Origin of the sequence: Pseudomonas sp. LAM2023, from assembly GCF_016620375.1 — a bacterium.
Classification (GTDB): domain Bacteria; phylum Pseudomonadota; class Gammaproteobacteria; order Pseudomonadales; family Pseudomonadaceae; genus Aquipseudomonas; species Aquipseudomonas anuradhapurensis.
The window spans coordinates 229,142-342,587 of record NZ_JAENHV010000026.1; the positions used below are offsets into that span (position 1 = coordinate 229,142).

100 protein-coding genes, 14 tRNA genes and 1 pseudogene (2 of these 115 cut by a window edge) are annotated in these 113,446 nt (G+C 63.5%); 35 read left to right on the plus strand and 80 right to left on the minus strand.

All coding sequences use genetic code 11. The annotated features are described in order from the left end of the window. The 21 genes from JKP78_RS15970 to leuC all read right to left on the minus strand — a co-directional run. On the minus strand, positions 1–192 hold the 5' portion of the coding sequence (locus JKP78_RS15970) for a DUF2242 domain-containing protein (protein ID WP_170028954.1). Its footprint begins 639 nt before the window's first position; the window shows 192 of its 831 coding nt (coding positions 1–192); its start codon is at positions 190–192; the stop codon falls past the left edge of the window. A gap of 199 nt (positions 193–391) precedes the next feature. Next, positions 392–468, minus strand: a tRNA-Asp gene (locus JKP78_RS15975). A gap of 141 nt (positions 469–609) precedes the next feature. Further along, positions 610–686 (minus strand) — tRNA-Asp (locus JKP78_RS15980). Positions 687–786: 100 nt separating this feature from the next. Continuing rightward, positions 787–863: transfer RNA gene (locus JKP78_RS15985), tRNA-Asp, on the minus strand. Positions 864–929: 66 nt separating this feature from the next. After that, positions 930–1,005: transfer RNA gene (locus JKP78_RS15990), tRNA-Val, on the minus strand. Positions 1,006–1,234: 229 nt separating this feature from the next. After that, on the minus strand, positions 1,235–2,008 hold the full coding sequence (locus tag JKP78_RS15995; RefSeq protein WP_186687273.1) for an SDR family oxidoreductase: 774 nt from the start codon (positions 2,006–2,008) through the stop codon (positions 1,235–1,237). Continuing rightward, entirely contained in the window at positions 2,005–3,216 is a 1,212-nt protein-coding gene (locus tag JKP78_RS16000; protein ID WP_186687272.1) for an O-succinylhomoserine sulfhydrylase, read from the minus strand. Before JKP78_RS16000 ends, JKP78_RS15995 begins: the two co-directional genes overlap by 4 nt. A gap of 15 nt (positions 3,217–3,231) precedes the next feature. Further along, complete coding sequence (gene purF / locus JKP78_RS16005) at positions 3,232–4,737, minus strand: amidophosphoribosyltransferase (RefSeq protein ID WP_170028951.1); 1,506 nt, start codon at positions 4,735–4,737, stop codon at positions 3,232–3,234. Between the two features lie 42 nt (positions 4,738–4,779). Further along, complete coding sequence (locus JKP78_RS16010) at positions 4,780–5,337, minus strand: CvpA family protein (RefSeq protein ID WP_170028950.1); 558 nt, start codon at positions 5,335–5,337, stop codon at positions 4,780–4,782. A gap of 280 nt (positions 5,338–5,617) precedes the next feature. Continuing rightward, positions 5,618–6,301, minus strand: coding sequence for an SPOR domain-containing protein (locus JKP78_RS16015; RefSeq protein ID WP_186687271.1), 684 nt, complete (start codon positions 6,299–6,301; stop codon positions 5,618–5,620). Next, positions 6,285–7,592: a bifunctional tetrahydrofolate synthase/dihydrofolate synthase gene (gene folC / locus JKP78_RS16020; protein WP_186687270.1), complete on the minus strand. Its 1,308-nt coding sequence runs from the start codon at positions 7,590–7,592 to the stop codon at positions 6,285–6,287. The genes JKP78_RS16015 and folC overlap by 17 nt, the downstream gene beginning before the upstream one ends. Further along, a complete protein-coding gene (gene accD, locus JKP78_RS16025; protein ID WP_170028947.1) occupies positions 7,592–8,485 on the minus strand; it encodes an acetyl-CoA carboxylase, carboxyltransferase subunit beta in 894 nt (297 codons plus the stop codon). The genes folC and accD overlap by 1 nt, the downstream gene beginning before the upstream one ends. A gap of 217 nt (positions 8,486–8,702) precedes the next feature. Beyond that, entirely contained in the window at positions 8,703–9,323 is a 621-nt protein-coding gene (locus JKP78_RS16030) for a phosphoribosylanthranilate isomerase (protein ID WP_170028946.1), read from the minus strand. A gap of 61 nt (positions 9,324–9,384) precedes the next feature. Then, positions 9,385–10,245: a tRNA pseudouridine(38-40) synthase TruA gene (truA, locus tag JKP78_RS16035; RefSeq protein WP_186687269.1), complete on the minus strand. Its 861-nt coding sequence runs from the start codon at positions 10,243–10,245 to the stop codon at positions 9,385–9,387. A 195-nt stretch (positions 10,246–10,440) separates the two neighbouring features. After that, positions 10,441–13,140, minus strand: a complete 2,700-nt coding sequence (locus tag JKP78_RS16040; RefSeq protein ID WP_200626962.1) for a FimV/HubP family polar landmark protein — start codon at positions 13,138–13,140, stop codon at positions 10,441–10,443. Between the two features lie 71 nt (positions 13,141–13,211). Further along, the gene (locus tag JKP78_RS16045) at positions 13,212–14,216 is read right to left on the minus strand and encodes an aspartate-semialdehyde dehydrogenase (RefSeq protein WP_200626963.1); all 1,005 of its coding nucleotides are present in this window, start codon (positions 14,214–14,216) and stop codon (positions 13,212–13,214) included. A gap of 481 nt (positions 14,217–14,697) precedes the next feature. Beyond that, positions 14,698–15,810, minus strand: a complete 1,113-nt coding sequence (gene asd, locus JKP78_RS16050) for an aspartate-semialdehyde dehydrogenase (RefSeq protein WP_023660790.1) — start codon at positions 15,808–15,810, stop codon at positions 14,698–14,700. A 63-nt stretch (positions 15,811–15,873) separates the two neighbouring features. Further along, positions 15,874–16,956, minus strand: coding sequence for a 3-isopropylmalate dehydrogenase (gene leuB, locus JKP78_RS16055; RefSeq protein WP_170028942.1), 1,083 nt, complete (start codon positions 16,954–16,956; stop codon positions 15,874–15,876). A 54-nt stretch (positions 16,957–17,010) separates the two neighbouring features. Further along, a complete protein-coding gene (locus JKP78_RS16060) occupies positions 17,011–17,775 on the minus strand; it encodes a class I SAM-dependent methyltransferase (protein WP_186687261.1) in 765 nt (254 codons plus the stop codon). Positions 17,776–17,907: 132 nt separating this feature from the next. After that, a complete protein-coding gene (gene leuD, locus JKP78_RS16065; protein ID WP_186687257.1) occupies positions 17,908–18,552 on the minus strand; it encodes a 3-isopropylmalate dehydratase small subunit in 645 nt (214 codons plus the stop codon). Continuing rightward, the gene (gene leuC / locus JKP78_RS16070) at positions 18,549–19,982 is read right to left on the minus strand and encodes a 3-isopropylmalate dehydratase large subunit (RefSeq protein WP_186687254.1); all 1,434 of its coding nucleotides are present in this window, start codon (positions 19,980–19,982) and stop codon (positions 18,549–18,551) included. The genes leuD and leuC overlap by 4 nt, the downstream gene beginning before the upstream one ends. Positions 19,983–20,112: 130 nt before the next feature. On the opposite strand from leuC, the gene JKP78_RS16075 reads away from it, so the two are divergent. After that, on the plus strand, positions 20,113–20,991 hold the full coding sequence (locus tag JKP78_RS16075; protein WP_186687252.1) for a LysR family transcriptional regulator: 879 nt from the start codon (positions 20,113–20,115) through the stop codon (positions 20,989–20,991). A 62-nt stretch (positions 20,992–21,053) separates the two neighbouring features. Then, the gene (locus JKP78_RS16080) at positions 21,054–24,356 is read left to right on the plus strand and encodes a PAS domain S-box protein (RefSeq protein WP_200626964.1); all 3,303 of its coding nucleotides are present in this window, start codon (positions 21,054–21,056) and stop codon (positions 24,354–24,356) included. Between the two features lie 202 nt (positions 24,357–24,558). On the opposite strand, the gene JKP78_RS16085 is transcribed toward JKP78_RS16080, so the two are convergent. The 10 genes from JKP78_RS16085 to gltX form a co-directional block, all read right to left on the minus strand. Next, a complete protein-coding gene (locus JKP78_RS16085) occupies positions 24,559–25,002 on the minus strand; it encodes an Hsp20 family protein (protein WP_186687248.1) in 444 nt (147 codons plus the stop codon). Positions 25,003–25,167: 165 nt separating this feature from the next. Continuing rightward, the gene (locus JKP78_RS16090) at positions 25,168–26,139 is read right to left on the minus strand and encodes a tRNA dihydrouridine synthase (protein ID WP_200626965.1); all 972 of its coding nucleotides are present in this window, start codon (positions 26,137–26,139) and stop codon (positions 25,168–25,170) included. A gap of 52 nt (positions 26,140–26,191) precedes the next feature. Further along, positions 26,192–26,626 (minus strand): acyl-CoA thioesterase, encoded by a 435-nt coding sequence (locus JKP78_RS16095; protein WP_170028935.1) that lies wholly within the window; start codon positions 26,624–26,626, stop codon positions 26,192–26,194. Positions 26,627–26,765: 139 nt separating this feature from the next. Next, positions 26,766–27,647 carry an alpha/beta fold hydrolase gene (locus JKP78_RS16100; protein WP_200626966.1) on the minus strand — a complete coding sequence of 294 codons (882 nt, stop codon included), beginning with the start codon at positions 27,645–27,647 and terminating at the stop codon, positions 26,766–26,768. Positions 27,648–27,660: 13 nt separating this feature from the next. Next, positions 27,661–28,200: a TetR/AcrR family transcriptional regulator gene (locus tag JKP78_RS16105; RefSeq protein WP_186687244.1), complete on the minus strand. Its 540-nt coding sequence runs from the start codon at positions 28,198–28,200 to the stop codon at positions 27,661–27,663. Positions 28,201–28,365: 165 nt separating this feature from the next. Further along, positions 28,366–28,441 (minus strand) — tRNA-Glu (locus tag JKP78_RS16110). A gap of 42 nt (positions 28,442–28,483) precedes the next feature. Then, positions 28,484–28,559: transfer RNA gene (locus JKP78_RS16115), tRNA-Ala, on the minus strand. Positions 28,560–28,620: 61 nt separating this feature from the next. Beyond that, a tRNA-Glu gene (locus JKP78_RS16120) sits at positions 28,621–28,696 on the minus strand. A 71-nt stretch (positions 28,697–28,767) separates the two neighbouring features. After that, positions 28,768–28,843 (minus strand) — tRNA-Ala (locus JKP78_RS16125). Between the two features lie 334 nt (positions 28,844–29,177). Further along, complete coding sequence (gltX, locus tag JKP78_RS16130; RefSeq protein ID WP_170028932.1) at positions 29,178–30,659, minus strand: glutamate--tRNA ligase; 1,482 nt, start codon at positions 30,657–30,659, stop codon at positions 29,178–29,180. A gap of 143 nt (positions 30,660–30,802) precedes the next feature. On the opposite strand from gltX, the gene JKP78_RS16135 reads away from it, so the two are divergent. Next, positions 30,803–31,858: an HlyD family secretion protein gene (locus JKP78_RS16135; RefSeq protein ID WP_200626967.1), complete on the plus strand. Its 1,056-nt coding sequence runs from the start codon at positions 30,803–30,805 to the stop codon at positions 31,856–31,858. After that, a complete protein-coding gene (locus JKP78_RS16140; RefSeq protein ID WP_170028930.1) occupies positions 31,848–33,398 on the plus strand; it encodes an MDR family MFS transporter in 1,551 nt (516 codons plus the stop codon). The genes JKP78_RS16135 and JKP78_RS16140 overlap by 11 nt, the downstream gene beginning before the upstream one ends. 152 nt (positions 33,399–33,550) lie before the next feature. On the opposite strand, the gene uvrB is transcribed toward JKP78_RS16140, so the two are convergent. Further along, on the minus strand, positions 33,551–35,566 hold the full coding sequence (uvrB, locus tag JKP78_RS16145) for an excinuclease ABC subunit UvrB (protein WP_186689135.1): 2,016 nt from the start codon (positions 35,564–35,566) through the stop codon (positions 33,551–33,553). A 287-nt stretch (positions 35,567–35,853) separates the two neighbouring features. On the opposite strand from uvrB, the gene JKP78_RS16150 reads away from it, so the two are divergent. Both JKP78_RS16150 and JKP78_RS16155 read left to right on the plus strand, forming a co-directional pair. Continuing rightward, positions 35,854–37,050 carry an amino acid aminotransferase gene (locus JKP78_RS16150; RefSeq protein ID WP_186680202.1) on the plus strand — a complete coding sequence of 399 codons (1,197 nt, stop codon included), beginning with the start codon at positions 35,854–35,856 and terminating at the stop codon, positions 37,048–37,050. A 62-nt stretch (positions 37,051–37,112) separates the two neighbouring features. Continuing rightward, positions 37,113–37,188 (plus strand) — tRNA-Asn (locus JKP78_RS16155). Between the two features lie 95 nt (positions 37,189–37,283). On the opposite strand, the gene JKP78_RS16160 is transcribed toward JKP78_RS16155, so the two are convergent. The 6 genes from JKP78_RS16160 to JKP78_RS16185 all read right to left on the minus strand — a co-directional run bounded on the left by JKP78_RS16160 (position 37,284) and on the right by JKP78_RS16185 (position 42,519). Then, positions 37,284–37,844 carry a DUF1285 domain-containing protein gene (locus JKP78_RS16160; RefSeq protein WP_170028927.1) on the minus strand — a complete coding sequence of 187 codons (561 nt, stop codon included), beginning with the start codon at positions 37,842–37,844 and terminating at the stop codon, positions 37,284–37,286. A 10-nt stretch (positions 37,845–37,854) separates the two neighbouring features. Then, positions 37,855–38,460, minus strand: coding sequence for a DUF4823 domain-containing protein (locus JKP78_RS16165; protein WP_170028926.1), 606 nt, complete (start codon positions 38,458–38,460; stop codon positions 37,855–37,857). A 66-nt stretch (positions 38,461–38,526) separates the two neighbouring features. Further along, on the minus strand, positions 38,527–39,495 hold the full coding sequence (locus tag JKP78_RS16170) for a GTP 3',8-cyclase MoaA (protein WP_186689126.1): 969 nt from the start codon (positions 39,493–39,495) through the stop codon (positions 38,527–38,529). A gap of 104 nt (positions 39,496–39,599) precedes the next feature. After that, positions 39,600–40,235, minus strand: coding sequence for a TetR/AcrR family transcriptional regulator (locus JKP78_RS16175; RefSeq protein ID WP_170028924.1), 636 nt, complete (start codon positions 40,233–40,235; stop codon positions 39,600–39,602). A 484-nt stretch (positions 40,236–40,719) separates the two neighbouring features. Beyond that, positions 40,720–41,502, minus strand: coding sequence for a TatD family hydrolase (locus tag JKP78_RS16180; protein WP_200626968.1), 783 nt, complete (start codon positions 41,500–41,502; stop codon positions 40,720–40,722). 30 nt (positions 41,503–41,532) lie between these two features. Continuing rightward, the gene (locus tag JKP78_RS16185) at positions 41,533–42,519 is read right to left on the minus strand and encodes a DNA polymerase III subunit delta' (protein ID WP_170034086.1); all 987 of its coding nucleotides are present in this window, start codon (positions 42,517–42,519) and stop codon (positions 41,533–41,535) included. A 177-nt stretch (positions 42,520–42,696) separates the two neighbouring features. Here JKP78_RS16185 and JKP78_RS16190 point away from each other — a divergent pair, with 177 nt between their 5' ends. Beyond that, on the plus strand, positions 42,697–43,533 hold the full coding sequence (locus JKP78_RS16190) for a deoxynucleotide monophosphate kinase family protein (RefSeq protein ID WP_225931934.1): 837 nt from the start codon (positions 42,697–42,699) through the stop codon (positions 43,531–43,533). A 114-nt stretch (positions 43,534–43,647) separates the two neighbouring features. Here the strand turns inward: JKP78_RS16190 and JKP78_RS16195 are convergent, their stop codons facing one another. Beyond that, positions 43,648–45,435, minus strand: coding sequence for an IlvD/Edd family dehydratase (locus JKP78_RS16195; RefSeq protein ID WP_186689115.1), 1,788 nt, complete (start codon positions 45,433–45,435; stop codon positions 43,648–43,650). Positions 45,436–45,532: 97 nt separating this feature from the next. Then, positions 45,533–46,735 (minus strand): fumarylacetoacetate hydrolase family protein, encoded by a 1,203-nt coding sequence (locus JKP78_RS16200; RefSeq protein WP_170028921.1) that lies wholly within the window; start codon positions 46,733–46,735, stop codon positions 45,533–45,535. Between the two features lie 114 nt (positions 46,736–46,849). Between JKP78_RS16200 and JKP78_RS16205 the strand changes: the two genes are divergently transcribed. The 3 genes from JKP78_RS16205 (at position 46,850) to JKP78_RS16215 (ending at position 50,943) form a co-directional block, all read left to right on the plus strand. Beyond that, positions 46,850–47,794 carry a LysR family transcriptional regulator gene (locus tag JKP78_RS16205; protein ID WP_170028920.1) on the plus strand — a complete coding sequence of 315 codons (945 nt, stop codon included), beginning with the start codon at positions 46,850–46,852 and terminating at the stop codon, positions 47,792–47,794. Between the two features lie 101 nt (positions 47,795–47,895). Further along, positions 47,896–49,479: an aldehyde dehydrogenase (NADP(+)) gene (locus JKP78_RS16210; RefSeq protein WP_186689113.1), complete on the plus strand. Its 1,584-nt coding sequence runs from the start codon at positions 47,896–47,898 to the stop codon at positions 49,477–49,479. Positions 49,480–49,578: 99 nt separating this feature from the next. Beyond that, positions 49,579–50,943, plus strand: a complete 1,365-nt coding sequence (locus JKP78_RS16215; RefSeq protein ID WP_200627109.1) for an MFS transporter — start codon at positions 49,579–49,581, stop codon at positions 50,941–50,943. A gap of 85 nt (positions 50,944–51,028) precedes the next feature. On the opposite strand, the gene mltG is transcribed toward JKP78_RS16215, so the two are convergent. From mltG to JKP78_RS16260, 9 genes are all read right to left on the minus strand, one after another. After that, positions 51,029–52,216 (minus strand): endolytic transglycosylase MltG, encoded by a 1,188-nt coding sequence (mltG, locus tag JKP78_RS16220; protein WP_200626969.1) that lies wholly within the window; start codon positions 52,214–52,216, stop codon positions 51,029–51,031. Positions 52,217–52,220: 4 nt separating this feature from the next. Next, a complete protein-coding gene (gene pabC / locus JKP78_RS16225; RefSeq protein ID WP_186689107.1) occupies positions 52,221–53,036 on the minus strand; it encodes an aminodeoxychorismate lyase in 816 nt (271 codons plus the stop codon). After that, entirely contained in the window at positions 53,036–54,280 is a 1,245-nt protein-coding gene (gene fabF / locus JKP78_RS16230; protein ID WP_170028915.1) for a beta-ketoacyl-ACP synthase II, read from the minus strand. Before fabF ends, pabC begins: the two co-directional genes overlap by 1 nt. A gap of 186 nt (positions 54,281–54,466) precedes the next feature. Further along, on the minus strand, positions 54,467–54,703 hold the full coding sequence (gene acpP, locus JKP78_RS16235) for an acyl carrier protein (protein WP_016715141.1): 237 nt from the start codon (positions 54,701–54,703) through the stop codon (positions 54,467–54,469). A gap of 202 nt (positions 54,704–54,905) precedes the next feature. Continuing rightward, positions 54,906–55,646 (minus strand): 3-oxoacyl-ACP reductase FabG, encoded by a 741-nt coding sequence (gene fabG, locus JKP78_RS16240; protein WP_003247160.1) that lies wholly within the window; start codon positions 55,644–55,646, stop codon positions 54,906–54,908. Positions 55,647–55,661: 15 nt separating this feature from the next. Further along, entirely contained in the window at positions 55,662–56,600 is a 939-nt protein-coding gene (gene fabD / locus JKP78_RS16245) for an ACP S-malonyltransferase (protein ID WP_200626970.1), read from the minus strand. A gap of 252 nt (positions 56,601–56,852) precedes the next feature. Continuing rightward, on the minus strand, positions 56,853–57,863 hold the full coding sequence (plsX, locus tag JKP78_RS16250; protein WP_170028913.1) for a phosphate acyltransferase PlsX: 1,011 nt from the start codon (positions 57,861–57,863) through the stop codon (positions 56,853–56,855). A gap of 3 nt (positions 57,864–57,866) precedes the next feature. Continuing rightward, positions 57,867–58,049, minus strand: coding sequence for a 50S ribosomal protein L32 (rpmF, locus tag JKP78_RS16255; protein WP_010223221.1), 183 nt, complete (start codon positions 58,047–58,049; stop codon positions 57,867–57,869). A gap of 13 nt (positions 58,050–58,062) precedes the next feature. Further along, a complete protein-coding gene (locus JKP78_RS16260; RefSeq protein ID WP_170028912.1) occupies positions 58,063–58,590 on the minus strand; it encodes a YceD family protein in 528 nt (175 codons plus the stop codon). A gap of 97 nt (positions 58,591–58,687) precedes the next feature. Between JKP78_RS16260 and JKP78_RS16265 the strand changes: the two genes are divergently transcribed. Continuing rightward, a complete protein-coding gene (locus JKP78_RS16265) occupies positions 58,688–59,266 on the plus strand; it encodes a Maf family protein (RefSeq protein WP_186689102.1) in 579 nt (192 codons plus the stop codon). 37 nt (positions 59,267–59,303) lie between these two features. On the opposite strand, the gene JKP78_RS16270 is transcribed toward JKP78_RS16265, so the two are convergent. From JKP78_RS16270 to rluC, 3 genes are read right to left on the minus strand one after another with little or no spacing between them, the layout of a single operon-like run. Further along, on the minus strand, positions 59,304–60,293 hold the full coding sequence (locus tag JKP78_RS16270) for a S49 family peptidase (protein ID WP_170028910.1): 990 nt from the start codon (positions 60,291–60,293) through the stop codon (positions 59,304–59,306). Between the two features lie 6 nt (positions 60,294–60,299). Then, positions 60,300–60,974, minus strand: coding sequence for an HAD family hydrolase (locus JKP78_RS16275; RefSeq protein WP_186689100.1), 675 nt, complete (start codon positions 60,972–60,974; stop codon positions 60,300–60,302). Positions 60,975–60,977: 3 nt separating this feature from the next. After that, positions 60,978–61,934 carry a 23S rRNA pseudouridine(955/2504/2580) synthase RluC gene (gene rluC, locus JKP78_RS16280; RefSeq protein WP_063911715.1) on the minus strand — a complete coding sequence of 319 codons (957 nt, stop codon included), beginning with the start codon at positions 61,932–61,934 and terminating at the stop codon, positions 60,978–60,980. A gap of 796 nt (positions 61,935–62,730) precedes the next feature. Between rluC and rne the strand changes: the two genes are divergently transcribed. Continuing rightward, positions 62,731–66,033 carry a ribonuclease E gene (gene rne, locus JKP78_RS16285; RefSeq protein WP_200626971.1) on the plus strand — a complete coding sequence of 1,101 codons (3,303 nt, stop codon included), beginning with the start codon at positions 62,731–62,733 and terminating at the stop codon, positions 66,031–66,033. 173 nt (positions 66,034–66,206) lie between these two features. On the opposite strand, the gene murB is transcribed toward rne, so the two are convergent. The 8 genes from murB to JKP78_RS16325 all read right to left on the minus strand — a co-directional run bounded on the left by murB (position 66,207) and on the right by JKP78_RS16325 (position 73,414). Then, a complete protein-coding gene (gene murB / locus JKP78_RS16290) occupies positions 66,207–67,226 on the minus strand; it encodes a UDP-N-acetylmuramate dehydrogenase (RefSeq protein ID WP_200626972.1) in 1,020 nt (339 codons plus the stop codon). Further along, positions 67,223–67,687 carry a low molecular weight protein-tyrosine-phosphatase gene (locus JKP78_RS16295; RefSeq protein WP_186680300.1) on the minus strand — a complete coding sequence of 155 codons (465 nt, stop codon included), beginning with the start codon at positions 67,685–67,687 and terminating at the stop codon, positions 67,223–67,225. The genes murB and JKP78_RS16295 overlap by 4 nt, the downstream gene beginning before the upstream one ends. After that, complete coding sequence (gene kdsB, locus JKP78_RS16300; protein ID WP_200626973.1) at positions 67,687–68,451, minus strand: 3-deoxy-manno-octulosonate cytidylyltransferase; 765 nt, start codon at positions 68,449–68,451, stop codon at positions 67,687–67,689. Before kdsB ends, JKP78_RS16295 begins: the two co-directional genes overlap by 1 nt. After that, the gene (locus JKP78_RS16305; protein ID WP_003247142.1) at positions 68,448–68,633 is read right to left on the minus strand and encodes a Trm112 family protein; all 186 of its coding nucleotides are present in this window, start codon (positions 68,631–68,633) and stop codon (positions 68,448–68,450) included. The genes kdsB and JKP78_RS16305 overlap by 4 nt, the downstream gene beginning before the upstream one ends. Positions 68,634–68,676: 43 nt before the next feature. Continuing rightward, positions 68,677–69,678, minus strand: coding sequence for a tetraacyldisaccharide 4'-kinase (gene lpxK / locus JKP78_RS16310; RefSeq protein ID WP_186689094.1), 1,002 nt, complete (start codon positions 69,676–69,678; stop codon positions 68,677–68,679). After that, complete coding sequence (locus JKP78_RS16315; RefSeq protein WP_170028902.1) at positions 69,678–70,112, minus strand: ExbD/TolR family protein; 435 nt, start codon at positions 70,110–70,112, stop codon at positions 69,678–69,680. The genes lpxK and JKP78_RS16315 overlap by 1 nt, the downstream gene beginning before the upstream one ends. Next, on the minus strand, positions 70,109–70,744 hold the full coding sequence (locus JKP78_RS16320) for a MotA/TolQ/ExbB proton channel family protein (protein ID WP_170028901.1): 636 nt from the start codon (positions 70,742–70,744) through the stop codon (positions 70,109–70,111). The genes JKP78_RS16315 and JKP78_RS16320 overlap by 4 nt, the downstream gene beginning before the upstream one ends. A gap of 456 nt (positions 70,745–71,200) precedes the next feature. Beyond that, on the minus strand, positions 71,201–73,414 hold the full coding sequence (locus tag JKP78_RS16325; RefSeq protein ID WP_200626974.1) for a DNA internalization-related competence protein ComEC/Rec2: 2,214 nt from the start codon (positions 73,412–73,414) through the stop codon (positions 71,201–71,203). A 142-nt stretch (positions 73,415–73,556) separates the two neighbouring features. On the opposite strand from JKP78_RS16325, the gene JKP78_RS16330 reads away from it, so the two are divergent. Next, complete coding sequence (locus JKP78_RS16330) at positions 73,557–74,183, plus strand: DUF2062 domain-containing protein (protein ID WP_186689089.1); 627 nt, start codon at positions 73,557–73,559, stop codon at positions 74,181–74,183. Here the strand turns inward: JKP78_RS16330 and JKP78_RS16335 are convergent. The 3 genes from JKP78_RS16335 to JKP78_RS16345 form a co-directional block, all read right to left on the minus strand. Continuing rightward, entirely contained in the window at positions 74,067–74,846 is a 780-nt protein-coding gene (locus JKP78_RS16335) for an ABC transporter permease (protein ID WP_186680575.1), read from the minus strand. The two genes, JKP78_RS16330 and JKP78_RS16335, sit on opposite strands and share 117 nt — an antisense overlap. Further along, positions 74,843–75,775, minus strand: coding sequence for an ABC transporter ATP-binding protein (locus JKP78_RS16340; protein ID WP_186689086.1), 933 nt, complete (start codon positions 75,773–75,775; stop codon positions 74,843–74,845). Before JKP78_RS16340 ends, JKP78_RS16335 begins: the two co-directional genes overlap by 4 nt. 145 nt (positions 75,776–75,920) lie before the next feature. Next, positions 75,921–76,544 (minus strand): glutathione S-transferase, encoded by a 624-nt coding sequence (locus tag JKP78_RS16345; RefSeq protein WP_200626975.1) that lies wholly within the window; start codon positions 76,542–76,544, stop codon positions 75,921–75,923. A 221-nt stretch (positions 76,545–76,765) separates the two neighbouring features. On the opposite strand from JKP78_RS16345, the gene JKP78_RS16350 reads away from it, so the two are divergent. Both JKP78_RS16350 and JKP78_RS16355 read left to right on the plus strand, forming a co-directional pair. Beyond that, a complete protein-coding gene (locus JKP78_RS16350; RefSeq protein WP_200626976.1) occupies positions 76,766–79,213 on the plus strand; it encodes an acyl-CoA dehydrogenase in 2,448 nt (815 codons plus the stop codon). Positions 79,214–79,303: 90 nt separating this feature from the next. Then, entirely contained in the window at positions 79,304–79,717 is a 414-nt protein-coding gene (locus JKP78_RS16355) for a PA2817 family protein (protein WP_186689082.1), read from the plus strand. 102 nt (positions 79,718–79,819) lie between these two features. Here the strand turns inward: JKP78_RS16355 and JKP78_RS16360 are convergent. The 5 genes from JKP78_RS16360 to JKP78_RS16380 all read right to left on the minus strand — a co-directional run bounded on the left by JKP78_RS16360 (position 79,820) and on the right by JKP78_RS16380 (position 80,384). Next, positions 79,820–79,895: transfer RNA gene (locus JKP78_RS16360), tRNA-Gly, on the minus strand. Between the two features lie 86 nt (positions 79,896–79,981). Beyond that, a tRNA-Gly gene (locus tag JKP78_RS16365) sits at positions 79,982–80,057 on the minus strand. Between the two features lie 3 nt (positions 80,058–80,060). Beyond that, positions 80,061–80,136: transfer RNA gene (locus tag JKP78_RS16370), tRNA-Glu, on the minus strand. Between the two features lie 92 nt (positions 80,137–80,228). Further along, positions 80,229–80,304, minus strand: a tRNA-Gly gene (locus tag JKP78_RS16375). 4 nt (positions 80,305–80,308) lie between these two features. After that, positions 80,309–80,384, minus strand: a tRNA-Glu gene (locus tag JKP78_RS16380). 285 nt (positions 80,385–80,669) lie between these two features. Between JKP78_RS16380 and JKP78_RS16385 the strand changes: the two genes are divergently transcribed. Continuing rightward, positions 80,670–81,437, plus strand: a complete 768-nt coding sequence (locus JKP78_RS16385; protein ID WP_186689080.1) for a hypothetical protein — start codon at positions 80,670–80,672, stop codon at positions 81,435–81,437. A gap of 129 nt (positions 81,438–81,566) precedes the next feature. On the opposite strand, the gene JKP78_RS16390 is transcribed toward JKP78_RS16385, so the two are convergent. Both JKP78_RS16390 and JKP78_RS16395 read right to left on the minus strand, forming a co-directional pair. Further along, positions 81,567–82,049 carry a GAF domain-containing protein gene (locus JKP78_RS16390; RefSeq protein ID WP_186689078.1) on the minus strand — a complete coding sequence of 161 codons (483 nt, stop codon included), beginning with the start codon at positions 82,047–82,049 and terminating at the stop codon, positions 81,567–81,569. Next, the gene (locus JKP78_RS16395; protein ID WP_186689076.1) at positions 82,046–82,936 is read right to left on the minus strand and encodes an ATP-binding protein; all 891 of its coding nucleotides are present in this window, start codon (positions 82,934–82,936) and stop codon (positions 82,046–82,048) included. The genes JKP78_RS16390 and JKP78_RS16395 overlap by 4 nt, the downstream gene beginning before the upstream one ends. A 200-nt stretch (positions 82,937–83,136) precedes the next feature. On the opposite strand from JKP78_RS16395, the gene JKP78_RS16400 reads away from it, so the two are divergent. Continuing rightward, the gene (locus tag JKP78_RS16400) at positions 83,137–85,494 is read left to right on the plus strand and encodes a hybrid sensor histidine kinase/response regulator (protein WP_200626977.1); all 2,358 of its coding nucleotides are present in this window, start codon (positions 83,137–83,139) and stop codon (positions 85,492–85,494) included. On the opposite strand, the gene JKP78_RS16405 is transcribed toward JKP78_RS16400, so the two are convergent. Further along, entirely contained in the window at positions 85,484–85,972 is a 489-nt protein-coding gene (locus tag JKP78_RS16405; protein ID WP_186677861.1) for a glutathione peroxidase, read from the minus strand. The genes JKP78_RS16400 and JKP78_RS16405 overlap by 11 nt on opposite strands. 14 nt (positions 85,973–85,986) lie before the next feature. Further along, on the minus strand, positions 85,987–86,382 hold the full coding sequence (gene msrB, locus JKP78_RS16410; protein ID WP_186689071.1) for a peptide-methionine (R)-S-oxide reductase MsrB: 396 nt from the start codon (positions 86,380–86,382) through the stop codon (positions 85,987–85,989). 167 nt (positions 86,383–86,549) lie between these two features. Here msrB and JKP78_RS16415 point away from each other — a divergent pair, with 167 nt between their 5' ends. Together JKP78_RS16415 and htpX are read left to right on the plus strand one after the other, a co-directional pair. Continuing rightward, on the plus strand, positions 86,550–87,761 hold the full coding sequence (locus tag JKP78_RS16415; protein ID WP_186689069.1) for a pyridoxal phosphate-dependent aminotransferase: 1,212 nt from the start codon (positions 86,550–86,552) through the stop codon (positions 87,759–87,761). Between the two features lie 254 nt (positions 87,762–88,015). Beyond that, entirely contained in the window at positions 88,016–88,903 is an 888-nt protein-coding gene (htpX, locus tag JKP78_RS16420; RefSeq protein WP_186689067.1) for a protease HtpX, read from the plus strand. A 62-nt stretch (positions 88,904–88,965) separates the two neighbouring features. Here the strand turns inward: htpX and JKP78_RS16425 are convergent, their stop codons facing one another. Beyond that, positions 88,966–89,616, minus strand: a complete 651-nt coding sequence (locus JKP78_RS16425; RefSeq protein WP_200626978.1) for a thiopurine S-methyltransferase — start codon at positions 89,614–89,616, stop codon at positions 88,966–88,968. Positions 89,617–89,717: 101 nt separating this feature from the next. Between JKP78_RS16425 and JKP78_RS16430 the strand changes: the two genes are divergently transcribed. Beyond that, complete coding sequence (locus tag JKP78_RS16430) at positions 89,718–90,485, plus strand: DODA-type extradiol aromatic ring-opening family dioxygenase (protein WP_200626979.1); 768 nt, start codon at positions 89,718–89,720, stop codon at positions 90,483–90,485. A 188-nt stretch (positions 90,486–90,673) separates the two neighbouring features. Here the strand turns inward: JKP78_RS16430 and JKP78_RS16435 are convergent. After that, a pseudogene (locus tag JKP78_RS16435) lies at positions 90,674–92,387 on the minus strand (DEAD/DEAH box helicase). A gap of 389 nt (positions 92,388–92,776) precedes the next feature. Further along, a complete protein-coding gene (locus JKP78_RS16440) occupies positions 92,777–93,532 on the minus strand; it encodes a spermidine synthase (protein WP_200626981.1) in 756 nt (251 codons plus the stop codon). A gap of 117 nt (positions 93,533–93,649) precedes the next feature. Between JKP78_RS16440 and JKP78_RS16445 the strand changes: the two genes are divergently transcribed. Beyond that, positions 93,650–94,996 (plus strand): class II 3-deoxy-7-phosphoheptulonate synthase, encoded by a 1,347-nt coding sequence (locus JKP78_RS16445; RefSeq protein ID WP_003247094.1) that lies wholly within the window; start codon positions 93,650–93,652, stop codon positions 94,994–94,996. A 112-nt stretch (positions 94,997–95,108) separates the two neighbouring features. On the opposite strand, the gene JKP78_RS16450 is transcribed toward JKP78_RS16445, so the two are convergent. Further along, on the minus strand, positions 95,109–95,327 hold the full coding sequence (locus tag JKP78_RS16450; protein ID WP_186689046.1) for a DUF1127 domain-containing protein: 219 nt from the start codon (positions 95,325–95,327) through the stop codon (positions 95,109–95,111). A 96-nt stretch (positions 95,328–95,423) separates the two neighbouring features. Here JKP78_RS16450 and JKP78_RS16455 point away from each other — a divergent pair, with 96 nt between their 5' ends. After that, a complete protein-coding gene (locus JKP78_RS16455) occupies positions 95,424–96,275 on the plus strand; it encodes a LysR substrate-binding domain-containing protein (protein WP_200626982.1) in 852 nt (283 codons plus the stop codon). 51 nt (positions 96,276–96,326) lie between these two features. Here the strand turns inward: JKP78_RS16455 and JKP78_RS16460 are convergent, their stop codons facing one another. Beyond that, positions 96,327–97,076 (minus strand): sulfite exporter TauE/SafE family protein, encoded by a 750-nt coding sequence (locus JKP78_RS16460; protein WP_200626983.1) that lies wholly within the window; start codon positions 97,074–97,076, stop codon positions 96,327–96,329. Positions 97,077–97,188: 112 nt separating this feature from the next. Between JKP78_RS16460 and JKP78_RS16465 the strand changes: the two genes are divergently transcribed. From JKP78_RS16465 to JKP78_RS16475, 3 genes are all read left to right on the plus strand, one after another. Beyond that, positions 97,189–98,142, plus strand: coding sequence for a LysR family transcriptional regulator (locus JKP78_RS16465; RefSeq protein WP_200626984.1), 954 nt, complete (start codon positions 97,189–97,191; stop codon positions 98,140–98,142). A 59-nt stretch (positions 98,143–98,201) separates the two neighbouring features. After that, complete coding sequence (locus JKP78_RS16470) at positions 98,202–98,657, plus strand: MarR family winged helix-turn-helix transcriptional regulator (protein WP_186689036.1); 456 nt, start codon at positions 98,202–98,204, stop codon at positions 98,655–98,657. Between the two features lie 139 nt (positions 98,658–98,796). Beyond that, positions 98,797–99,225 carry an organic hydroperoxide resistance protein gene (locus JKP78_RS16475; RefSeq protein WP_170028871.1) on the plus strand — a complete coding sequence of 143 codons (429 nt, stop codon included), beginning with the start codon at positions 98,797–98,799 and terminating at the stop codon, positions 99,223–99,225. Positions 99,226–99,437: 212 nt separating this feature from the next. On the opposite strand, the gene efp is transcribed toward JKP78_RS16475, so the two are convergent. Next, positions 99,438–100,007 carry an elongation factor P gene (efp, locus tag JKP78_RS16480; RefSeq protein WP_170028870.1) on the minus strand — a complete coding sequence of 190 codons (570 nt, stop codon included), beginning with the start codon at positions 100,005–100,007 and terminating at the stop codon, positions 99,438–99,440. Positions 100,008–100,055: 48 nt separating this feature from the next. After that, complete coding sequence (gene earP / locus JKP78_RS16485; RefSeq protein WP_200626985.1) at positions 100,056–101,201, minus strand: elongation factor P maturation arginine rhamnosyltransferase EarP; 1,146 nt, start codon at positions 101,199–101,201, stop codon at positions 100,056–100,058. Between the two features lie 130 nt (positions 101,202–101,331). On the opposite strand from earP, the gene JKP78_RS16490 reads away from it, so the two are divergent. Next, complete coding sequence (locus JKP78_RS16490) at positions 101,332–101,724, plus strand: hypothetical protein (protein WP_200626986.1); 393 nt, start codon at positions 101,332–101,334, stop codon at positions 101,722–101,724. Positions 101,725–101,726: 2 nt separating this feature from the next. Next, on the plus strand, positions 101,727–102,197 hold the full coding sequence (locus tag JKP78_RS16495; RefSeq protein WP_186689019.1) for a GreA/GreB family elongation factor: 471 nt from the start codon (positions 101,727–101,729) through the stop codon (positions 102,195–102,197). A 187-nt stretch (positions 102,198–102,384) separates the two neighbouring features. Here the strand turns inward: JKP78_RS16495 and JKP78_RS16500 are convergent, their stop codons facing one another. After that, positions 102,385–103,323 (minus strand): LysR family transcriptional regulator, encoded by a 939-nt coding sequence (locus JKP78_RS16500; RefSeq protein WP_186689017.1) that lies wholly within the window; start codon positions 103,321–103,323, stop codon positions 102,385–102,387. Between the two features lie 118 nt (positions 103,324–103,441). On the opposite strand from JKP78_RS16500, the gene JKP78_RS16505 reads away from it, so the two are divergent. From JKP78_RS16505 to JKP78_RS16540, 8 genes are all read left to right on the plus strand, one after another. Next, positions 103,442–104,191 (plus strand): 3-oxoacyl-ACP reductase family protein, encoded by a 750-nt coding sequence (locus JKP78_RS16505; protein ID WP_186677915.1) that lies wholly within the window; start codon positions 103,442–103,444, stop codon positions 104,189–104,191. A gap of 151 nt (positions 104,192–104,342) precedes the next feature. Then, a complete protein-coding gene (locus JKP78_RS16510; protein WP_200626987.1) occupies positions 104,343–105,530 on the plus strand; it encodes an MFS transporter in 1,188 nt (395 codons plus the stop codon). Positions 105,531–105,689: 159 nt separating this feature from the next. Further along, the gene (locus JKP78_RS16515) at positions 105,690–106,070 is read left to right on the plus strand and encodes a hypothetical protein (RefSeq protein WP_186677919.1); all 381 of its coding nucleotides are present in this window, start codon (positions 105,690–105,692) and stop codon (positions 106,068–106,070) included. 197 nt (positions 106,071–106,267) lie between these two features. Next, on the plus strand, positions 106,268–108,400 hold the full coding sequence (locus JKP78_RS16520) for a TonB-dependent siderophore receptor (RefSeq protein ID WP_200626988.1): 2,133 nt from the start codon (positions 106,268–106,270) through the stop codon (positions 108,398–108,400). Positions 108,401–108,702: 302 nt separating this feature from the next. Continuing rightward, positions 108,703–110,214: a site-specific integrase gene (locus tag JKP78_RS16525; RefSeq protein ID WP_200626989.1), complete on the plus strand. Its 1,512-nt coding sequence runs from the start codon at positions 108,703–108,705 to the stop codon at positions 110,212–110,214. 696 nt (positions 110,215–110,910) lie between these two features. Continuing rightward, a complete protein-coding gene (locus JKP78_RS16530; protein ID WP_200626990.1) occupies positions 110,911–111,291 on the plus strand; it encodes a hypothetical protein in 381 nt (126 codons plus the stop codon). Then, positions 111,288–111,836, plus strand: coding sequence for a hypothetical protein (locus tag JKP78_RS16535; protein ID WP_200626991.1), 549 nt, complete (start codon positions 111,288–111,290; stop codon positions 111,834–111,836). The genes JKP78_RS16530 and JKP78_RS16535 overlap by 4 nt, the downstream gene beginning before the upstream one ends. Positions 111,837–112,290: 454 nt before the next feature. Then, positions 112,291–113,446 carry the 5' portion of a hypothetical protein gene (locus JKP78_RS16540; protein ID WP_234454633.1) on the plus strand. It continues 380 nt past the right edge of the window, so the window shows 1,156 of its 1,536 coding nt (coding positions 1–1,156); the start codon lies at positions 112,291–112,293; its stop codon lies beyond the right edge, outside the window.

A 113,446-nucleotide genomic window follows, 5' to 3' on the forward strand; every position in this document is an offset into this window, starting at 1 on the left:
GCCCTGGCTGAGCAAGGCGCGCCGGGCGGCCTCGCAAGAGCCGGCATCGCTCACTGGGAAGCTGCGCGAAAAGGTGCCCGAGTCATCGAAATTCTCGTGCTCGTAGACGGCGGCTTTTTTCGAGGAACAACCGGTCACGCCCGCCAGCACCAGGGCCAGCCCGAGCGCACCAAAGACGGAAGATCTGGTCATTGCGTATTCCGGGTAAGTCAGAAAGGTGCCTATTGTGCAACACACGAGGCTGGCACAGGAACCGCTGATCGGTGAAGAGTCTGTCAGATTCGTGTAAATCTGGGGCAAGGCCGGCGATGGCCAGGCGTAGAAACGAAAAAAGCGACCATGAGGTCGCTTTATCGTACTTCGAGGCGTTCAAGGGGCCTTGAAGTGAAGATGGCGCAGCGGACGGGACTCGAACCCGCGACCCCCGGCGTGACAGGCCGGTATTCTAACCGACTGAACTACCGCTGCGTATCATTCAGGCTTGCGCCCGATTGAAACCTGGGTCTACCCTTCCGGCTCAATGGCCTCAGGACAGGCACAAAAAAAGCGATGACTGGATCGCTTTTCTTGTATTTGCTTCAAGGTGTTCAAGGGACCTTGAAACGAAGATGGCGCAGCGGACGGGACTCGAACCCGCGACCCCCGGCGTGACAGGCCGGTATTCTAACCGACTGAACTACCGCTGCGTATCGTTCAGGCTTGCGCCCGATTGAAACTGGGATCAGTCCAAGGCAGCTTGCCTTGCGACTTCAGACCGGTGCCAGGCACCCATCTGTTATTGAAAAATGGCGCAGCGGACGGGACTCGAACCCGCGACCCCCGGCGTGACAGGCCGGTATTCTAACCGACTGAACTACCGCTGCGCAGTGCGCTCCTCTCTGGCTATCGGCTTCTTGCGAAACCTCGAGCACCAGGAACTTCTCAGGAAGTGGTGGGTGATGACGGGATCGAACCGCCGACCCTCTGCTTGTAAGGCAGATGCTCTCCCGGCTGAGCTAATCACCCTCGCGATGTTGCTTGTTGCGTTTGCTTCGCTGAGGCCGCGAAATTTACGCAGGTGGTGAAGCTAAGTCAATAGCCCCGTTGGATTTTTTTCAAAAAAGGTCGGTTGGCTGCACCGACCTCTTCACGGGCTTGCCCGCTCCCACAGGATCTCCACCGATCTTGACCTATGTGAAATACCTGTGGGAGCGGGCGTGCCCGCGAAGAGGCCAATACAGGATATGCAGAATGCTCAGGTGTAGATCATCTTGCGGGTCATGCCGCCATCGACCACGAACTCCTGGCCGGTAACGAATGCCGCCTGGCGTGACAACAGCCAGGCCACCATGGCCGCGACGTCTTCCACCGTCCCTACCCTGCCGGTCGGATGCTGGGCATGGTCGGCCTCGGTCAACGGTTCGGCACGGCGCTGCGACGGGTCGCGGGCGTCGATCCAGCCCGGGCTCACCGCATTGACGCGGATCTCCGGGCCGAGGCTCATGGCCAGGGCATGGGTCAACGCCACCAGGCCGCCCTTGCTGGCTGCGTAGGCCTCGGTGTCGGGCTCGGACTGCCGCGCCCGGGTAGAGGTCAGGTTGACGATCGCCCCGTTGTGCGCACGCAGGTACGGCGCACAGTGCTTGGCCAACAGCATCGGGCCACTGAGGTTGACCGCCAGCACGCGGTTCCACTGCGCCAGGCTCAGGCTTTCCAGGGTGTGGTTGTGCGGGTTGGCAATGGCCGCGTTGCACACCAATGCGTCCAGGCGGCCAAACTGTCCCAGCACCTCGGATACCCCGGCACTGACCTGGGCCTCGTCGGCAACGTCCATGGTAACGAACCAGGCGTTATCACCCAAAGCCTTGGCCACCTTGGCGCCACGCGGCCGGTCGAGGTCACTGAGCACCACCTGCCAGCCTTCGCAGATCAGCCAGGCGGCAATGCCCAGGCCGATGCCGCGCGCGGCACCGGTGACCAGGGCGACCCGGCCATTATGGCCGGGCGCAGCGCCGCCGATCTCGATCACAGGGCCGCCAGCCCGCGCGCCAGGTCGGCCTGCAGGTCGGCCACGTCTTCCAGGCCCACGGCAACACGGATCAGGCTGTCGCGGATACCCGCGGCTTCACGCTCCTGCGGCGTCAGACGGCCGTGGGAGGTGGTGGCCGGGTGGGCAATGGTGGTCTTGCTGTCACCGAGGTTGGTGGTGATGGAGATCACCCGGGTAGCGTCGATGAAGCGCCAGGCGCCCTCTTTGCCGCCCTTGACCTCGAAACTGACCACCGCACCGAAGCCACTCATCTGGCGCTTGGCCAGCTCGTGCTGCGGGTGGCTCGGCAGGCCGGCGTAATGCACCTTCTCCACACCCTCCTGCTGCTCCAGCCATTCGGCCAGTGCCTGGGCACTTTCGCAGTGCGCACGCATGCGCAGGCGCAGGGTTTCCAGGCCCTTGGTGAAGATCCAGGCGTTGAACGGGCTGAGGGTCGGGCCTGCGGTACGCAGGAAACCGACCACCTCCTTCATCTGCTCGGCACGCCCGGCAACCACGCCGCCCATGCAGCGGCCCTGGCCGTCGATGAACTTGGTGGCCGAGTGGAACACGATGTCGGCACCGAGCTTCAGCGGTTGCTGCAGCGCCGGGGTGCTGAAGCAGTTGTCCACCACCAGCATGGCACCGTGGGCGTGGGCGATCTCGCTGAGGGCAGCGATATCGACCAGCTCGGCCAGCGGGTTGGACGGCGACTCGACGATCAGCAGCTTGGTGTTGGCCTTGATGGCCTTTTCCCAGCCGGCCAGGTCGACCAGCGGCACGTAGTCCACCTGCAAGCCAAAGCGCTTGAAGTACTTCTCGAACAGGCTGATGGTCGAACCGAACACGCTTTGCGACACCAGCACGTGGTCACCGGCGCTGCACAGCGACATCACCACGGCGAGGATCGCGGCCATGCCGGTGGACGTGCCCACGGCCTGTTCGGCGCCTTCCATGGCCGCCAGGCGCTCCTCGAAGGCGCGCACCGACGGGTTGGTATAACGCGAGTAGACGTTGCCCGGCGTTTCGCCGGCAAAGCGCGCGGCGGCGTCGGCAGCCGTGCGGAACACATAGCTGGAGGTCAGGAACAGCGCTTCGCTGTGCTCGGCCTCCGGTGTACGGTGCTGACCGGCGCGCACCGCAAGGGTGTCGAAACCGACACCCTCGAGGTCACTGTCCAGCCGCCCGGCATCCCATTGATCCGTCATGCCGTCGCTCCCGAATCAGTTGTTGTACAGGTCGATGATCGCGCTGACTGCCTGGTTCTTGACCTTGGCCAGGTCATTGCGGGCTTGCTCGATGCGGTCGAGGTAGGCCTCGTCGATGTCGCCAGTGACATATTCACCGTTGAACACCGCGCAGTCGAAGTGCTCGATCTTGATCTTGCCGCCACCGACCGACTCGATCAGGTCCGGCAGGTCCTGGTAGACCAGCCAGTCGGCGCCGATCAACTCGGCCACCTGTTCGGTGGTGCGGTTGTGGGCGATCAGTTCGTGAGCGCTCGGCATGTCGATGCCGTAGACGTTGGGGTAGCGCACCGCAGGGGCTGCGGAGCAGAAGTAGACGTTCTTGGCGCCGGCTTCGCGGGCCATCTGGATGATCTGCTTGCAGGTGGTGCCGCGCACGATCGAGTCGTCCACCAGCATCACGTTCTTGCCGCGGAACTCCAGCTCGATGGCGTTGAGCTTCTGGCGTACCGACTTCTTGCGCGCGGCCTGGCCGGGCATGATGAAGGTACGGCCGATGTAGCGGTTCTTGACGAAACCTTCGCGGAATTTCACGCCCAGGTGATTGGCCAGCTCCAGGGCCGCAGTGCGGCTGGTATCCGGGATCGGGATGACCACGTCGATATCGTGGTCCGGGCGCTCGCGCTGGATCTTCTCGGCCAGCTTCTCACCCATGCGCAGGCGCGCCTTGTACACCGACACGCCGTCCATGATCGAGTCCGGGCGAGCCAGGTAGACGTGCTCGAAGATGCACGGCTGCAGTTTCGGCGCGTCGGCGCACTGCTTGGTGTACAGCTGGCCTTCTTCGGTGATGTACACCGCTTCGCCGGGTGCCAGGTCGCGGATCAGGGTGAAGCCGAGCACGTCCAGGGCCACGCTTTCCGAGGCGATCATGTACTCCACGCCTTCGTCGGTATGACGCTGGCCGAACACCACCGGGCGGATGCCGTTGGGGTCGCGGAAACCGACGATGCCGTAGCCGGTGATCATCGCCACCACGGCGTAACCGCCGACGCAGCGGCTGTGCACGTGGGACACGGCGGCGAACACGTCTTCTTCGGTCGGCTGCAGCTTGCCGCGTACGGCCAGCTCATGGGCGAACACGTTCAGCAGCACTTCCGAGTCGGAGTTGGTGTTGACGTGACGCAGGTCGGACTCGTAGATCTCCTTGGCCAACTGCTCGACGTTGGTCAGGTTGCCGTTGTGTGCCAGGGTGATGCCGTACGGCGAGTTGACGTAGAACGGCTGTGCCTCGGCCGAGGTCGAGCTGCCCGCCGTCGGATAGCGCACGTGGCCGATGCCGATGTTGCCGACCAGGCGCTGCATGTGGCGCTGCTGGAAGACATCGCGCACCAGGCCATTATCCTTGCGCAGGAACAACCGGCCGTCATGGCTGGTCACGATACCGGCAGCGTCCTGGCCGCGGTGCTGGAGGACCGTAAGCGCGTCATACAGCGCCTGATTGACGTTCGACTTACCGACGATACCGACGATGCCACACATGCGACGCAACCCCTACTTTGACGAAACTTGAGTGAATAGCGCTCAGGGCTTTGCCGGCCCGAGCAACTGTTCCTTGAACGGAAGATCAGCCGGAGTGCCGATCAGCCCACTGGGTGTCCACTGGCCGGTAAAACCAAGGATCAGGTTTTTCGACCAGTCGGCAACCAAGAGAAATTGTGGTATCAGGCGTGATTCCTGCCACCAGGTGTCCTGTTGAACCGGCCCCAGGCTGATCAGCCCGATGGCCACCACCACCAGCAAGGCCCCGCGCGCGGCGCCGAAGGCCATGCCCAGGAAACGATCGGTGCCGGACAACCCGGTCACGCGGATCAGCTCGCCGATGAGGAAGTTGATCATGGCGCCTACCAGCAAGGTGGCGACGAACAGAATGGCGCAGCCGGCGATGACCCGCATCGATGGCGTCTGGATGTAGCTTTCAAGATATACCGAGAGCGAACCGCCGAACATCCAGGCAACCGCACCGGCAATGATCCAGATGAGCAAGGACATGGCTTCCTTGACGAAGCCGCGCTTGAGACTGATCAGTGTGGAGACGGCGATGATCGCGATGATCGCCCAATCAACCAGGGTAAATGCCACGGTGCTGCCTGCAGACGTTTGAGGCGGCGCATTTTACCAGAGCGGCGAGGGGTTGGGTAAGCGGAATGTCAGGTCGATTGGTGTTGGCTTCGTCGCCGGCAAGCCAGCGCCGACAAGGATTGCGCGCCAAAGCGAAACGCACGACTTCTGCAGGAGCGGCCTTGTCGCGATCGGGCCGCGCCGCGGCCCCAGCAATTTCGGCCATAGCAATAACCGAGGGGCCGCGGCGCGGCCCGATCGCGACACGAGGCCGCTCCTACACGGACCGAGTCAGCCAGTATCAGCTGCGCTCGGGCTGGAAACGCACCACAAAGCCCTTGAGGCTGTTCTGGCGGTTGATCGCATCGCGCATGCGCTCGGCCTCGGCGCGCTCGATCAACGGCCCCACGTACACCCGGTTCATGCCACCCGCCGAGCGGACATAGGCGTTGTAACCCTGGCTACGCAAGGTTTGCTGCAGCTTCTCGGCACCGGCGCGGTTGGACAGGCTGGCCAGCTGGATGGACCAACTCACCGGCAGGCCATTGACGTCGATCTTCGAGGGCGCTTCCGGTTTGGCCACGGTGGCGGCCGAGGCCGAAGCGACTGCCGGCTTGGGCTCCGGCTTGGGCTCGACCTTTGGTGCAGGAGCCTGGGCCTTGGGCGGCTGAGCCTGCGCCTGAGCCTGGGCCTGCGGCGACGGCGTGATCGGCTGGCTGGGCGGGCTCGCCGGTGCAGTGGATTCTTCTACCACCACCGGGGGCTGTTGTGGCTCTTGCGCAATGGCCTGTGGCTCCGGCACGGCGACCGGTTCCACCTTCACTTCCGGCAGGTTTGGCATGGCCGGTGCCTGCGGGGCCTCGACGTGCACCTGGCGCATCTCGTCCTCGCGGGTGAACAGCATCGGCAGGAAAATCACCGCCAGCGCCACCAGCACCAACGCACCCACCATGCGCTGTTTCATCCCTTTATCCAGCACTGCCATCTACTCCACCCTCCTGGGCGTGCCGCTCCAGCCATTCCAGCGCCTGGGCAACACAGAAAAACGAACCGAACAGCAGGATCTGGTCATCTGCCGTCGCCTGCGCGCATTGCCCCTCGAGGGCGGCGTCGACGCTGGCATAAGACTTCACCGCGGCGCCGAGGTTCGTCAAGGCCGCAGCCAGCTCGGCAGCCGGGCGGCTGCGCGGGGTGTCCAGCGGCGCCACCGCCCAGTCATCGACCAGGCCCTGCAGCGGCGCGACAACGCCGTCCAGGTCCTTGTCGGCGAGCAGTCCGAACACCGCCAGGCGGCGCCCCTTCAGCGGGCGGGCGGCCAGGCGTCGCGCCAGGTATTCTGCGGCGTGCGGGTTGTGCCCCACATCCAGCAACAGCTCCACCGGCCGCCCCTGCCAGCTCAGCAGCCGACGATCGAGGCGCCCGGTGATACGGGTATCCAGCAGCGCCTGGCGAATCTGCCCGGCGTCCCATGGCAGCCCCATCAGCAGGTAGGCCTGCAGGGCGAGCGCGGCGTTCTCCATCGGCAGGTCGAGCAATGGCAGGTCGGGCAACGCTACCGCCTCCCCCGTCGCGGCTGTCCCACGCCAGCTCCAGTGGCCATCGGCGCTGGCCAGGTCGAAATCGCGCCCGCGCAGGAACAATGGCGCAGCCAGCTCGGCGGCCTTGTCCAGCAGCGGCTGGGGCGGATCCAGGTCACCACACAGGGCAGGCTTGCCCTGGCGGAAGATCCCGGCCTTTTCAAAGGCCACCTGCTCGCGGGTATCGCCCAGGTAGTCGACATGGTCGACGCCGATGCTGGTCACCAGGGCCAGGTCGGCATCCACCACGTTGACGGTGTCCAGGCGCCCACCCAGGCCGACTTCCAGCACCACCGCGTCCAGTTGCGACTGGTAGAACAACCAGAACGCGGCCAGGGTGCCCATTTCGAAATAGGTCAGCGAAATATCGCCCCGCGCCGCTTCGACAGCGGCGAAGGCGTCACACAGGCGCTGATCGCTGGCTTCCTGGCCATCGATCAGCACCCGCTCGTTGTAACGCAACAGGTGCGGCGAGCTGTATACGCCGACCCTCAACCCCTGGGCACGCAGCAGCGACGCCACGAAGGCGCAGGTCGAGCCCTTGCCGTTGGTACCGGTCACCGTTACCACGCGTGGCGCCAGCTTGCCCAGCGCCAGCCGGGCAAGCACCTTCTGCGACCGCTCCAGGCCCATGTCGATGGCCGTGGGGTGCAACTGCTCGAGGTAGGCGAGCCATTCGCCCAGGGATCGTTGTTTCATCACGCGACGGCAGCCGCCTCACGCGCCTGCTCCGGGGTTTTCTGGCCAGTCATCTGCGCCAGCAGGCGGGCCAGACGCGGACGCAGCTCACCACGCGGGATGATCAGGTCGATGGCGCCGTGCTCCAGCAGGAACTCGCTGCGCTGGAAGCCTTCCGGCAGTTTCTCGCGTACGGTCTGCTCGATCACGCGTGGGCCGGCGAAACCGATCAGGGCCTTTGGCTCGCCGACGATCACGTCGCCGAGCATCGCCAGGCTGGCGGAAACGCCACCGTACACCGGGTCGGTCAGTACCGAGATGAACGGGATGCCTTCTTCACGCAGGCGCGCCAGCACGGCCGAGGTCTTGGCCATCTGCATCAGCGAGATCAGGGCTTCCTGCATGCGCGCACCACCCGAGGCGGAGAAGCAGACCATCGGGCAGCGGTGTTCCAGAGCGTAGTTGGCGGCGCGCACGAAACGCTCGCCGACGATAGCGCCCATCGAGCCACCCATGAACGAGAACTCGAAGGCACTGACCACGATCGGCATGCCCATCAGGGTGCCGCTCATGGAGATCAGCGCGTCTTTCTCGCCGGTCTGCTTCTGGGCACCGGCCAGGCGGTCCTTGTACTTCTTGCCATCACGGAACTTCAGGCGGTCGACCGGCTCCAGGTCGGCGCCCAGTTCGGCACGGCCATCGGCGTCGAGGAAGATGTCGATGCGCGCACGTGCGCCGATGCGCATGTGGTGGTTGCACTTGGGGCAGACATCCAGGGTCTTTTCCAGCTCCGGACGATACAGCACGGCCTCGCAGGCCGGGCACTTGTGCCACAGGCCTTCAGGCACCGAGCTCTTCTTCACCTCGGAACGCATGATCGAAGGGATCAGTTTGTCGACTAACCAGTTGCTCATGCTTTCTTTCTCCAGTATCGGCAGGCAGCGGCCGCTATCGCCGGCCCTGCCCTTGAGCTCACAATCTTGTATGAAACGATGATGGACCGACCGCCGGGGCTTCCGGCGCGCCACTCCACCGCTAATGTGTCGTTCTGCCGCCTCAGGCGCAGGCGGCTGCCCAACAGGGCTGCGAAAGCTATGGACGATGGCGCGCAGCCAGCCGTCACATCTGCCATCACGCCTGTTTCACCGCCCGCACGAAGGCTTCGATCTTCGCCGCATCCTTGATGCCCTTGGCCTGCTCCACGCCGCCACTGACATCCACCGCGTATGGCCGCACCTGGGCGATGGCCTGGCCGACATTGTCGGCCGACAGCCCACCGGCCAGGATGACCGGCTTGCTCAGGCGCGCCGGTACCAGCGACCAGTCGAATGCCTCACCGGTACCTCCGGGTACGCCAGGTACGTATGTGTCCAGCAGAATGCCGCGGGCGCCGGCGTATAGCCGGCAAGCCGCCTCCAGGTCGTCGCCCGGGCGCACCCGCAGGGCCTTTATCCAGGGGCGCTGGTAGCCTTCGCAGTCCTGCGGGGTTTCATCGCCGTGGAACTGTAGCAGGTCCAGCGGCACCGCTTCGAGAATCTCGTTCAGCTCGCAGCGTGTGGCGTTGACGAACAGCCCCACCGTGGTCACGAACGGCGGCAGTGCGGCGATGATCGCCCGTGCCTGACGCACGTCCACCGCGCGTGGGCTCCTGGCGTAGAACACCAGGCCGATGGCATCAGCCCCGGCCTCGGCAGCGGCCAGTGCGTCTTCGATGCGGGTAATACCGCAGATCTTGCTGCGAACGTTGCTCATGGACAGCGAACCCTGCTGGTGGCAGTGAAAGGCCGGATGTTAACAAATGACGTTTGGCCCGTCAGTCAGCCAGTGCCTCGTAGCCGGTCAAAAAGTGTGGGCCGATGTAACGTTTGGGCAGGGCATACTCCTCGGGGTACTCCACCTGCACCAGGTAGAGCCCGTACGGGTGCGCCGTGACCCCGCCTGCGCGGCGATTGCGCCCCTCCAGCACCTCACGCGCCCAGGCCACCGGGCGTTCGCCGGCACCGATGGTCATCAGGACGCCGGCAATGTTGCGCACCATGTGGTGCAGGAAGGCGGTGGCGCGTACATCCAGCACGATCATCTGGCCATGGCGGGTCACGCGCAGGTGGTAGATGTGCTTGATCGGCGACTTGGCCTGGCACTGGCTGGCACGGAAGGCGCTGAAATCATGGGTGCCAAGCAGGTACTGGGCAGCTTGCGCCATGCGCTCGACATCCAGCGGGCGATGGTTCCAAGTGACCTCCTCAGCCAGGTGCGCCGGGCGGATCGGGTCGTTGTAGATGACGTAGCGGTAACGCCTGGCACAGGCCTTGAAACGGGCGTGGAAGTCGGCCGGCATCGGCCGCGACCAGACCACACTGATGTCATGCGGCAGGTTGAAGTTGGTACCCATGGTCCAGGCGCGCTCGTCGCGCACGGCGCGGGTGTCGAAATGCACGACTTGCCCGCAGCCGTGTACGCCGGCATCGGTGCGCCCGGCGCAGATGACCGAGATCGGCTCGTTGGCCACCTTGGACAAGGCTTGTTCGAGCGCCTGCTGGACACTCGGCACACCACTGGCCTGGCGCTGCCAGCCGCGGTAGCGCGCACCTTTGTATTCCACGCCCAGGGCGATGCGAGAGTAGCCTTCGGCCGCAGACTCGGCGGCGGCGGTGTCGATGATGTCCAAGAGCATGAAACCTGTGGGGGTGTACGGAATGGCGGGGATTATAACGACAACGGCAGCCGTGTTGGGCTGCCGTCGGATCTGCACGGTCTTTGATGGTTTCTTCGCGGCTGAACCCGCCTCCACAGGGACTCCACGGGTTCAAGGCCCCGGGGTAACTTGTGGTAGCGGGTTTACCCGCGAAAAGGCCCAGGCTTGCCTGCCTCAAATCAGACGGGAAAGCATGTCCTCGGCTTCCTGGCGCTGACTTTCATCGCCATCCTTGACCACTTCGTCGAGGATGTCACGCGCCCCCTGGTGATCGCCCATGTCGATATAGGCACGGGCCAGGTCAAGCTTGGTGGCCACTTCGTCGCTGCCGGAGAAGAAGTCGAAGTCGAGGTCGTCCAGTGGCTCGGGCTCTGGCTGGGCAGCCGCGTCTTCGCTGGTGAAGTGCGGCTCCAGCGAGGGGGACTCGAGGCTCTGCGACAGCTTGTCCAGCTCGGCGTTGACGTCGTCCAGCTCGGAGGCAAAGCTCTTGGCTGCCGGCGAATCGTCTTCCAGCGACAACGACAGGTCGAAGTCGGACGGCAGGTCGAATTCGGACAATGGGTCGAACGCCGGCACGCTGTCGAAGGCGGCCAGTTCCGCAGCGACATCCACCGTGGGCTCGTCGGCCGCCGCCGGGGCAGCCGGGGCAACCGGCTCGCTGACATCGAGGTCGAAATCGGCCAGGTCGACCGTGGGTTGCGCTTCGGCTTGGGCCAGCATGGCCTCGAAATCGGCGTCGGCATCGGCCTGCAGCTCGGCATCGACGGCAAACGGCTCTTCTTCTGCCGGAACCTCTGGCGGCAGAGGCTCATCCAGTACCGGCTCATCCAGCACTGGCGCGGCCAGCGGGCCATCCTCGGGCAGGTCATCACCCAGGCTCAGGTCGAAGGCACTGTCCAGGTCCTGTTCGTCCAGGCCCGGCACATCGAGGGTCGGCACTTCATCGAAGGCATCCAGCTCGGCTTCCGGCTCGGGTGCTGCTTCAGGCTGCGCTGGCGCGACGGCCTCCGGCTCGACCGCCAACTCCGGCTCGAGGGTCGGCAGGTCGTCCAGCCCGAGATCGGCAGCCGCTGGGGTTTCAGGCTGATCCTGCAGCAAGCCCTGCACATACTGTTCGTCCATCTCGGCAGCCAGGGCCGCAGCACCGAGGCCGGCAGCAGCCAGGCCGAGCATGGCCGGGTAGCGTTCCTTCAAGCTGGCAACTGCGGCAGTGTTCTGCTCGCTGGTCGGCAGCTTGCGCTCCTGCTCGGCGAAGGCGCTCTGGTCACCCTGGCGGGCGTACACATCCATCAGTTGCAGGCGCAGGTCATCACGCTGCGGCGCGGCGGCCACAGCGGGCTCCAGCAGGTCGGCAGCACGGTTCAGGCGGCCGGCGGCCAGGCATTGCCCAACTTCCTCCAGCAGCGCGGCGTACGGGTCGGCTTGCGCCTCGGGCTGCGCTTCGACGGCAGCTGTCGGCGGTTTTTCCGCTGCTGCTGCGGCGGCGGCCGAAGCGGCGACCACGGCTGGCGACAGGGTCACGCTCGGCGCCGAGACCTCGACGCCCTCGAGGCTTGCGCTGTCGTTGTCGAAGCCTGCGCCCTGCTCTTCTTCCAGTGCGCGCGCCATGCGCAGATGTTTTTCGGCTTCCTGCTGGGCCTTGCGCTTGCGCGCCAGCAGCAACAGCAGAAGCAGCAGCACGAGGAATGCACTGCCGGCAATCAGCCCCAGCAGCAGCGGGTTGCCGGTGATTTCGTCCAGCACACCGCCAGGCTGCTCATTGACTGCTGCCTCGGTGGCTGGCGCCGGCTCGGGCGCCGTATCCACGGCGGCAGGTGCAGGCTTGACCACGGGTTGCGCATCGGCTGCAGGCTGGGCCGGGGCAGCTGCGCCCTGGGCCTCCAGCTGGGCCAACTGGTTGTTCTTCAGCTCGATCAGACGCTGCAGCTTGTCCAGCTGGCTCTGCAGGTCGGCCATGCGGCTCTTGAGCTCTTCGTTGTCGCGACGGCTGGTATCCAGGCTTTCCTCGGCCACGGCCAGCTTGTCGCTGAGTGCCTTGGCCTGGTCGGCGCCGGCCTGGGTGCCCGGGCTGACCAGGCGCAGGTTGTCGCCCTGGGCAATGCGCGCCGGCGCTGCATCGGCGGCACCGCGACGGGTGGCATCCAGCTGGCGGGCACGTGGGCCCAGACGGCGGCCTTCACGCCAGGCCGCATACTGCTCGGCCACCTCACGGGTCGCCTCGCCCTGCGCAATACTCTGGATCTGCTGCTGGTCGGGCAGGCGCAGCACCTGGCCCACCTTCAGCTGGTTGATGTTGTTGCCGATGAAGGCGTCCGGGTTCAGCGCCTGGATCGCGATCATGGTCTGCTGGATCGAGCCACCCTGGGTGTTGCGCGCGGCAATCTGCCACAAGGTGTCACGACGTTGGGTGGTGTAGCTGCCGGCACTGGTCACCGCCGGTGCGACATTGCCTGCCGCCGGCTTGTCGCCCTGGGCCTTGGCCTGGTCTAGCAGCACACTGTAGTCACGCAGCAGACGGCCCTGCGGCCACATCACCTGGACCAGGAACTTGACCACCGGCCCGGGCAGCGGCTGGCTGGAGGTTACCCGCAGCACACTCCTGCCGTTGGGGTTGATCACCGGCGTGAAGGTCAGGTCTTCGAGGTAAGGCGGCAGCGCCACCCCGGCCTTGCTGAACTCTTCCGGCGGCGCCAGGCTCGGCGCCACTTCGGCGGCGGTGAGGTCGCGCACGTCCAGCAGCTCGATCTCGGCGTCCAGCGGCTGGTTCTGTGCCGACTTGAGGGTCAACTCCCCCAGGCCCAGGGCATTCGCCATGCCTGATGACAGCGCCGATGCTGCAGCCATGGCCAGAACCAGTTTGCGAATTCGAAGCATGACCTCTTCCCTTGTATGAAGCGTCCTGAAACCTGCATGCGGAGCAGGACAAAATTGCTCGCCAGTATCTTTTACGGCATGTGTTTAATCAACAATTGCGCCACTTGCACGGCGTTCAGCGCGGCGCCTTTGCGCACGTTGTCGGTGGTCAGCCAGAGGTTGAGCTGCTGGTCTTCATCAACACCATGCCGTACACGACCAACATAGACCACGTCTTGGCCCACTGCGTCACCAACCGGGGTCGGATAATCGTCGCGTTCCACCAGTTCGACACTGTCGGCGGCCTCGAGTGCCTGTTGAATCGCCTCCAGGTCGACCGGGCGACGGCTCTGCACCGCCACACTGAAGCTATCGCCAAAAAACACCGGGACTTGAACACAGCTCACGGAAATCTTCAGTTCAGGCATGCCCAGTAGCACACGCAGCTCGCTGACCAGGCGCCGCTCCAGCGCGGTATGGCCCTGTTCATCGGCAGCACCCACCTGGGCCAACAGGTTGAATGCGACCTGACGATCGAAGAAGCGTGGCTCCAGCGGCCGGGCATTGAGCAGCTCGGCGGTTTGCCGGGCCAGCTCAGTGACGGCTTCGCGGCCCTGTGCGGACACCGCCAGCGCCGCCATCACCTGCACTCGCTCGATATCCAGCAGGCCTTTGAGCGGTGCCAGCGCCACAGCCAGGGCAACGGCGGCCGAGCACGGGCTGACGATACGCGCAGGCAGCGCCAGGCCGGCCAGGCGTTCGGCGTTGGCTTCGGGCACCAGGGCCAGGGCGCCGTCCAGGCCGCCGGACAGGTCGATAACCGTACAACCCGCCTGCAGCGCCTTGCCGGCAAAACTGCGGCTGACGGCGGCGCCGGTGGCGAAGAAGGCGAGTTTGACCTGGGCGAAGTCGAAGCTGTCCACTTCGCGTACTTTCAGCTTCTTGCCGGCGAACATCACGCTGTTACCGGCGGACTCCATGCTGGCCAGCAGGTGCAGCGTGCCGACCGGGAAGGCCAGTTCTTCGAGGATCTGTACCAGGGCTTCACCGACGCTGCCGGTGGCGCCGACGACGGCGATGTCCAAAGGGTTTGTCATGGAAGGAATCCTTTTGCTGAAAACGGCGGGGGCGGCACTTTACTTGGATTGTCGATGTTTGTCTTTGCTGGCGTATCGTGGGTATGCGGGCTGAACGCGTGATCGCCGGTATGGGTGGGTCGCGGGGTTTTCGGCGCCTGTGAGATCGAGCGCCGCCCGCGCGGCTCATCGCGAGCTGCGCTCGCTCCTACGTTTGTTTCGGGCCAATCATTTCTGTGGGATTTGCGCGCGGCCCCCTTTGGCGCATGGCGTGCCATCGCGTCGTACCAACCAGGCGGTCGCGCGCGCCTGCCACAGGCGTTACTGGCCCGAAATAAACGTAGGAGCGAGCGCAGCTCGCGATGAGCCGCGCGGGCGGCGCTCGATCTCACAGGCGCCAACCATGTCGCGCCATACACTTGCCGCCCTACCCACCCCACAATCAGCTGCAAAAAAAAACCCGCACTGTCGCCAGCACGGGTTTTCGGTCACACCAGAACGATCAACGCTCCAGCAGGATCCGCAGCATGCGACGCAGCGGTTCGGCCGCGCCCCACAGCAGCTGGTCACCGACGGTGAACGCACCGAGGTACTGCGACCCCATGTTCAGCTTGCGCAAGCGGCCAACCGGAATATTCAAGGTCCCGGTCACCTTGGTCGGGGTCAGCTCCTGCATGCTGATCTCCCGCTGGTTCGGCACCAGTTTCACCCAAGGGTTGTGCTGGCTGATCATGCCTTCGATGTCGGCGAGCGGCACATCCTTGTTCAGCTTGATGGTCAGCGCCTGGCTATGGCAACGCATGGCGCCGATGCGCACGCAGATGCCGTCCACCGGGATCGGGCTCTTGAAGCGCCCGAGGATCTTGTTGGTCTCGGCCTGGGCCTTCCACTCTTCGCGGCTCTGGCCGTTCGGCAGCTCCTTGTCGATCCACGGGATCAGGCTACCAGCCAGCGGCACACCGAAGTTCTCGGTCGGGAACGCTTCGCTACGCATGGTTTCGGCAACCTTGCGGTCGATGTCGAGGATGGCGCTGGCCGGGTTGGCCAGGTCATCGGCCACCGCGGCGTGGGTAGCGCCCATCTGCTTGATCAGCTCACGCATGTTCTGCGCGCCAGCACCCGAGGCCGCCTGGTAGGTCATGGCGCTCATCCACTCGACCAGGCCGGCTTCGAACAGGCCACCCAGGCCCATCAGCATCAGGCTGACGGTGCAGTTGCCGCCGATGTAGTTCTTGGTGCCCGCGTCCAGTTGCTGGTCGATGACCTTGCGGTTGACCGGGTCGAGGATGATCACCGCGTCATCCTGCATGCGCAGGGACGAAGCGGCATCGATCCAGTAGCCCTGCCAGCCGGCTTCACGCAGCTTGGGGAAGACCTCGTTGGTGTAGTCGCCGCCCTGGCAGGTCAGGATCACGTCGAGGGTCTTGAGTTCTTCGATCGAATAAGCGTCCTTGAGTGGAGCAGTATCCTTGCCCACGTTCGGGCCTTGGCCACCGACGTTGGAGGTGGTGAAGAACACCGGCTCGATAAGGTCGAAATCCTGCTCCTCCAGCATCCGCTGCATGAGCACGGAACCGACCATACCGCGCCAACCGATCAGACCTACACGTTTCATCGCAACTACACCTTTGCTAAAAGTGGGCCGCCACCGGGAATTTGGGGTGGCGGGCCAGAGAGATTACAGATTCCGCAGCGCTGCGACTACTGCGTCGCCCATTTCCTGCGTACCCACCTTGCGGCAGCCTTCCGAGAAAATGTCGCCGGTGCGCAGGCCCTGGTCCAGAACCACGCTCACGGCCTTCTCGATCGCTTCGGCGGCAGCCACCTGATTGAAGCTGTAGCGCAGCATCATCGACACCGAGAGGATGGTCGCCAACGGGTTGGCGATACCCAGGCCGGCGATGTCTGGCGCCGAGCCGTGGCAAGGTTCGTACATGCCCTTGTTGTCGGCATCCAGCGACGCCGAAGGCAGCATGCCGATGGAACCGGTCAGCATGGAAGCTTCATCCGACAGAATGTCACCGAACATGTTGTCGGTCACCATCACGTCGAACTGCTTGGGTGCTCGCACCAGCTGCATGGCAGCATTGTCGACGTACATGTGGCTCAGTTCCACGTCCGGGTAGTCCTTGGCCACGTCCTCGACCACTTCGCGCCACAGCTGGCTGGACGCCAGGACGTTGGCCTTGTCCACCGAGCACAGCTTCTTGCCGCGCACACGGGCCATGTCGAAGCCGACCCGGGCAATGCGGCGCACTTCGCTTTCGCTGTACGGCAGGGTGTCGTAGGCCTGGCGCTCGCCGCCTTGTAGCTCGCGCTGGCCACGCGGCGCACCGAAGTAGATGCCGCCAGTCAGCTCACGGACGATGAGGATGTCCAGGCCGGAGACGATTTCCGGCTTGAGCGACGAGGCATCGGCCAGTTGCGGATAGAGGATGGCCGGGCGCAGGTTGGCGAACAGGCCCAGTTGCGAACGGATCTTCAGCAGGCCGCGCTCCGGGCGGATGTCACGCTCGATCTTGTCCCACTTCGGCCCGCCTACGGCGCCCAGCAGCACGGCATCGGCCTTGCGCGCACGCTCCAGGGTCTCGTCGGCCAGTGGCACGCCGTGCTTGTCGATGGCGGCGCCACCGATGACGTCGTGGGCCAGGCTGAAACCGAGCTGGAACTTGTCGTTGGCCAGCTCCAGCACCTTGACCGCCTCGGCCATGATTTCCGGGCCGATACCGTCACCTGGGAGAATCAGAATCTGCTTGCTCATGCTTTCCTCTATCCATTCACGCGGTGCGGCCAAGCGGGCCACACCGAAAAGTTCTTAACGCTCGGCCCACAACACCAGCACATCCGTGCTGAACGAACCATCGGCCTCGATCTGGTAATACTGCCGTACTTCTGCGCCCATGGCTTGCTGCAACTGGCGGATGGCCACGCGCATCGGCTCGGGGGTGCGCATGCGCTCGACCCAGCTGCCGAACTCCAGGCGCAGCGGCTGGCGGGTGTGGCTGCGCACGTGCAGGCCGGCCTCGCTGACCTGGCGCTGCCATTCGGCGGCGGAGTAGTCGCGTACGTGGCTGGTATCGCGCAGCACTTCCACCGTTTGCAGGTAGGTGTCGAGCAACGGGCTTCCCGGCGACATGACGTCGATGAAGGCTGCCACGCCGCCCGGCTTGAGCACCCGGCGCACTTCGCGCAGGGCCAGGCCCAGGTCGCTCCAGTGGTGGGCCGAGTAGCGGCTGAAGACGAAGTCGAACGAGGCGTCGGCGAACGGCAGGCGTTCGGCGGCGCCGCGTTCGGTGGTGATATTGGCCAGGCCGCGCTCGGCAGCGGCACTGGCGACCACGTCGAGCATGGCTTGCGAGAGGTCGTAGGCGACCACTTCGGCAACCAGCGGGGCGACGTGGAAGCTGACATGGCCGGCACCGCAGCCCAGGTCCAGCACGCGGGCATGGCCCTGCCCCGCCAGCGCGGCCTGCAGCAGGGCGAATTCGCTGCCCTGGGCGTGTACGGCGCTGCTGAGGTAGGCGCTGGCCTGTTCGCCGAACTGGCGTTGGACCACATCGGTGTGGGTGGTGCTGGTCATGTCTCGATCCTTTTGGTTTCTCGCTGCCTGTACCGGCCCTTTCGCGGGCACGCCCGCTCCCACAGGTACAGCGCTGCTCTCTGTGGGAGCGGGCGTGCCCGCGAAGAGGCCGGTACTGCCACCTACAAACAATCAGGCATCACGGAACAGCCAAGGCTGCGCTGCGCGATGCTTGCTTTCGAAGGCCTTGATCGCATCGCTGTCCTGCAAGGTCAGGCCGATATCGTCCAGGCCGTTGAGCAGGCAGTGCTTGCGGAACGCGTCGATCTCGAAGTGCAGCACCTTGCCATCCGGGCGGGTCACGGCCTGCGCCTGCAGGTCGATGACCAGCTGGTAGCCCTGGTTGGCTTCGACCTGCTTGAACAGCTCGTCGACTTCCTCATCACTGAGGATGATCGGCAGCAAGCCGTTCTTGAAGCTGTTATTGAAGAAGATGTCGGCAAAGCTCGGCGCGATCACGCTGCGGAAGCCGTACTCGTCCAGCGCCCACGGCGCGTGCTCACGGCTCGAGCCGCAACCGAAGTTCTCCCGCGCCAGCAATACGCTGGCACCCTGGTAACGTTCGTGGTTGAGCACGAACTCTTTGTTCAACGGGCGCTTGCTGTTGTCCTGGTAGGGCTGGCCCACATCCAGGTAACGCCACTCGTCGAACAGGTTGGGGCCGAAGCCGGTGCGCTTGATCGACTTCAGGAACTGCTTGGGGATGATCTGGTCGGTGTCGACGTTGGCACGGTCCAACGGGGCGACGAGGCCAGTGTGCTGGGTAAAGGCTTTCATGCTGCGCTCCCTTGGATCAACTCGCGGACATCGATGAAGTGGCCGGTCACCGCGGCGGCGGCGGCCATGGCCGGGCTGACCAGGTGGGTACGGCCACCGGCGCCCTGACGGCCTTCGAAGTTGCGGTTGGAGGTGGACGCGCAGTGCTCGCCGCTCTCCAGGCGGTCCGGGTTCATCGCCAGGCACATCGAGCAGCCTGGTTCACGCCATTCGAAACCGGCTTCGAGGAAGATCTTGTCCAGGCCTTCGCGTTCGGCCTGGGCCTTGACCAGGCCCGAGCCCGGCACCACCAGCGCCTGCTTGACGTTGGCAGCGACCTTGCGGCCCTTGGCGATCGCGGCCGCGGCGCGCAGGTCTTCGATGCGCGAGTTGGTGCACGAGCCGATGAACACGCGGTCGAGCTTGATGTCGGTGATCGCCTGGTTGGCGGCCAGGCCCATGTATTTGAGGGCACGCTCGATCGAACCACGCTTGATCAGGTCCGGCTCGGCAGCTGGGTCCGGCACGCGCTGGTCGACGGCCAGGACCATCTCCGGCGAAGTGCCCCAGCTGACCTGCGGCTTGATTTGCGCAGCGTCGAGCTCGACCACGGTGTCGAACACCGCGTCAGCGTCGGAAACCAGGCCTTTCCAGGCTGCGACCGCCTGTTTCCACTGCTCACCCTTGGGCGCGTACGGGCGGCCTTCGACATAGGCAACGGTTGTGTCGTCCACCGCTACCAGGCCTACGCGGGCACCGGCCTCGATGGACATGTTGCAAATGGTCATGCGGCCTTCCATCGACAGTTCGCGGATGGCGCTGCCGGCAAATTCCATGGCGTGGCCGTTACCACCGGCGGTGCCGATCTTGCCGATCACCGCCAGGACGATGTCCTTGGCGGTAACGCCGGCAGGCAACTGGCCTTCCACGCGCACCAGCATGTTCTTCATCTTCTTGGCGACCAGGCACTGGGTCGCCAGCACGTGCTCGACTTCGGAAGTACCGATACCGTGGGCCAAGGCGCCGAAAGCGCCATGGGTGGAGGTGTGCGAATCGCCGCAGACCACGGTCATGCCCGGCAAGGTGGCACCCTGCTCCGGGCTGATGACGTGGACGATGCCCTGGCGCTCGTCGTTCATCTTGAATTCGACGATGCCGTATTCGTCACAGTTTTCGTCGAGGGTCTGTACCTGCAGGCGCGACACCTGGTCGACGATGGCCTCGATCCCCCCCTTGCGCTCGGGCGTGGTCGGCACGTTGTGATCCGGCGTGGCGATGTTGGCGTCGATGCGCCAAGGCTTGCGGTTGGCCAGGCGCAGGCCTTCGAAGGCCTGGGGCGACGTCACTTCGTGGATGATGTGGCGGTCGATGTAGATCAAGGACGAGCCGTCATCGCGGCGCTTGACCTCATGGGCTTCCCAGAGTTTGTCGTAGAGCGTTTTGCCAGCCATCAGACTGTTCCTCATCAGCGTCTTTCTATGCCAAAGACCCCTTGGCTTGTGCGGTCGATGCTAGGGGTTTAGATTGAATAACTCAAATTCATAATTTTTATGCTTTGGATAACCAACAGGAATTCAAACCATGGACCTGGCCAACCTCAGCGCCTTCATCGCCATCGCCGAAACTGGAAGCTTTTCCGGGGCAGCCGAACGCCTGTTCCTGACCCAGCCAGCGGTCAGCAAGCGCATCGCCGGGCTGGAGCAGCAACTGGAGGTGCGCCTGTTCGACCGGCTGGGCCGCGAGGTCACCCTGACCGAGGCTGGCCGCGCCTTGCTGCCGCGCGCCTACCAGATCCTCAATGTCCTGGACGACACCCGCCGAGCGTTGACCAACCTCACCGGCGCAGTGAGCGGCCGCCTGACCCTGGCCACCAGCCACCATATCGGCCTGCACCGCCTGCCGCCGCTGTTGCGGGCCTTCACGCGCCAATACCCAGCCGTGGCGCTGGATATCCAGTTCATGGATTCGGAACAGGCCTACGACGAAATCCTGCATGGCCGCGCCGAGATTGCCGTAATCACCCTGGCACCCGAACCGCACCACCTGGTCAAGGCCGTGCCGGTGTGGGACGACGCCCTGGATTTCGTCGCCGCCCCTGAACACCCACTGGCCGCCAACCATGCGGTGAGCCTGGCCGACGTCGCGCGCCACCCGGCAGTATTCCCGGGCGGCAATACGTTCACCCACCATATCGTGCAGCGCCTGTTCGAAAGCCAGGGCCTGACTCCCAATATCGCCATGAGCACCAATTACCTGGAAACCATCAAGATGATGGTCTCGATCGGTTTGGCCTGGAGCGTGCTGCCGCGCACCATGCTCGATGAACAGGTTGCACGCATCAGTTTGCCGGGCATACAGCTGTCCCGCCAGCTAGGCTACATTTTGCACACGGAGCGCACGCTATCGAACGCCGCCAGGGCATTCATGGCCCTGCTCGACAGCCACGCGGGGCCCGCCTGACTGGCTGTCAGCCCGGTTTTCCACCTCCAAAGGACGCGTCATACGCCAAAGGTCTGGTACCGATGCCCAAATCAGCGAACCGCTTTCCGCGCCTGCCGCGCATCCCTGCGGCCGATCCACAGGAGTCGGAACAGGCCTGGCAGAACGCCCCGCAATTGCTGGCAGCGCTCAACGGAGCGCGCCTGGGCGCCTGGCTATGGGACATACAGACCGGCCGGGTGAGCTGGTCGCGCGGTACCCAGGCGCTGTTCGGCTTCGACCCGCACAAGCCACTACCCAGCGATATAGACTATCTCGATTTGCTGCCAGAAGAAGACCGCGCCCGCACCCGCCAGCTGTTCCAGGCCGTGGTCAACGGCGAGCCGGCGGAAAAAGCCATGCGCCACCGCATCCGCTGGCCAGACGGCAGCCTGCACTGGCTGGAGATCAACGGCAGCCTGACCCATGACCAGCACGGCCGGCCGCAGATGATCGGGGTCATCCGCGAGATCACCCGCCAACGCGAACGGGAAACCGCGCTGATCAACTCGGAAAAGCGCTTCGCCACCCTGTTCCACCTCAGCCCCAACGCCATTCTGCTGACCCGTCGCCACGACGGCATGATTTTCGAGGTCAACCAGCACTTCGAAAACATGTTCGGCTGGCCCGGCAGCCAGGTGATCGGCAAGACCAGCCTGGAACTGGGCCTGTGGGTCAACCCCGAACAGCGTCACCAGTTGCTGGAGTCGACCCGCACCAGCAACGGCCCGTTGAACCTGGAAGTCCAGTTCCGCGCCATCAGCGGCAAGGTGCATGACGGCATACTCAGCACCCAGGGCATAGAGCTGGAGGGCGTGACCTTCCTCCTCAGCACCTTCATGGACACCACCGAACGCAAACGCGCCGAACAGGCGCTGAAGGAAAGCCAGGAGCGCCTGGACCTGGCCCTGGACTCGGCCCAGCTGGGCACCTGGGACTGGCATATCCCCAGCGGCATGCTCTACGGCTCGGCCCGCGCCGCGCAGTTGCATGGCCTGCCGCCGATCCCCTTTCACGAATCGTTCGACGCGTTCTTCGAAGGGGTGCCGGAGCAAGAGCGCAACGCCATGCGCCAGACCTACCGCAGCTTGCGCGAAGGCCCTGCCGGCAACTACCAGGTGACCTACCAGGTACAACTGGAAAACGGCGTCTCGCGCTATATCGAAAGCCGCGCCCGGCTGTACCGCGACGAGCAGGGCAACCCGCTGCGCATGGCCGGCACCTTGCTCGACATCACCGACCAGGTGGAACGTGAACAACGCCTGAGCGCTTCGGAGGAGAAATTCGCCAGCCTGTTCCAGGTCAGCCCCGACCCGATCTGCGTCAACCGCCAGGACACCGGCCAGTTCATCGAGATCAACCCGGCGTTCACCCAGACCTTTGGCTGGAGCACCGATCAGGTCATCGGCCGCACGGCCGAGGAAATCGGCCTGTGGGCCGAGACCTTCGAGCGCGCGCAACGCATCGAGCGGGTGATCCGCGAACAGGCCCTGAGCAACGTCGCGGTGGTGGTCAACCACCGCAATGGTGCACCGCTGACCTGCGTGATTTCCAGCCGCCTGATCACCGTCGACGGCCAGCCCTGCAGCGTCACCACCCTGCGCGACATCACCCAGCAGCAGCGCGCCGAGGCGGCGCTCAAGTCCAGCGAGGAGAAGTTCGCCAAAGCCTTCCACTCCAGCCCCGACGCCATCACCATCACCGAGCGCTACAGTGGCCGCTACCTGGAAATCAACGACGGTTTCTGCCGCCTGACCGGCTACAGCGCCGCCGAAGTGGTCGGCCGCACGGTGTACGAGGTGGGCATCTGGGCCGACGACAAGCAGCGAAGCGCCCTGCTGGCCGAATTACGCGAGCGTGGCCGGGTGCACCACCGCGAGATGCTCGGGCGCAACAAGCGTGGCGATATCCTCACCGTGGAGGTATCGGTCGAACCCATTACCCTGAACGAAGTCGACTGCCTGCTGCTGAATGCTCGCGATGTCAGCCAGCTGAAGAATGCCCAAGCGCAAATCCGCCACCTGGCCTATCACGATCCATTGACCAACCTGCCCAACCGCGCCCTGCTGATGGACCGCCTGAGCCAGCAGATCGCCCTGCTCAAGCGCCATAACCTGCGCGGCGCCCTGCTGTTCCTCGACCTCGACCATTTCAAGCACATCAACGACTCGCTCGGCCACCCGGTGGGCGACACGGTGCTGAAAATCGTCACTGCGCGCCTGGAAGCCAGCGTGCGCCTGGAAGACACCGTGGCGCGCCTGGGCGGCGACGAGTTCGTGGTATTGCTGAGCGGCCTGGAAGGCAGCCGCGACATGGTCGAAGCAAAAGTCCGTGAACTGGCCGACAACCTGCGCGAACTGCTGGCCGAGCCAATGTCGCTGGATGGCCAGCGCCTGCAGGTGACGCCGAGCATCGGTGTCGCACTGATCCCCGACCATGGCGCCACGCCAGCCGACCTGCTCAAGCGCGCCGATATCGCCTTGTACCGGGCCAAGGACTCCGGGCGCAACACCACCCAGCTGTTCCATACCACCATGCAGAAGGCCGCCAGCGAGCGCCTGCGCATGGAAAACGACCTGCGCCTGGCCCTGGCCCGTGGCGAACTGGCGTTGCACTTCCAGCCGCAGGTGGACGCGCGTGACAACCGCATCGTCGGCGCCGAGGTATTGCTGCGCTGGCACCACCCGCAACTGGGCCAGCAACCGCCGGCACAATTCATCCAGGTGCTGGAAGAAAGCGGCCTGATCCTGGAGGTTGGCAGCTGGATTCTCGACGAAGCCTGCGACGCCTGCGCCAGCATGCTGGCCGACGGGCTGGTCGAGGCCGACAGCTTCAGCCTGTGCGTGAACATCAGCCCGCGGCAGTTCCGCCAGAACGATTTCGTCGGGCGGGTGCTGCGCAGCCTGGACGACTATCGTTTGCCACGGCAGATGCTGAAGCTGGAGATTACCGAAGGCATCGTCATCCAGAACCTCGAAGACACCATCAGCAAGATGCGGGAGCTGAAGCGCCACGGGGTGAGTTTTGCGATGGATGACTTTGGCACCGGCTACTCCTCGCTGACCTATCTGAAGCGCCTGCCGATAGACGCACTGAAAATCGACCAGACCTTCGTGCGCGATGCGCCGATGGACCCCAACGACGCCGAGATCGTCCGCGCCATCGTCGCCATGGCCCGCAGCCTGGGCCTGGCGGTGATTGCCGAAGGCGTGGAACTGACCGAACAGCTGGAGTTTCTGGAACGGCTGGGGTGCCACTTGTACCAGGGGTACCTGCACAGCCGGCCGCTACCTTTGTCGGAGTTTCGGCAGATGCTGCTGGAGGCGCCGGCGAATTCCGGGAGCTGACAGTCACGCTCCCTGCAGGAGTGGCCTGGTGTCGCGATGGGCAGCGCCGCAGCCCTGGCTATTGTTGCGACGACTGGGTCTTGGGGCCGCTTCGCGCCCTATCGCGACACAAGGCCGCTCCTACAAAAGGTAGCGCGCCAGGGCCAGTACAGCGGGCACAAAAAAGGGCACCCCTGGGGTGCCCTTCTTCACATCGCCGCGATCAGTTCAGCGCTGGCTTGTCACCATTGATCGGGATGCGCTTGGCCTTGGCTTCTTCAGGCACGATGCGCAGCAGGTCGATGCTGAGCAGGCCATTGGCCAGGCCGGCAGCCTTGACTTCGATATGGTCGGCCAGGCGGAAGGACAGCTTGAAGGCGCGCTGGGCGATACCCTGGTGCAGGTAGGTCACTTCTTCAGTGCCGTTGTCGCGCTTGCCACCGGATACGGTCAGGACACCTTTCTCGACCTGCAGGTCGAGGTCCTGCTCCTGGAAGCCGGCTGCGGCTACCACGATGCGGTAGTGGTCATCGCCATGCTTTTCCACGTTGTAGGGCGGGTAGCTGCTACCGGCCTCGTTACGTGCCGCAGATTCGAACAGGTCGTTGAAACGGTCGAAACCTACGGAATGGCGGAACAGTGGAGCGAGAGAAAAAGCAGTGTTCATGGTCATAAACTCCTGAGATTCAGCAAGTAAATTCACTACGCGACCCGACTTCGGCATCGCGTACTCAAGAGATAGGGTCGAGGGAAAGGCTTTCAAGAGGGGCCAGCAAAAAAATCTTGAACCGGTGCGCCCCCTTTTCGCAGGCACGCCGGTGAAAGCGCCTGATCAGGCAACACATGCCGTCAAGGGTTGCGCTTCAATCCCCAGCAAGCGACTGATCCGCGCGCAGTCATCTTCCCGGCGCAATTCGGCGAACAGCACCACCGCCTCCGGGTAACTGCGGGTCAGCATCGCCAACCACTGCTTCATTCGCCCCGGCGCATAACGCGGCGACAGCTTGGCCTGGGCCTGGCGCCAGAATTCACGCAACAACGGCAGCAGGTCGGCCCAGGTCATTGGCAAATACTCCCGCCCATCTCGCGCTGCGGCAATCTGCAGGCCCAGGTCCGGGCGCGAAACCAGCCCGCGGCCCAGCATGATGTCTTCGGCACCACTGACTTCGCGACAACGCTGCCAGTCGTCCACGGTCCAGATCTCGCCATTGGCGAACACCGGCACCTTGACCACATCCTGCACCCGCGCCACCCACTCCCAGTGGGCCGGCGGCTTGTAGCCCTCGACCTTGGTCCGCGCATGCACCACCAGGTGCGCCGAACCGCCCTCGGCCAGGGCGGTGGCACAGTCCAGCGCGCCATCGGGGCTGTCGAAGCCCAGGCGCATTTTCGCCGTCACCGGAATATCCGCCGGCACGGCGCGGCGCACCTCGCGCACGATGGCGTGCAGCAGCTCCGGCTCCTTGAGCAGTACTGCACCACCACGCGACTTGTTCACGGTCTTGGCCGGGCAACCGAAGTTCAGGTCGATCACCGGCGCCCCCAGCGCGCAGGCCAGCGCGGCGTTTTCGGCCAGGCACACCGGGTCGGAACCCAGCAATTGCACACGCATCGGCACCCCGGCGGCAGTCCGCGCGCCGTTGCGCAATTCGGGCGCCAGCTTGTCGAACGAGGCAGGCGGCAGCAGGCGGTCACATACGCGAATAAACTCGGTGACGCACCAGTCGATACCGCCAACGCGGGTCAGCACGTCGCGCAGGATGTTGTCGACCAGCCCCTCCATGGGGGCCAGGGCAATTTGCATGTCGGGGTCTCGGCGGGAAAAAGCCGGCAGTCTAGCAAAAATTGCCGCTGTTTCAGGCGCCGATCAGCGCCGGGCCGTAACCATCGAGAAATTCCGCCGGCATGCGCCTGGGCTTGCCGCTGGACAGCTCGATGCAGGCGAAGGTGGTCTGGGCGCGCAGCAGGGTCACGCCGTCACGCGGGCGCTTGAGCTGGAAGCGCCGGGTCATGCGCAGGCGTTGGTCCCAGTCGATGATCCAGGTGGCCAGTTGCAGCTCGTCGTCCTCATAGGCTGCAGCCAGGTAGTCGATTTCGTGGCGCACCACGGCCATGGCCCGGTCCAGCCGGCGGTATTCGGCCAGGTCCAGGCCCAGGCGCTGCGAGTGGCGCCAGGCGCAGCGCTCCAGCCAGGTGACGTAGACGGCATTGTTGGCGTGGCCGAGGCCATCGATGTCCTCGTTAGCCACGCGCAGGTCGATGACGAAAGGTGTTGCCAGGTCCCAGCTCATGTTCGCTTCCTTGGCGCAAAAGTGGATTTAGCAGTGACCTGCGGGGCAAAGTCCAGCCCTTCGGCGCTTGCCTGCGGGGCTACGCGCCCTTGTAGGAGCGGCCTTGTGTCGCGATGGGGCGCATAGCGGCCCGAAAATCTCAGTCCCAGCACAGATTGCCGGGGCTGCTGCGCAGCCCATCGCGACGCAAGGCCGCTCCTACAGGGACCGCACCAGCCCGGGCCAGCAGCTCCAGCACCGCTTCACCCAGGCGCGGGTCGGCCAGCACGCGCTGGTGCCCGCCCTCCTCCAGCCGCAACAGCCGGCTGTCGAACCAGGCCTTGTGAATGACCTGGGCTTCAGTAACAGGCACCAGCTCATCATCGGCGGCATGCACCACCAACCCCGGCAACTCCAGCTGGTAACCACTGACATCGAGCCGCGCAATCTTCATGCCCACATCCCGCTCCACCTGGCGGATGAATGCGGCCCGCGCCGGTGCCGGCAGGCCCAGGCGATGGGCGAAACCACGCAGCACGCCCAGCAGTTGCGCCGGTGCAGCGATGCTCACTGCTGCTTCCGCACGCAGGCCCATCTGCAGCGCCAGCAACACACTGGCACCGCCCATGGAATGGCCAATCACCGCGCGCAGCGGCGGCAACTCGGCGGCAGCCTCCAGCAAGGCTCGGGCAAACAGCACCACGTGCGCCTGCTCGCCTGGCGACCGACCATGCCCCGGCCCCTCCAGCGCCACCACGGTATGCCCGGCCTCGACCAGGGTCTCGATCAAGGCGGCAAACTGGGTCGGCCGCCCCTCCCAACCGTGCATCAACAGCACAGTCGGCCCTTTGCCCCATCGCAACGCAGACAAACCGAAGCGCAAGGTGATGCGCTCGGCGCTGGCCAGTACCGGCAGTTCCCATTCCCGCGGTGGCAGGTTGCGCGGGGTCATGAACGCACGGCGCATCTTGCCCGCAACATGCTCCGGGGCCAGGCGGCCCAGGGTGCCGTTGACACCACGAATCCAGCTCAGGGTCGTCATCGCCATGCTCCTGTCAGAGCACCGCTGATTTGGCGGCGCGTAGAATGCGGTCAGACAGCTCGCTGGTGCCCAAGGCCCGGGCCAGGGCCAGGCCGCCGATCATCAGGGCCAGGTCGGCCAGGGCCTTGTCGGCTTCCTCGGGGCGGTCGACCATGGCGGCCGTCATCAACTCGATGTGCTCGGCCAGCACCTCGCGGAAAGCCTCTGGCAGGCGCTGCATTTCACCCAGCGAATTGGGCAGTGGGCAGGCATGCACCTCGGCATCGCGGTGCTTGCGCGACAGGTAGAAGGCGCTGACCAATGCCCGCCGCTCAGCGCCATCGAGGCTGGGATCGACCTGGGCCAGCAAGGCTCGGCGCTCGCCCAACAGTTGGCGGAACGCCTCGAGCATCATTTCGTCCTTGCTGTCGAAATGGGCATAGAAACCGCCCACGGTCAGGCCTGCCGCCCCCATCACCTGGCTGACGCTAGGCTCGGCCGGGCCATGCTGGATCAACGCCGTGCATGCCGCTTCGAGAATGCGCTCGCGGGTTTTGCTCTTCTTGTCGCTCATCAGGCACTCGCCGATAAAATATGATGATCGAAATATTATCCCCATCATATTTTTCCGCAAGCGAATTCTGCAGCCTTCTGTCGGCGAGTTTTTTTGGGAGAAAAAACAAAAGGCCCATTCAATAAGCGAATGAGCCTTTAAGGTCCCGCAATACGCGGGTAAATGTGGCGTCCCCTAGGGGACTCGAACCCCTGTTACCGCCGTGAAAGGGCGGTGTCCTAGGCCACTAGACGAAGGGGACGTAACCTTCGCGAAGATCCACGTATGTGAACCCTGGCAGAAATGGTGGAGCTAAGCGGGATCGAACCGCTGACCTCCTGCATGCCATGCAGGCGCTCTCCCAGCTGAGCTATAGCCCCGAAACAAAAGGCTCATCAATAATCGACGAGCCTTTTTAAGCCCTGCAAAACGCAGGAAAACTGGCGTCCCCTAGGGGACTCGAACCCCTGTTACCGCCGTGAAAGGGCGGTGTCCTAGGCCACTAGACGAAGGGGACGAACCTTCTTACCTGCAAGACCCGGTGCTGGACCCGGTCTTGCTTGACAGCCTTGGCTGCCAAGCGGAATTTGGTGGAGCTAAGCGGGATCGAACCGCTGACCTCCTGCATGCCATGCAGGCGCTCTCCCAGCTGAGCTATAGCCCCACAATGTCGCTCTGAACCGAAGCACTGGCTGGGTGCCTGGCGTTTCGTTTTCGTTCATCGCTGTGGACGGGGCGCATATTAAGATCGGATTGCAGGGCTGTCAAACTAATTTTTCAAAATATTCAAAAAAATTTTCACAGATAACAATCACTTACCGCCCTGCCTTGGTAAATCTAAGCGCCGCGCGCTTGTAGGAGCGATCTTGTGTCGCCAAAGGGCCGCAAAGCGGCCCCGGCAATTTTTGCGTTAAAGCTGAAATCGCGGGACCGCGTTGCGCTCCTTTCGCGACACAAGGCCGCTCCTACCGGGCTCAGCCAAGGCCTTTGGAGCGCTATCAGGCGATGGACGCCAGCAGCTTTTCCCATTCCTTGTTTTCTTTCTTCGACACGCCACCCAGCAGGTCCAGGGCCTGGCGCAGGCGGTAGCGGGTCAGGTCGGGGCCAAGGATTTCCATGGCATCGAGCACCGACACCGAGCTGGCCTGGCCAGTGATGGCGGCGAACATCAGCGGCATGGCGTCACGCAGCTTCAGCTCCAGCGCCTCGACCACCGCCTGGATGCAACCGGTGATGCGCTCCTTTTCCCATTGGCGCAGGCTTTCGAGCTTCCACAGGATCAGCTGGATCACCTGGCGCACCTGGTCGGCGGACAGCTTCTTGCTTTCGAACAGCTTGGCATCGAGCTTCAGCGCACCTTCGAAGAAGAACCCGCCCAGCGGAGCAACCTGGCTGAAGGTCTCCACCCGGCCCTGCACGTGCGGGGCAATCTTCATCATGTAGTCGCTGTTGAACGCCCACTTCTGCAGGCGCGCGGCGAACTCTTCGACCGGCAACTCGCGCAGCCACTGACCGTTCAGCCAGGACAGCTTCTCGATGTCGAAGATCGGGCCGCCCAGCGAAATACGCGACAGGTCGAAATGCTCGACCATCTCGGCCAGCGAGAACTTCTCCCGCTCGTCCGGCATCGACCAGCCCATGCGGCCCAGGTAGTTGAGCATCGCCTCGGGCATGAAGCCCATGCGCTCGTAGAAGGTCACCGAGGTCGGGTTCTTGCGCTTGGACAGCTTGGACTTGTCCGGGTTACGCAGCAGCGGCATGTAGCACAGCTTGGGCTGTTCCCAACCGAAGTATTCGTACAGCTTGATCAGCTTGGGCGCCGATGGCAGCCACTCTTCGCCGCGCAGCACGTGGGTGATGCCCATCAGATGGTCGTCGACCACGTTGGCCAGGAAGTACGTCGGCAGGCCGTCGTTCTTCATCAGCACCTGCATGTCCATGCGGTCCCACGGGATCTCGACATCGCCACGCAGCATGTCCGGGACCACGCATACGCCTTCGCTCGGCACCTTCATGCGGATCACGTGCGGCTCGCCAGCGTCCAGGCGGCGCTGCACTTCCTCGGCACTCAGCAACAGCGCCCGGCCATCGTAGCGCGGGGTTTCGCCACGGGCTTGCTGCTCGGCACGCATCTGCTCCAGCTCTTCGGCGGTGCAGAAGCAATAGAAGGCATGGCCGGCGTCCACCAGCTGCTTGGCATACTTGGCGTAGATCTCGCCACGCTCGCTCTGCCGATACGGGCCGTGCGGGCCGCCGACGTCCGGGCCTTCGTTCCATTCAATACCGAGCCAGCGCAGGGCATCGAAGATCTGCTGTTCCGACTCGCGCGTGGAACGCAGCTGGTCGGTGTCTTCGATGCGCAGGATGAACTCACCGCCGTGCTGCTTGGCAAAGCAGTAGTTGAACAGGGCGATGTAGGCAGTGCCGACATGGGGGTCGCCGGTCGGCGATGGCGCGATACGCGTGCGTACGGTGGTCATGGAGGGTCTCGAACGAAAGATGAAACAAAGGCGGGATGTTAGCAGGAGGCAGGCACCGGGCTCCAGCAATGGCGCGAACGACACTTGTCGATACGCCCCATGCCGCTGTTAAATTTATTTACATTTCTGGAACGATAGTGCTCATGCCTGCCCAACTCAAACGTCGCCTGCTGGTCTTCTTCACCCTGGTGACGATCATCGCCCTCGCCTTCCTCGGCCATTGGTACTTCAAGGGGCGCTTCTACGAAAGCACCGACAACGCTTACGTGCAGGGCGAAATCACGCGCGTTTCCAGCCAGTTGGGCGCGCGTATCGATGCCGTCGCGGTTGCGGACAACCAGCATGTGAACAAAGGCGACCTGCTGGTGCGCCTGGAAGCCGCCGACTTCGAGCTGGCCGTGCAACGCGCCCGCGCCGCCCTGGCCACCCGCGAAGCCGAGCATGCGCAGGCAGAAAGCCGCCTCACCCAGCAGGCCAGCCTGATTGCCGCCGGGCAGGCCCAGGTGGCAGCCAACCAGGCCACCTTCGACCGCTCGCGCCTGGACCTGAGCCGCGCCGAGAAGCTGCGCAAGCCGGGTTTTGTCTCGGAAGAACGGGTCACCACGTTGTCGGCCGACAGCCATGTCGCCGGCTCGCAGGTCGACAAGGCCCGCGCCGACCTGCAAAGCCAGCACCAGCAGGTCAACGCACTGAGCGCCGAACTCAAGCGCCTCGATGCGCAAATCGCCAACGCCCGCGCCGACCTGGCCCAGGCCGAACTGAACCTGACCCGCTGCGAAATCCGTGCGCCGATCAGTGGCACCATTGGTCAGCGCAGCGCACGTGATGGCCAGGTGGTACAGGCCGGTGCCTACCTGCTGTCGATCGTGCCGGACGAAGACATCTGGGTGCAGGCCAACTTCAAGGAAACCCAGATCGGCCGCATGCAGCCAGGGCAGCGCGCCGAACTGGTCTTCGACAGCTACCCCGATACACCGATCGAAGGCCGGGTCGACAGCCTGTTCGCCGCCTCTGGTGCGCAGTTCAGCCTGCTGCCACCCGACAATGCCACCGGCAACTTCACCAAGGTGGTGCAGCGCATCCCGGTCAAGCTGACCTTCCGTGCCGACAACCCGCTGCACGGGCGCATCCGCCCAGGCATGTCGGTGACCGCCACCGTCGACCTGCGCAGCGAAGACGAAGGCCAAAATGGCCGCTGACGTGTTGCTCAGGCCCTCTGCGGAGCCGACCCGGCGCGACTGGATCGCGGTAATGAGCGTGATGCTCGGTGCGTTCATGGCGGTGCTGGACATCCAGATCACCAACTCGTCGTTGAAGGACATCCAGGGCGCCTTGTCGGCGACGCTGGAGGAAGGCTCGTGGATTTCCACCTCGTACCTGGTAGCGGAAATCATCATGATTCCGCTCACCGCCTGGCTGGTGCAACTGCTGTCGGCGCGGCGCCTGGCGGTGTGGGTGTCCGGCGGCTTCCTGCTGTCGTCGCTGCTGTGTTCGATGGCCTGGAACCTGGAGAGCATGATCCTGTTCCGTGCCCTGCAGGGCTTTACCGGCGGCGCATTGATCCCGCTGGCCTTCACCCTGACCCTGATCAAGCTGCCCGAGCACCACCGCGCCAAGGGCATGGCCATGTTCGCCATGACCGCCACCTTCGCCCCCTCCATCGGCCCCACCCTGGGTGGCTGGCTGACCGAGAACTGGGGCTGGGAATACATCTTCTACATCAACATCCCGCCAGGCCTGGTGATGATCGCCGGCCTGCTGTACGGACTGGAGAAGAAGGACGCGCACTGGGAGCTGCTGAAAAGCACCGACTACGCCGGCATCGTCACCTTGGGCCTGGGCCTGGGTTGCCTGCAGGTGTTTCTGGAGGAAGGCCACCGCAAGGACTGGCTGGAGTCGCAGCTGATCGTCGGCCTCGGCAGCATCGCCCTGGTCAGCCTGATCACCTTTGTCATCCTGCAGTTTTCCAGACCACAGCCACTGATCAACCTGCGCATCCTGGGCAACCGCAACTTCGGCCTGTCGAGCATCGCCAGCCTGGGCATGGGCGTGGGCCTGTATGGCTCGATCTACCTGTTGCCGCTGTACCTGGCGCAGGTGCAAGGCTACAACGCCCTGCAAATCGGCGAGGTGATCATGTGGATGGGCATCCCGCAGCTGTTTCTCATCCCGCTGGTGCCGCAATTGATGAAAGTGGTGTCGCCCAAGTTGTTATGCGCTTTGGGCTTCTGCCTGTTCGGCGCCGCGAGTTTCGGCTCGGGGGTGCTCAACCCGGATTTCGCCGGGCCGCAGTTCAACCATATCCAGATCATCCGTGCCATTGGCCAGCCGATGATCATGGTGACCATCTCGCTGATCGCCACGGCGTATATCCAGCCGCAGGATGCCGGCTCGGCATCGAGCCTGTTCAATATCCTGCGCAACCTGGGCGGGGCGATCGGCATTGCGCTGCTGGCCACGCTGCTGGATGCGCGGACCAAGGTGTATTTCGATTATTTGAGGGAGGCGCTGGTGCCGGGCAACCCACAGGTGGCGGAGCGCCTGGCGCAACTGGCGGAGCGGCTGGGGAATGACAATGCCGCGCTGGGGAAATTGAGCGAGATTACCCATCAGCAGGCATTGATCATGGCCTACAACGATGCCTTCCACTTTGTCGGGATCGGCTTGGCGGTGAGCATGGTGGCGGTGTTGATGACCCGCAAGCTGCCTGAGGGGTTGAAGGCTGGGGAGGCCCATTAAGGCCGCTGCAGATCGACGCCCCCTGTAGGAGCGGCCTTGTGTCGCGATGGGCTGCGCAGCAGCCTCAGGATATTCCATGCGGCACAAATCCTGGGGCCGCTACGCAGCCCATCGCGACACAAGGCCGCTGCTACAAAGGGCCGCGCCTGGCTTCAGCTGGTAATCAACCGCTCCCGCAACTGGGCAATCTCGTCGCGCAACTGCGCCGCGGCCTCGAATTCCAGGTCGCGGGCGAACTGCATCATCTTCTCTTCCAGCTGCTTGATGCGCTTGGTGATCTCGCCTGGCGTACGCAGCTCGGCCTCGTAACGGGCGCTCTCCTCCGCCGCCTTGGCCATGCCCTTGCGCTTCTTGCTGCGCGCGCCTGGCACGGTGGCCCCTTCCATGATGTCGGTGATGTCCTTGACCACGCCCTTGGGCACAATGCCATGAGCCTGGTTGAAGGCAATCTGCTTCTCGCGGCGCCGCTCGGTTTCGTCGATGGCCCGCTGCATCGAACCGGTAATCTGGTCGGCGTACAGGATGGCCCGGCCATTGAGGTTGCGCGCCGCGCGACCGATGGTCTGGATCAGCGAACGCTCGGAACGCAGGAAGCCTTCCTTGTCGGCATCGAGGATCGCTACCAACGACACTTCGGGCATGTCCAGGCCTTCGCGCAACAGGTTGATGCCTACCAGCACATCGAAAGTCCCCAGGCGCAGGTCGCGGATGATCTCCACCCGCTCGACGGTGTCGATGTCCGAGTGCAGGTAACGCACCCGCACGTCGTGGTCGGCCAGGTAGTCGGTAAGGTCTTCGGCCATGCGCTTGGTCAGCGTGGTCGCCAGCACCCGCTCGCCCTGTGCCACACGCTTGCGGATTTCCGACAGCAGGTCGTCGACCTGGGTCAGCGCCGGGCGCACTTCCACCTGCGGGTCGACCAGGCCGGTCGGGCGCACCACCTGTTCCACCACGCGCCCGGCGTGCTCGGCCTCGTAGCTGCCCGGTGTCGCCGACACGAAAATGGTCTGCGGGCTGACCGCCTCCCACTCGTCGAAACGCATGGGTCGGTTGTCCAGGGCCGAAGGCAGGCGGAAACCGTATTCGACCAGGGTTTCCTTGCGCGAACGGTCGCCCTTGTACATGGCGCCTACCTGCGGAACGCTGACGTGGGATTCGTCGATCACCAGCAGGGCATCAGCCGGCAGGTAGTCATACAAGGTCGGCGGCGGCGCCCCGGCCGGGCGCCCGGACAGGTAGCGCGAGTAGTTCTCGATGCCGTTGCAGTAGCCCAGCTCCAGGATCATCTCCAGGTCAAAGCGGGTGCGCTGCTCCAGGCGCTGCGCCTCCACCAGCTTGTTGGCTTTCTGCAGGTATTCCAGGCGGTCCTTGAGCTCTTCCTTGATGCCCTCGACCGCTTCCAGCAGGGTTTCCCGCGGGGTCACGTAGTGGCTCTTGGGGTAGAAGGTGAACCGCGGCAGCTTGCGGAAGACCTCGCCGGTCAGCGGGTCGAACGCGGCGATGTTCTCCACCTCGTCATCGAACAGTTCGATGCGGATGGCCTCGAGGTCCGATTCGGCCGGGAAGATGTCGACCACATCGCCACGCACACGGAAGGTGGCGCGGGCGAAGTCCATCTCGTTGCGGGTGTACTGCAGGTCGGCCAGGCGTCGCAGCAGCGCACGCTGGTCGAGCTTGTCGCCGCGATCGACGTGCAGGACCATCTTCAGGTAGGTCTCGGGGCTGCCCAGGCCGTAGATGCACGATACCGTGGTGACGATGATCGCATCGCGCCGCTCCAGCAGCGCCTTGGTTGCCGACAGGCGCATCTGCTCGATATGGTCGTTGATCGACGCGTCCTTCTCGATGAAGGTGTCCGAGGACGGCACGTAGGCTTCGGGTTGGTAGTAGTCGTAGTAGGAAACGAAGTACTCCACCGCGTTGTTGGGGAAGAACGCCTTGAATTCACCGTACAACTGCGCGGCCAACGTCTTGTTCGGCGCCAGTACCAAGGTCGGCCGCTGCACCTGCTGGATGACGTTGGCAATGCTGAAGGTCTTGCCCGAGCCGGTCACCCCGAGCAGCGTCTGGTGCGACAGCCCCGCCTCGATGCCTTCGACCATCTGGCGGATGGCCTCGGGCTGGTCGCCGGCCGGCTGGAAACGGGTGACGAGCTGGAACTCGGACATGACGGACCTCGCGGTGTTTCAGCAACTGTAAATTTAGCCAGTAGTCTATACCCAAATGCGTTCGCCGGGGGGCGCTTTCAAGGCATAGCTGTGAGCGCTTGTTACGGTGGACCGGGTAATTGCACCAATGGTCGAAAAATATTTGCGCAAATCACTGGAAAAGCTGCGCCATAGTGTCGCGGTGACCGGTCGGTATCACTATACTGACACCCCGTTTGTGCACCGCTTCAGTGCATTCGGCTGGAGCGTGTACGTCCTATCACACTCCAATCAGAGCCAAGGTAACAATGAGCCTGTTTTCCGCTGTCGAGCTGGCACCCCGCGACCCTATTCTGGGCCTCAACGAAGCATTCAACGCCGACCCACGTACTGACAAGGTCAACCTGGGCGTAGGCGTTTACTGCAATGAGGAAGGCCGCATTCCGCTGCTGCGCGCCGTGATCGAAGCCGAGACCCAGCGTGCTGCCCAGCACGCCTCGCGCGGCTACCTGCCGATCGACGGCATCGCCTCCTACGACCAGGCTGTACAAAAGCTGCTGTTCGGCGCCGAGTCGCCGCTGCTGGCCGCAGGCCGCGTGGTCACCGTACAGGCCGTCGGCGGTACCGGCGCACTGAAGATTGGTGCCGACTTCCTCAAGCGCATCTCGCCGAACGCCGTGGTCGCCATCAGCGACCCGAGCTGGGAAAACCACCGTGCCCTGTTCGAATCGGCCGGCTTCCCGGTGCAGAACTACCGCTACTACGACGCACCGACCAACGATGTCAACCGCGCCGGCATGCTGGAAGACTTGAACAACCTGCCGTCCGGCTCGATCGTGGTACTGCACGCCTGCTGCCACAACCCGACCGGTGTCGACCTCAACCTGGACGACTGGAAGAACGTGCTGGAAGTGGTCAAGGCCAAGGGCCACGTGCCGTTCCTCGACATGGCCTACCAGGGCTTCGGTGACGGTATCGCCGAAGACGCCTTCGCCGTGCGCCTGTTCGCCGAATCGGGCCTGGAGTTCTTCGTCTCCAGCTCGTTCTCCAAGTCGTTCTCGCTGTATGGCGAGCGCGTCGGCGCGCTGTCGATCGTCACTGCTTCCAAGGACGAGAGCACCCGCGTGCTGTCGCAGGTCAAGCGCGTGATCCGCACCACCTACTCCAACCCGCCGACCCACGGCGCGACCATCGTTGCCACCGTGCTGAACAGTGCCGAACTGCGCCAGATGTGGGAAACCGAACTGGCCGAAATGCGCGAGCGCATCCACGGCATGCGCAAGCAGATGGTCGAGCTGCTGGCCCAGTACGGCGCCAAGCGCGACTTCAGCTTCGTTGGTCGTCAGGTCGGCATGTTCTCCTACTCGGGCCTGACCGTTGAACAGGTCGCCCGCCTGAAGAACGACTTCGGCATCTACGCCCTGGACACTGGCCGCATCGCGGTGGCCGCCCTGAACCAGAGCAACATCCACGTGGTCACCAAGGCCATCGTCGAAGTGCTGTAACTGCTTGATTTGCCTGGGGGTGGCTTGACTTCCCCCGGGCAATCAGTAAGATGTGCGCAGATTCCGCGATAGCTCAGTCGGTAGAGCAAATGACTGTTAATCATTGGGTCCCTGGTTCGAGTCCAGGTCGCGGAGCCAAACACTGAAAAAGCCCCCGGGTGCGCAAGCACCGGGGGCTTTTTCGTTACGCCGGGTCATGCTCAGGACGAGAAGGCCGACACCCGCCAAAACCTTCAGCAGTTGCGCCCGATCGGGTAGAACTCACCGTGGCTCCACACCCCCAGCCATTGCTCGCCTGCAATGTCGCGCGGTACCGCCAGCTCCACCAGTTGGTAGAACACGTTGCGATGAACCAGCGCCTCGAGGTTGCTGCGCATCAGTACATACGGCGACGGCTCCTGGGTCACCGGGTCGGTCACCACCCGCAGCGGGTTGGCAGGCCCGGCCTCCACCTGGTCCTCGACATTGCTGGTGAAGCGCAGCACCTGCTGCTCACCCTGCCCCTGCACATCCAGCGCCACGGCCACGAACGGCGCATCATCAACGCGGATACCCACCTTTTCCACCGGAGTAACCAGGAAGTAGTCATCGCCGTCACGGCGGATGATGGTGGAAAACAGCCGCACCATCGGCTTGCGTCCGATGGGGCTGCCCAGGTAGTACCAGGTGCCATCGCGGGCGATGCGCATGTCGATGTCACCACAGAAGTCCGGGTTCCACAGATGCACCGGCGGCAGGCCCTTGGCCTTGGGAAGCTGCGCCAGCAGATCATTGGCCTTGCCGGAATCGCTCATCGCGCTTGCCTCATTCACTCATGCCCAGGAGGCTACGAGCGTACTCGCGCATCGGCGCCGCAAGCAAATCTTCCGGAGTATTGTCGTGGAACGTCAACAAACCGCCACGGCTCTTGATCCGCGCGGTGTCGATCAGGTAGCGGGTGTTGGTCTCGATCAGCATCATCTGCACCACGCCAGTGTCCCAGCCCAGGCGGTCGACGGCCTGTTCGTCGTACCATTCGTCGCCATTGCCGATGCGGTCATCGGTACGCGCAAAGCGGGTGTACAGCACATAATCGGCCCCCACCGAACGCGCCTGGGCGATGGCCTCTTCGAGGCCCAGCGGGCCCTGGGCCCGGCGTACCAGCGGGAAATATTCGACGAAACTCTTGAACGCCTGCTCGGCGACCACATTCTGCCGTGGCACCGGCCCCTTGCCCGGCGGCACGAACGCACCCTGGCCAATGAAGATGAACGAGTCGGGCTGCAGGCGGATCGACAGGGTGCGACGGGTATCGCTGTGGTCCAGCAGACCGGCATCGCTCATGTGATAACGGACGCCCTCGCCCATATCGCTGACATTCATACAACCGCCAAGCGCCATCAGCGCCAGCAGCAAGACCAGGCTACGCATCTTTCCTCCAGTGGCCGGCGACGAAAAACCGGCGAATAGCCGGCGGATGCAGCTTTTGCGCCAGCTTCAACCACCGATCACCTTCATCACCATCACATCGCCGGAAAACGCCAGCTCCTGCTTGTCTGCAAGGGCCTTGACCAGCAACCGCTGCAAGGCTGGGAGCGCCTGATGGCGCGGCTTCTCCAGCAAGTCAGCGATGTAGTGGCGATTGCCCGACGACAGGCAGCCATGCAGCCAGCCGGTAGAGGACAGGCGCAGCCGCGAGCAGCTGCGGCAGAACGGTTCGCTTTCATTGGCGATCACGCCGAAGTGGCCTTTGCCGGGGACCTGATAACGCAAGGCGGTGGCACCTGGCGGCGCATCGACCTTGGCAATGGCATGCCGATCAGCGATCAGTGCCAGCAACTGGTCGAGGCCGACGAACTGCTGCAGGAACGCGTTATGGTCGCGGGCCAGGTGCCCCATGCGCATGAGTTCGATGAAACGCAGTTCGAAACCGCGCGCAAGGCAGTAGTCCAGCAGCGGCAATACCTGGTCGAGGTTTTGCCCGCGCATCGGCACCATGTTCACCTTGATCTGCATGCCCAGCGCGCTGGCCTGCTCCATGCCCGCCAGCACGCTCGCCAGGTCACCTCCGCGGGCGATGCGGCGGAAAGCCAGCGGGTCCAGCGTATCGAGGGAAATGTTCAGGCGGCGAATACCCGCCGCCTGCAGCTGGGGCAACTTGCGCGCCAGCAGCTGGCCATTGGTGGTCAGCGAGACATCGTCGAGGTCGAGCCTGGCCACCGCGGCCAGGAAGCCCTCCAGCCGTGGGCTGACCAGTGGCTCGCCGCCAGTGATGCGCAAGCGTTCGATACCGGCCGCCTCGATCAGGTAGGCCACGCCGCGAGCCAGTGCGTCTGCCGACAACTCGTCCTGCGCTGCCACCAGGCGCTTGCCATCGGCAACGCAATAGGTGCAGGCGTAGTTGCAGGCAGCCGTCAGGCTGACGCGCAGGTTGCGAAAACGCCTGCCTTGACGATCGACGATCATGAATGACTCCGGCATGGGTGATGGGGCTGACAAAACCTGACTCATAAATCAGGTTTTTGCAAGCCCCGCGCCATGACGGTTTCAGCAGGAAGCGTCGGAACGCTTCAGTTGGAAGGTTCCGGGTCGCGCTTGCGCTTGTTGCCCATGCGCACGCCAATGTCCATGAGGAATTGGAAGAAGCCTTCCTGATCCTCCAGCACGTTGCTCCAGAACGGCGAGTGGTACAGCGCCACAGCGCCATGCACCAGCGCCCAGGCAGCGCAGTAGTGGAAATACGGCGGCACGTCTTCGAGCTTGCCTTCGCTGATACGGCCTTCGATCAGCTGGGTCAGGCGGTCGAAGTTGGAGGCACGGATCTTGTGCAATTGCCCGACCATTTCCGGCACCTGGTTGCCCTTGACCACCTTTTCTTCCAGGCGGTCGAACAGCCGGTAACGCTGCGGGTCGCGCATGCGGAACTCGAAGTAGGCGCGCGACAGGGCTTCCTTGTCGCGGTCGACATCGGCCGAGTGCAACAGCGTGTTCAGGTCGCGCTCGTAGTCGAGCATAAGGCGCAGGTAGATCTCCGCCTTGGACTTGAAGTGCTTGTAGATCGTGCCTTTGCCGATGCCCACGGCGTCGGCGATCATCTCGACCGTGACGCTGTCTTCACCCTGTTCGAGGAACAGTTTGAGCGCGGTATCGAGGATTTCCTGTTCGCGACGGCGAAACTCACGGACCTTACGAGGTTCTTTCTGCATAGGAAGGAGCTGGATGACAATCGAAGCGGTTTATTATGCCTAACTTGCAGGAAATTGCACGGATCATCCAAGCATGTCTGTGTTTCACGATGCTTACGGCCATACGCTGCGGGAGGAATGAAACGTCGACGTATTCCAAATCTGTTTAAAAAACGACCAGCAGGCACTGGCACTGCGCCAAACCTGGCCAATACTAGAAGTGTTGGCGCGGCGCATCCCCCCCAAGTGGCGCGCCGATAAAGGTGCTCAGGGACCGCGTACCTTTGTTTTACTCCTAATGGTCTTAACCCGGATTCCCCCCCCAGAACCCGGGTTTTTTTTCGTTTCGGGGGCTCGGGGCGATGGGATTCGGGGGATTGCATGAGGGCGGCAAGGGTATGCCTCGGGTTTTGTTGCGCCGCGCGGGCGGCGCTCGATCTCACAGGCGCTGAATTTGGCGCGGCAGGCACCTGTCGCCCCCACACAACCCCAACGCCCTGCCGAATCAGGCCACCCGTGCCAATGGGAACAACCGCTTGAAGTTGGCCGTGGTCTGCTCGGCCAGTTGCTCATAGCTGGCCCCCCGCAACGAAGCCACATATTCCGCCACCTCGCGCACATACTGCGGCAGGTTCGGTTTGCCGCGATACGGAATCGGCGCCAGATACGGCGAATCGGTTTCCACCAGCAGCCGATCGACCGGCACCTGCCGCGCCACCTCACGCAAGGCATCGGCATTGCGGAACGTGACAATGCCAGACAAGGAAATGTAGTACCCCAGGTCCAGCGCGGCCTTGGCCATCTGCCAGTCTTCGGTGAAGCAGTGCAATACGCCGGCCTGCGGCAGAGCAGCCTCGCGCAACAGCGCCAAGGTGTCGGCGCGCGCCGCGCGGGTGTGCACGATCACCGGCTTGCCGGTCTGCCGCGACGCCTCCAGGTGCAAGCGGAACGAAGCCTGCTGCAGCTCGGCGGCCTCCGGCTCGTAGTGATAATCCAGCCCGGTTTCGCCAATCGCCACCACATGCGGGTGGGCCAGCTCGCGCAACAGCCACTCCAGCGCCGGGGTCTCGCCAGGTGCAAGGTCCAGTGGGTGCACGCCCACCGAGCAGTCGACATCGGCGTACTGTTCGCTCAGCGCCTTCACCGCAGCGGCATTCTCGGCACTGACGCCGATACACAGAAAGTGCCCGACCCCGCGCTCACGCGCCGCCTGCAAGGCAGCATCGAGCGAGCCCTGGTGAGCGCTGAGGTCAAGACGGTCGAGGTGGCAATGGGAATCTACGAGCATGGGATAACGGCACACATGGAAAAATGAAAATCAGCGGGCGCCCGGCAACTGCAGCCAATGAGCCAGCAGCGATTCAAGCAACAGGGCGCGATTGAGGTTGGCCTTGCCCAGCACCTTCTGGCGTTGCTCCAGGAGCCACGCCTGTACCTCCAGTACCTTGGCCTGGCGGCTCTTCTGCGCCAGGTACTGCACCACCTTGCGCATATCGGCCAAGCCTAGCCCCTCCTCGTCCTGGGTCAATTGGTAGCGCAGGATCAAGTGCGCCCAATCGCAGAACCAGTCGAACAGCAGCAACAGCGGCACGTTGTTCCAGGCCTCGGCCAACTGGCTGGGCGATTGCTGCTGCTTGAGCAGCTTCTTCACCCCGTCGGTCACCAGCGCCCGCTGCTCGCGCACGCCCTGTGCCTGCAGGCTGACGGCCATCAACGGCGAACCGGCGGCCAACGTCAGCAACTCGTCACGCTCGGCCTCGTCACTGTCGGCCAGCGCGCCTGCCAGCCAGGCCCGACTCTGGGCCAGGCTGGGCTGCGGGCAGGCCACCTGCTGGCAGCGGCTCTTGATGGTCGGCAGCAAGCGACTGGGCTGATGGCTGACCAACAGCAGCACGGTATCACCGGAAGGCTCTTCGAGGCTCTTGAGCAAGGCGTTGGAAGCGTTGACGTTCATCGCCTCCACCGGCTCGATCAGCACCACCTTGCGCCCACCCAGCTGCGCCGTCTGCACCACGAAAGCCACCAGCTCGCGCACCTGGTCGACCTTGATCGGCTTGTCGGCTTCCTCGGGTTCGAGAACGAAGTTGTCCGGGTGGCTGCCGGCCTTGAGCAGCAGGCAGGACTTGCACCCGCCGCAGGCCTCCAGGCCCTGGGGCTGCTGGCACAGCAGGCGCGCCATCAGGCGCTCGGCCAGGGCCCGCTTGCCGATACCCTGCGGCCCGTGCAGCAGGTAGGCATGCGCGTGCTGGCTGCGGCCGGCCAGTTGTTGCCAGAGGGCCTGCTGCCAGGGGAAGACCTCAGCCACGGGTGCCAATACCGTCGCCAGGCAAACCGCGCCCGCCGCCTTGGCAGGCATGGGTGGCATCATGTTTTCGGGTTTCACCAAACGTAAACACTGTGGGTTACAATCCTTTCTCGAAAACGTAAACGCCCTTGAAGCCCAGTAAATACAGGAGTTCGGGCAGCAAACGGGGAGTACGACATGCGAACAATCATCGGCCTTGCAGCCCTGGCTCGGTCAGGTAAGGACACCGTAGCTTCGATGCTGCTGAGCTACCCGGGGGTTGCTGCCTACGCACTTGCCGATCCTCTCAAGCTTGGCTGCCAGGCGCTGTTTGGTCTCACCGAAGACGAGACATGGTGCGATGACATCAAGGAGCAGCCCATTGATCTGTGGGCTCGCTCTCCAAGAGAATTCTTCCAGACGGTTGGTACCGAATGGATGCGCAATCATAACCCAGACCACTGGCTGATCCGAGCGGAACGCGAAATCAATCCACCTGCGGCCGCACGGAGCGGTACGCGCAAGGCCGCACCTGCCAAGCCAAACCACACTCCATTTACCCTGGCCGCCCAAGCCATCTTTGATTTCACGGACGAGCAGCTGTCAGACCCGCAGCTGCTGGCCCGCCAGGACCCCACCTGGGGTCTTTCTCCCGCGCAAGCCATCGATCTGCTCAAACGCCACGCATACGCCTTGTACCCGGACTATGACACCCGTCGTGCCAAGCGCCCTCTCGAACAGCTGAAGCCGCGCAGCAAGATCCCTGCTGATGCCACGACCGTGATCTTCAAGGACATCCGCTTTGAAAACGAAGCCGCTTTTCTTCGCCACCACAACGGCCTGATCTGGCACATCGTTCGCCCAAACCTTCCGAAGGTGAACGCGCATTCATCTGAACACGGCATTGCCCAGGCACCCGGTGACCTGCTGATCACCAACGCGGGTTCTCTGGGTGACCTGCAGGCAGCTGTGCAGCACGCATGGCAGCAAAGCCAGCCCGCAAGGGCTTGTCAGAAGTCGCCTGCGAGGCAATGAACGAGATACCGAACCATCGCGACCCAGCCATGCCGGCAGCTGCACTGCAAATGGCTGCAGGGTGGACTGCCACCGTTGCTCGGCATGGAGGCAGCCCAAGCCCCGCAAGGCCACTCAATGGGAATGCCGCGGCATCCCCCCTTCACGGGCGATCACACGCATATGCAGCGTCGCCGGCTCCAGGCAGCCGCCGGTGGACAACTGCCCGACGAGTTGCCGATAGAGTTCCTGCCAGGGCGTCTGCGAGGCCGGGATGCTCGGCTTCCAGGCCGCACGTCGGCGTGCCACCTCTTCGTCGTCCACCAGCAGGTCGACCCGCCGCTGGTTGAGGTCCACGCGCAGCCAATCGTTGGTCTGCAGCAATGCCAGGCCGCCGCCCACCGCCGCCTCCGGCGACATGTTGAGGATCGAAGGGCTGGCCGAGGTGCCGCTCTGGCGGCCATCGCCCAGGCACGGCAGCGAGTCGATGCCTTTCTTGATCAGTGCCGCCGGCGGCGCCATGTTCACCACTTCGGCACTGCCTGGGTAACCCACGGTGCCGGCGCCACGAATCACCAGGATGCAACGCTCATCAATGTCCAGTGCGGGGTCGTCGATGCGCGCGTGGTAGTCCTCCGGCCCCTCGAACACGATGGCCCTGGCCTCGAAGCTGTTTTCCTTGCCCGGTTCGGCCAGGTAGGTCTTGCGGAAGGCTTCGCCCACCACCGACATCTTCATGATCGCGCTGTCGAAGAAATTGCCGCTGAGTACGATGAAGCCGGCGTTGTGCTTGAGTGGCGCATCGAACGGCAGGATGACCTCGCGATTGCTGGTGACTGCGTCGCGAACCACCTCGCCGATGGTCTTGCCGCTGACCGTCGCGCATTCCTCGTGCAGACGGCCGGCCTTGCGCAGTTCATGCATCACCGCCGGAACGCCGCCCGCGCGGTGGAAGCCTTCACCCAGGTATTTGCCCGCCGGCATGCAATTGACCAGCAGCGGCACGTTCTCACCGATGCGCTGCCAGTCGTCCAGCGACAGCTCGATGCCCATATGCCGGGCGATAGCGATCAGGTGCGGTGGACAGTTGCTCGAAGCGCCCAGGGCCGAAGCCACGGCGATGGCATTCTCGAACGCCTCGCGGGTCATGATCGACGACGGGCGCACGTCCTGCATCACCAGCTCGCAGATGCGCCGCCCGGTGGCGTAGGCCATCTGCCCGCGTTCGCGGTACGGCGCGGGGATGCTCGCGCAGCCTGGCAGCGACATGCCCAGGGCCTCGGCCAGGGCGTTCATCGACAGTGCCGTGCCCATGGTGTTGCAATGGCCGACCGACGGCGACGCGGCAGTGGTCATCTCCATGAAGCCTTCGTAGTCGATTGCGCCCGCGGCCATCAGGTTGCGCGCATGCCACAACACCGTGCCCGACCCGATCAGCTGGCCCTTGTGGTGGCCATCGAGCATCGGGCCGCCGGACAGCACGATGGCCGGCATGTCCGTGGTGGCAGCGGCCATCAGGCAGGCTGGGGTGGTCTTGTCACAGCCGGTGGTCAGTACCACGCCATCCAGCGGGTAGCCGTGGAGGATTTCCACCAAGCCCAGGTAGGCGAGGTTGCGGTCCAGCGCAGCGGTTGGCCGGCGGCTCTGCTCGGCGATCGGGTGCACCGGGAACTCCATGGGGATGCCGCCGGCATCGCGAATCCCCGCCTTGACCCGCTGGGCCAGTTCCAGGTGGTGGCGGTTGCAGGGCGTCAGGTCACTGCCGGTCTGGGCGATGCCGATGATCGGCCGTCCCGATTGCAGTTCGTCGCGGGTCAGGCCGTAGTTCATGTAGCGCTCGACGTACAACGCGGTCATGTCGGCGTGGCTCGGGTCGTCGAACCATTGCTGGCTGCGCAGCGGGCGTTTCGCGGTATCGGTCATGTCGTTCTCTCTTGTATTTATGGGTACCCGTCAGCGTTGCAACACGCTGGCATGTGCAGCGCAATGCACCACTGAGGCGCCGCTGCCAACCGCGTCATCAAGGGCGGTATTCCCCGACAGAGCGGTGCAGCAGCCCTCGGGCAGCCAGGTTGCGCATCAACGCGCCGAGGCCGAAGGTCCAGGGGCGGGCCTTGTCACTCGTGGTGACCTGGTTGTGCAACTGGCCCAGCAAGGGGCTGGCGATGCGCACCTGGTCGCCAGGCTTGTGGGTGAAACCCGCACCCGGCAGGTCACGGTCCTCGGTCGGGGCGAACAGCGTGCCGAGGAACAGCAGGAAACCGTCGGGGTACTGGTGGTTTTCATTGAGCGTTTGCCGGACCAGATCCTCTGGGTCGCGGCTGATCTGGTCCATCGAGCTGCTGCCGACCAGGCGGTAGCCGTCGCTGCCCACGACTTCCAGGTCGACCACGCAGCGGCGCACCGCGTCCAGGTCGAAGGTTTCGTCGAACAAACGAATGAACGGGCCCACCGCGCACGAGGCGTTGTTGTCCTTGGCCTTGCTCAGCAGCAGCGCGCTGCGCCCCTCGAAGTCGCGCAGGTTGACATCGTTGCCCAGGGTCGCGCCGTGGATGCGGCCGCGGCTGTCCACCGCCAGCACCACCTCGGGCTCGGGGTTGTTCCAGGCCGAATGCGGGTGCACGCCAATGGCGCTGCCACTGCCTACCGCGGCCAGCACCGGGGCCTTGGTGAACACCTCGGCATCCGGGCCGATGCCCACTTCCAGATACTGCGACCACATGCCCTGTTCGATCAACAGCGCCTTGAGCGCCATGGCCTGCGGTGAACCTGGGCGCACCGCCCGCAGGTTGTCGCCGATCGCCGAGCGCACCGTGGCACGCACGGCCTCGGCCTTGTTGGCATCGCCACCGGCCTGCTCTTCGATCACCCGCTCGATCATGCTGGCAGCGAAGGTCACGCCTGCCGCCTTGATTACCTGCAGGTCGACCGGTGCAAGCAGGTAGGGCTGGTTGCCGTCGAACGCTGCGCCGCTATTGCCCAACAAGGCTTCGACGCTGCCCAGGAAGCGGCCCGGGGTGCTGCGCACGGCCTGCACGGGGTCTTCGCATTCGAGCAGTTGGCTAAGGGTGGCGAAACGCTCGGAGAGATCGAACACGCCGTCGGTGCGCAAGGTGATCAGCGAAGGGCCCCCAGGTTCGCCGGGGGTCCAGGCGCGACCGATCAGGGTGCCGGTCAGGCCATCCTCGGGCAGGGTATTGGCGGGGGTGAGCGTCATTGGCATGGCATCAAATCTCTCGGCACAGGAAAACTGCACGCTAGGCATGCCAGGCGATAAACTCCAATGGCATCTTTTCACTATTCGATAACACTGGGTTATTGCAACAAGGTGGATCACATGTCGGACCTGTCTTTCTCCCACGTCTGCAACTGGCTCAAGTTCCGCCACCTGTTGCTGATTGACACGCTTGGGCGCACCCACAACATGCACCTGGCGGCGCAGCAGATGAACCTCACCCAGCCGGCGATCAGCAAGATGCTCAAGGAAATCGAGAATTTGCTCGGTTTCGCCCTGTTCGACCGCCTGCCACGCAGCATGCCACCCACCGCGTTGGGCGAGCAGGTATTGCGCTATGCCCAGGTCGCCCTGAACGATGCGCGCAACTTCGTCGATCAGATCGACAGCCTGCGCCAAGGGGGGCACGGCCATTTGAAGGTGGGCGGCATCTTTGCTGCCACCGCCGTGGCGCTGCCGGATGCCATCGTCGAGATCAAGCAGCGCAAGCCATTGCTGTCGATCGAGGTGGTGGAGCAGACCAGCGATCACCTGATGGCCATGCTCGAGGACAAGATCCTGCACCTGGCCGTGGCCCGCTTCACCGACGTGTCGCAGCACCAGCGCTTCGACTTCCAGCCACTGGCGCCAGAACCCTTCTGCTTCGTGGTCAATGACCAGCACCCATTGAGCAATGCCGGGCCTGTGACCTTGCCGCAGCTGCTGGAGTGGCCGTGGATTCTGTACCCCAAGGGCACGCCCATCCGCGGGCGCATGGAGCGGGCCTTCGCCCAGGCGGGCGTAGCGGTGCCGCGCAATACCATCGATACCATTTCCATGCAGACCTTCCTCAAGGTGCTTTTGGGCGGGCCAATGATCGGCATGCTGCCGCAGGCGATGGTCGAGCCGCACCTGGCCAGTGGCGTACTGGTCAACCTTGACACGCCACTGCACCTGACGCCCCAGGACTACGGCATTCTCACCCGCAAAGGCGAGCCCTTGAGCGGCGCGGCCTTGGAGTTCGCCGAGATTCTCCTGACACATGCGCGTCGCGTTTCGGAGGATTGATAACCTTCCGTTATCGGATGATCCCTAAAAGCCATTGGGCAAGAATCACTGAGCCACCTAGATTAGCGCCCCATGTCTTCCGTAACGCCGAGGAATCATCCATGACGCTACACGCAGGCCAACAATTCATCGGCGGGAGCCGCCGCGCTACTGGCCAGGCGACCCTCTACAGCATCGATGCGCGCACCGGACAGGCGCTGCCCGGTGCGTTTTATCAAGCCACTGAACAGGAGGTGGACGCCGCTGCCCGTGCGGCGGCTGCAGCCTATCCAGTCTACCGGGCGCTGCCCGCCGAGCGGCGCGCCGAGTTCCTCGATGCGATCGCCGAGGCACTGGATGGCTTGGGGGATGACTTCATCGAAACCGTATGCCGTGAAACGGCCTTGCCGCCAGCGCGTATCCAGGGCGAGCGGGCGCGCACCAGCGGCCAGCTGAGGCTGTTCGCCACGGTACTGCGCCGAGGTGATTTCACCGGCGCTCGCATTGATCGTGCACAACCCGAGCGTCTGCCCCTGCCGCGCCTGGACATCCGCCAATGCCGCATGGGCCTGGGGCCGGTCGCCGTCTTTGGCGCCAGCAACTTCCCCTTGGCATTCTCGACGGCCGGTGGCGACACCGCCGCAGCGTTGGCCGCTGGCTGCCCAGTGGTGTTCAAGGCACACAGCGGCCACATGGCCACGGCGCAATGGGTGGCCGAGGCCATCGTCGGCGCCGCTGAGCGCTGCGCGATGCCGGCTGGTGTATTCAACATGGTGTTTGGCGGCAGGGTCGGCGAGGCGCTGGTCAGGCACCCGGACATTCAGGCCGTTGGTTTCACCGGCTCGCTCAAGGGCGGACGGGCCTTGTGCGATATGGCCGCGGCGCGACCTCGGCCTATTCCGGTATTCGCCGAAATGAGCAGTATCAACCCGGTACTGGTCCTGCCCCAGGCACTGGCGATTCGCGGCGAGGCCGTGGCGCGTGAACTGACGGCTTCGGTGGTATTGGGGTGTGGACAGTTCTGCACCAATCCTGGCTTGGTGCTGGGGGTACGCTCAGCGCAGTTCAGCGCCTTCGTCGAGCACTTGAGCGCACAGATGGCCGAACAGGCGCCGCAAACCATGCTCAACGCCGGCACCCTGGCCAGCTACGCCCAGGGTGTGGCCACCCTCAAGGCGCGGGCCGGCATCCGCCTGCTTGCCGGGGCCGAGCAGCAGGGTAATCAGGCCTGGCCGCAACTGTTCCAGGCCGATGCGAAATTGCTGCTGGACGGTGAACCGCTGCTGCAGGAAGAAATCTTCGGCCCGGCCACGGTGGTGGTTGAACTGGCTGATCAAGAGCAGCTGGTCGCAGCGTTGCACGCACTTGGCGGCCAACTGACCGCCACGCTGATTGGCGAGCCCGGCGACCTGGCGCAAGCCGCGTCTTTGGTAACGGTGCTTGAACAGAAGGTTGGCCGGGTGCTGGTCAACGGTTACCCGACTGGCGTCGAGGTATGCGAGGCGATGGTTCATGGTGGCCCGTATCCGGCCACCTCGGATAGCCGTGGCACCTCGGTCGGCACGCTGGCGATAGAGCGCTTCCTGCGTCCGGTGTGCTACCAGAATTTTCCCGACGCACTGCTTCCCGAGGCACTGCGCGACGCCAACCCACTGAGGCTGCTGAGACTGGTCGATGGCCAGCCCACCCGCGAACCGATTCACTGAACACTGTTACTCACAGGCGCAACACCACCGGGTGCGGTCGTGCCCGGTGCTCTTTCAATAACAACAATCAGGCATGCACGACATGCCAAGAGGCTGGTTATGGATCATCAAGTTGTCGACCCCGTGCGCGATCAGGCTTTCGAGGATCGCACCTATCGCAAAGTAATCGTCCGCATCCTGCCGGTCCTGTTGCTGTGTTACATGGCTGCCTATCTCGACCGGGTGAATATCGGGTTCGCGAAACTGAGCATGCTGGAGGATCTGCAATTCAGTAATACCGTCTATGCCCTCGGCGCCAGCGTTTTCTTCTGGGGCTATTTTCTGTTTGAGGTCCCGAGCAACCTGCTGCTGCATCGATACGGCGCCCGGTTCTGGATTGCCCGCATCATGCTGAGCTGGGCCATCGTCTCCATGGCTGTCGCGTTTACCCAACCCCTCGCCTCGTTCTTCCACGTCGAGTCCAGCACAATGTTCTACGTGCTGCGTTTCCTGCTCGGCATCTGTGAGGCCGGCTTCTTCCCAGGCGTGATTCTTTACCTCAACTACTGGTTCCCCACCCATCGCCAAAGCCGAGTGATGTCTGGGTTCCTGATGGCACTGCCTGTCAGCCTGACGCTAGGCGGTATCTTGTCGGGGTGGCTGATGGCCAGCATGGACGGCTGGCACGGTATGGCCGGCTGGCAGTGGATGCTGCTGATCGAGGGCGTACCATCGCTGGTCATGGCGGCAATCGTTTTTGGCTGCTTGTGCGACAACATCGACAAGGCTGCCTGGTTGTCCCAGCAAGAAAAGGAACTGCTCAAGGCCAACCTGAAGCAAGATGCGCACGGCAAGGTTTCGCGCCTGAAGGATGCCTTCTTCAGCCCACGAGTCTGGCTGCTGGTATTCATCCTGCTGACCTTCAACACAGGCTTCTATGGCCTGGCCTTCTGGATGCCATCGATCATCAAGAGTGCGGGAGTGACCAGCAGCCTGGAAATCGGCTTGCTGACCGCCATCCCCTATGGCGTGGCGGTAATTGCCATGTTCCTCAACGCACGCCACTCCAACCGCACTGGCGAACGGCGGCTGCATGCTGCGATCCCGGCGTTCATCGGTGGCTGCGGACTGATCCTCAGTGCAGCCTTCGCACATGACGTCGTGCTTTCAATCCTGTTCCTGACCGTCGCTGCATCAGGGGTGCTCAGCCTGATGCCTATCTTCTGGACGCTGCCGGGCACAGTGCTCTCAGGTGTCGCTGCTGCGGCTGGCATTGGCATGATCAACGCTTTCGGCAACCTGTCCGGTTTCACCGGTTCGATGATCACAGCCGTGGCAGAGAACCTCACCGGCGACATCAACAACGGCACCTATGTGCTAGGCCTGTGCCTGTTCATCAGCGGCGCACTGGTCATGGCGATCCCGGCGGTGATGCTGAAGCGGCCCGACGCGCAGCCCCGCGCGCAGTTGCTGGAGGTAGCATGAGCGAAGGCGCAAGCCTGCGCCAGGCGCTGCCGATGTCGGCGCTCGACGAGCGCGAACATCGGCTCGCCTGGCACACCGGCAGCCCTCAAGGTTGTTCGTCAGGCTTCGGCCGTTCGGCTGCTTGCGCGCCGCCGACCGGGGCGCCCTGCACAGGCGGTTGATCGGGCGCGGGCTGCTCGGCCGGCTCATCCGCCGCTGGCGCGTCAGGTGACGCGCCCGCGTTGGCCCCCGGCTGGGGCTGTGGCGCGGGGCTGGAGCGGTAGTCCGCACGGCGCTTGAGCTGGAATTCGCGCACCGCCGAGTTGTGGTCGTCGAGGTCGTCGGAAAACACATGGCTGCCATCGCCACGGGCGACGAAGTACAGGCTGGTGCCATCCGACGGGTTGAGCGCCGCATGAATCGCCTCGCGGCCGACCATGGCAATCGGCGTCGGCGGCAACCCGGTCATGGTGTAGGTGTTGTACGGCGTCGGCTCGCGCAGGTCGGCACGCGTGATCTTGCCGTTGTAGCGCTCACCCATGCCGTAGATCACCGTCGGGTCGGTCTGCAGCATCATGCCCAGGCGCAGGCGCCGCACGAAGACCCCGGCGATCTGCCCGCGCTCCTGGGGAATACCGGTTTCCTTCTCCACCAGCGAGGCCATGATCAGCGCCTGGTACGGGTCGCGGTACGGCAGGTCGGTGGCGCGCTCCGCCCACTCCTTGGCCAGCACTTCATCCAGGCGCATGTACGCCTGCTGCAGCAGCTCGACGTCGCTCATGCCCCGCACGAAGCGGTAGGTGTCGGGGAAGAAGCGCCCTTCGGGGAACACACCGGTATGGCCGAGCTTGTCCATCACCTCTGCATCCGACAGGCCGTCCAGGGTGTGCTTGAGCTTTTCATGCCTGGCCACGGCAGCCCGCACCTGGCGGAAGGTCCAGCCCTCGACCAGGGTGAGGTTGTACTGCACCACGTCGGCCCGCCGCCAGGCATCGAACAGCTGCTCGACGGTCATGCCGGGGGTCAGGCGGTACTCGCCGGTGTGCAGGGGCGTACCGGCCATATTGAACCGCCAGTACAGGCGCAACCAGACAGCGTCGTCCAGCAACCCTTCGTTCTGCATGCGATAGAACATGCGGTTGGGGTTGGTGCCATTGGGCACGTCGAGCAGGCGTTCCTGCGTCACGTGCAAGGGCTGCTGCAGGACCGAGTTGACCTTCCAGGCCGACCAGCCAACGGCCAGGCCGGCAAGGATCAAGCTCATTTCCAGCAGCAGCAGGAATTTGCGTCTCACGAATTCAGGTTTCCAGTAACGTACGGGCAACGGCCTGCAGTTTACGGGTGAGCGGGCCCGGCGACCAGTTTAGCGCGGCGATGCCACGCACGGGCCAGACACCGTAGACACTATTGCAAACAAATACTTCATCGGCCTGTTCCAGCGCCTCGAACGGCAGGTCGCATACCTGCAGCGGGATGCCCTGCAGCGCCGCCTGTTGCAGCAACGCCGCGCGCATCACGCCAGCGACGCCGCAACGGCTGAGGTCAGCCGTGAACAGCTTGCTGTCGCGCACCAGGAACAGATTGCTGAACACCCCTTCGATCAGCCTGCCCTGCCCATCGCGCATCAGCCCTTCGGCATGTTCGCTGTCCTGCCATTCGGCACGGGCCAGCACCTGCTCCAGGCGGTTGAGGTGCTTCAGCCCGGCCAGCAGGGGTTGCTCGCCAAGCCGGGTCTGGCACAGGAACAGCCGCACGCCGCGCTCGGCATGTTCGACAGGATAGCTGGGTAACGGGCCGCCCTGCAGGATACGTCGCGGCATGGCACCGGCAACCGGCGCATAGCCGCGCTGGCTGTCACCACGGGTAATGATGAGTTTGGCAACGCCATCACCGAGCTGGCTGGCATAGCGCAGGAGTTCGTCGCGCACCAGTGCCAGGTCGGCATCGATCGCCAGGCGCTGGCAACCCAGCGCCAGGCGGGCGAGGTGGCCGTCCAGCAGGCTGGGCCGGCCGCCACGCACGGCGATGGTCTCGAACAGGCCATCGCCGTAGGCCAGACCGCGGTTCTGCAGGTTGACTGCAGCCGCTGGCTGGCCGTCGATCCAGCTGTGCATCAACCGGCGAACCGGCGGAACACCAGCGAACCGTTGGTACCGCCGAAACCGAACGAGTTGGACAGCACCACGTCGATCGGCATGCTGCGCGCCTGGTGCGGCACGAAGTCGAGGTCGCAACCTTCGTCCGGCTCGTCCAGGTTGATGGTAGGCGGCGCCATCTGGCTGTTGATGGCCAGGACGCTGAAGATCGCTTCCACCGCACCGGCAGCGCCCAGCAGGTGGCCGGTCATCGACTTGGTCGAGCTGACCGCCAGCTTGTAGGCATGCTCGCCGAACACGCGCTTGATCGCTGCGACTTCAGCGATGTCGCCCGCCGGGGTCGAGGTGCCATGGGCGTTGATGTAGCTGACCTCTTCCGGCTGGATGCCGGCATCGCGCAGGGCGTTGGCCATGCAGCGGGCAGCGCCTTCGCCGGTGTCGGGCGGCGACGTCATGTGGTAGGCATCACCGCTCATGCCGAAGCCGACCAGCTCGGCATAGATGGTGGCACCGCGCGCCTTGGCGTGCTCCAGCTCTTCAAGCACCAGGGCACCAGCACCATCGGACAGCACGAAGCCGTCACGGCCCTTGTCCCACGGACGGCTGGCCCGGCTTGGCTCGTCGTTGCGGGTGGACAGCGCACGCGAGGCACCGAAACCGCCCATGCCCAGGCCGCAGGCAGCCATTTCGGCGCCACCGGCGATCATCACGTCAGCTTCACCGTAGGCGATGTTGCGCGCGGCCATGCCGATGCAGTGGGTGCCGGTGGTGCATGCCGTGGCGATGGCATAGTTAGGCCCCTGCAGGCCCAGGTGAATCGACAGGAAGCCGGAGATCATGTTGATGATCGAGCCCGGCACGAAGAACGGCGAAATGCGACGCGGCCCCGAATCGTGCAGGGTGCGGCTGGTTTCTTCGATGTTGGTCAGGCCGCCGATACCCGAGCCCATGGCCACGCCAATCCGCTCGCGGTTGGCGTCGGTGACTTCCAGGCCGGCATTGCGCACCGCCTGGAAACCGGCCGCCAGGCCGTACTGGATGAACAGGTCGAGCTTGCGGGCCTCCTTGGCCGACAGGTATTGCTCGACCTCGAAGCCTTTCACCGAGCCGCCAAAACGGGTGGAGTAGGCAGACAGGTCCGTATGCTCGATCGGACCGATGCCACTGCGGCCAGCCAGAATGCCCTGCCAGGTGCTCGGTACATCGGTACCCAGTGGCGATAGCATACCCATACCGGTGACCACGACGCGTCTACGCGACACAGTACTCTCCTTTTCTAATAACAGAGTCTCTTGCCATTGCATTCAAGCGCAGGAATGAAATGGCAACAGGCTCTTGGTACGCGGTGAACGAGGCAGCCTGGAAAATACGGGCGCTCGCAAAGAAAAAACCGCACGCCGGCGAAGGCAGTGCGGTTTTCCCCGACAAGTAGCGTCGACTAGAGCGTCTTAGGCCTGGTGGGCTTTGACGTAGTCTACGGCAGCTTGAACGGTAGTGATCTTCTCGGCTTCTTCGTCAGGGATTTCGGTCTCGAATTCCTCTTCCAGAGCCATCACCAGCTCAACGGTGTCAAGCGAATCGGCACCCAGGTCATCGACGAAGGACTTCTCGAGAGTCACTTCCTCTTCCTTGACGCCCAGTTGCTCGGCGACGATTTTCTTGACGCGTTCTTCGATGTTGCTCATACCTAGGTTTACTCCTAATGGATATATGTCAGGCAGCTGGCCGGTGGCTAATTTTATAGAAAGACGTTCGCTTTTCAAGCTAAACGCACTTTCAGGCCAGTCACCGTACCCACTGCCTGGAATCTGGTTGCAGCTTTATAACGGATTTTAGGCTCGCAGTATGACTCTTTTTTTACGAAATCCGTCACATTGAGTTGCTGTGTTACATGTACATCCCGCCGTTGACCGGCACGGTAGCGCCGGTGACGTAGGCTGCGCCGTCGGATGCCAGGAACGAAACCACCTTGGCGATTTCGTCGGCCTGGCCCAGGCGGCCCAGCGGGATCTGGGTCTGCAACGCTTCACGCTGCGCTTCCGGCAGTTCGCGGGTCATGTCGGTGTCGATGAAGCCCGGGGTCACCGAGTTGACGGTGATACCGCGCGAGCCCACTTCACGCGCCAGGGCGCGGCTGAAACCTTCGAGGCCCGCCTTGGCGGCCGCGTAGTTGGCCTGGCCGGCGTTACCCATGGCACCGACGACCGAGCCGATGCTGATGATACGACCCCAACGCGCCTTGGTCATGCCACGCAGCACGCCCTTGGACAGACGGTAGAGGCTGTTCAGGTTGGTGTCGATCACGTCGAACCACTCGTCGTCCTTCATGCGCAGCATGAGGTTGTCACGGGTGATACCGGCGTTGTTGACCAGGATGGCGGGGGCGCCGAACTGCTCGCCGATGGCGGCCAGCACAGCCTCGACCGATTCGGCGCTGGTCACGTTCAGCTCCATGCCGGTGCCGGTGATGCCGTGCTCTTTCAGGGTGGCGGCGATGCGCTCGGCGCCGGAAGCCGAAGTGGCGGTACCGATCACGGTCGCGCCCTGGCGGCCCAGCTCGAGGGCGATGGCCTGGCCAATGCCACGGCTGGCGCCGGTGACCAGTGCAACTTTACCTTGCAGGCTCATGCAAGCTTCTCCAAATCAGGCCAGCGCCGCACGGGTGGCGGCGACGGCGTCAGGGGTATTGAGGTTGTAGGTGGTGACACCATCGGCGCAACGCTTGTTCAGGCCGGCCAGCACCTTGCCTGGGCCGCACTCGACCAGGTTGACGGCACCGTTCGCCGCCAGGGTCTGCACGCATTCGACCCAGCGCACCGGCTGGTACAGCTGCGCCAGCAGGTCCTGCTTGAGGGCGTCGAGGTCAGCGGCGACGGCGGCGGTGACGTTCTGCACCACCGGAATCTGCGGGGCCTTCCACTCGATGGCGTTGACCGAGTCGGCAAAGCGCTCGGCAGCCGGCTTCATCAGCGCGCAGTGCGACGGCACGCTGACCGCCAGCGGCAGGGCGCGCTTGGCACCCTTGGCCTTGCACAGCTCCATGGCACGGTCTACCGCGGCCTTGTTGCCGGCGATGACCACCTGGCCTGGCGAGTTGAAGTTGACCGCGCTGACCACCTGGTCTTCAGCCGCTTCGGCGCAGATTGCAACCACCACGTCGTCATCCAGGCCGAGAATGGCAGCCATGGCACCATGGCCGGCCGGCACGGCTTCCTGCATCAGCTGGCCACGGCGTTCGACCAGGCGTACGGCGTCCTTCAAGCTGATGCTGCCAGCGGCAACCAGGGCGCTGTACTCGCCCAGGCTATGACCGCAAACGAACGCCGGCCGCGCACCGCCCTCTTCCAGCCACAGGCGCCACAGCGCGACGGAGGCGGTGAGGATGGCCGGCTGGGTCTTGTCGGTCTGGTTGAGCTGTTCTTCCGGGCCTTGCTGGACCAGCTTCCACAGGTCGTAACCGAGCGCCTCGGAGGCTTCCTTGAAGGTCTCGATGATCACTGGCTTCTCGGCGCCGAGCTCGGCGAGCATGCCCAGCGACTGGGAACCTTGACCGGGAAAGACGAATGCGAGAGATGCAGACATTGAACAAGCCCTTATGATCTTGTCGTCGGATAGGGTGCGCCAGGCCCTGGGCCAGGCGCGGAATCTGAAAGCTTGGATGGAGACTCCACCTGAGCGGTCACATTTAAGCACTTCATCGGCGATATGCCTAAAGTCTTTGTTTACCTGTGTCGGCCCCTTCGCGGGCTTGCCCGCTCCCACAGACGCCCCACAATCTTCAGCCCTCTGGCAATCCTGCGGGAGCGGGCAAGCCCGCGAAGGGGGCCGACACAGCTACAGGAGCAAATCCTCCAACCGCCCATGCAAACGCTGCGGCAGGTTCTCCTGGATTTCGATCAACGCCCGCTGGATGGCACTCTGGAAGCCCTGCACGCCCGCCGAGCCATGGCTCTTGATGACGATGCCCTGCAACCCGAGGAAGCTCGCCCCATTGTGCCGCGCTGGCGCCAGGTCGGCCTGCAGACGCTTGAGCAGCGGCATCGCCATGGCCCCGGCCATCCGCGCCAACACGCCACCCTTGAACAACTGCTCGATGCGCGCACCGATCATCGTTGCCAGGCCCTCACTGGACTTGAGCAGGATGTTGCCGACGAAGCCGTCGCAAACCACCACGTCCGCCTCGCCACGATACAACCCATCGCCCTCGACGAAGCCCACATAGTTGAGCCCGCGAGCGTTCTGCAACAGGCTGGCCGCCAGCTTGACCTGCTGGTTGCCCTTGATGTCCTCGGTGCCGATGTTCAGCAGCGCCACGCGCGGCCTGTGCACGCCCAGGGCTTGCGCAGCCACCGAGCCCATCACGGCGAACTGGTAGAGGTTTTCCGCACTGCAGTCGACGTTGGCCCCCAGGTCGAGCAGCTGGCAATAGCCGGACTGGGTCGGGATCGCCGCCACCATGGCCGGCCGATCGATACCCGGCAGGGTCTTGAGCACGAACCGCGACAGCGCCATCAACGCACCAGTGTTGCCGGCACTGACACAGGCCTGCGCCTTGCCATCGCGCACCAGTTCGAGGGCGATGCGCATCGACGAGTCGGGCTTGCCACGCAGCGCCTGGGACGGCCGCTCATCCATGCCGACCACCTCGCTGGCGGCCACAATTTGCAGGCGCGCGCGATCCGCAGCCGCAAGGCCGCTGACAAGATCTTCAAGGAGGGAGGGTTGACCGACGAGGGTCAGGTGCAGCGAGGGAGTAGCCGAAAGGCAGGCAATGCTAGCCTGGACAATGCTGCGGGGACCGAAGTCCCCGCCCATTGCGTCGATCGCGATGATCTGAGCGGACAAGGATTACTCGTCAGCGCCCTTGTCGATCACTTTGCGACCACGGTATACGCCTTCTGGCGAAACGTGGTGACGCAGGTGTACTTCACCGGTGGTTTTCTCTACCGACAGCGCGTTTTCCGACAGGGCGTCGTGCGAACGGCGCATGTCACGGGCAGAGCGGGATTTTTTGTTCTGCTGAACAGCCATAATTGATTAACTCCTAAACGTTTGGGTCACGCTTTAACTGCGCCAAAACACTGAACGGGTTGGACCGCGATACCTCGTCCTTGCTCGATTCGGGCTCGTCTGCGCCCGCCGGCTGCTGGCATTCTTCCGGATGGTGAGCAGGCACGATCGGCAAGGCGAGCAGAAGCTCTTCCTCGATCAATGCCTGCAGATCCAATGGATCTTCGCCCAGTTCCAGCACGTCATAGCCTTTCGGCAACGACTGGGTATTCGCACCCTCCTTCACCACGGCGTATGTACATTCGCTGTGGATCGGCAGGGTGACCAGCTCAAGACAACGCTGGCAAACCATCTTGACCTCGACGTCCAGCTCGCTGTGGATAACCACTACGTGCTGTTCATCTCGTTCAAAATCGAACTTCGCCTGCACCGTACCGACATTGTCGGAAAGCGGGTCGCAGAGTCTTTCCAAATCAGCGAGTTGCAGCGAACCGTTGATGGTTACGCCGCGATCAGCCAATTTGCGCGGGTCAACGTGAGGTGGAATCGGGTCATTCAACATAGGCGCAGCATTCTAGGGATGCCCCCCGCCCCTGTCAAAGGAAATTCGGCGGCATCGTGCGTGATAGAATTTGGTTCAACCGATCCAGGAGTCTACCATGCTTCCTCTGTTACTGGCTTCCAGCTCTGCCTATCGCCGCGAACTGCTCGCACGGCTGCGCCTGCCCTTCAGCTGGGCAAGCCCTGACATAGACGAACAGCGCCTGCCTGGCGAACCAGCAGCGGACCTGGTGCGGCGCCTGGCCAGGCAGAAGGCACAAGCGCTGGCCAGCAGCCACCCCGCACACCTGATCATTGGTTCGGACCAGGTTGCGGTGCTGGGCGAACAGGTACTGGGCAAGCCGCACACCTTCGAGCGCGCCTGCGAGCAATTGCTGGAGTGCAGCGGGCAACAGGTGAGTTTTCTGACCGGGCTGGCACTACTGAACAGCGCCACCGGGCAATGCCAGGTGGATTGCGTGCCGTTTACCGTGACATTGCGTGAACTGAGCCGCGAGCAGGTGGAGCGCTATGTGGCGGCAGAACAGCCGCTGGATTGCGCTGGCAGCTTCAAGGCGGAGGGGCTGGGGGTGAGCCTGTTCCAGAGCACGCACGGGTGCGATGCGACCAGCCTGATCGGGCTGCCTTTGATTCGGCTGGTGGATATGCTGACCAGGGAAGGCATGGCCATCCCTTGAGACCCTGGGGCCGCGTTGCGGCCCCGGCAATCTCGGTTCAGCGCAACTGCGGCCCCTGGAACCCCATCCACATGGCCAGGTGCTCGGCCACGCTGGCCCCTACGCGCTTGGAGAAGCGATCGAGCGGCGATTCCTGCACGGTGAAATCCACCAGCTCTTTTTCGCCAACGATTTCCCGCGCCACGTAGCTGGCACTGCCCAGCCCATCGACCAAGCCCAGCTCCTTGGCCTGCTCACCCGACCAGACCAGGCCACTGAACAGCTCAGGGTGGTCCTTGTCCTTCAGGCGTTCGCCGCGCCCTTGCTTGACCATGGCGATGAATTGCTTGTGGGTGACATCCAGCACACCTTGCCAGAAGCGGGTCTCGTCAGGTTTTTCCGGCGAGAACGGGTCGAGGAAGGCCTTGTGCTCGCCCGAGGTATAGGCCCGCCGCTCGACGCCCAGCTTCTCCATGGTGCCAACAAAGCCGTAACCCGCCGCCGTCACGCCGATGGAGCCCACCAGGCTGGCCTTGTCGGCGTAGATCTCGTCCGCCGCACTGGCAATGTAGTAAGCACCGGAAGCGCCCAGGTCAGTGATCACCGCATACAGCTTGATGGCCGGATACTCGGCGCGCAGGCGGCGGATTTCGTCATACACGTAGCCCGCCTGCACCGGGCTGCCACCCGGGCTGTTGATACGCAGCACTACCGCCTTGGTCTTGCTGTCCTTGAACGCCTCGCGCAAGCCCTTGACGATGTTGTCGGCGCTGGCCGACTCCTGATCGGCAATCATGCCGCGCACTTCGACCAACGCGGTATGGCTGACATTGCGCGACGCGGCCTTGTCCATGTCCATCAGCGGCGTGAACAACGCCAGGATGCCGAACAGGTAGACGAAGGTCAGCAGCTTGAAGAAGATCCCCCAGCGACGCGTCCGGCGATGCTCCTGGACGTTCGCCAACAGGGTCTTTTCCAGCAGCCGCCAGCTGTTGCGCGCTTCGCGCTCGTCGGGTTCGGTCTCAGGGGCTTTCCATTCGTCTGCCATGCTTACCTACCTTGGAAAAGGAATTGCGGAACCGCCCAGCCACTCGCGCAACTGGGAAAAGTGATCGATGCATACCTGCGGCCCGAACTCGGCCAGCGCCTGCAGCGACATGGCACCATAGCCCACGGCCGCCGAATGCATGCCGGCATTGCTGGCCATCTGCAGGTCGAACGCCGAATCGCCGATCATCAGCGCACGCCCCGCTTCGACACCACAATGACCGAGAATTTCCTCGAGCATGCGCGGGTGCGGCTTGCCACGGGTCTCGTCGGCGGCGCGGGTGATGTCGAAGAACTGCTCCCAACCATTGGCCTTGAGCACCCGGTCCAGCCCACGGCGTGCCTTGCCGGTGGCCACCGCCAGGCGGTAACCCTCGGCACGGAAGGCATCCAGCGACTCCACCACGCCATCGAACAGCGGCGAGGGCTGCTGATCCAGGGCCATGTAGATATCGGCATAGTGCTGACGGAAGCTTTCGACTTGTGCAGGCGCCAGGTGCGGGTACAGGGTGTGGATCGCCTCGCCCAGGGCCAGGCCGATGATGCCCTTGATCGCATCATCGCTGCTTTGCCCCTCGCCGGCACGCTCGGCGGCGGCGTTCATGGCCTCGACGATGCGCCCGATGGAGTCGGCCAACGTGCCATCCCAGTCGAAGATCAGTAGCTCATAGCCCTTTTTCATAGGTCAGGATGCACTCAGCCGCTCAACGGTTTTCGCCCACACCTCATCCACCGGCGCCTCGAGCTTCAGCTCGCCGCCGTCCGGCAGCGGCACGGTCAGCGCGTAGGCATGCAGGAACAGGCGCTTGCCACCCAGCTCGCGAATTTCGCGGCTGAAGTCTTCATCGCCGTACTTGCTGTCGCCGGCGATCATATGCCCGGCATGCAGGGTGTGCACGCGGATCTGGTGGGTACGGCCGGTGATCGGGCGCGCCTCGACAATGGTGGCGAACTCGCCAAAGCGGCGCAGCACGCGGAACAGGGTCAAGGCTTCCTTGCCTTCATCGTTGACCTCGACCATGCGCTCGCCGGAACGCAGGTTGCTCTTGAGCAACGGCGCGCTGACCTGCTTCTTCGACGTCGGCCAGTGGCCGCGCACCAGCGCCATGTAGCGCTTGTCGACACCATCACCGCGCAGCGCAGCATGCAGGTGGCGCAGCATGCTGCGCTTCTTGGCAATCATCAGCAGGCCGGAGGTGTCGCGATCCAGGCGGTGCACCAGCTCCAGTTCCTTGGCATCCGGGCGCAGCTGGCGCAGCGCCTCGATCACGCCAAAGCTCAGGCCGCTGCCGCCATGCACGGCGATGCCGGCCGGCTTGTTCATCACGATCAGCGCCTTGTCTTCGTAGACGATGGCAGCTTCCAGGCGCTGCAGCAGGCCCTGGGCCACCGGAGCCGGCTCGTCGCGCTCGGGCAGGCGGACCGGCGGTACCCGCACGATGTCGCCAGCCTGGATCTTGTATTCCGGCTTGACGCGGCCCTTGTTGACCCGCACTTCACCCTTGCGCAGGATGCGGTAGACCAGCGTCTTGGGCACGCCCTTGAGGGCCGTGATAAGGAAATTGTCGATGCGTTGGCCGGCAAGTTCCGGCGCGACTTCGATCAGCTGAACGCCGGAAGTCGGGGGGGTATTGGTCGTCATTACGGGATCATAACAATTTTTTATGGAATTGAAGCACTTAATCATTGCTGCTATAGTCGCGAACGCCGCCAAAAGCGGCAGGCCAGTGGCACCAGGCTCCTAGCCGGTCCCTGACCAACGCAATTCTCCAGGACGCGAGGCCGTCCTACGGGGTTTTCGCCAGTTTACCGAATTGCCTGGAATCGCCACCAGCGCCGTGTAGAGAAGACCGAAAAAAAACGACAAGTGCGGTGTTTCACCTGCTTACCCGATTCTTTTCGCTGCACCTCTGCCCGCCCGTCGCTTCCACGCAACGCCCGGCGAATGCTTCGGAAATACCTGCCTTGGACATGAATGGCGCCAGCGCAGAACCTGCGCTGGCGAAAAATGCAACCCGTTGCGGATTCAGCGCGCGGCAGCACCCGAATTATCAGGGATACGTGCAGGGTGGAGATGCACAGCCCTCGGACCGTGTAGCACCGCGTCCGGCCACCAGCCCACTGACGGCTGGCGAGCGGATAAGGTCCTGAACAGATGCCCCCGGGCGTCCACGGCTGACGGTTGATTCCTCCTCCTGACTGAGTGCACAAGGCCCGCTTGGTTGATTCGGATTCCAATTCGAAGCCACCGGGGCCTTGTTGGCACCGCAGCAAACAGGACGCGTCGTCGCGACAACGGCAGGCTGGGCAACCGGCTGGTGCCGAACGTTGCTCGACACGGGGGTGGCCCGGCCACCCTTTGCGCACCTTGGCACCGACCATGAGACGTCGTGTGTGCCGAACGCCGTTTCCGGCAGCCCGGAAACCGACGGTACAACATGAAAAGAATGCTGATTAACGCAACTCAACCCGAAGAGTTGCGTGTAGCCCTGGTGGACGGCCAACGTCTCTACGACCTGGACATCGAGTCCGGCGCGCGTGAGCAGAAAAAGGCCAACATCTACAAAGGCAAGATCACCCGCATCGAACCCAGCCTCGAAGCCGCCTTCGTCGACTTCGGCTCCGAACGTCACGGCTTCCTGCCGCTGAAAGAAATCTCCCGCGAATACTTCAAGAAAGCCCCCGAAGGGCGGGTCAACATCAAGGAAGTGCTGAGCGAAGGCCAGGAAGTCATCGTCCAGGTCGAGAAGGAAGAGCGCGGCAACAAAGGCGCCGCCCTCACCACCTTCATCAGCCTGGCCGGCCGCTACCTGGTACTGATGCCGAACAACCCGCGTGCCGGTGGCATCTCCCGCCGCATCGAAGGCGAGGAACGCAACGAACTGCGCGAAGCCCTGAACGGCCTGACCGTGCCGGGCGACATGGGCCTGATCGTGCGCACTGCCGGCCTTGGCCGCAGCAGCGAAGAAATGCAGTGGGACCTCGATTACCTGCTGCAACTGTGGACCGCCATCAAGGAAGCGTCCCAGGACCGCGCCGCACCGTTCCTGATCTACCAGGAAAGCAACGTCATCATCCGCGCCATTCGCGACTACCTGCGCCAGGACATCGGCGAAGTGCTGATCGACAGCATCGATGCCCAGGAAGAAGCCCTGACCTTCATCCGCCAGGTGATGCCGCAGTACGCCAGCAAGGTCAAGCTGTACGAAGACAGCGTGCCGCTGTTCAACCGTTTCCAGATCGAAAGCCAGATCGAGACCGCCTTCCAGCGCGTGGTCGACCTGCCGTCCGGTGGCTCGATCGTGATCGACCCCACCGAGGCCCTGGTGTCCATCGACATCAACTCGGCGCGTGCGACCAAAGGCAGCGACATCGAAGAAACCGCCCTGCAGACCAACCTGGAAGCGGCCGAGGAAATCGCCCGCCAGCTGCGCCTGCGTGACATCGGCGGCCTGATCGTCATCGACTTCATCGACATGACCCCGGCGAAGAACCAGCGTGCCGTGGAAGAACGCGTCCGCGAATGCCTGGAAGCCGACCGCGCCCGCGTCCAGGTCGGCCGCATCTCGCGCTTCGGCCTGCTGGAAATGTCCCGCCAGCGCCTGCGTCCATCGCTGGGCGAAAGCAGCGGCATCGTCTGCCCGCGCTGCTCCGGCACCGGCATCATCCGCGACGTCGAGTCGCTGTCGCTGGCCATCCTGCGCCTGATCGAAGAAGAAGCCCTGAAAGACCGCACTGCCGAAGTGCGCGCCCAGGTGCCGATCCCGGTAGCCGCGTTCCTGCTCAACGAGAAGCGCAACTCGATCACCAAGATCGAACTGCGCACCCGTGCACGGATCATCATCCTGCCGAACGACCACCTGGAAACCCCGCACTTCGAAGTCCAGCGCCTGCGCGACGACAACCCGGAAGTGCTGAGCAACCAGTCCAGCTACGAAATCGCCGCCGCCGAAGCCGAAGAAGCACCGCAGCCAACGGCCACCCGCACCTTGGTTCGCCAGGAAGCCGCGGTGAAGACCGCCCCGGCCCGTGCCAATGCGCCGGTTCCGACCGCCGTTGAAGAGCAGCAGCCAGCCGCACCGGCCACCCCTGCGCCGAGCGCGCCGGAGCCGAGCCTGTTCAAGGGCCTGGTGAAATCGCTGGTCAGCCTGTTCGCCGGCAAGGAAGAACCTGCCGCCGCGCCGGTCGTCACTGCCACCGAAAAACCGGCTGCCGAACGCAGCCCGCGCAACGAAGAACGCCGCAACGGCCGCCAGCAGAGCCGCAACCGCAACGGCCGCCGCGACGAGGAACGCAAGCCACGCGAAGAGCGTGCCGAGCGTGCACCACGTGAAGAGCGCCAGCCACGCGAGGAGCGTGCACCGCGCGAAGAGCGTGCGCCACGTGAAGAACGCGCCCCACGCGAAGAGCGTGCACCGCGTGAAGAACGTGCCCCACGCCAGCCACGCGAAGACCGCCGCGGCAACCGTGGCGAAGAGCGCGTGCGTGAACTGCGTGAGCCGCTGGACGCCACCCCTGCCGAGCGCGAGGAGCGTCAGCCGCGTGAAGAGCGTGTAGCCCGCGAAGAGCGTGCACCGCGAGAGGAACGTGCTCCGCGTGAAGAGCGTGCTCCACGTGAAGAACGCGCCCCGCGCGAAGAACGTGCTCCTCGCGAAGAACGCGCCCCGCGCGAAGAGCGTGCTCCTCGTGAGGAACGCGCCCCTCGCGAAGAACGTGCTCCTCGTGAAGAACGCGCCCCTCGCGAAGAGCGTGCTCCCCGTGAAGAACGTGCCCCGCGCCCACCGCGAGAAGAGCGCCAGCCACGCGCAGCCGAAGAAGCGGCCGTGCAGGCTGCCGAACTGGCCGAAGAGCAACTGCCGAGCGAAGAGTTGCTGCAGGACGAACAGGAAGGCACCGATGGCGAGCGCCCACGCCGCCGCTCCCGTGGCCAGCGTCGTCGCAGCAACCGTCGTGAGCGTCAGCGCAACGCCAATGGCGAGCTGATCGAAGGCAGCGACGAAGAAGGCAACGAAGAGCAGCCGCAACAGCACCAAGCCACCGAGCTGGGTGCCGAACTGGCTGCGGGCCTGGCCGTGACTGCGGCTGTCGCCAGCAGCAGCATCAGCGCCGAAGCCGAAGCCCAGGCCAACCAGCAGGCCGAGCAGGCTACCGCTGAAGTCGCTGCTGCAGAAACCGGCGACCGCGAAGCCGCCCAGCCTGTAGAGCAGGCCGAAGCAGCCGCCAAGGCGGAAGAAGTTGCCGTGGCACCGGTGGTCGAGCAACCGTTCAGCGAGCCTGTGGTCGCAGTCGAGGCAAGCGCCGAGCCTGTGGTCGAAGTCGCACCGCAGCCCGTGGTTGAAGCGGCACCAGCCGCCGAGCCAGCCGTGGCTAGCGAAGCTGCGACCGAAGCACCTGCCGTCGAGGCCGGTGAAATCGAACAGGCCCCGGCCGTGATCGAAACCGCCGCGGTTGCCGAACAGCCTGCGCCGGTTGTCGAGGCCCAGCCAGAAGTGGTTGCCGCCGAGCCTGCCCCGGTGGTCGTCGAGCCGGTAGTCGTCGAGCCTGCCCCGGTTGCAGCCCCTGTGGTTGCCGAACCTGCCACTGTCATGCTGGCCAACGGCCGTGCGCCGAACGATCCGCGTGAAGTGCGCCGCCGCAAGCGTGAGGCCGAGGCTGCCGCCAAAGCCGCACAGGAAGCTGCAGCAGCGGCCGAGGAACCCGCCCTGGAATCCACCGATGAGCAAAAACCTCATCACGGTTGATAGCCAAGGCTGAATGAAAAAGCCCCGCCAGTGCGAACTGGCGGGGCTTTTTCTTGGGCTACTGTTGCATCTCAGCTTCGCAGCATGAATTGCCGGGGCCGCCTTGCGGCCCTTCGCGACGCAAGGCCGCTACTACACAGGGGTAATCAGTGGGCCTGACAGGGCCAGGCCTATCAGTAGAGGTTGGGCTCCATCTCCAGCTCGACGCCAAAGCGCTCCAGGATATCGGCCTGGATCCGCCGCGCCAGCGCATGCATCTGCGCCCCGCTCGCCTGGCCATGGTTGACCAGCACCAGCGACTGCAGGCGATGCACCCCGGCATCGCCCTCGCGGTAGCCCTTCCAGCCGGCCTGCTCGATCAACCAGCCAGCGGCCAGCTTCACCTGCCCGTCGGCCTGGGGATAAGCCACCACGCCAGGGTACTGGGCCCGAATACGCTCGACCTGCGCCGCCGCTACCACCGGGTTCTTGAAGAAGCTCCCGGCATTGCCCAGTTGTGCCGGGTCTGGCAACTTCTCGCGGCGAATGCTGCAGATCGCTTCGCTGATCGCCTGCGCGGTCGGCTCGCTCACGCCCTGCTCGGCCAGGCGCTGACGCACCGGGCCGTAGTCCAGGTGGGCGTGCAAGGTGCGGCTCAAGGCAAAGCGCACCCGCAGGATCAACCAGCGCCCAGGGTTGCGCTTGAACAAGCTGTCGCGATAACCAAAGGCACACTCCGCCAGGCCGAAGTCACGCAATGCACCGGTCTCACGGTCGAGGGCGGTCAGGCCGACGAAGACATCCTTGATTTCCACGCCGTAGGCGCCGACGTTCTGCATCGGCGCAGCGCCAACCGTGCCAGGGATCAGGCTGAGGTTCTCCAGCCCGCAATAGCCCTGCGCCAGCGTCCATTGCACGAACGGGTGCCAGGGCTCACCGGCTTCGGCCTCGACCACGATGCGTTCGCCGTCGTCACTGAGTACACGCCGGCCACGACTGGCCATGTGCAATACCCATGCGTCGATATCCCTGGTCAGCAACAGATTGCTGCCACCACCAATCACCAGCACCGGCAAGCCATGCTGCTGCGCCTGGCTCAAGGCCTGGCGCACTTCCTGGTCGTCATGGGCCGGGCTGAAATAACGCGCCTTCACGTCGATGCCAAAGGTGTTGTAAGGCTTGAGCGATACCTGCTCCTGCCGCTGCAGTGTCATAGCCGCCCCTTGATTTCCAGCACCAGCGCCTGGCACGCCGCCTCGACCAGGTCGAGCACCTGCTCGAAGCCGTCGGCACCGCCGTAGTACGGGTCTGGCACTTCATCCAGCGCTGCGCCATAGCGGCGCAGGAACAGGTCAAGCTCCCCCACTGCCGTGTGCGGGCGCAAGGCACGCAGATGGCTGAGGTTGCTCTCGTCCATGGCCAGGATCAGGTCGTATTCGGCAAAATGCGCCGCCTTGACCTGCTGGGCGCGCTGCTGCGACAGGTCATAGCCACGCGCGAGCGCCGCCTTGCAGGTACGGCTGTCGGGGGCCTTGCCGACATGCCAGTCACCCGTGCCGGCCGAAGCCACATGCACTTTGTCGGCTAGCCCGGCAGCCTGCAGTTGATGGCGCAGCACGCCTTCGGCCGTGGGCGAGCGGCAGATATTGCCCAAACAGACGAACAGAATGCGCATCAGGCCTCCAGCAAGCGCCGTACGCGCTCCAGGTCTTGCGGAGTATCCACGCCCACGGCAGGCGCCTCGATGGCGTCCTCGACGTGAATGCGCACGCCGTGCCACAACGCCCGCAGCTGCTCCAGCGATTCGGTCTGCTCGAGCCAGCACGGTCCCCAGCTGACGAAGTCCTGCAGGAAGCCGACACGGTAGGCGTACATGCCGATGTGGCGACGGTAAGGCACGCCCGCCGGCAGCTGGTTACGGTCGGTGGCGAACGCGTCACGCGCCCAGGGCAACGGCGCGCGGCTGAAGGTCAGGGCCAGGCCATGCTTGTCACTGACTACCTTGACCGCATTGGGGTTGAACACGGTTTCCGGCTCATGCACAGGCTCGGCCAGGGTGGCGATGCCAGCCTGCGGGTTCGCGGCCAGGTTGGCCGCCACCTGGTCGATGATCACTGGCGGGATCAGCGGCTCGTCGCCCTGCACGTTGACCACGATGGCATCGGCTGGCAGGCCCAGGCGCGCGGCCACCTCGGCCAGGCGGTCGGTGCCCGATTCGTGGTCGGCACGGGTCAGCAGCACTTCGGCGCCAAAGGCCTGGCAGGCCTCGACGATGCTGGCATCGTCAGTGGCGATGACCACGCGGCCGGCGCTGCTCTTGCGCGCCTGTTCCCACACATGCTGGACCATCGGCTTGCCGGCGATCGGCAGCAATGGCTTGCCCGGCAGGCGCGTGGAGCGCAGGCGGGCAGGAATCACCACGGTGAAGTTCAGGCTCATTTGTCCAGACGCTCGTCGTCGGTCAGGGTACGTGCCTCGCTTTCCAGCATCACCGGGATGCCATCGCGGATCGGGTAGGCCAGGCCTGCGCCCTTGCTGATCAGCTCGGTCTTGTCGGCACTGAGCTTGAGCGGGCCTTTGGTGATCGGGCAGGCCAGGATATCGAGCAGTTTGGTGTCCATTGGAGCTTCCTTTAGGCCAGGTGGCCGGAAATTGATAACGGGCTCAGGGCTTGCGCAGCAAGCGTTGCAACTGGTTGTCGAACCAGGTGCTGAAAGCCGCCGTGGGCTGTGCGTCGACAGCCAGGTACCACCAGTCGTCAGCGGCGAAGGCCCGGCATTTCACCGCGTCCTTCTCGGTCATGACCAGTGGCAGCGGTGGGCTGAAGGCCAGGCTTGCGGCGTTGAACTGCGCATGGTCGGCAAAGGGATGCGGCACCGGCTGCCAGTTTAGCCCTAGCAGGGTATTGAAGAAACGTTGTGGATTTCCGATACCGGCCACCGCATGCAGGCGTTGGCCAGCGGGGAAGTGATCGAGCGCGTGGCGCTCGCCACTGCGCAAGTTGACCAGGGCGGACGGTTGCAGGCAGAAGCCGAAGCCATCGGCGCGGTCGTCGCGGCTACCGTTGAACAGTACCGCATCCGCATCGTGCAGGCGCTCGGCCGGCTCACGCAACGGCCCCGCCGGCAGGCAGCGGCCATTGCCCAGGCCGCGGGCGGCATCGATCAGCACCAGCTCGAGGTCACGCGCCAGGCGGTAGTGCTGCATGCCGTCGTCGCAGAGGATCAGGTCGAGGGATTCGCTGGCCAGCAATGCCTGTACCGCGCGGGAGCGGTCGGGGTCGATCATCAGCGGCACGCCGCTGCGCTGCACGATCAGCAGCGGTTCGTCGCCGGCCTGCTCGGCAGGCTGCTCGGCCCGCACGCGCCATGGCAGCTGCGGCGGCTTGGCGCCATAGCCACGGCTGACTACCCCGACCTTCAGCCCCTGGCGGCGGCAGTGCTCGATCAGCCAGAGGATCATCGGCGTCTTGCCGGTACCGCCCACGGTGATGTTGCCGACCACGATGACCGGCACCGGGGCCCGGTAGCTGGTACTTTCGCCACGCACGAAACGCGCCCGCTTGCGGGTGACCACGCAGCGGTACAGCGCCTCCAGCGGGCGCAATAGTGCCAGGGCCGGGTGCCCGGCGTACCAGGCCGCGAGCAATCGGTCGGCGAAGGCCATCAAGGCGTCCCCTGGGCCGCCTCGACCGTGGTCATGCGCAACTGGCTGAAACCGAGCTTGCCGGCGGCATCCATCGCGGTGACTACGGCCTGGTGCGGGGTCCTGCCATCGGCGCTGATGGCCAGTGGCAGCTTGTTGTCGCCACCCGATTCGCGCTCGATCGCTTCGCTCAGGGTGGCCAGGTCGCTCTTGGGCAGCAGGTGGTTGTTCACCGAGTACACGCCTTCGGCGCTGATGGTGATTTCCACCAGCTTGCCCTGGTCGGCCGGCGTCGGCTCGGCGCTGGTGGCTTCGGGCAGCTCGACGCGCAGCTGGGTCTCGCGAGTGAAGGTGGTCGTGACCACGAAGAACAGCAGCAGCACGAACACCACGTCGATCAGCGACGCCAGGTTGATGTCGACGTTCTCCCGCTGGCGATTGCGCCGGAACTTCACGCCTTGCCTCCGGCCACTTCCACTTCACGGTCACCCTGGAGCACTTCCACCAGCTTGATCGCTTCCTGTTCCATGCCGACCACCAGCTCATCGATACGGCGCAGCAGGAAGCGGTGGAAGAACACCGCCGGGATACCGACCATCAGGCCGGCCGCGGTGGTGACCAGGGCCTTGGAGATGCCGCCCGCCAGTACGGCTGCGTTGGCGGTCATCTGCGAGCCGATGAAGGCGCTGAAGATGTCGATCATGCCCAGCACGGTGCCCAGCAGGCCCAGCAGCGGAGCCATGGCAGCGATGGTGCCGAGGGTGCTGATGTAGCGCTCCAGTTCGTGGATGACGCGCGAGGCAGCTTCCTCGATGCATTCCTTCATGATTTCGCGGCCATGGCGCGAGTTGGCCAGCCCGGCAGCAAGGATTTCGCCCAACGGCGAATCGGCGCGCAGGGCCTTGAGCTTGTCACTGGTGAGCTGCTTGTCCTTGATCCACATCCAGACCTGGCCCAGCAGGTGCGGCGGGGTGACGCGACTGGCGCGCAGGGTCCACAGGCGCTCGACGACGATAGCCATGGCGGCGATGGAGCTCAGAATGATCGGCAGCATCATCCAACCACCGGACTTGACCAATTCCCACACAGTAAACGCCCCCTCGGAAAAAGGCCGCCACTCTACCATAGGCGCGCCGGGGGCTCATCTGCCGGAGGTCAGGGAATTGGCGCTGGGGCCAGAGGGGGATGCCTTGGTTCGGCATCAGGGCGGACAGGTGCTCGCCATCACAGATGCAGCGCCTGTGAGATCGAGCGCCGCCCGCGCGGCGCATCGCGGATAAATCCGCTCCTACATTTGTTGCAACGTGGCCATGCCTGTGAGGCCATGGTTGTCAGCCTGGTTGGCATCACGGGATTTTTGGGTGGGCATTGATGCCGCCTCGCCTGCCTTGAGACATGTACAAAGGCAGGCAACCATGGCGTAACAGGTTCGGCACGTTGCAACAAATGTGGGAGCGGATTTATCCGCGATGCGCCGCGCGGGCGGCGCTCGATCTCGCAGGCGCTGAAAATCTAAAGGCAAGCACCTGCAAGCCACTGCACCCTACTGTGCCGAATCCCGCCAAAACCGTCGCTGCTCCCGCACACTTTCAACCGCCCCATGACGCCCCAACACCAACCGCAATGCCCCCTCCACCGCCGTGTCATGCACCATCACCCCATGCCGCCGATAACGTTCGACCACCTGCGCATGCGGGTGCCCGAAGCTGTTGTTACGCCCTCGCGACACCAGCACCCCACGCGGCGCCGTGGCCCGGATGAAAGCCTCGGTGGAAGAACTCCGGCTGCCATGGTGCGGCGCCTGCAACCAATCGATACGGGGTGTGTCGGTGGCCGCCAACCAAGCCTGTTCGGCAGCGGCCTCCATATCGCCTGCCAGCAGCAAACGCTCGCCCTGCGCCTCGACCAGCAACACGCAGGACCGGTCATTGCTGCTCTGCCCGTCAGCCCAGCGCCACAGCGAAAAATGCACACCATCCCATGCCCATTGCTCACCACTGGCACATGGCTGTAACTGGAGATTTTCCAGCGCTTCACCCCCAATTGCCCGTCGCACCGGCAAGCCACGCTGTATCGCCACCGCACCGCCGGCGTGGTCGGCGTGAGCGTGACTGATCAACAGCAGATCCAGGCTGGCCACCCCCAGCTTGCGCAGGGTCGGCAGCACCACCCGTTCGCCCAGATCGGTCTCCCCCCTCACTGGCCCGGCGTCGTACAGCAGGTCGTGATGGCGGGTGCGCAACAGCACCGCCAGGCCCTGACCGACATCCAGCTGCCAGACTTCGACTTGCCCGAATGGCACCGTCGCCCTAGGTACCCACAATGCCAGCAGCATCACCCCACCCAAGCCACGCAACGGCACCCCACGGGGCAGCAGCAATAGCCAGGTCCCCAGACAGACCAGCAGCCAGGCCCACCACGGCAACGCCGGCGGCAGCCACGCCGGGCGCTGCTGTGCCACCAGCGCCAGCAGCCGGAACAACCCGTCGAGCAAGCCACCCGCCAGCCACAACAGTGCCTCGCCTACCCCACCCAGCGGCAACAGCAGCGTGCCCAGCAACGCCAGCGGCAGTACCGCCAGGCTGACCCACGGTACCGCCACAAGGTTGGCCAGCGGCGCACTCAGGCTCACCGGCAAGCCGGTGGCCAGCAGCACCGGCAGCAAGCCGATGGCGATGCCCCATTGCGCCCGCGTCCAGGCCTGCCACGGCCGCCAGCCGCCCAGCCGCGCGCTGAAGCAATAGACAAGCGTGGCCACCGCCGCAAACGACAGCCAGAAACCGGGCAGCAGCACCGCCAGCGGCTCAATCAGCAACACCGCAACCAGCGCCAGCAGCAATGGCAAGGTCGCGCCAAGATGGCGAAAGCGCAGGCGCCAGAGCAGCACCACGGCCAGCATCAGGCAGGCACGCTGCACCGGCACGCCAGCCCCGGCCAGCCAGCCGTAGGCCAGCGCCGCCGCCATGGCCAGGCCACACGCCGAGGGCAACCAGGGCAGCCGTGCCGGCCACAGCCCCCAACGCGCCAGCCCGGCGACCAGGCCGTACAGCAAGCCGGCGACCAGGCCGATGTGCTGCCCGGAAATTACCAGCAGGTGCACCGTGCCGGTAGCCTGCAGCGTCTGCCAGTCGTGCCGTGCCAGGCCCGTGCCGTCGCCGAGCACCAGGGCTACCAACGCCGCCTGACGGCCATGAGCGTCAACCGCCAGCAGGCGCTGGCGCAGGCGGTCACGCCAGCCGCCGGCAACCGGTGCCAGCAGTTGCCCGGCCTTGACCGAGCCGGTGGCACCGATGCGCCGCGCCAGCAACTGGGCCTCCAGGTCCGGCCCATGCGGGTTGAGCAACCCGGCCGGGCGCTGCAGGGTCACCGCCAGCCGCCACTGCTCCCCTGCGCGTAGCGCTGGCCCGTCGAACCAGCTCAGCTGCAGGCGCTGCGGCAGATCGGCGCGCCGCGAACGGGCCTCTTGCAGCTCGAAGCGCACCCCTTGCGCGGTGCGGGTCGGCAGGCCGACCACCCGACCCTCCAGCCACAGGCTACGGCCTTCCAGCCCGGGCGCCAGGCGGTCATCCAAAGCCAGCTGCGCCGAGCCAAGCGCCCAGCACAGGCCCAGCAGGAAGCAACCCAGCGGCCACAAGCGGGTGAACAGGCAGACGCCAGCGCCAACGGCCAGTAGCACCAGCCATCCGACCGACGGCAACGCGGGGAAAAAGCCCAGACACAACAGCCCGAGCGCGAGCGCAAACATCCCTGTGCGCATGAGGTAGAGCTCCAGAAGCAAAATCACCTTCTGAGGCATAGCCCAATTGCTGGCAGCGCTTGCTCAACAATTGTCACAAACTCTAAACAAGGCTGATCGGGAATCAGGGCATACTGCCCGGATCAACGCTCCGGGAGCCTACATGCCGCGCCGACTGTTCAAACGCTACATGCCGGATCCGACCAGCATTCGCGAACACAAGTCCTTACGCTTTTTTGGCAAGCTGCTGCACGACCCGAACCTCTGGCACCTGAACCGGCACTCGGTAGCCCGGGCCATGGGGGTCGGCCTGTTCGCGGCCCTCATACCCATTCCCATGCAGATGCTGCTGGCGGCGGCGCTGGCGATTCCGGTGCGCGGCAACCTGCCGATCGCTGTCAGCCTGGTATGGCTGACCAACCCGCTGACCATGCCACCGGTGTTCTTCGTCACCTACATGACCGGCGCCTGGCTGATGCAGGTTCCGCCGCGCAGCCTGCCCGACGAGCTGACCTTCGCCTGGATCAGCGACCAGCTGGCCACGCTGTGGCAGCCATTCCTGCTGGGTTCTCTGGTCTGCGGGGTGGTGCTGGGCATCGTCGCCTACTTCACTACCCTGCTGTACTGGCGCTGGTGGATTGGCCGGCAATGGCGCCGGCGCAAGCTCAGGTGCTCAGGCACGCATGCCGCGGCCGCTGACCAGCAGGCGAACGCACAGCAGGTAAAGCACCGCGGTGGCGACCAGCATGAAGGTAATCGCCGTGCCAATGCTGATGTCCGACACCCCTAGGATGCCGTAGCGGAACGAGTTGACCATGTGCAGCACCGGGTTGGCCAGCGACACGGTCTGCCAGAACGGCGGCAGCAGGTTGATCGAATAGAACACCCCGCCCAGGTAGGTCAGCGGTGTCAGTACGAAGGTCGGGATGATCGAGATATCGTCGAAGTTGCGCGCGAACACGGCGTTGACGAAGCCCAGCAACGAGAAGATGGTGGCGGTCAGCAGCACCACGACCACGGTCACGCCCAGGTGGTGCACCTGCAGGTGGGTGAAGAACAGCGACAGGAAGGTCACGATCACCCCCACCGCCAGGCCACGCAATACCCCACCCAGCACATAGCCGATGAGGATGGTGTGCGGCGATACCGGCGATACCATCAGCTCTTCGATCGAACGCTGGAACTTGCTGCCGAAGAAGCTCGACACCACGTTGCCGTAGGAGTTGGTGATAACCGACATCATGATCAGCCCCGGCACGATGTACTCCATGTAGCTGAAGCCACCCATGTCGCCGATCTGTCGGCCGATCAGGTTACCGAAGATGACGAAGTACAGGACCATGGTGATCGCAGGTGGCAGCAGGGTCTGCGGCCAAATGCGCAGGAAGCGCCGCACTTCACGGTAGACGATGGTGTTCAGGGCGACCCAGTTGGTGCGCAGTTCCACATTCATACTGCCACCTTCGACAGGTTTTTCTCCACCAGGGACACGAACAGCTCCTCGAGTCGGTTGGTCTTGTTACGCAGGCTTTGCACCTCGATGTTCTGCAGCGCCAGCTGGCCGAACAAGGCGGTGATGCCGATGTCCTTGTCCACTTGCACTTCCAGGGTGTGCGGGGTCAGCAGGCGGCAGGGGTAGCCCTGCAGCGCTGGCGCCGTGGCCAGGTCGTGCTTGAGGTCGAGGACGAAGGTTTCGACATGCAGCTTGCCCAGCAGCTGGCGCATGCTGGTGTTCTCGACGATGGTGCCATGGTCGATGATGCCGATGTTGCGGCACAGCTGCTCGGCCTCTTCCAGGTAATGGGTGGTGAGGATGATGGTGATGCCTTTCTGGTTCAGCTCGGTGAGGAAGCTCCACATCGAGCGGCGCAGTTCGATGTCCACGCCGGCAGTGGGCTCGTCGAGAATCAGCAGGCGCGGTTCGTGGATCAGTGCACGTGCGATCATCAGGCGGCGCTTCATGCCGCCGGACAGCGACCGCGACGGCACGTCACGCTTGTCCCACAGGCCCAGCTGGGTCAGGTACTGCTCGGCGCGGGCCTTGGCCACCTTGGGCGGGATGCCGTAGTACCCGGCCTGGGTCACGACGATGTCGAAGGTCTTCTCGAACTGGTTGAAATTGAACTCTTGCGGCACCACGCCCAGGCAGCGCTTGAGCGCGGCAGGTTCGCGATCGAGGTCATGGCCGAAAACGTTGACCGTCCCGCTGGTCTTGTTGACCAAGGTCGAGAGGATGCCGATGGTAGTGGACTTGCCGGCGCCGTTGGGGCCGAGCAAGGCGAAGAAATCGCCTTCGGCAACATCCAGATCGATGCCCTTGAGGGCCTGGAAGCCGTTGCCGTAGGTCTTGGTCAGCTGTCGGATCGACAGGGCGGAACTCATAGCGGGTCACTTACCAGAAAAAAAGGTGCAGGACACGCCAGGCAAAGTCACTGGCGCAGTGAGTGCGGCCAATGGTGCTTGGCCTGGCCGCACAAGTACAGTCACATGTATTGATAATGACTATCGAAGCATGCGTGGTGTTCGATCAGGTCAGCGCTGTCATCACTGCGGCCTGGTAGGCCGGGCGCGCCTTGAGGCGCTCGTACCAGGCGTGCAGGTGGTGCATGGGCGGGCGCTCGATCGGCATTTCGAACCAGGCGTAGATGAAGCTGCCCAGTGGGATGTCGCCCATGCCGATGCGCTCTCCGGACAGGTATGGCTGCTTGGCCAAGGTGTCGTCGACGATGGCCAGCAATGCAGCGCATTGCTTGTGCGCGGCATTGATCGCCACCCAGTCACGCTGGTCTTCGGGGGTGCGCAGCAGGCCCCAGAACAACGGGCGGAACGGGCCGGCGAAGGACGAGGTGGTCCAGTCCATCCACTTGTCGGCCAGGGCGCGCTGGCGTGAGTCCTGGAGATACCAGCCCTGCTCCGCGCCGTACTCGGCGCACAGGTAGCGGACGATGGTATTGGATTCCCACAGGGTCAGGTCAGCGTCTTCGAGCATCGGCACCAGGCCGTTGGGGTTGCGGGCCCGGTAGTGCGGCTCATTGACCACGCCGAAGGCGCCACCGGCGTCGATGGACTCGAAGTCCAGGCCCAGCTCGTGGGCGATCCACAGCGCCTTGCGCACATTGCTCGAATTCTTGCGGCCCCAGATCTTCAGCATGGCAACGTCCTTATGAAATGCGGAGGTGGCACAGTCTACTCCAGAGTTTTGTTGCCTGTACCGGCCCAATCGCTGGTTGCCGGCGATTGGGCCGGTACAGGACAAGGCGCGCTGAAACTCCCGGCGCCCCACCCTTGTCACTGTTCTGACCCTGTCGTCCACAGCGTTGCGTCTAAGCTATCCGGGACGGCTCAAGCCCCTGGTTCCAAGGAGGACCGATTATGTTGCTGTTGTGGTTAGTGGTATTGGTGGTCGGCGCAGCGTACCTCACGCACCGGCGCCTGGCGCCCTTGCAGATTCTCGGCATCATGGCGGCCTACGTGCTGCTGATGAGCATTTTCAGCCCGGCCCCCGGCTGGCTGCTGACCCTGATCTGGCTCGTGCTGGCCCTGAAAATTGCCCTGGTGGCACTGCCGGAATGGCGCCGCAAGGTTTTCACCGGCCCGGTATTCAACTGGTTCCAGCGCACCCTGCCGCCAATGTCGCAGACCGAGCGCGAAGCGATCGACGCCGGCACCGTGTGGTGGGACGGCGAGCTGTTCAGCGGCCGCCCCGACTGGCACACCCTGCTTGCCTACCCGGCAGCGCAGTTGACCGAAGAAGAACAGGCCTTCATCGACGGCCCGACGGAACAACTGTGTGCCATGGTCAGCGACTGGCAGATTGGCCAGGACATGGATCTGCCAGCCGAAGCCTGGGCGCATATCAAGCAACATGGCTTCTTCGCCCTGATCATCCCCAAGGAATATGGCGGCAAAGGCTTCTCGGCCTATGCCCACTCGCAGGTGGCGATGAAACTGGCGACCCGCAGTGGCGACCTGGCGTCCACGGTGATGGTGCCCAATTCCCTCGGCCCGGCTGAACTGCTGCTGCACTACGGGACCGACGAGCAACGCAACCACTACCTGCCACGCCTGGCCCGTGGCGAGGAAATTCCCTGCTTTGCCCTGACCGGCCCGCTGGCCGGCTCCGACGCTGGCGCCATGCCCGACAGCGGCGTGGTGTGCAAGGGCCAGTGGCAGGGTGAAGAAGTCCTCGGCCTGCGCCTCAACTGGGAAAAGCGCTACATCACCCTCGGCCCGGTCGCGACCTTGCTGGGCCTGGCATTCAAGGCCTACGACCCGGACCACCTGCTGGGGGAACAGGAAGAGCTCGGCATCAGCCTGGCACTGATCCCGACCGACACCCCCGGCGTAGACATCGGCAAGCGGCACCTGCCACTGGGCGCCGCGTTCATGAACGGCCCCAATAGCGGCAAGGACGTATTCGTGCCGCTGAGCTTCCTCATCGGCGGCCAGGCCATGCTCGGCAAGGGCTGGATGATGCTGATGAATTGCCTGTCGGTCGGCCGCTCCATCTCCCTGCCCGCCGTGGGCACTGGCGCGGCCAAGTACACCAGCCTGGTCACCGGCCAGTACGCCAACATCCGCGAACAATTCAATGTGCCGCTGGCGGCCTTCGAGGGCATTCAGGAATCGCTGGCGCGCATCGGCGGCAACACCTGGCTGATGGACAGCGCCCGCCTGCTGACCGCCAAGGCCGTCGACCTGGGCGAAAAGCCATCGGTACTGTCGGCAATCCTCAAGTATCACCTGACCGAGCGCGGTCGCGAATGCATCCAGCACGCCATGGACGTGCATGGCGGCAAGGGCATCATCATGGGCCCCAACAATTACCTGGGCCGCAACTGGCAAGGCGCGCCGATTTTCATCACGGTAGAAGGGGCCAATATCCTTTCACGCAACCTGATGATCTTTGGCCAGGGTGCCATCCGCTGCCATCCGTTCGTGCTCAGGGAAATGGCCCTGGCCGGGCGCGAGGACCACGACCAGGCATTGCAGGAATTCGACGACCTGCTGATGCAGCACATCATGTTCGCCGCGGGCAACGCGGCCAGCACACTGATATTCAACCTGGGGCTGGGGCGCCTGGAAAACGTGCCCGGTGCCCCCCTGAGCCAAGGCTACTTCCGTGCCTTGAACCGCCAGGCCGCGGCCTTTGCGCTGCTGGCAGACTTGTCGATGATGCTGCTGGGCGGCGCACTCAAGCGCCGCGAGCGCCTGAGCGCACGGCTGGGCGATGTGCTGAGCTACCTGTACCTGTCCAGTGCCGCGCTCAAGCGCTACCACGACCTGGGCGCGCCGGAACACATGCAGCCGCTGCTGCGCTGGGCCATGGAAGAAAGCCTGGGTCAGGCGGAACACGCCTTGGACCGCCTGCTCGACAACTTCCCCAACCGCTTTGTCGGCTGTGCGCTGCGGGTACTGGTGTTCCCCTTCGGCCGCCGCCATACCGGGCCGAGCGACGAGCTGGATGCCGAAATTGCCGCGCTGATCGGCCGCAACAAAGGCGACCCGGCACTGGAGGAGTTGCTTGCCGGCTGCTTCAGGCCACAGGCCGACGGCGACCCGGTGGCGGCGCTGCAACGGGCCAGCGACCTGCTGGACGAGACCGCCCCGCTGTACAAGGCGCTGCATCAGGCGATCAAGGAAGGCCGAGTGCAACCCGCACCCGGCCAGTCGGCGATCGACGCAGCGGTCGACAGCGCGGTGCTGCAGCCAGGCGAAGGGCAACGCCTTCAAGCAGCGGAACAGGCACGCCGCGCAGTGATCGATGTCGATGCCTTCGACAAGGCCCAGTTGCTGGCGGAACCGGGCAAGGTTCGCTGATCGGCACTGCCAGAAAGGGGCTGCTTTGCGGCCCCTTCCCCATCCCGCGTATACTCCGCGCCCGTTTCGACCACACCGAGGACCGCCACCATGGCCAACCCCCATCTGGAATACCACCTGCAACTGCTGAACCACCTGCGCACCATCCTGGTCGCCCTGGGTGAAGCGGATCAGGTACCGGAGGAAAGCCACGCCCTGTTCCTCGAACGCTTCGACGAACTGCTGACCCTGCTGCCGCAAGACCCACTGCAAAGCCAGTACCTGGGCCAGGACCTGATCTGCCAAGTGATCCAGCGCTACCCGCAGATCGCCCACCTGGTACCCCGCGACCTGCTGTGGTTCTTTGCCGGTGACTGCCTGCACTTCATGCCTGACGAAGAACTGGAGCTGTACCAACAGCTGGAAGAACGCCGCTACGAAGCCGAGCAGGCCGGCGAGCCGTTTGACTGGAACCTGGAAAAGCAGCTGCTGGGCGCCCAGCAAGGCCCCGCCAGCACGCACTGACCGCAATGCCAGGCTGCGATGAAACATGCGCGGCCTGTTTACCCGCAACATTTTCCAGAGACGAAAAAAACGCCACCTCACAAGAGATGGCGTTTTCTGAATTGGAGCGGGAAACGAGACTCGAACTCGCGACCCCGACCTTGGCAAGGTCGTGCTCTACCAACTGAGCTATTCCCGCAATTTGAAGCTTTACCGCTAAACGGCGTGAAGCGCCTTCACGACCTTCACCACCACTGCACCGTGCGAACGCCACAGTATTTAAACTGGAGCGGGAAACGAGACTCGAACTCGCGACCCCGACCTTGGCAAGGTCGTGCTCTACCAACTGAGCTATTCCCGCATTTGGCGTCCCCTAGGGGACTCGAACCCCTGTTACCGCCGTGAAAGGGCGGTGTCCTAGGCCACTAGACGAAGGGGACACACAACACTTTTCAGTGCACCAGAACATGAACCTCACGATTCAGCCTGGATTTTCTTTTCCTGCCTCGCCGCAAGGCGCTGCCGGATAAACTGGAGCGGGAAACGAGACTCGAACTCGCGACCCCGACCTTGGCAAGGTCGTGCTCTACCAACTGAGCTATTCCCGCAATTTGGCGTCCCCTAGGGGACTCGAACCCCTGTTACCGCCGTGAAAGGGCGGTGTCCTAGGCCACTAGACGAAGGGGACACGCTGCTGGCATCGCTGCCTGCTTTCACTCCCTGCCGCGTTTCGCTGTGTGCTTTACGCTGCAAGTGGCGCGCATTCTATGGAGGCTTCGTAGAGGCGTCAACCCCTTTGTAGAAATTTATTTAAATCAACGACTTCCGGGTGTGGGGTGCAGATCCGCAGGCGGCGGCCGATATAAAGAAGGCCTGCCCGCGAAGCGCGCCGGCAGAGGACACGGCGGCTGTTCGTTCCCAGGCGAACTTACTACACTCAAGGGTGTGATTCTTCTTCAACGAGGCATTAACGGTGACTCCACTTCTGATCACCCTGCTCATCGTGGCGGGTATCGCGTTGCTGATCGTGATCGGCTACCTCAACAATGTTGTCGAGAACAACAAGCTCGAGCGCGCCCGGCTGAAAGTCGAGCTGGCCGACCGCCTGCGCCGTTGTGGCGAAATCACCGAAACCTTCCCCGGCCAGTTCATGACCCCGGCGCTGAAGCTGCTGCTGACCCGCCTGGAACTCAACCTCAACCAGCGCCAGCTGGCGCTGGACAAGCACAGCGCCGAAATCAAGGCACGCATTGCCGAACTGGAGGGGCTGATTGCCTTGGGCGGGAAGATTCCGGTCAACAACCCACCCAGCCCGATCCAGACCGAGGTCAAGGCCAAGGACGTGCGCTTTTTGCTGGAGGCGCTGCACAGCCAGGTGACCCGCGCCGCCCAGGAGGGCTTCCTGCCCACAATCGAGGCCAAGCACTGGGTCAGGGAGATCCGGCATGTGCTGGTGCTGCTGCATATCGAGTTCTTCAACAACCTGGGCCAGCAGGCCCTGCAGAATGGCCAGCCGGGCCAGGCGCGCCTGGCCTTCGAGCGCGGCGTGCAGTACCTGCGCAAGCAGCCGGAGCCGAAGGCCTATGAAGAGCAGTTGACCTACCTGGAGAAACTGCTGGCCCGGGCCAATGCCCAGGTGCTGGAAAAGATGGAGCCGGCGGAAAACGAGCAGAACGAACTAACCCAGGGGCTCAAGACCGATGACGAAGAGACCTGGAAGAAGCGGGTGATCTACGACTGATCGGAAAACTGTTGCGGGTTTGACGGCCCTGCCGCCGGCAAACCCGCCCAGCTACTGCACAAGTGCAAACCGGTGTTGGACTTGTGGATGCGGGCTTACCGCCGACAGGGCCCGTGCAGGCAACCACAATCAGCAGTCAGTCAACTCCAGAAAGAGCGCCGCCAAGCGCTCCAGCCCCAGCTGGTCCGCCTCGCTGAAACGGCCGATCTTCGGGCTATCCAGGTCCAGTACACCAATCAACCTGCCCTCCTTCACCAGCGGAATCACCAGCTCGCTGTTCGACGCACTGTCACAGGCGATATGCCCCGGAAACGCATGCACGTCTTCCACTCGCTGGGTCTGCCGCGTTGCCGCCGCCGCCCCGCACACGCCCTTGCCGAACGGAATGCGCACGCAGGCCACCTGGCCCTGGAACGGGCCGAGCACCAGCTCTTCGTTGCGGTTGAGGTAGAACCCCGCCCAGTTCAGGGCGTCCACCTGGTTGTACAGAAACGCCGAGAACTGCGCGGCATTGGCGATGAAGTCACGCTCGTCGGCAAACAGCGCCTGCACTTGCGCCGCCAGCAGGTTGTAGCCGTCGAGTCCGGCGCCACTGGCATTGAGGTCGATCATTTACTTTGCTCCAGCAATTGCAGCCCGACCCAGTAGCGGGCGAACTGATAGGCACAGCGGCCATTACGGTTACCGCGGCCGGTGGCCCAGCGCACGGCGAGGATGTCCAGGGCTTCGTCACGCTGCCAGCGCAAGCCGGCCGGGCGTGCCAGCTGGCCGATCCAGTGCTCGACCACGTTGAGGAAGTGTTCCTGACTGAAAGGGTAGAACGACAGCCACAGGCCAAAACGGTCGGACAGGGCAATCTTGTCCTCCACCGCTTCGTTGGGGTGCAGTTCGCCGTCGACCATTTTCCAGTTTTCGTTGTCGCTCTGTTTTTCCGGGACCAGGTGGCGGCGGTTGGAGGTGGCGTACAGCAGCACGTTGTCCGGGGCCTGTTCCAGCGAGCCATCGAGCACGCTCTTGAGCACCCGGTAGTCGCCCTCCCCGGCTTCGAACGACAGGTCGTCGCAGAACAGGATGAAGCGCTGCGGCAGCTTCTGCAGTTGCTCGACCACGCGTGGCAGGTCGGCCAGGTGATCACGTTCGATTTCGATCAGGCGCAAACCGGCACTAGCGTGTTCGGCCAGCAGGGCCCGCACCAGCGACGACTTGCCAGTACCGCGCGAACCCCACAACAATGCGTGGTTGGCGGGCAGGCCGTTGATGAACTGGTGGGTGTTGCGGCCCAGCTGGTCACGCTGCAGGTCGACGCCGATCAGGTCGCTGAGGCGAATGTCCAGGCTGACCTGCAGCGGCAGCAGATAGCCGCTGCGGCCGTCGCGCTGCCAGCGCGCGGCCAGGGTGGTGGCCCAGTCGATGTTCGGACGTGTTGCCGGCAACAGAGGTTCGAGGCGCGCCAGTACCGATTCGGCGCGGTCCAGGAAAGCAATCAAGCGAGCGTCCATCAGGGCTCCTGCAAATTCAGATTCGGGGTTGTTGTGCTGGCCTCTTCGCGGCTAAAGCCGCTCCCACAGGTTTATCACCGCCCTTGAGACCTTTGGTGTACCTGTGGGAGCGGCTTTAGCCGCGAAGAGGCCGGCACAGCCAGTAAATCAATCAAGGCTGAATGTGCGACAGACCCACCAGCAGCCGGGGTTGATCGGCTATGCTTGCGCTGCGCAAGGAACGTGGAACCGGCTCGGCACTCATGGATATAAAGTTCACCAATCGCCTGTCATACAAGCAAGCCCGGTTGACAGTCCTGGTCGGCTTCATCCTGGGAACATTGCTCAGTCTCATCCAGATCGGCATCGATTATGCCAGCGAAGACGCATCCATCAACCGAGAAGTGCGCGACTTGCTGAAAATCAGCCACAACCCGGCCTCGCGCATCGCCTACAACATCGACTCGGAGCTGGCCCTGGAGTTGACCAGCGGCCTGCTGCAATCGCCGGCGGTCATCCGCGCACGGCTGAGCGACAACAACGGCATGGTGCTGGCCGATGTCCAGCGTCCGCGCATGCAGGACCGCTATCGGTCACTGAGCGATTTCCTGTTCGGCGAGCAGCGCCAGTTCGAGGATCGCCTGTACCTGACCCACATGCCCGACGACTACCTCGGCAACCTGTACCTGGAGGTGGACACCTACGCCTTCGGCGCCCGCTTCCTCGACCGCGCCGGTGTCACCCTGGTCAACGGCTTCGCGCGCAGCCTGGTGTTGACCGGCATCCTGCTGGCGCTCTTCTACATGATGCTGACCAAGCCATTGGTAACCGTGATCGGCGCGCTCAGTGGTCGCGACCCACGCAAGCCTCGGCGAACCCGCCTGGACTGCCCGCATGGTCACGAAAACGATGAAATCGGGGTGCTGGTGAAAGTCGCCAACCAGCAATTCGTCAGCATGGCCACCGAGATCGATCAGCGCCGCAACGCGGAAAACCGCCTGACCCAGTACCTCAACGAGCTGGAAGACATCGTCTCGGCGCGCACCAATGAGCTGAAAGCCAGCAACAACAGCCTGAGCCGCTCCAACCAGGAACTGGAAGAGGCCCGCCGCCGGGCCTTGGACATGGCCCAGGCGCGTTCCGCCTTCCTCGCCAACATGAGCCATGAGATCCGCACCCCGCTCAACGGCATGCTCGGCATGATCGCCCTGGCCCTGGACAGCCCCTTGCCCAGCGAACAGCGCCAGCAGCTGGCGATTGCCCATGACTCAGGCAAGGTACTGGTCGAGCTGCTCAACGATATCCTCGATCTGTCCAAGTTCGATGCCGGCCAGCTGGAGCTGGAGCACATCCCGTTCGACATGGGCTCGATGGTCGAAGACACCGCCAACCTGCTGTCACAGAACACTGCGCAGAGTGTCGAGCTGACCTGCCTGATCGCCCGCGACTTCCCCAGCAGTGTGCTGGGCGACCCCACACGGGTGCGCCAGGTGGTCAGCAACCTGCTGTCCAACGCCCTCAAATTCACCCGTTTCGGCCGCGTCGATGTGCGCCTGACCACCATTGTCGGCGGCGTGCGCCTGGAAGTGCGCGATACCGGTATTGGCATCCCCGAAGAAGCCCAGGCACGAATCTTCCAGCCATTCACCCAGGCCGGCGCCGGCATCACCCGCCAGTTTGGCGGCACCGGCCTGGGCCTGGCGCTGACGCACAACCTGTGCAAGGCCATGCAGGGCCGCCTTTACATTGATTCGCAGCCGGGCTTTGGCAGCCGCTTCAGTGCCGAGCTGCCATTGGCCGTGCACACCGAGGCCATCGCTCCGCCCCCGCTACAAGGACGGGTGGCGGCACTGACCATGGCCGGCAGCGGGCTTGATGAATTGCTCCAGGACCTGCTGCCCGCCTGGGGGCTGGCGTATCAGCGCCATGACAGCAGCGCCACGCTGGATGCCGCCGCCATCGACCTGCTGATCACCGATGATCTCGACCGCCTGTTCGAACTGCGCCCGGCGTTGAAAACCCCAATCCTGCTGGTGACCGCCTACGGTAACTTCCTGCCCAGCGAACAATCGGTCGCCCTCGCCCCGCTGCATCAACTGGCCCGCCCCCTGGCGCGCAACGCCCTGTACCAGACCCTGCGCCGCACCTTGCAAGGCTTCGAACCCGAACACCCGCTCGCCAGCCCGGCCATCACCCTGGAACAAGGCCGCGCGCGGATCCTGCTGGTGGAGGACAACCCGGTGAACCAGCTGGTAGCCAAGGGCATGCTGGCCAAGCTGGGCTGCCAGGTACAACTGGCGACCCAGGGCGCCGAAGCCCTGGAAATGCTGGAGCAGGACACCTTCGACCTGGTGCTGATGGACTGCAACATGCCGGTGATGGATGGCTACGAGGCCAGCCGTCGCATCCGCCAGAGCGGCCGCTGGCCCGACTTGCCGATCGTCGCCCTCACCGCCAATGCCATGCCCGAGGAGCGCGAGCGCTGCCGGGCGGCGGGCATGAACGACTATCTGGCCAAGCCATTCCGCCGCGAAGAGCTGCTGGCACTCATCGACCACTGGGTGCCGGTCAACGGCTGAGCAGGCGCTCGATGTCTGCCTGCAGCGCCTGCGGCTTGGTGGTGGGGGCATAGCGCCTGACCTGGCCGCTGGCCGGATCGACCAGGAACTTGGTGAAGTTCCACTTGATCTTCTGCGAACCGAGCAGGCCTGGGGCACGCTGCTTGAGTTCGACGAACAGCGGGTGGGCTCCCGGGCCGTTGACCTCGACCTTGCGGAACAAGGGGAAACTCACGCCGAAATTGCGTTCGCAGAACTGGGCGATTTCCCGCGCATCGCCCGGCTCCTGCTTGCCAAACTGGTTGCAGGGGAAGCCCAGCACCACCAGGCCACGTGCCCGGTAGGCCTGCCACAGTTGCTCCAGGCCTTTGTATTGCGGGGTGAAACCGCACTGGCTGGCGGTGTTGACCACCAACAGGGCCTTGCCCGGGAAGTCACCGAGCGTCTTGTGCTCGCCGCCCAAGGTCACGCATTTGATATCCAGCATCGATTCAGCCATGTAGCGGGCTCCGGTCAGTCGCGCGGGCGCAGGTCGATGCACACCGAGTTGATGCAGTAACGCAGGCCGGTCGGTGGCGGACCGTCCGGGAACACATGGCCCAGGTGCGCATCGCAGCGGGCGCAGGTGACCTCGGTGCGGATCATGCCGTGGGAGGTGTCGCGGATTTCGATCATCGCGCCGTCCTCGATGGGGGCATAGAAGCTCGGCCAGCCGCAGCCGGAATCGAACTTGGTCTGCGCATCGAACAGTGGCAGGCCGCAGCAGATGCAGTGGTAGATGCCGTCACGGCGCTCGCTGTTGTACTTGCCGCTGAATGGCCGCTCGGTGCCTTTGAGACGGCATACCTGATACTGCTCGGGGTCGAGCATCGAGCGCCATTGTTCCAGGGTTTTCTCGATCTTTTGCATGTAGGGACCTCGGCAGGCTGAATTTCACCGTGCACCGTCTTTTCCGGGGCGCGGGTGGCACGTATATTAGTTGGCTTCGTGTGCCAGGCGTTCAGTCTGGCACCCGCTTCCTGCCCTTTCAAACCTTTCGGCGGGGCGTAGCGCGTTTTCTCAATCGGGATCCCATCATGCAGTTCAGCAAATCGAACAAGCTCGCCAATGTCTGCTATGACATTCGCGGCCCAGTGCTCAAGCACGCCAAGCGCCTGGAAGAGGAAGGCCACCGCATCCTCAAGCTGAACATCGGCAACCCGGCGCCGTTTGGCTTCGAGGCGCCTGACGAAATTCTTCAGGATGTGATCCGCAACCTGCCCACCGCGCAGGGCTACAGCGATTCCAAGGGCCTGTTCAGTGCACGCAAGGCCGTCATGCAGTACTGCCAGCAGAAAGGCATCGAAGGCGTCACCATCGAAGACATCTACCTCGGCAACGGGGTGTCCGAGTTGATCGTCATGTCGATGCAGGCGTTGCTGAACAACGGCGACGAAGTGCTCATCCCTGCCCCCGACTACCCGCTGTGGACCGCTGCCGTGAGCCTGGCCGGCGGCAAGCCGGTGCACTACCTGTGCGATGAACAGGCCGACTGGTTCCCCGACCTTGACGACATCAAGGCCAAGATCACCCCGAATACCAAGGCGCTGGTGATCATCAACCCGAACAACCCGACCGGCGCAGTTTATTCCCGCGAGCTGCTGCTGGGCATGCTCGAGCTGGCCCGCCAGCACAACCTGGTGGTGTTCTCCGACGAGATCTACGACAAGATCCTCTACGACGAAGCCGTGCACATCAGCACCGCCTCGCTGGCCCCCGACCTGCTGTGCCTGACCTTCAACGGCCTGTCCAAGTCGTACCGGGTAGCGGGCTTCCGTTCCGGCTGGCTGATCATCTCGGGGCCCAAGCACCACGCCCAGAGCTATATCGAAGGCATCGACATGCTGGCCAACATGCGCCTGTGCGCCAACGTGCCGGCCCAGCATGCGATCCAGACCGCACTGGGCGGCTACCAGAGCATCAACGACCTGGTACTGCCACCGGGCCGCCTGCTGGAACAGCGCAACCGCACCTACGAGCTGCTCAACGATATCCCCGGGGTGAGCTGCGTGAAGCCGATGGGCGCGCTGTATGCGTTCCCGAAGATCGACCCGAAGGTATGTCCGATCCACAACGACGAGAAATTCGTGCTCGACCTGCTGTTGTCGGAAAAGCTGCTGATCGTGCAGGGCACAGCGTTCAACTGGCCATGGCCGGACCACTTCCGCGTGGTGACCTTGCCACGGGTGGATGACCTGGAAGCGGCGATCGGGCGGATTGGCAGTTTCCTGAAGGGTTATTCGCAGTAGGTTCGACCGAGGATCTGGGGAGGCGCCGAGATCGAGCGCCGCCCGCGCGGCGCTCGATCTCAACGCCGCCGTAGATCTCCAGGCATGAGCCGCTTCTTACATCCTGCAACGCTCTATCCCACAGCCCTCCTGCCATCCTCTGCCATACTCCGCCGTACACAGTTTGAAATAGTCACCCGATTGAATCAGCACGGCCGGCACCTTATATACCCCGCAGTAAGCGACAACTCATCCGTCAGGAGAACGTAACAACCATGATGCGCATTCTGTTGTTTGTAGCCACCAACCTTGCGGTGGTGCTGGTTGCAAGCATTACCCTGAGCCTGTTCGGTTTCAACGGGTTCATGGCCGCCAACGGGGTCGACCTGAACCTCAGCAGCCTGCTGGTGTTCTGCGCCGTGTTCGGCTTTGCCGGCTCCCTCGTCTCGCTGTTCATCTCCAAGTGGATGGCGAAGATGACTACCGGCACCCAGATCATCAGCCAGCCGCGCACCCGCCACGAGCAGTGGTTGTTGCAAACGGTCGAGGAACTGTCCCGCGAGGCCGGGATCAAGATGCCCGAGGTGGGCATTTTCCCGGCCTACGAGGCCAACGCCTTCGCCACCGGCTGGAACCGCAACGACGCGCTGGTCGCGGTGTCGCAGGGGTTGCTGGAGCGCTTCTCGCCCGATGAGGTGCGCGCGGTACTGGCCCACGAGATCGGCCACGTTGCGAACGGCGACATGGTCACCCTGGCGCTGGTTCAGGGCGTGGTCAACACCTTCGTGATGTTCTTCGCACGCATCATCGGCAACTTCGTCGACAAGGTCATCTTCAAGAACGAAGAAGGCCAGGGCATTGCCTATTACGTGGCAACCATCGTTGCCGAACTGGTACTCGGCATCCTGGCCAGCATGATCGTGATGTGGTTCTCGCGCCGCCGCGAATACCGCGCCGACGAAGCCGGTGCACAGCTGGCCGGTACCGCAGCGATGATCGGCGCCCTGCAACGCCTGCGTGTGGAGCAAGGCTTGCCGGTGCACATGCCTGACACCTTGAAGGCTTTCGGCATCAATGGCGGCCTCAAGCACGGCCTGGCTGGCCTGCTGATGAGCCACCCGCCGCTGGAAGACCGCATCGAGGCCCTGCGCCGTCGCGGTTGATTCACCCAGTGACAGGAAAGGGCGACTTCGGTCGCCCTTTTTTGTGCACGGCAACACCGCATTCAGCGGCTTACCTGGTACACCCTCTCAAACAGGCTGGTAACTCCCGCCTGTCCAAACTTCGGGCTCTGCTCGATGACTTGCACAACCTCCAGCTCGTCCACCTGCCACCCGGCCAAGCCGTGACGCAGCTCTTCATCCCCGACCGAGAACGGCGGCCCGTCCAGCAGCGCCTGGTCGTAATCCAGGGTTACCATCAGCCCGCGGCACCCCGCTGGCAGCAACGCCGACAATCGTTGCAAATAACGCGCACGCATCTGCGGCGGCAGCGCGATTACCGCCGCCCGGTCATACAGCCCTGTACAGTCGCCGATATCCTCCGGCTGCAGAGCAAAGAAATCACCGCACCACAGCTGCAGATCACCATTGCGCCAGACCTCGAACGCCCCGCGCTGCTGCACCTCGGCATCGAGCCCATGCTCGCGGAAGAAATCCTCCACCGCCCGCCGCGACAGCTCGATGCCCACCACGCGATGCCCCTGCCCGGCCAACCAGGCCAGGTCCAGGCTCTTGCCGCACAGCGGCACCAGCACTTGGCTACCCGGCTGCCGCTGCAGCTGCGCCCAATACTTTTGCAGGTAGGGGTTCACCTGCGCCTGATGAAAACCGATCTGGTTGTCGGCCCACCGCTGCTGCCAGAACGCTGGCTCCATGATCACTCCCGATTTTTAGATGGTTTACCGGTAAAACTTGGTTTGGATTTCGATGTGTAGTTGTTCGAAGATGAACACATCTTAACCGCCAGGACTCTGCCATGTTGCCCAGCCTGTTCATTTCCCATGGTTCCCCCATGCTTGCCCTGCAACCCGGGGCCAGCGGGCCGGCATTGGCCGGGCTGGCCAATAGCCTGGCGCGGCCGAAAGCGATCGTGGTGGTATCGGCGCACTGGGAAAGCCGCGAACTGCTGGTGACCAGCAGTGAACGGCCCGAGACGTGGCATGACTTCTATGGCTTCCCGCAGGCGCTGTATGCAGTGCAATACCCTGCGCCGGGCGAGCCCGCCCTTGCCGGGCAGGTCAGCGCCCTGCTGAGCGCTGCCGGGCTGCCGGCCCGGCTGGACCCGCAACGCCCGTTCGACCACGGCGCCTGGGTACCGTTGTGGCTGATGTACCCGGATGCGAGCATCCCTGTGGTGCAGGTTTCGCTGCCCAGCCATTTGGGGCCGGCATTGCAACTCAAGGTGGGCCAGGCGCTGGCGGGGCTACGCGACCAAGGGGTGCTGCTGATCGGCTCGGGCAGCATCACCCACAACCTGGGCGAACTGGACTGGCACGCCGGGCCGGAGGCGATCGAACCTTGGGCGCTGGCATTCAGGGATTGGGTGGTGGAAAAGCTGCAAGCCGATGACCAGGCAGCGTTGCTGGACTACCGGCAACAGGCACCGAATGCAGTGCGTAACCATCCCAGCGATGAGCACTTGCTGCCGCTGTTCTTTGCCCTTGGGGCGGGGGGCAAATTTGGCGTGGTGCACCAAGGGTTTACCCTCGGGGCGTTGGGGATGGACATCTATCGGTTCGACTGAAGATAGCCGGGGGCGCTTTGCGCCCCTGTCGCGACACAAGGCCGCTCCTACCAGGGTTACGCGCTACCGTGGAGTACGCGATCCTTTGCAGGAGCGGCCTTGTGTCGCGATGGGCTGCAAAGCAGCCGCAAAATGGCACAGACAAAAAAATCCCCGACCTGGGCCGGGGATTTTTCATTGCGCCAGGATCAATCCTCGCGGTAGCGGCGCAGCTTCAGCTGCTTGCCAGCCACGCGGGTGTCCTTGAGCTTGGACAGCAGCTTCTCCAGGCCGTCTTCCGGCAGCTCGACCAGACTGAAGCTGTCGCGCACCTGGATGCGGCCGATGGCGTCACGGGCCAGGCCACCCTCGTTGAGGATCGCACCGAGCAGGTTCTTGGCAGCGATGCCGTCACGGGCACCCAGGGCGGTACGGCAACGCACGCGGCCTTCGGCCAGCGGCATCGGCGCACGGCGCTCGCGGTCACCACGCTCCGGGCGCTCGCCACGCTCACCACGCTCACCGCTGCGCTCACGCGGGGTGAAGCTTGGCACCAGCGGTTGCTCACGCTCCACTGCAGCCAGGTCCAGCGCCTGGCCATTGGTGGCCTTGCGCAGCAGGGCGGCAGCCAGGGCACGCGCGCTGCAACCCAGGTCGTTGGTCAGGCGGTCGAACAGCTCGCCATGGGTGGCTTCGGCTTCGGCTACCAACGGCGCCAGGCTCGAAGTCAGCTTCTTGATGCGGGCATCCAGCACGGCCTGGGCATTCGGCAGGCGCGCTTCGGCCACCTTCTGCCCGGTAACACGCTCGATGACCTGCAGCATGCGGCGCTCACGCGGAGTCACCAGCAGCAGTGCGCGACCATCGCGACCGGCACGACCGGTACGGCCGATGCGGTGTACGTAGGACTCCGGGTCGTACGGCATGTCGACGTTGAACACGTGGGTGATGCGCGGTACATCCAGGCCTCGGGCGGCAACGTCGGTGGCGACGACGATGTCCAGGCGACCATCCTTGAGCGAGTCGATGACGCGCTCACGCTGGTTCTGGGCGATGTCGCCGTTCAGCGCGGCAGCCTTGTAGCCCTTGGCTTCCAGCGCGGCGGCCAGGTCCAGGGTGGCTTGCTTGGTACGCACGAAGGCGATCAGCGCGTCGAACTCTTCCACTTCCAGCAGACGCAGCACAGCCGGGATCTTCTGGTCGGCGTGGACCATCAGGTGGGCCTGCTCGATCGCGGTGACGGTCTGGGTCTTGCTCTGGATCTTGACGTGCTTGGGCTCGCGCAGGTGACGCTCGGCGATCGAGCGGATCGACGACGGCAGGGTGGCGGAGAACAGCACGGTCTGGCGGCTGGCCGGGATGGCATCGAAGATCACTTCGAGGTCGTCCATGAAGCCCAGCTTGAGCATCTCGTCGGCTTCGTCGAGGACCAGGTACTGCACGGTGGACAGCACCTTTTCGTCACGGCGCAGGTGGTCGCACAGGCGGCCCGGGGTGGCCACGACGATTTGCGCGCCATTGCGGATCGCTCGCAGTTGTGGGCCCATCGGGGCACCACCGTAGACGGCGACCACGTTCACGCCCGGCATCTGCTTGGCGTAGGTTTCGAAAGCGGTAGCAACTTGCAGCGCCAACTCACGGGTTGGCGCCAGGATCAGGGCTTGCGGTTCGCGCTTGCTCACATCGATCTTGTTGAGGATCGGCAGGGCGAAGGCAGCGGTCTTGCCGGTGCCCGTCTGCGCCTGGCCGATCATGTCGTGACCGGCGAGGATGATCGGGATCGATTGTTGCTGAATGGCGGACGGCTCTTCGTAGCCGGTCGCCAGAACGGCAGCAACAATGTTCGGATTGAGATCGAGAGCGGCGAAGCCGCCGGTTTCCTGGGTCATGGGTCTGCCTCTAGGTGCATCCGCAAAGACCCATGCTCCAAAGCTGCACAAGCCATGAAAGACCGACAGGTCACCCAGGCAGCTTTGGCGGCGGGGATTTGCGAAAACGATTGAAAAAGAAAACTTGGGAAAGTCCGCCTAGCGGACGCGCAGCCGAAGCTGGACTCGGAGGGTTTGCACCACCTGATTTTGAGGTCCGCTAAAAGACCGGCGCGTACTATACCCGAAATGGTGCAAAGACGTGAGGAAAATTTTCAGGGTGCCTGGCCAGTGTCGGGCCATCAGCAATGTGCGGCTGAAACGATTCCTGTCTGCGATAACGCGTCGTCTGATTCGCGGGCATGCCCGCTCCCACAGGATACTCACCACCCTTGAGCACAGTGATATTCCTGTGGGAGCGGGCGTGCCCGCGAAGAAGCCAACTCAGGTAGCCGGCCGAATCTCGCGGATCAGCCCCTCGAGGCTGTACCCCAGGCGCGGCGCCAGCGCCTCTGCCCGGGCTTTCAGCCCATCCAGTTCCAGCGTCTGCTCCAAGTCCGCCGGTACCAGCAGGATCACATTGCCCTCCTTCACCGGCAACTCCCAGTAATGCCGGTGGTACAACCCGCGCAGCAACGCCGCACCCAGCGGCTTGCCGTCGTCGGTGGCCCATTGGTTGATCACCAGCCAGCCGCCGGGGTTGAGCTGCTGCTGGCAGCTTTCCAGGAAGTTCCACGCAAGGTGCCCTACCCCCGGCCCATGGTCGGTGTACAGGTCGACGAACACCAGGTCGGCCTTTTCCGCCGTGGGCAGCAGCTCCAGGGCATCCCCGATGCGTACATACAACCGCGGGTCGTCATCCAGGCCCAGGTATTCCATGGCCAGGCGCGGCACGTCCGGGCGCAGCTCGATGGCCTCGATGTCGTCCAGCGGCAGGAACTTCATGCACGCCTGGGTCAGCGTGCCGGCGCCAAGGCCGAGAAACAACGCGCTTTCCGGCTGTTCATGGCACAACGCCCCGACCAGCATGGCGCGGGTATAGTCGTACTCCAGCCAGCTGGGGTCGGCGGTGAATACGCAGCTCTGCTCGATCGCATCGCCAAACTCCAGAAAGCGGTAGTCGTCGACTTCATACACGCTGATGACGCCAAAGGCATCGTCCACCCGTGCCAGTAGCCGCTCTTGCCGTTCCGTCGTCATGTTCACCACCCAACCGCGCAAAAACGCGCATTGTCCGCCAACACCCTTGCTGCAACAAGCACGGCGCCAACTGTTACCATGGCCCAATAGCCTACAACCGACCAGACCGAGCCCGAGATGAACCAACCGTGGAGCCCTGACAGCTGGCGCGCCCTGCCGATCCAGCAGCAACCGACCTACCCCGACGCCGCGCACCTGCTGAAGGTCGAACAGACCTTGGCCAGCTATCCGCCGCTGGTGTTCGCGGGCGAAGCACGCGAGCTGCGCCGGCAATTTGCCGAAGTCACCGAAGGCCGCGCCTTCCTGCTGCAGGGCGGCGATTGCGCCGAGAGCTTCGCCGAGTTCTCGGCGGCGAAAATCCGCGACACCTTCAAGGTGCTGCTGCAGATGGCCATCGTCATGACCTTCGCTGCCGGCTGCCCGGTGGTGAAAGTCGGGCGCATGGCCGGGCAATTCGCCAAGCCACGCTCCTCGGGCGATGAAACCATCGGCGACATCACCCTGCCGGCCTACCGTGGCGACATCGTCAACGGCATCGGTTTCGACGCCAAGAGCCGCATCCCCGACCCGGAACGCCTGCTGCAGGCCTACCACCAGGCCACCGCCAGCCTCAACCTGCTGCGGGCCTTCGCCCAGGGCGGGTTTGCCGACCTGCACCAGGTGCACAAATGGAACCTGGACTTCATCGCCAACTCGGCACTGGCGGACAAGTACCACCAGTTGGCCAACCGCATCGATGAAACCCTGGCGTTCATGCGCGCCTGCGGTCTGGACAGCGCGCCGCAACTGCGCGAAACCAGCTTCTTCACCGCCCACGAAGCACTGCTGCTGAACTACGAAGAAGCGTTCGTGCGCCAGGACAGCCTGACTGGCGACTACTACGACTGTTCGGCCCACATGCTGTGGATTGGCGACCGCACCCGCCAGCTGGACGGTGCCCATGTGGAGTTCCTGCGCGGCGTGCACAACCCGATCGGGGTCAAGGTTGGCCCAAGCATGAACCCAGAAGAACTGATTCGCCTGATCGACACGCTGAACCCGGCGAACGACCCCGGGCGCCTGAACCTGATCGTGCGCATGGGGGCCGGCAAGGTGGGCGACCACCTGCCGGGGCTGATCCGCACGGTCGAGCGCGAGGGGCGCAAGGTGCTGTGGAGTTCCGACCCGATGCACGGCAATACCATCAAGGCCAGCAGCGGCTACAAGACCCGCGACTTCGCGCAGATCCTCGACGAGGTGAAGCAGTTCTTCCAGGTGCACCAGGCCGAGGGCAGCCATGCCGGCGGCATCCACATCGAGATGACCGGGCAGAACGTGACCGAATGCATTGGTGGTGCCCGGCCAATTACCGAAGATGCCTTGTCGGACCGCTACCATACCCACTGCGACCCGCGGATGAATGCCGACCAGTCGCTGGAGCTGGCGTTTCTGATCGCCGAAACGCTGAAGCAGGTACGGCGCTGAGGCGGGTGGGTGTATGCCTTGGGGTTCAGGTTGCCGGTGAGATCGAGCGCCGCGTGGGCGGCGCTCGATCTCACCGCGCTGAAAACCCCAAGCCAAACACCTCCCCCCTTGCTCACTTACGCAGCGGGTCATCCCAGAAATGCCGCTCGGCCTCTTGCTGGATGTCGGCCCGGCTCAATCCCAGATCGTGCAGGGTCGCATCGCTGAGGCTGGCCAACTGCTGACGCTGGCGGTACAGCTGCAGCCACCGCGCCATCTGGTGGACGGCCGCATGCCACAGGTGGTTCAGGGAAAAGGCAGGTTGCTGGATGCTGCTGACATGACCTTTCATCGTGAAGCCCTCCGTGTTGATGGCTCCAGTCTGCTGTCAGGCATAAGATCAATCCAACGAATGTTTCTGATGCCATGCATCTCGGAGATTGATGCAATGTCCCAGTACCAGAGCCTCGACGCCGACGTATTGCGCACCTTTGTCGCCATCGCCGAGCAAGGTGGCTTCACCCGGGCCGGCGAGGTGGTCAACCGCACCCAGTCGGCGGTGAGCATGCAGATGAAACGCCTGGAAGAAGACATCCTGCAACGCCAGCTGTTCGAGCGCGACGGTCGCCAGGTGCGGCTGACCGCCGAAGGCCAGGTGCTGCTGGGGTATGCCCGGCGTATCCTCAAGCTGCACGGCGAAGTGTTCAATACCCTACGCATGCCGCACATGGTCGGGATGGTCCGTATCGGCACGCCGGACGACTACGCCATGCGCTTCCTGCCGACCATCTTGTCGAGCTTTGCCCAGGCCTACCCGCTGGTACAGGTAGAGGTGCATTGCGAGTCGTCCAAACAACTGATGCTGCGCCAGGACCTGGACCTGACCATCGTTACCCGCGAGCCGGGCAACGAGATTGGCCAGCTGTTGCGCCAGGAACGTCTGGTATGGGCCGCCGCCGAAGGTTTCTGTCCGCAGGAGCAACGGCCGATCCCGCTGGCGTTGTTCAACAGTGACTGCTTCTGCCGGGCGTGGACCTGCAATGCCCTGGAAGCCCAGAGCATCGATTACCGCATCGCCTACACCAGCCCGAGCCTGGCGGCGATTTTTGCCATCGTCACGGCCGGGCTGGCGGTAACCGCGCAGTTGCAGAGCCTGATTGGCGGGAACCTGCGCATCCTGGGCGAGAACGAAGGGTTGCCGCAGTTGCCGGTGGCCAATGTGATGCTGGTGCGCAGTACGCAGAGTGCGTCGCCGATTACCGATTGCATGGCCGATTACATCATCGAAGGGTTCAAGTGAGCCCGGGGCTGCTGTAGCAGCGGCCTTGCTCGCGACAAGACCGCAAAGCCCTCACAGCTCAAACCCGAGCATCACCGCGCACACCACCAGGAACACGCAGAACATCGCCCGCAGCGCCTTTTCGGGCAACGCATGGGCCAGCTTCACGCCCCAGCTGATGCTGAGCAAGCCGCCCACCGCCAACGGGATGCCCACACTCCAGTCAACGCTGTGGTGCACCCCATAGGTGAGCAAGGTCACCAAGGTACTCGGCGCCGCCAGGGCCAGCGACAACCCCTGCGCGACCACCTGGGTGGTACCGAACACACTGGTCAGGATCGGCGTGGCCACCACCGCCCCGCCCACGCCGAACAAGCCACCCATGGTGCCGGCGAAGCTGCCCAGCACGCCCAGCCATGGCCAGGGATGACGCAGCTCGGCGCTCGGCGGCGCAACTTTCATGAACATCCGCGCCACGTTCCACACTGCCAGGGCGACCAGGAAGCCGACAAAGCCCAGGCGCATGGAGTGCGCATCCAGCCCCACCGCCCAGATCGACCCCAGCCAGGCGAACACGAAGCTGCACAGCGACAATGGCACGGCGTGGCGCAGTTCGATGCGGTTACGCTGGTGGTAGCGCCACAGCGCCAGCAGCACGTTCGGCACCACCATCACCAGTGCCGTCCCCTGGGCCAGCTGCTGGTCCAGGCCAAACAGCACGCCCAGCGCCGGAATCGCGATCAACCCGCCACCAATGCCGAACAGGCCACCCATGGTCCCCAGGGCAGTGCCCAGCACGATATACAACACCCACTCGATCATCAGGGCCTCTCTGCCTGTACACACGATGCAAGCATGCTAGCCACTGCGGGCTGGCGGGGAAACGCACAGCAGCGCACAATGGCTGTGCGTCATCCGCATAAGCAAGGCAACCATGAGCCCTGATACCCTGACCGACCAGTTGAGCCTGTTCCTCGATGTGCTGGAAACCGGCAGCTTTTCTGCTGCCGCACGCCGCCATCCGCTGACCCCGTCTGCCGTAGCCCGGCGCATCGACAGCCTGGAAAGCGCCGTAGGTAGCCGCCTGTTCACCCGCAGCACCCACGCCGTGCGCGCCACTCCCGCGGGCAACGCCTTCGCCGAACGGGCCAGGCGCATCATCGAAGAACTGCGCCTGGCCCGCGCCGAAGCGGTGTCGCTGAGCAATGCCCCCGAAGGCCTGATCCGCATCGACGCCCCCGCCGCATTCGGCCGCCGCCACCTGGCGCCGGCCATTGCCGACTTCCTGGTGGCCTACCCGGGCCTGGACGTGCAACTGCGCCTGATCGACAGCTTCGTCGACCTGCATGGCAGCCACCTCGGCGAAGTCGACCTGGTGCTGCGCGCCGGCCCGCTGGCCGATACCCGGCTGGTCGCCACGCCACTGGCCTACATGGTGCGTATCGCCTGCGCCAGCCCCGCCTACCTGGCCAGCCGCGGCATCCCCACCTGCCCCAGCGAATTGCCCGGGCACGACGGCCTGGACTGGGACGGCCTGGCGCCGCCCTTTGCCTGGCGCTTCAACGTGGCCGGGCAAACCCGCCTGTACCGCCCCGCACGCATGCGCATGGCCGCGAACAACGCCGAGACCCTGCTGTTCGGGGCGCTCGCCGGGTTGGGCATCGCCCACCTGCCCACCTGGTTGATCAGCGAGTACCTGCTGCGCGGCGAGCTGGTACCACTGTTTTGCGACGGCGGCTTGCCGCAAGCCGAAACCAGCGGTATCTACGCGCTACGCCTGGAACACGAAACGAACTCTCGCAGCCGTTTGCTGCTCGAATTTCTCAAGAGCCGCTTCAGCCCGATTCCACCATGGGACCTGGCTTTGCGCAGTGAACTGCACGAGTAATGCGCGCACTGATGATCAGCGTGCCAGACTTACCCATTGATTACCTTTCAAGGACCTGCATGAACGCCGACACCCAAGCCTCCTGTGACGAGCTGCTGCTGGACAACCAGGTCTGTTTCGCCCTGCACTCCACCTCGTTGCTGATGACCAAGGTCTACAAACCACTGTTGCAGGCCCTGGGCCTGACCTACCCGCAATACCTGGCCATGCTCGTGCTGTGGGAGCACGATGGCCTGACCGTGGGCGAGATCAGCCAGCACCTGCTTACCGACCCCGGCTCGCTGACGCCGTTGCTCAAACGCCTGGAAAGCGAAGGCCTGCTGCAGCGCAACCGCAGCCGCGAAGACGAACGGGTGGTGCTGGTGCAACTGACCGACCAGGGCCGCGCTCTGCAACAGCGGGCCAGGGAGGTGCCGCAGTGCATCCTCAAGGCCAGTGGCCGCAGCCTGGAACAGCTGCAACAGCTGCAGGCCGACCTGCTGACGTTGCGCGAGAATCTGCAGAAGAACCTCTGACAATCTGGCTGAGGGATGGCCTCCGGACGAACGGCGATAATTTATCTTGCGCACAAACTAATTGCGCGCTAATTTAAATCCCACACCAACCCGCGCCCTTCCGCAGACGGAAGCGCACAACACGTTAGCGAGGCTCAAGATGCAAAAGGTCAATCCGCTGTACATCGCAGAAGCTACCTCCACCGGTGGGCGCGACGGCAAGTCCCGCTCCAGCGACGGCAAGCTGGAAGTCAAGCTCAGCACCCCCAAGGAACTGGGTGGCGCTGGTGGTGACGGTACCAACCCTGAGCAGCTGTTCGCCGCCGGTTACTCGGCATGCTTCATCGGCGCCTTGAAGTTCGTGGCCGGGCAAGAGAAGAAAGCCCTGCCGGCAGAGGCCTCGATCACTGCGAAGGTCGGCATCGGCCAGATTCCGGGCGGGTTCGGCCTGGACATCGACCTGCACATCAACCTGCCGGGCCTGGCCCAGGCCGAGGCCGAAGGGCTGGTGGAAAAGGCGCACAAGGTGTGCCCATACTCGAATGCCACCCGCAATAACGTGGACGTACGGCTGCATGTGACCGTCTAAGGCTCGATTGTAGGAGCGGCCTTGCGTCGCGATGGGCCGCGAAGCGGTCCCAGGAGTGGCCTGCAAAAGCCAGTATTTTTGTGGGATTGTGGGGCCGCTTCGCGGCCCATCGCGACGCAAGGCCGCTCCTACACAGGCGAGTGTTTGCAGGTAACGATCCAGATACGAAAAAACCCGGCCAAGGCCGGGTTTTTTGCGTTTCACAAGAAGAATTACTTCTTGGAACGGCCCTTGAAGGAGCCATCGCGGGTGTCGATATCGATCCACTCGTCGATTTCGATGAAGTCGGCAACCTGGACTTCAGTACCGTTGGCCAGCTTGGCAGGCTTCATGACCTTGCCCGAAGTGTCGCCGCGAGCAGCGTTCTCGGTGTAGGTAACCTGGCGGCTGATGGTGGTCGGCAGTTCGACCGATACCACTTTCTCTTCGTACATGGTCAGGGCGCAGACGTCCTGCATGCCTTCTTCGATGTACGGCAGAACGGCGTCGATGTCTTCGGCGTTCAGCTCGTACATGGTGTAGTCGGTGGTGTCCATGAAGGTGTACGCGTCACCGCTGATGAAGGACAGGGTCACTTCCTTGCGGTCGAGGATCACGTCGTCCAGCTTGTCGTCGGCGAAGTAGACGGTTTCAGTCTTGTAGCCGGTCAGCAGGTTCTTCAGCTTGGTCTTCATGATCGCGCTGTTGCGACCCGACTTGGTGAATTCGGCTTTCTGTACCAGCCACGGGTCGTTGTCGATCCGCAGTACGGTGCCGGGTTTCAGTTCTTTACCAGTTTTCATTACGCAGTATCCGAATCTGGATGGATTTATAAAAATCGAGGCCGCGTATCATAGCCAATTTCGGTAAAACTGTACCAGCGTCATGGCAAGGTCCGGCTGAGCGGCCTGTTTGGCACACCAGTGGCGGGCATGCGCCTGCAGCTCGTCCCAATGCGCCAGCACCTCGCCCCAGGCGGCGTGCATGTCGCGTTGCGTGCGGCTGTCTAGGTTCCAGGCGCGCCACAGATCGACCAGGGCTTCGCCGGCAGCATCCGACAGGCCCTGGCGATAAAGCGCCAGGAACGCTTCGAGTTTTTCCCAGTGTGCATTCTCTTCCTGCACGTAGATGTGCCACAGCAGTGGCCGCCCTGCCCACTGCGCACGCACGAACGAATCCTCGCCGCGCACGGCGTTGAAGTCGCAGCACCAGAGCAGGCGGTCGTAATCGTCCTGGCTGACGAAAGGCAGCAACTGCACGGTCAGCGCACCGCGCTGGCGTACCGCCCCCACCGGCAGCGCAGGCTCGCCCAGCCAGGCACACAGGTCGCCGAGGATGCGCCCTTCCGGCACCAGCAGGTGGCTGGGCCGGGCATCTTCGGCCAGGGCCTGCAGCCAGCCACCCAGGTGCGGATTCTCGTAGGCGAACAGCGAGATCAGCCGCGCGCCGTCCTGCACCTGTACGCCGAGCCCGGCGAGAAACGCAGTGCGCTGCGCCGGGTCGGCCTCGAAGGCGGCACGGCGCGCCAGCAAGGGTGCCTCGCGCAGCAGGCCGCCGGTGCCGGCGGTAAAGCCGGGAAAGTAGAACACCGTGCGCAACCCGTTGCCTTGTGGCGACGGCAAGCCGTGGCAACCCTCCACCCAATCTTCGGCACTGAGGTATTCCAGGTTCAGCCATAGCGCCGGTGACGGTCGCGCGGCCAGTGCTTCGATATAGCCCGCCGGCAAGCGGCAGCCGAAGGCTCCGATGACAACGTCGGCGCTTGCCACCGGCTGCCAGTCGGCTGGCCAGTGGCGTATCTCCACGCCCTGCTGCCACTGTTGGTCGAGTGCGGCATCGGCCCCCGGGCACAGGCGCACGAACGCACGAAGGTCGTCCACCCACAGGCGCACCGCCAGGCCATGCTCGGCCACCAACTGGCGGGCCAGACGCCAGGTCACGCCGATATCGCCATAGTTGTCGACAACGGTGCAGAAGATATCCCAGGTGGCTTTCATGTGCCCTGCCCTCGCCCAACGGAAAACCGCGAATTCTGCGGATAAATTGTCGCCGACAAAAGCACCGGCGCGGAAAAATGCCCGGACGCATGCGACAATGCACCCCGAACCACCCTGCCAGGACAGTGCCATGCCCCGCCACCGTGAACTGAAGATCACCCTCAAGCCGTTACCGTTGATCCTGTGCGTAGCCCTGGGCCTGTGGCTGGGCGCCATGGCTATCGCCGCCAGCCTGTGGCTGGCCCTGCAGTTGTGGCCAGAGCAGGTGCAGCCGCTGGCCCAGGCGGTGGCGCCTGGCATTGCCCGGCCAGTTGCAGCGCCAGCCCCGGCGGCGGACGCCCAGGCCGAGATGTTCGAGCGTTACAAGGACATCTTGCACAAGCAGGAGCAGCAACAGGCCGCCGAAGCCGCCCAGGGCAACCCGCGCAACCTGAACAACCCCAAATGCCAGTTCTGGTTGCAGCAGAATCGCACCGCGCCCACTGACAAAAGCCAGGCCAACGTGCTGGAGTTCTGTTACTGACCATGGACAAGCCCCGCCTGCTGGCGCAGATCGTCGCTACCCTCGAGCGTGACCTGGACGTGCTGACACGCGCAGCACAAACCGCGTATGAAGCGGCCACCGCCGAGGAGAACATCGCCGAAAACAAGTACGATACCCTGGGCCTGGAGGCCTCGTACTTGGCTACCGGCCAGGCCCGCCGCAGCGCGGAAATTCGCACGGCGCTGCAGACCTATCAGCAATTGCTGCTGCGCGACCATGACCCGGCACGCGGGGTGCAGATGAGCAACCTGGTGACGCTAGAGGATGAAGACGGCGGGCAACGGCGTCTGTTCCTCGGGCCCGCGGCGGCAGGGTTGAAGATTGGTGAGGGGGATGGGCTGGTCACGGTGATTACCCCGCGATCGCCGCTGGGGCAGCAGTTGATGGGCAAGCACGTGGATGATGAGGTGCGGCTGGGGTCGCAGACGTTGTTGATTGTCGAGATAGCCTGAGCTGCCCCGCCACCCGGCGCGGCCACATGCGGTCGTTTTGTAGGAGCGGCCTTGCGTCGCGATGGGGCGCACAGCGGCCCCAGGATCTGCGCGCCAGCATGAATAGTCGGGGGCTGCTACGCAGCCCATCGCGACGCAAGGCCGCTCCTACAACGATCGCATCGAGCCTGGGAGCCGCGCAGTACCATCAAAGCGCCTGCAAGGCATCGAACCGCCTCGCCAGGCCCTGGTGGGCAAACTGCTCCACCACAAAATCGACAAACGCCCGGGTCTTGCCCGGCAACAGCTTGTGCTCGGCGAAATACAGGCTGATATGCCCATCGTCCACATACCAGTCCGGCAGCACCCGGCGCAGCCGCCCGCTCTCCAGGTACGGTACCGCAAACGGCAGGCTCACCAGGGCAATCCCCAGCGCTTGCTCGGCCACCGCACACGCCGCGTCCGAATCGCTCATGGTCATCGCCTGACGCAACGCCAAGGGCTGCTGCTCCTGCCAGCGGCTGGTCAACGGCCACGAGCGCACGCGCCCGGTCTGCGGCGAACGGATCAGGATACCGTCATGCCGCTGCAGCGCCTGTGGCTCCGTGACCGGTACATGGCGGGCCAGATAAGCCGGCGCCGCCACCAGCACCCGGTGCGCCGGGGTCAACTTGCGCGCCACCACCCCTGGAGGCAGTTCGAAGCCGCCGCCAATCGCGGCATCGAAGCCCTGGCCGATCAGGTCGACCTGGCGGTTGTCGAAATGCCAGTCAGGGGTGATACCCGGGTAACGACGCAGGAATTCGCCCAGCAGGGGCAGCACGTACAAACGGCCGAACACCGTGCCCATGCTGACCCGCAACAACCCGGCCGGCTGGCCCTCGGCACTGGCCAGGTTGGCCACGGCGTACTGGATGGTGCGGAAACTGTCACTGACCTCCCCAAGAAATCGCTGCCCCGCCTCGGTCAGGGTCAGCTTGCGGGTACTACGCTGGAACAACCGCACCCCCAAGCGTGCTTCCAGCTGAGCAACATGCTTGCCTACCGCAGCCGGGGTGAGGCTCAGGCGCCTGGCAGCCTCGGCAAAACTGCCGACCTCGGCGCTGCGGATGAAACACTCCAAAGCGTTGAACGATTCCATGGCCATGATTAGCAACCAAAGGTTTACTCTGCTGATAGTGATTGCCATCTTATCAGCGGGTAATCAAGCGCCGATACTGCGCCCATCCAAGGCATTCCGGCCTGGCTTCCAGCAGGAGATCAACATGTCCAAGCAACACACCCTCGAAGGCAAAGTGGCCCTGGTGCAGGGCGGCTCCCGTGGTATCGGCGCAGCCATCGTGCGGCGCCTGGCCCGTGAAGGCGCGCAGGTGGCCTTCACCTATGTGAGCTCTGCCGGCCCGGCCGAACAACTGGCGCGGGAAATTACCGAAAACGGCGGCCGCGCCCTGGCACTGCGCGCCGACAGCGCTGATGCCGCTGCGGTACAACTGGCCGTGGATGACACCGTGAAGGCCTTCGGCCGGCTCGACATCCTGGTCAATAACGCCGGGGTACTGGCGGTGGCGCCAGTGACCGAGTTCGACCTGGCCGACTTCGACCACATGCTGGCGGTGAACGTGCGCAGCGTGTTCGTCGCCAGCCAGGCGGCCGCGGGCTACATGGGCCAGGGCGGGCGCATCATCAATATCGGCAGCACCAACGCCGAACGCATGCCGTTTGCCGGTGGTGCGCCCTATGCCATGAGCAAGTCGGCACTGGTCGGCCTGACCCGTGGCATGGCCCGTGACCTGGGACCCAAAGGCATTACCGTGAACAACGTGCAGCCCGGGCCGGTGGACACCGACATGAACCCGGCCAGCGGTGAATTCGCCGAAAGCCTGATCCCGCTGATGGCGATCGGGCGGTATGGCGAGGCGGACGAGATCGCCAGCTTCGTGGCGTACCTGGCGGGGCCTGAGGCGGGGTACATTACCGGGGCCAGCCTGACTGTCGATGGCGGGTTTGCAGCCTGATCCAACGGTTGCCTGTACCGGCCTCTCCGCGGGCTGCCTGCTCCCACAGGCACCCCACTGGCTCCGGCCCGGTGAAAATCCTGTGGGAGCGGGCAAGCCCGCGAAGGGGCCGGTACAGGTTGCCCCTCCCCCTAACTGCCACGAGAACCACATGCACAACCCCACCCTGAGCCGCGCACTCATCCTGCTGATGGCCACCGCCACTGGCCTGGCCGTGGCCAGCAACTATTATGCGCAACCGTTGCTGCACAGCATCGCCCAACAGTTTGGCCTGAGCACCGCCAGCGCGGGCAGCATCGTCATTGCCGCGCAGCTCAGCTATGGCGCCGGCCTGCTGCTGCTGGCGCCACTCGGTGACCTGTTCGAACAGCGACGGTTGATAACCGTGATGAGCGTGATTGCCACCCTGGGCCTGGTGATCAGTGCCTGCGCACCGAGCCTGCCCTGGTTGATCCTCGGCACGGCGCTGACCGGACTGTTCTCGGTGGTAGCGCAAATCCTGGTGCCCATGGCTGCAGCCCTCAGCGAGCCTCATTCGCGTGGGCGCGCGGTCGGCACGCTGATGAGCGGCCTGTTGCTGGGCATCCTGCTGGCGCGCACCGCCGCCGGGTTCATGGCCGAGCTGGGCGGCTGGCGCAGCATCTACGTACTGGCCGCCGCGCTGATGGCCATCACCGCCGTGGCGCTGAACCGCAGCCTGCCGCAACACCACAGCCATGCCGGGCTGAAATACCCGGCGTTGATCGGCTCGGTGTTCCGCCTGTTCCGCGAAGAGCCGGTGCTGCGCCTGCGCTCGCTGCTGGGGCTGCTGGCGTTCAGTCTGTTCGCCCTGTTCTGGACGCCGCTGGCGTTCCTGCTGGCAAAAGACCCGTACCACTATTCGGATGCAGTGATCGGCCTGTTCGGCCTGGCCGGTGCTGCGGGTGCACTGGCCGCCAACTGGGCCGGGCGTCTGGCCGACCAGGGCAAGGGCGCACTGGGCACCACCGTGGGCCTGGTGGTGTTGCTGCTGTCCTGGGTACCGCTGGGCTTTGCCGAACAATCGTTGCTGGCCCTGCTGCTGGGCGTGCTGATGCTCGACCTGGCGGTGCAACTGGTGCACGTGAGCAACCAGAATGCGGTGATCGCCCTGCGCCCCGAAGCGCGGACGCGGCTGAATGCCGGTTACATCACCTGCTACTTCATTGGCGGGGCGCTTGGGTCGTTGCTGGGCACGCAATTGTTCCAGTACCAGGGCTGGATGGGCATCGTGGTCGCCGGGCTGGTGATTGGCGCGCTGGCATTGCTGGCGTGGGTGGCAGCCGAGCGCAAGCGCAGGCAGCTGTTGCAGATGGCCTGAAAAGCGCGCGTTGGGTTCTTCGCGGGCTTGCCCGCGAAGAGGCCATCAGGCATGGCGACAACCTACCGCACTACCCTCCGTCGTCTGGCCGTTGACTTGCCCGTCATGGCAGCGCTCAGTAAGCGTTGGTCAAAGCCCTTTCCCTGACAGGACAACGTTATGACAAGACTCACGGTGCAATCCGGCGATTTCTTGCAAGGTGAAGGCGAGTATCGCAACGGATCGCTCACGCTCAAGACCCCGCGCAGCCCCTCCCCGGGCGAGCGGATTTCCCTGGCCCGCATCAGCGACCTGCGGTTGGCCAGCCTCGAATCCAGCCGTAGCCTGGGCAGCGCCCTGGGCTGGGGCGTGGCCGGCGCACTGGTGGCCGGGCCAGTGGGGCTGTTGGCCGGGCTGTGGCTGGGCGGCAAGGAAGAAGAAGCCACCTTCCTGGCCACCTTCAAGGACGGGCGCAAGCTCATGGCCAGTACCGATGGCAAGACCTGGTCGAAGATCGACGACAACTGGCGCCAGCACCGGCGGCCGGGCGGCAAAGGCTGAATATCGCAGGGCGCGGATCGTTTTATGCTGAAGGCGGCTGTAAGATGCCGCCTTTTTCATGGCCTGTGCCTGCCTCTTCGCGGGTAAACCCGCTCCCACAGTGAAATCACCTGCCTCGGTTGTAGTGACTGCCCTGTGGGAGCGGGTTTACCCGCGAAGAGGCCGACACAGGAGTGCGCATCCAGGAGCCCCACCGCATGCCCCCGCGTCCCCCTCGCTTGCCCCTGAGCCTGCTCAGCCTGGGCCTGGCCCTGCATTGCCCACAGGTGTTTGCCGAAGACAGCGTGCTGCTGGCCCCGGTACAGGTGTCCGACACCTATGCCAACGATGGCTACCAGGCACGCGAGGCTGCAGTGGGCGGTTTCCAGCCCGCGCCCTTGCTCGACACCCCCGCCGCTGTCAGCGTGTTCAGCCAGCAGTTGCTCGAAGACCGCCAGGTACGCCTGCTCAGCGAAGTCCTGCAAAGCGATGCCTCGGTGGGCGAAAGCTATGCCCCCATCGGTTACTACGAAAACTTCAATGTCCGCGGCTTCGAGCTCAATGCGGCCAGCAGCTACCGCATCAACGGCCAGACCATCGCCGGCGAGCAGAACGTGGCCCTGGAAAACAAGCAGCAGGTGGAGTTGCTCAAAGGCTTGTCGGGGCTGCAGAGCGGCGCGTCGGAGCCAGGCGGCCTGATCAACTACGTGACCAAGCGCGCCGAAGACGTGCGTAGCGTCACCGTCTCGACCAACGAACAGGGCGAACGCTATCTGGCCACCGACCTGGGCGGCTGGTTCGGCAGCGAGCGGCAGTTCGGCCTGCGCGCCAACCTGGCCCATGAAGATATCCGCTCTTACGTCGACCACGCCGACGGCAAGCGCGACTTCGCCTCGCTGGCCTTCGACTGGCAGCTCAACCCGGATGCCACCTTGCAGCTGGATGCTGAATACCAGCACCGTGAGCAACGTTCGGTACCGGGCTATCAACTGCTCGGCGGCAACACTGTGCCCCACGGCATCGATCCCGACGACCGCCTGGCCTACCAGCATTGGGCCAAGCCGGTGCAGAACGACTCGCTGAACCTGGGCGGGCGCTTCGAATACCACCTCAACGAGGCCTGGACCGGAACCTTGAGTGCCTCGCGCAGCAAGGTGGTGATCGATGACTACAGTTCGTTTGCCTGGGGGTCGAGCGAAGGCGCATTCTTCGGCAGCAACGGCGACTACGATATCTACGACTTCCGCAGCCCCGACGATACCCGCCGCACCGATGAAGCACAGGCAATGCTCAATGGGCGTTTCGACGCGCTGGGCGTGGCGCATGACCTGACCGTAGGCAGCAGTGCGCAGCGGCGCACCCTTGATCAGCGCCCGTATTACAACGAGTGGCTAGGCACCGGCAACATCCATGCGGGTACCCCGGTACTCGCCCCGTCCGACAAACCCATCGGCGCCAGCGAACGCCGCCTGGACAGCCGCCAGTACGGCCTGTTCGTCAGCGACCGCATCAGCTTCAGCGAGCAATGGCAGACCGTGCTGGGCGCGCGTGAAGTGCGTCTGGATGAAAAGACCTGGGACGAAAACGGCGTGGCGGGCCGCCATACCCGGCAGTACCAGTTGCTGCCCAATGCCGCGTTGATCTACAAGCCGCAGCCGGAGACCACGGTGTATGCCAGCTACGCCAAGGGCTTGTCGGCCGGAGGCACAGCCCCCTGGTTTGCCGACAACGCCGCCGAAATACTGGCGCCGACCACGTCGCACCAGCTGGAACTCGGCCTCAAGCACGACTGGCAAGGCCTGAGCCTCAGCGCCGCGCTGTTCCAGATCCGCCAGGCGTATCAATATGCACGCCCGGATGGCACCGGCCATTACACCTACGTCCAGCAAGGCCAGCAGAAGAACACCGGCCTGGAGCTGGGCGCCAGCGGCTGGGTGACTTCGAACCTGCAGGTGCAGGCCAGCGCCGCAGCCATACGTGCGCGGGTACAGAACAGTGGTACCGATGCCTATGAGGGCCACCAGGCGATCAACGTGCCCAGGCTGCGGGCGGCGCTGCAGGCGGAATACACCCTGCCGGTGCCGGGCCTGGCGTTACTCGGCGGCGCACGCTACAGCGCCAGCAAGTATGCAAGCCAGGCGGGGAACGTGGAGGTTGGCGGGTACACCGTGTTCGATCTCGGCGGCCGATACCGCCTGCGGGTCGGGGAATATGACACGGTGCTGCGGCTGACAGTGGATAACCTGTTCGACAAACGCTACTGGCGCGACGTGGGCGACTACCTGGGCGACAACTACCTGTTCCAGGGGGCACCGCGGACCGCCCGGCTTTCGGCCTCGGTGAGTTTCTGAGGCTGTGGGGCCGCGTTGCGGCCCATTGCGACCCGGCAGATCGCGCAGGTCAAACTGCGCGCGCCCCGGTAAGCGGCAGCCTTGTGTCGCGGGGGCCGCGCAGCAATCCTCATTCCCCTGAAAACAAAAAGCCCCCGGCTTTTCAGCGCGGGGGCTCTTCGTAGAATGTGGCGGTGAAGAAGGGATTTGAACTTTTTGGTCTTCCGGGCCAGAAACCACGCAGAATCAGGCCTTTCGAGGCGTATAGTAGTACAAACGAGTGGTACAATCCGTTCACCACCCCATCACGATACGGCGCCCCAATGCCCGACAACCTGATCCAGAAGAGAGGCGAATCCACTTGGTACGTGCGGCTGGCTATCCCAGTCGATGTGCAGAAAGCGCTTGGCTGCAAGGTGCGGATTCAGTCGCTGAAAACCGGACTTCGCAAGGAAGCTATGGAAGCCCGCTTGCCCATCCTCGCCCAGTGGAAGGCTGAGATTGCCGCAGCCAGAGTGCAGGTGCAGGCTGCCAAGGAAAACTGGCGCCCAGAGCTTGCATCCCAGTCTTTCGCTATGCACAAAGTGATTGATGAAGAGCTGTTGGCTGCTGTTAAGGCCCCACTAAGTCAGCAGAAACTGTCGGTTGACAACGTTGATATCGACCAATTCCTAGCCGAGTACATACCGTTCATGCGGGCAGCTCAGAAATGGGAAGAGAATGGACCGAAGGGTATCGTTAAACAAGTTCAAGCTTTCTTTGATGAGTTCCCGCCCACTACGGTGGAATGGGTTCAGAGATCAGCTGAGCTTGTTAAGTCTATCGGGGCACAGATTACTGCCCACAAGTACGGCCTGACCTCATCTGAGGCAGCCGAGGCGAATGCAATCATATGTGAGCCGACTACTTACAAGCCCAAGTCTCCAATCACTGCCGCTCGCCTTAAAGCATTCCGCGAGTTCCGGGACAGTCGGGGTGGTGCGGATAAGCACATCGATCAGCAAGTAAGCAAGATGACAGTGCTATCTGGCTTCCTGAAGAAAGAATCGCTACCGCTGAACTTTGATACAGTGGACCTGTGGCTGAAATCGCTGAATCGTGCCCCGGCAACGCTGAGTCAATACCTGATGGCTGGTGCTGCGTTCTGGAAGTGGGCTATCAAATACGATGAAGGCTGGCGTGAAGAGTACAAGGACAAGGTTAACCCGTTCACCGGTCACGACCTGCCACAAGGCGGGGGTTCCGAGACAGCTGGCCAAGACAGAGAGATGTATACGCCGGATGACGCAGTCAAGCTGCACCAAGCCGCCCTGCAAAAGAAAGACCAGCCGCTTGCCGACCTCATCCTATTGGGTTGGTATACAGGTGGCAGGATCGAAGAGCTTTGCAAACTAACTAAAGACAGTGTCATCACCGTTGATGGCATTCAGTGCTTTGACTTCCCTAAAAGCAAAAGCAAGGCGAGTAAGCGGGTAGTGCCGATTCACCCAAGCTTACTACCAACTATCAATCGACTAATCAAAGACTCTACTGACAACTTCCTGATCCCAGTCAGTTCAAACGGCCCTTATGACAAACGCTCACACGCGATATCCAAGGCATTTGGTAGATTGCGTGACAAAGCCGGCTTCAGCAAACTTCACGTCTTCCATAGTTTCCGACACACCGCTGTCACCGAACTAATCAGAGCAGATGTACCAGAGCACTTGGCCCAAGAGCTTATCGGGCACGATTCGAAATCAGTAACGCACAGCGTATATTCAAAAGGCGCGAGCACAGAACAGAAGTTGCTAGCGATATCGAAACTTCCCGTCTTGCCGAATATCAAATTCTGAATAACTTGCCCTGTACCCACGGGGCAAGACATACCCCTGAAAGCGCTGAAAATAAATTTCACAAATGCATGCTTGAGCTATTGACAAATACAGAAATAGTGCATAATGGACGTCACAAGTTTGGTAATGCAGCCAACTTCCCATCGAATTATTCCCGCTTGATCCCATCTTAAATGCCAATACACAGTTAGACTTGGAATGGTCCTACTGGGTTACCCCGTTTTCTCAGTCCGGGGCATATGACCGAGAATTTGAAAACCGAGGATAGTTGTACCGGCTTGCTAATTAAATAGGGTCATTAGCATCAAGGTTATACCCACGGCCAGTGGGAGCAGCGAGACTGGCCACTTACTTATAGGCTTGCCCGCAAGGGGCGGCACAATACTTGCTCACGCAAGTACGCAACAATACAGCTCAAGACACTATCAGCCCGAAGCTCCGTACCGAGTGACGGGTTTATTTTGTCTGCTGAAAACTCTTAATTCATTGAAGGCAACATCATATGCAAAGACCGCTACGCCGCAACACCTGTGAAGCCTGTGGAAGAACCCACTATTCCAGAAGCCCACTAACCCGCTTTTGCGGATCAACTTGCCAGTCACGCACTTGGCGCCAGAACAACCAAGCCACACAAGAAGAACTTGAGCAACTTTACTTGGCTCAAGAGCAAGAAGAACAAACCAAGGATGCAGCTTAATGTCCAGCGATAATATATACCTAGAAGTACTGAAGGGAAGCGGGGCAATCTTGAGCTATTTCCTAGAGCTGCCAACCACGCAATCAATTGCTGTGGATTATGTCGAGGCAACAAGGGAAGAGCTTACTTACCTGTCAGCGTTGGCTGATCACATCCTACCTGCAGGGACGGTGGTTTCTTTAGCCCACCTAGAAGCCCATAGGAGCCGCGTTAAAGTAGCGAAAGCAACCAAGGCAGCCCAACATATAGCAGCAGCTCGCAAGGCCACTCAGAAGCCTTCCCTGAGCGTTACAGCTGCAACCAATAAACAGCCCACAAACAAAGCAGCAAAGTTTAAAGCCGGATTCAAGCCGGTTCCCAATCAAAGGAAACAACAATGATAACCGAATACCAATACGGCGTTAATGTCGTAGAATTTTACCCTCACTCTGATGAAGACCTGCAGAAGCTGATAGCAGCCAAACAAGATGCCTACAATAGAGGTACCGAAACTCTGCACTACAAAGACAAGGCGGCCCATGTCCACTGGCAACGCAGCAAGCCATTAGAGCCTGCCGTCATGGAACTTTTCGAAGAGATGGCGAAGGGAAATACGCTGGTGAAGCTGGCATTCAACCCACCGCTGGATGTGTTTGCTGTGCTACGCAAACCTGAAAAGACCATCAAAGCTGAACTTGTTGAAGTTGCAAAGTCTGCTCGCAAAGAATATGACCTATCTCGCTTTGAGTTGAATCTTGCTGAAACTAAACGTCAGATTAAGTTCAGCGTAGACCAAGTTAAGCGTGCAGAAGATGCAGCGGCAGCAGAAGCAGCAGCAAAAGCAGCGGCAGCACTCAAACAAGATCAGGAAGCAGCGGCCTTGGCTGACCTACTTAAAGCCTACGCCACACCGGTAGTGCCCACAGTGGAAGGTAAGGCAGCGTGAACAACGAATACGTACATGCCGAGGGGATGCGACTAACGTTCACCCCTGCCGAGTTTGATGTGCTGTGCAGCCAGGCACGCAAGCACAAGATGCCCGTTCGCAAGTTCTTGAGCTGGATGGTGAAATGCTTCATTAACTCTGTGCCAACCGAAGAGACGAATCGGGCGAAGTAGTCGCCCCTTTCGACTCGCCCGGCAACATCGGTGAAGGCCGCAGGTAGTATAGAACTTGTCCGCCTTAATCGCTCAATCCCGCATGGCACTAGGGCTTCAGCCCAATCGACTATGCACAATCCCAGTAGAAACCCATATGCGAATTTCAGTATACCGGCCTGAGCACCAAGCGAAGTTGCTTCGCTTGATGGAACACACAGGCGCCATTAACCCTACCCGAGTGGTAGAACAATTGATTGAAGAAGCTGCCATGCGGCTTGATTCCCTAGAGAGCGGAACGAATGTCATCGAGCAACACCAAGAAGAGCAGCACCCGTAACTACAGTTACACCTGCTACGCCTGCAACAGTGCATATGTTGGACGCCGGGAGCAGGCGGACAAGACCAAACGATTCTGCAAGGATAGTTGCAGAAAGGCCAAGTCAAGACAGCCCGACAAGGCGACAAAGCGGCAATCCCGCATAGAAGACCAGTTCACCCGGTTCTGTAAGAGCAGCTTCGGGCAGTGGATCATTAGAGAGTGCATCAAGGCGAACACCGTCTGCATCATGATGCCCCACACCACTGCTTCACTGTTCGAGCTGGAACAGTTCCACAACCGCTACTACAAGTGCTATGGCTTCAACCCAGATGAGCAGAAGTCTGTGTATCACCGCTGCCACATCCAAGCCCGTATAGGCGTAGATGGCTCAGTGGGAGCACTGCACCCGCTAAACCTGTTCATCGGCCTATCCCGACCTAACCAGACAGCCGGTAACAAGTTGATATCTACCGATGCGGGGCTGAGCATCCCCGCCCACAAGCTGCAAAAGAAGTGGCAAGTAGCTGTGGGCGACACTAAGCAGCAGGTGGCAAAGAAGGTACGCGCCCTGCTGGGCACAGAGTTCATCGAGTATCTGGCCCAATCCGCTGCTTTGAAGCTGGACACACTGCACACCTTGGCCCGGCAAATCTACAACCGGCAGCAGAAGGACACAGCGGTACAGCAACTGGAAGACCGCTATACACTCGGCCAGCTTGAGCAACTACCGCTTGAGCAGCTAGAGCTTATGGACGCCCACCAGCGGGGCAAAGATTCGTTCACCAGGTTTGCGTCCGATAAGCACACCCGTGCATCTCTGTGCGTATATGCAGATGAGCTTGAACGGATGGCAGCGGTATCACCATCACAGCGTCACCGGGACAACTGCACCTTTATGCTTGGTCTGGTGCGGGTGCTCGGCATCTATATCGCTCAGCAGGAATGCCCAGTAGATGGTGGCCACAAAGCCTTTCTGCCGCAAAAGGGGTTTGAATGGCAGCCGCTCACCTATATGAACTGGCAGCAGCCATGGGGCAAGCCCTGCCAGCAGCTTATAGACGCTGACCACCGCTTGCTGATCGAGAGCATCACCGACCACTGCTACCACGCACTATCCGGTGCAGAGATTCCCAAGG

Excerpts from the sequence above, each read along its gene's own strand:
- JKP78_RS16260 (WP_170028912.1), bottom strand. The coding sequence starts at position 58,590 with ATGTTGAATGACCCGATTCCACCTCACGTTGACCCGCGCAAATTGGCT.
- asd (WP_023660790.1), bottom strand. The coding sequence starts at position 15,810 with ATGAAACGTGTAGGTCTGATCGGTTGGCGCGGTATGGTCGGTTCCGTG.
- JKP78_RS16015 (WP_186687271.1), bottom strand. The coding sequence starts at position 6,301 with ATGGCAGTGCTGGATAAAGGGATGAAACAGCGCATGGTGGGTGCGTTG.
- JKP78_RS16270 (WP_170028910.1), bottom strand. The coding sequence starts at position 60,293 with ATGGCAGACGAATGGAAAGCCCCTGAGACCGAACCCGACGAGCGCGAA.
- JKP78_RS16275 (WP_186689100.1), bottom strand. The coding sequence starts at position 60,974 with ATGAAAAAGGGCTATGAGCTACTGATCTTCGACTGGGATGGCACGTTG.
- JKP78_RS16455 (WP_200626982.1), top strand. The coding sequence starts at position 95,424 with ATGTCCCAGTACCAGAGCCTCGACGCCGACGTATTGCGCACCTTTGTC.
- earP (WP_200626985.1), bottom strand. The coding sequence starts at position 101,201 with ATGAAAGCCACCTGGGATATCTTCTGCACCGTTGTCGACAACTATGGC.
- JKP78_RS16105 (WP_186687244.1), bottom strand. The coding sequence starts at position 28,200 with ATGAGCGACAAGAAGAGCAAAACCCGCGAGCGCATTCTCGAAGCGGCA.
- JKP78_RS16195 (WP_186689115.1), bottom strand. The coding sequence starts at position 45,435 with ATGACCGATACCGCGAAACGCCCGCTGCGCAGCCAGCAATGGTTCGAC.
- JKP78_RS16525 (WP_200626989.1), top strand. The coding sequence starts at position 108,703 with ATGCCCGACAACCTGATCCAGAAGAGAGGCGAATCCACTTGGTACGTG.
- JKP78_RS16100 (WP_200626966.1), bottom strand. The coding sequence starts at position 27,647 with ATGACGACCCTGAGCTGGATTCGTGGTGTCAACGGCACCCTGGGCCGC.
- JKP78_RS16135 (WP_200626967.1), top strand. The coding sequence starts at position 30,803 with ATGCCTGCCCAACTCAAACGTCGCCTGCTGGTCTTCTTCACCCTGGTG.
- JKP78_RS16515 (WP_186677919.1), top strand. The coding sequence starts at position 105,690 with ATGACAAGACTCACGGTGCAATCCGGCGATTTCTTGCAAGGTGAAGGC.
- pabC (WP_186689107.1), bottom strand. The coding sequence starts at position 53,036 with ATGCACAGCTGGATCGACGGCCAGCCAGCGGCTGCAGTCAACCTGCAG.
- JKP78_RS16090 (WP_200626965.1), bottom strand. The coding sequence starts at position 26,139 with ATGCAAATTGCCCTGGCCCCCATGGAGGGGCTGGTCGACAACATCCTG.
- JKP78_RS16000 (WP_186687272.1), bottom strand. The coding sequence starts at position 3,216 with ATGACGGATCAATGGGATGCCGGGCGGCTGGACAGTGACCTCGAGGGT.
- JKP78_RS16265 (WP_186689102.1), top strand. The coding sequence starts at position 58,688 with ATGCTTCCTCTGTTACTGGCTTCCAGCTCTGCCTATCGCCGCGAACTG.
- JKP78_RS16325 (WP_200626974.1), bottom strand. The coding sequence starts at position 73,414 with ATGCGCACAGGGATGTTTGCGCTCGCGCTCGGGCTGTTGTGTCTGGGC.
- purF (WP_170028951.1), bottom strand. The coding sequence starts at position 4,737 with ATGTGTGGCATCGTCGGTATCGTCGGTAAGTCGAACGTCAATCAGGCG.
- JKP78_RS16415 (WP_186689069.1), top strand. The coding sequence starts at position 86,550 with ATGCAGTTCAGCAAATCGAACAAGCTCGCCAATGTCTGCTATGACATT.
- folC (WP_186687270.1), bottom strand. The coding sequence starts at position 7,592 with ATGAAACAACGATCCCTGGGCGAATGGCTCGCCTACCTCGAGCAGTTG.
- accD (WP_170028947.1), bottom strand. The coding sequence starts at position 8,485 with ATGAGCAACTGGTTAGTCGACAAACTGATCCCTTCGATCATGCGTTCC.
- JKP78_RS16440 (WP_200626981.1), bottom strand. The coding sequence starts at position 93,532 with ATGACGACGGAACGGCAAGAGCGGCTACTGGCACGGGTGGACGATGCC.
- JKP78_RS16390 (WP_186689078.1), bottom strand. The coding sequence starts at position 82,049 with ATGATCGACCTCAATGCCAGTGGCGCCGGACTCGACGGCTACAACCTG.
- rpmF (WP_010223221.1), bottom strand. The coding sequence starts at position 58,049 with ATGGCTGTTCAGCAGAACAAAAAATCCCGCTCTGCCCGTGACATGCGC.
- JKP78_RS16350 (WP_200626976.1), top strand. The coding sequence starts at position 76,766 with ATGTTGCTGTTGTGGTTAGTGGTATTGGTGGTCGGCGCAGCGTACCTC.
- JKP78_RS16400 (WP_200626977.1), top strand. The coding sequence starts at position 83,137 with ATGCTTGCGCTGCGCAAGGAACGTGGAACCGGCTCGGCACTCATGGAT.
- JKP78_RS16405 (WP_186677861.1), bottom strand. The coding sequence starts at position 85,972 with ATGGCTGAATCGATGCTGGATATCAAATGCGTGACCTTGGGCGGCGAG.
- leuD (WP_186687257.1), bottom strand. The coding sequence starts at position 18,552 with ATGAAAGCCTTTACCCAGCACACTGGCCTCGTCGCCCCGTTGGACCGT.
- JKP78_RS16445 (WP_003247094.1), top strand. The coding sequence starts at position 93,650 with ATGAACCAACCGTGGAGCCCTGACAGCTGGCGCGCCCTGCCGATCCAG.
- JKP78_RS16040 (WP_200626962.1), bottom strand. The coding sequence starts at position 13,140 with ATGCTTCGAATTCGCAAACTGGTTCTGGCCATGGCTGCAGCATCGGCG.
- JKP78_RS16060 (WP_186687261.1), bottom strand. The coding sequence starts at position 17,775 with ATGACCAGCACCACCCACACCGATGTGGTCCAACGCCAGTTCGGCGAA.
- JKP78_RS16095 (WP_170028935.1), bottom strand. The coding sequence starts at position 26,626 with ATGAGCTGGGACCTGGCAACACCTTTCGTCATCGACCTGCGCGTGGCT.
- msrB (WP_186689071.1), bottom strand. The coding sequence starts at position 86,382 with ATGCAAAAGATCGAGAAAACCCTGGAACAATGGCGCTCGATGCTCGAC.
- JKP78_RS16345 (WP_200626975.1), bottom strand. The coding sequence starts at position 76,544 with ATGCTGAAGATCTGGGGCCGCAAGAATTCGAGCAATGTGCGCAAGGCG.
- JKP78_RS16500 (WP_186689017.1), bottom strand. The coding sequence starts at position 103,323 with ATGGCCATGGAATCGTTCAACGCTTTGGAGTGTTTCATCCGCAGCGCC.
- JKP78_RS16450 (WP_186689046.1), bottom strand. The coding sequence starts at position 95,327 with ATGAAAGGTCATGTCAGCAGCATCCAGCAACCTGCCTTTTCCCTGAAC.
- murB (WP_200626972.1), bottom strand. The coding sequence starts at position 67,226 with ATGACACTGCAGCGGCAGGAGCAGGTATCGCTCAAGCCTTACAACACC.
- JKP78_RS16215 (WP_200627109.1), top strand. The coding sequence starts at position 49,579 with ATGGATCATCAAGTTGTCGACCCCGTGCGCGATCAGGCTTTCGAGGAT.
- JKP78_RS16160 (WP_170028927.1), bottom strand. The coding sequence starts at position 37,844 with ATGAGCGATTCCGGCAAGGCCAATGATCTGCTGGCGCAGCTTCCCAAG.
- acpP (WP_016715141.1), bottom strand. The coding sequence starts at position 54,703 with ATGAGCAACATCGAAGAACGCGTCAAGAAAATCGTCGCCGAGCAACTG.
- JKP78_RS16335 (WP_186680575.1), bottom strand. The coding sequence starts at position 74,846 with ATGAATGTGGAACTGCGCACCAACTGGGTCGCCCTGAACACCATCGTC.
- JKP78_RS16340 (WP_186689086.1), bottom strand. The coding sequence starts at position 75,775 with ATGAGTTCCGCCCTGTCGATCCGACAGCTGACCAAGACCTACGGCAAC.
- JKP78_RS16190 (WP_225931934.1), top strand. The coding sequence starts at position 42,697 with ATGCGAACAATCATCGGCCTTGCAGCCCTGGCTCGGTCAGGTAAGGAC.
- leuC (WP_186687254.1), bottom strand. The coding sequence starts at position 19,982 with ATGGCTGGCAAAACGCTCTACGACAAACTCTGGGAAGCCCATGAGGTC.
- kdsB (WP_200626973.1), bottom strand. The coding sequence starts at position 68,451 with ATGAGCCTGAACTTCACCGTGGTGATTCCTGCCCGCCTGCGCTCCACG.
- rne (WP_200626971.1), top strand. The coding sequence starts at position 62,731 with ATGAAAAGAATGCTGATTAACGCAACTCAACCCGAAGAGTTGCGTGTA.
- gltX (WP_170028932.1), bottom strand. The coding sequence starts at position 30,659 with ATGACCACCGTACGCACGCGTATCGCGCCATCGCCGACCGGCGACCCC.
- JKP78_RS16465 (WP_200626984.1), top strand. The coding sequence starts at position 97,189 with ATGAGCCCTGATACCCTGACCGACCAGTTGAGCCTGTTCCTCGATGTG.
- JKP78_RS16505 (WP_186677915.1), top strand. The coding sequence starts at position 103,442 with ATGTCCAAGCAACACACCCTCGAAGGCAAAGTGGCCCTGGTGCAGGGC.
- JKP78_RS16140 (WP_170028930.1), top strand. The coding sequence starts at position 31,848 with ATGGCCGCTGACGTGTTGCTCAGGCCCTCTGCGGAGCCGACCCGGCGC.
- JKP78_RS16030 (WP_170028946.1), bottom strand. The coding sequence starts at position 9,323 with ATGAGCAACGTTCGCAGCAAGATCTGCGGTATTACCCGCATCGAAGAC.
- JKP78_RS16085 (WP_186687248.1), bottom strand. The coding sequence starts at position 25,002 with ATGAACACTGCTTTTTCTCTCGCTCCACTGTTCCGCCATTCCGTAGGT.
- fabD (WP_200626970.1), bottom strand. The coding sequence starts at position 56,600 with ATGTCTGCATCTCTCGCATTCGTCTTTCCCGGTCAAGGTTCCCAGTCG.
- rluC (WP_063911715.1), bottom strand. The coding sequence starts at position 61,934 with ATGACGACCAATACCCCCCCGACTTCCGGCGTTCAGCTGATCGAAGTC.
- JKP78_RS16295 (WP_186680300.1), bottom strand. The coding sequence starts at position 67,687 with ATGCGCATTCTGTTCGTCTGTTTGGGCAATATCTGCCGCTCGCCCACG.
- JKP78_RS16475 (WP_170028871.1), top strand. The coding sequence starts at position 98,797 with ATGCAAAAGGTCAATCCGCTGTACATCGCAGAAGCTACCTCCACCGGT.
- JKP78_RS16395 (WP_186689076.1), bottom strand. The coding sequence starts at position 82,936 with ATGGACGCTCGCTTGATTGCTTTCCTGGACCGCGCCGAATCGGTACTG.
- efp (WP_170028870.1), bottom strand. The coding sequence starts at position 100,007 with ATGAAAACTGGTAAAGAACTGAAACCCGGCACCGTACTGCGGATCGAC.
- JKP78_RS16430 (WP_200626979.1), top strand. The coding sequence starts at position 89,718 with ATGTTGCCCAGCCTGTTCATTTCCCATGGTTCCCCCATGCTTGCCCTG.
- JKP78_RS16495 (WP_186689019.1), top strand. The coding sequence starts at position 101,727 with ATGGACAAGCCCCGCCTGCTGGCGCAGATCGTCGCTACCCTCGAGCGT.
- JKP78_RS16210 (WP_186689113.1), top strand. The coding sequence starts at position 47,896 with ATGACGCTACACGCAGGCCAACAATTCATCGGCGGGAGCCGCCGCGCT.
- uvrB (WP_186689135.1), bottom strand. The coding sequence starts at position 35,566 with ATGTCCGAGTTCCAGCTCGTCACCCGTTTCCAGCCGGCCGGCGACCAG.
- JKP78_RS16535 (WP_200626991.1), top strand. The coding sequence starts at position 111,288 with ATGATAACCGAATACCAATACGGCGTTAATGTCGTAGAATTTTACCCT.
- JKP78_RS16200 (WP_170028921.1), bottom strand. The coding sequence starts at position 46,735 with ATGCCAATGACGCTCACCCCCGCCAATACCCTGCCCGAGGATGGCCTG.
- JKP78_RS16045 (WP_200626963.1), bottom strand. The coding sequence starts at position 14,216 with ATGACAAACCCTTTGGACATCGCCGTCGTCGGCGCCACCGGCAGCGTC.
- fabG (WP_003247160.1), bottom strand. The coding sequence starts at position 55,646 with ATGAGCCTGCAAGGTAAAGTTGCACTGGTCACCGGCGCCAGCCGTGGC.
- JKP78_RS16460 (WP_200626983.1), bottom strand. The coding sequence starts at position 97,076 with ATGATCGAGTGGGTGTTGTATATCGTGCTGGGCACTGCCCTGGGGACC.
- JKP78_RS16530 (WP_200626990.1), top strand. The coding sequence starts at position 110,911 with ATGTCCAGCGATAATATATACCTAGAAGTACTGAAGGGAAGCGGGGCA.
- JKP78_RS16305 (WP_003247142.1), bottom strand. The coding sequence starts at position 68,633 with ATGGACACCAAACTGCTCGATATCCTGGCCTGCCCGATCACCAAAGGC.
- leuB (WP_170028942.1), bottom strand. The coding sequence starts at position 16,956 with ATGAGCAAGCAGATTCTGATTCTCCCAGGTGACGGTATCGGCCCGGAA.
- JKP78_RS16490 (WP_200626986.1), top strand. The coding sequence starts at position 101,332 with ATGCCCCGCCACCGTGAACTGAAGATCACCCTCAAGCCGTTACCGTTG.
- JKP78_RS16205 (WP_170028920.1), top strand. The coding sequence starts at position 46,850 with ATGTCGGACCTGTCTTTCTCCCACGTCTGCAACTGGCTCAAGTTCCGC.
- JKP78_RS16510 (WP_200626987.1), top strand. The coding sequence starts at position 104,343 with ATGCACAACCCCACCCTGAGCCGCGCACTCATCCTGCTGATGGCCACC.
- JKP78_RS16170 (WP_186689126.1), bottom strand. The coding sequence starts at position 39,495 with ATGATCGTCGATCGTCAAGGCAGGCGTTTTCGCAACCTGCGCGTCAGC.
- htpX (WP_186689067.1), top strand. The coding sequence starts at position 88,016 with ATGATGCGCATTCTGTTGTTTGTAGCCACCAACCTTGCGGTGGTGCTG.
- JKP78_RS16080 (WP_200626964.1), top strand. The coding sequence starts at position 21,054 with ATGCCCAAATCAGCGAACCGCTTTCCGCGCCTGCCGCGCATCCCTGCG.
- JKP78_RS16520 (WP_200626988.1), top strand. The coding sequence starts at position 106,268 with ATGCCCCCGCGTCCCCCTCGCTTGCCCCTGAGCCTGCTCAGCCTGGGC.
- truA (WP_186687269.1), bottom strand. The coding sequence starts at position 10,245 with ATGCTCTTGGACATCATCGACACCGCCGCCGCCGAGTCTGCGGCCGAA.
- JKP78_RS16175 (WP_170028924.1), bottom strand. The coding sequence starts at position 40,235 with ATGCAGAAAGAACCTCGTAAGGTCCGTGAGTTTCGCCGTCGCGAACAG.
- JKP78_RS16165 (WP_170028926.1), bottom strand. The coding sequence starts at position 38,460 with ATGCGTAGCCTGGTCTTGCTGCTGGCGCTGATGGCGCTTGGCGGTTGT.
- JKP78_RS16330 (WP_186689089.1), top strand. The coding sequence starts at position 73,557 with ATGCCGCGCCGACTGTTCAAACGCTACATGCCGGATCCGACCAGCATT.
- lpxK (WP_186689094.1), bottom strand. The coding sequence starts at position 69,678 with ATGGCCTTCGCCGACCGATTGCTCGCGGCCTGGTACGCCGGGCACCCG.
- JKP78_RS16355 (WP_186689082.1), top strand. The coding sequence starts at position 79,304 with ATGGCCAACCCCCATCTGGAATACCACCTGCAACTGCTGAACCACCTG.
- JKP78_RS16150 (WP_186680202.1), top strand. The coding sequence starts at position 35,854 with ATGAGCCTGTTTTCCGCTGTCGAGCTGGCACCCCGCGACCCTATTCTG.
- JKP78_RS16425 (WP_200626978.1), bottom strand. The coding sequence starts at position 89,616 with ATGGAGCCAGCGTTCTGGCAGCAGCGGTGGGCCGACAACCAGATCGGT.
- JKP78_RS16180 (WP_200626968.1), bottom strand. The coding sequence starts at position 41,502 with ATGCTCGTAGATTCCCATTGCCACCTCGACCGTCTTGACCTCAGCGCT.
- JKP78_RS16075 (WP_186687252.1), top strand. The coding sequence starts at position 20,113 with ATGGACCTGGCCAACCTCAGCGCCTTCATCGCCATCGCCGAAACTGGA.
- JKP78_RS16470 (WP_186689036.1), top strand. The coding sequence starts at position 98,202 with ATGAACGCCGACACCCAAGCCTCCTGTGACGAGCTGCTGCTGGACAAC.